Annotated in this window: 95 protein-coding genes and 3 pseudogenes (2 of these 98 cut by a window edge); 51 read left to right on the top strand and 47 right to left on the bottom strand. The window is 71.9% G+C overall.

The annotated features are described in order from the left end of the window. The 7 genes from ACLJQF_RS10550 to ACLJQF_RS10520 form a co-directional block, all read left to right on the top strand. Positions 1-235, top strand: the 3' portion of a protein-coding gene (locus ACLJQF_RS10550; protein ID WP_410608067.1) for a PadR family transcriptional regulator. It extends 92 nt beyond the left edge of the window; only the last 235 of its 327 coding nucleotides appear in the window; the start codon falls outside the window, past its left edge; it ends in the stop codon at positions 233-235. Next, positions 232-588, top strand: coding sequence for a DUF1048 domain-containing protein (locus ACLJQF_RS10545; RefSeq protein ID WP_410608066.1), 357 nt, complete (start codon positions 232-234; stop codon positions 586-588). Before ACLJQF_RS10550 ends, ACLJQF_RS10545 begins: the two co-directional genes overlap by 4 nt. A gap of 1 nt (position 589) precedes the next feature. Then, complete coding sequence (locus ACLJQF_RS10540; RefSeq protein ID WP_410608065.1) at positions 590-910, top strand: DUF1048 domain-containing protein; 321 nt, start codon at positions 590-592, stop codon at positions 908-910. Between the two features lie 208 nt (positions 911-1,118). Beyond that, positions 1,119-2,675 carry a Na+/H+ antiporter gene (locus tag ACLJQF_RS10535; protein WP_410608064.1) on the top strand — a complete coding sequence of 519 codons (1,557 nt, stop codon included), beginning with the start codon at positions 1,119-1,121 and terminating at the stop codon, positions 2,673-2,675. Positions 2,676-2,812: 137 nt separating this feature from the next. Beyond that, positions 2,813-4,744, top strand: coding sequence for a potassium transporter Kup (locus ACLJQF_RS10530; protein WP_410608063.1), 1,932 nt, complete (start codon positions 2,813-2,815; stop codon positions 4,742-4,744). 94 nt (positions 4,745-4,838) lie between these two features. Beyond that, positions 4,839-6,179, top strand: coding sequence for a PepSY-associated TM helix domain-containing protein (locus ACLJQF_RS10525; protein ID WP_410608062.1), 1,341 nt, complete (start codon positions 4,839-4,841; stop codon positions 6,177-6,179). Next, complete coding sequence (locus ACLJQF_RS10520; protein WP_410608061.1) at positions 6,176-6,778, top strand: DUF5134 domain-containing protein; 603 nt, start codon at positions 6,176-6,178, stop codon at positions 6,776-6,778. Before ACLJQF_RS10525 ends, ACLJQF_RS10520 begins: the two co-directional genes overlap by 4 nt. Positions 6,779-6,781: 3 nt before the next feature. On the opposite strand, the gene ACLJQF_RS10515 is transcribed toward ACLJQF_RS10520, so the two are convergent. Next, positions 6,782-6,994 carry a hypothetical protein gene (locus ACLJQF_RS10515; RefSeq protein WP_410608060.1) on the bottom strand — a complete coding sequence of 71 codons (213 nt, stop codon included), beginning with the start codon at positions 6,992-6,994 and terminating at the stop codon, positions 6,782-6,784. 83 nt (positions 6,995-7,077) lie between these two features. Here ACLJQF_RS10515 and ACLJQF_RS10510 point away from each other — a divergent pair, with 83 nt between their 5' ends. After that, the gene (locus ACLJQF_RS10510) at positions 7,078-7,326 is read left to right on the top strand and encodes a hypothetical protein (protein ID WP_410608059.1); all 249 of its coding nucleotides are present in this window, start codon (positions 7,078-7,080) and stop codon (positions 7,324-7,326) included. 50 nt (positions 7,327-7,376) lie between these two features. On the opposite strand, the pseudogene ACLJQF_RS10505 reads toward ACLJQF_RS10510, so the two are convergent. Together ACLJQF_RS10505 and ACLJQF_RS10500 are read right to left on the bottom strand one after the other, a co-directional pair. Next, positions 7,377-9,640, bottom strand: a pseudogene (locus tag ACLJQF_RS10505) (heavy metal translocating P-type ATPase). Continuing rightward, entirely contained in the window at positions 9,637-9,843 is a 207-nt protein-coding gene (locus tag ACLJQF_RS10500; protein ID WP_410608058.1) for a heavy-metal-associated domain-containing protein, read from the bottom strand. The pseudogene ACLJQF_RS10505 and the gene ACLJQF_RS10500 overlap by 4 nt, the downstream one beginning before the upstream one ends. Before the next feature lie 127 nt (positions 9,844-9,970). On the opposite strand from ACLJQF_RS10500, the gene ACLJQF_RS10495 reads away from it, so the two are divergent. From ACLJQF_RS10495 to ACLJQF_RS10485, 3 genes are all read left to right on the top strand, one after another. After that, positions 9,971-10,537, top strand: coding sequence for a sigma-70 family RNA polymerase sigma factor (locus ACLJQF_RS10495; RefSeq protein WP_410608057.1), 567 nt, complete (start codon positions 9,971-9,973; stop codon positions 10,535-10,537). A gap of 96 nt (positions 10,538-10,633) precedes the next feature. Next, positions 10,634-11,383: a zf-HC2 domain-containing protein gene (locus ACLJQF_RS10490; RefSeq protein ID WP_410608056.1), complete on the top strand. Its 750-nt coding sequence runs from the start codon at positions 10,634-10,636 to the stop codon at positions 11,381-11,383. 290 nt (positions 11,384-11,673) lie between these two features. Continuing rightward, the gene (locus ACLJQF_RS10485; RefSeq protein ID WP_410608055.1) at positions 11,674-14,355 is read left to right on the top strand and encodes an RICIN domain-containing protein; all 2,682 of its coding nucleotides are present in this window, start codon (positions 11,674-11,676) and stop codon (positions 14,353-14,355) included. A gap of 41 nt (positions 14,356-14,396) precedes the next feature. On the opposite strand, the gene ACLJQF_RS10480 is transcribed toward ACLJQF_RS10485, so the two are convergent. After that, positions 14,397-15,272 carry a fumarylacetoacetate hydrolase family protein gene (locus ACLJQF_RS10480; protein WP_410608054.1) on the bottom strand — a complete coding sequence of 292 codons (876 nt, stop codon included), beginning with the start codon at positions 15,270-15,272 and terminating at the stop codon, positions 14,397-14,399. Between the two features lie 236 nt (positions 15,273-15,508). Here ACLJQF_RS10480 and ACLJQF_RS10475 point away from each other — a divergent pair, with 236 nt between their 5' ends. After that, positions 15,509-16,687 carry a serine hydrolase domain-containing protein gene (locus tag ACLJQF_RS10475; RefSeq protein ID WP_410608053.1) on the top strand — a complete coding sequence of 393 codons (1,179 nt, stop codon included), beginning with the start codon at positions 15,509-15,511 and terminating at the stop codon, positions 16,685-16,687. A gap of 1 nt (position 16,688) precedes the next feature. Here the strand turns inward: ACLJQF_RS10475 and ACLJQF_RS10470 are convergent, their stop codons facing one another. The 8 genes from ACLJQF_RS10470 to ACLJQF_RS10435 form a co-directional block, all read right to left on the bottom strand. After that, entirely contained in the window at positions 16,689-18,407 is a 1,719-nt protein-coding gene (locus ACLJQF_RS10470; RefSeq protein ID WP_410608052.1) for a caspase, EACC1-associated type, read from the bottom strand. Then, positions 18,404-18,796, bottom strand: a complete 393-nt coding sequence (locus ACLJQF_RS10465; RefSeq protein ID WP_410608051.1) for an effector-associated constant component EACC1 — start codon at positions 18,794-18,796, stop codon at positions 18,404-18,406. Before ACLJQF_RS10465 ends, ACLJQF_RS10470 begins: the two co-directional genes overlap by 4 nt. Positions 18,797-18,857: 61 nt before the next feature. Next, a complete protein-coding gene (locus tag ACLJQF_RS10460; protein WP_410608050.1) occupies positions 18,858-20,165 on the bottom strand; it encodes an alpha-glucosidase/alpha-galactosidase in 1,308 nt (435 codons plus the stop codon). A 34-nt stretch (positions 20,166-20,199) separates the two neighbouring features. After that, positions 20,200-21,072 (bottom strand): carbohydrate ABC transporter permease, encoded by an 873-nt coding sequence (locus ACLJQF_RS10455; protein WP_410608049.1) that lies wholly within the window; start codon positions 21,070-21,072, stop codon positions 20,200-20,202. Further along, positions 21,069-21,890 carry a carbohydrate ABC transporter permease gene (locus tag ACLJQF_RS10450; RefSeq protein WP_410608048.1) on the bottom strand — a complete coding sequence of 274 codons (822 nt, stop codon included), beginning with the start codon at positions 21,888-21,890 and terminating at the stop codon, positions 21,069-21,071. Before ACLJQF_RS10450 ends, ACLJQF_RS10455 begins: the two co-directional genes overlap by 4 nt. A gap of 165 nt (positions 21,891-22,055) precedes the next feature. Next, positions 22,056-23,321 carry an ABC transporter substrate-binding protein gene (locus tag ACLJQF_RS10445; RefSeq protein ID WP_410608047.1) on the bottom strand — a complete coding sequence of 422 codons (1,266 nt, stop codon included), beginning with the start codon at positions 23,319-23,321 and terminating at the stop codon, positions 22,056-22,058. Between the two features lie 210 nt (positions 23,322-23,531). Next, a complete protein-coding gene (locus ACLJQF_RS10440; RefSeq protein WP_410608046.1) occupies positions 23,532-24,347 on the bottom strand; it encodes an endo alpha-1,4 polygalactosaminidase in 816 nt (271 codons plus the stop codon). A gap of 90 nt (positions 24,348-24,437) precedes the next feature. Next, entirely contained in the window at positions 24,438-25,241 is an 804-nt protein-coding gene (locus ACLJQF_RS10435) for a DeoR/GlpR family DNA-binding transcription regulator (protein WP_410608045.1), read from the bottom strand. A 126-nt stretch (positions 25,242-25,367) separates the two neighbouring features. On the opposite strand from ACLJQF_RS10435, the gene ACLJQF_RS10430 reads away from it, so the two are divergent. The 7 genes from ACLJQF_RS10430 (at position 25,368) to ACLJQF_RS10400 (ending at position 38,904) form a co-directional block, all read left to right on the top strand. Then, the gene (locus ACLJQF_RS10430) at positions 25,368-26,498 is read left to right on the top strand and encodes an SIS domain-containing protein (RefSeq protein ID WP_410608044.1); all 1,131 of its coding nucleotides are present in this window, start codon (positions 25,368-25,370) and stop codon (positions 26,496-26,498) included. 1 nt (position 26,499) lies between these two features. Then, the gene (locus tag ACLJQF_RS10425; RefSeq protein ID WP_410608043.1) at positions 26,500-27,456 is read left to right on the top strand and encodes an N-acetylglucosamine kinase; all 957 of its coding nucleotides are present in this window, start codon (positions 26,500-26,502) and stop codon (positions 27,454-27,456) included. Positions 27,457-27,465: 9 nt separating this feature from the next. Then, on the top strand, positions 27,466-28,377 hold the full coding sequence (locus ACLJQF_RS10420; protein WP_410608042.1) for a DMT family transporter: 912 nt from the start codon (positions 27,466-27,468) through the stop codon (positions 28,375-28,377). After that, complete coding sequence (locus ACLJQF_RS10415) at positions 28,374-29,288, top strand: 1-phosphofructokinase family hexose kinase (RefSeq protein ID WP_410608041.1); 915 nt, start codon at positions 28,374-28,376, stop codon at positions 29,286-29,288. The genes ACLJQF_RS10420 and ACLJQF_RS10415 overlap by 4 nt, the downstream gene beginning before the upstream one ends. Next, positions 29,285-30,109 carry a class II fructose-bisphosphate aldolase gene (locus ACLJQF_RS10410; protein WP_410608040.1) on the top strand — a complete coding sequence of 275 codons (825 nt, stop codon included), beginning with the start codon at positions 29,285-29,287 and terminating at the stop codon, positions 30,107-30,109. Before ACLJQF_RS10415 ends, ACLJQF_RS10410 begins: the two co-directional genes overlap by 4 nt. A 191-nt stretch (positions 30,110-30,300) precedes the next feature. Then, positions 30,301-32,409 carry a DUF6351 family protein gene (locus ACLJQF_RS10405; RefSeq protein WP_410608039.1) on the top strand — a complete coding sequence of 703 codons (2,109 nt, stop codon included), beginning with the start codon at positions 30,301-30,303 and terminating at the stop codon, positions 32,407-32,409. A 96-nt stretch (positions 32,410-32,505) separates the two neighbouring features. Beyond that, positions 32,506-38,904, top strand: coding sequence for a beta-ketoacyl synthase N-terminal-like domain-containing protein (locus ACLJQF_RS10400; protein ID WP_410608038.1), 6,399 nt, complete (start codon positions 32,506-32,508; stop codon positions 38,902-38,904). A 59-nt stretch (positions 38,905-38,963) separates the two neighbouring features. Here ACLJQF_RS10400 and ACLJQF_RS10395 read toward each other — a convergent pair whose 3' ends face one another. Both ACLJQF_RS10395 and ACLJQF_RS10390 read right to left on the bottom strand, forming a co-directional pair. Continuing rightward, positions 38,964-39,821 (bottom strand): hypothetical protein, encoded by an 858-nt coding sequence (locus ACLJQF_RS10395; RefSeq protein WP_410608037.1) that lies wholly within the window; start codon positions 39,819-39,821, stop codon positions 38,964-38,966. A 93-nt stretch (positions 39,822-39,914) separates the two neighbouring features. Then, complete coding sequence (locus ACLJQF_RS10390) at positions 39,915-40,829, bottom strand: NAD(P)-dependent oxidoreductase (protein ID WP_410608036.1); 915 nt, start codon at positions 40,827-40,829, stop codon at positions 39,915-39,917. Positions 40,830-40,886: 57 nt separating this feature from the next. Between ACLJQF_RS10390 and ACLJQF_RS10385 the strand changes: the two genes are divergently transcribed. Genes ACLJQF_RS10385 through ACLJQF_RS10375 form a run of 3 tightly spaced genes read left to right on the top strand, consistent with a single transcriptional unit; the run spans position 40,887 to position 44,388 of the window. Next, on the top strand, positions 40,887-41,408 hold the full coding sequence (locus ACLJQF_RS10385) for a PadR family transcriptional regulator (protein WP_410608035.1): 522 nt from the start codon (positions 40,887-40,889) through the stop codon (positions 41,406-41,408). Then, the gene (locus tag ACLJQF_RS10380; protein WP_410608034.1) at positions 41,408-42,097 is read left to right on the top strand and encodes an ABC transporter ATP-binding protein; all 690 of its coding nucleotides are present in this window, start codon (positions 41,408-41,410) and stop codon (positions 42,095-42,097) included. The genes ACLJQF_RS10385 and ACLJQF_RS10380 overlap by 1 nt, the downstream gene beginning before the upstream one ends. Continuing rightward, the gene (locus ACLJQF_RS10375) at positions 42,094-44,388 is read left to right on the top strand and encodes an FtsX-like permease family protein (protein WP_410608033.1); all 2,295 of its coding nucleotides are present in this window, start codon (positions 42,094-42,096) and stop codon (positions 44,386-44,388) included. The genes ACLJQF_RS10380 and ACLJQF_RS10375 overlap by 4 nt, the downstream gene beginning before the upstream one ends. A 53-nt stretch (positions 44,389-44,441) precedes the next feature. Here the strand turns inward: ACLJQF_RS10375 and ACLJQF_RS10370 are convergent, their stop codons facing one another. Next, complete coding sequence (locus ACLJQF_RS10370) at positions 44,442-45,599, bottom strand: mandelate racemase/muconate lactonizing enzyme family protein (RefSeq protein ID WP_410608032.1); 1,158 nt, start codon at positions 45,597-45,599, stop codon at positions 44,442-44,444. Between the two features lie 72 nt (positions 45,600-45,671). Here ACLJQF_RS10370 and ACLJQF_RS10365 point away from each other — a divergent pair, with 72 nt between their 5' ends. From ACLJQF_RS10365 to ACLJQF_RS10350, 4 genes are all read left to right on the top strand, one after another. Further along, positions 45,672-46,418 carry a FadR/GntR family transcriptional regulator gene (locus tag ACLJQF_RS10365; RefSeq protein WP_410608031.1) on the top strand — a complete coding sequence of 249 codons (747 nt, stop codon included), beginning with the start codon at positions 45,672-45,674 and terminating at the stop codon, positions 46,416-46,418. A 48-nt stretch (positions 46,419-46,466) separates the two neighbouring features. Continuing rightward, positions 46,467-47,615, top strand: coding sequence for a Gfo/Idh/MocA family protein (locus tag ACLJQF_RS10360; protein WP_410608030.1), 1,149 nt, complete (start codon positions 46,467-46,469; stop codon positions 47,613-47,615). Positions 47,616-47,704: 89 nt separating this feature from the next. Next, a complete protein-coding gene (locus ACLJQF_RS10355; RefSeq protein WP_410608029.1) occupies positions 47,705-49,141 on the top strand; it encodes an extracellular solute-binding protein in 1,437 nt (478 codons plus the stop codon). Beyond that, a complete protein-coding gene (locus ACLJQF_RS10350; protein WP_410608028.1) occupies positions 49,138-51,147 on the top strand; it encodes an ABC transporter permease subunit in 2,010 nt (669 codons plus the stop codon). Before ACLJQF_RS10355 ends, ACLJQF_RS10350 begins: the two co-directional genes overlap by 4 nt. Before the next feature lie 9 nt (positions 51,148-51,156). Here the strand turns inward: ACLJQF_RS10350 and ACLJQF_RS10345 are convergent, their stop codons facing one another. Further along, positions 51,157-51,897 (bottom strand): ribonuclease activity regulator RraA, encoded by a 741-nt coding sequence (locus tag ACLJQF_RS10345; protein ID WP_410608027.1) that lies wholly within the window; start codon positions 51,895-51,897, stop codon positions 51,157-51,159. Positions 51,898-52,115: 218 nt separating this feature from the next. Further along, complete coding sequence (locus tag ACLJQF_RS10340; protein ID WP_410608026.1) at positions 52,116-52,976, bottom strand: TIGR03620 family F420-dependent LLM class oxidoreductase; 861 nt, start codon at positions 52,974-52,976, stop codon at positions 52,116-52,118. A gap of 90 nt (positions 52,977-53,066) precedes the next feature. On the opposite strand from ACLJQF_RS10340, the gene ACLJQF_RS10335 reads away from it, so the two are divergent. From ACLJQF_RS10335 to ACLJQF_RS10320, 4 genes are all read left to right on the top strand, one after another. Beyond that, complete coding sequence (locus tag ACLJQF_RS10335; protein WP_410608025.1) at positions 53,067-53,951, top strand: LysR family transcriptional regulator; 885 nt, start codon at positions 53,067-53,069, stop codon at positions 53,949-53,951. A gap of 179 nt (positions 53,952-54,130) precedes the next feature. Beyond that, on the top strand, positions 54,131-54,559 hold the full coding sequence (locus ACLJQF_RS10330) for a hypothetical protein (RefSeq protein WP_410608024.1): 429 nt from the start codon (positions 54,131-54,133) through the stop codon (positions 54,557-54,559). Between the two features lie 38 nt (positions 54,560-54,597). Further along, the gene (locus ACLJQF_RS10325) at positions 54,598-55,692 is read left to right on the top strand and encodes a sensor histidine kinase (protein WP_410608023.1); all 1,095 of its coding nucleotides are present in this window, start codon (positions 54,598-54,600) and stop codon (positions 55,690-55,692) included. Next, on the top strand, positions 55,689-56,297 hold the full coding sequence (locus tag ACLJQF_RS10320; protein ID WP_410608022.1) for a response regulator: 609 nt from the start codon (positions 55,689-55,691) through the stop codon (positions 56,295-56,297). Before ACLJQF_RS10325 ends, ACLJQF_RS10320 begins: the two co-directional genes overlap by 4 nt. Positions 56,298-56,449: 152 nt before the next feature. Here the strand turns inward: ACLJQF_RS10320 and ACLJQF_RS10315 are convergent, their stop codons facing one another. The 5 genes from ACLJQF_RS10315 to ACLJQF_RS10295 all read right to left on the bottom strand — a co-directional run bounded on the left by ACLJQF_RS10315 (position 56,450) and on the right by ACLJQF_RS10295 (position 61,254). Continuing rightward, the gene (locus ACLJQF_RS10315) at positions 56,450-57,793 is read right to left on the bottom strand and encodes an NtaA/DmoA family FMN-dependent monooxygenase (protein WP_410608021.1); all 1,344 of its coding nucleotides are present in this window, start codon (positions 57,791-57,793) and stop codon (positions 56,450-56,452) included. Positions 57,794-57,804: 11 nt separating this feature from the next. Beyond that, positions 57,805-59,001 carry an LLM class flavin-dependent oxidoreductase gene (locus ACLJQF_RS10310; protein WP_410608020.1) on the bottom strand — a complete coding sequence of 399 codons (1,197 nt, stop codon included), beginning with the start codon at positions 58,999-59,001 and terminating at the stop codon, positions 57,805-57,807. 178 nt (positions 59,002-59,179) lie between these two features. Further along, entirely contained in the window at positions 59,180-60,115 is a 936-nt protein-coding gene (locus ACLJQF_RS10305; protein WP_410608019.1) for a 2-dehydropantoate 2-reductase, read from the bottom strand. Positions 60,116-60,240: 125 nt separating this feature from the next. Continuing rightward, positions 60,241-60,666 (bottom strand): hypothetical protein, encoded by a 426-nt coding sequence (locus tag ACLJQF_RS10300; RefSeq protein WP_410608018.1) that lies wholly within the window; start codon positions 60,664-60,666, stop codon positions 60,241-60,243. A gap of 81 nt (positions 60,667-60,747) precedes the next feature. Further along, a complete protein-coding gene (locus tag ACLJQF_RS10295; RefSeq protein WP_410608017.1) occupies positions 60,748-61,254 on the bottom strand; it encodes a dihydrofolate reductase family protein in 507 nt (168 codons plus the stop codon). A 275-nt stretch (positions 61,255-61,529) separates the two neighbouring features. Between ACLJQF_RS10295 and ACLJQF_RS10290 the strand changes: the two genes are divergently transcribed. Continuing rightward, the gene (locus ACLJQF_RS10290) at positions 61,530-64,604 is read left to right on the top strand and encodes a glycoside hydrolase family 2 TIM barrel-domain containing protein (protein WP_410608016.1); all 3,075 of its coding nucleotides are present in this window, start codon (positions 61,530-61,532) and stop codon (positions 64,602-64,604) included. Positions 64,605-64,622: 18 nt separating this feature from the next. On the opposite strand, the gene ACLJQF_RS10285 is transcribed toward ACLJQF_RS10290, so the two are convergent. Then, positions 64,623-65,456, bottom strand: a complete 834-nt coding sequence (locus tag ACLJQF_RS10285; RefSeq protein ID WP_410608015.1) for an AfsR/SARP family transcriptional regulator — start codon at positions 65,454-65,456, stop codon at positions 64,623-64,625. A gap of 459 nt (positions 65,457-65,915) precedes the next feature. On the opposite strand from ACLJQF_RS10285, the gene ACLJQF_RS10280 reads away from it, so the two are divergent. From ACLJQF_RS10280 to ACLJQF_RS10265, 4 genes are all read left to right on the top strand, one after another. Next, positions 65,916-66,821, top strand: a complete 906-nt coding sequence (locus tag ACLJQF_RS10280) for a UbiA family prenyltransferase (RefSeq protein ID WP_410608375.1) — start codon at positions 65,916-65,918, stop codon at positions 66,819-66,821. Between the two features lie 60 nt (positions 66,822-66,881). After that, entirely contained in the window at positions 66,882-67,898 is a 1,017-nt protein-coding gene (locus tag ACLJQF_RS10275; RefSeq protein WP_410608014.1) for a sensor histidine kinase, read from the top strand. Then, positions 67,895-68,554, top strand: coding sequence for a response regulator (locus ACLJQF_RS10270; RefSeq protein ID WP_410608013.1), 660 nt, complete (start codon positions 67,895-67,897; stop codon positions 68,552-68,554). The genes ACLJQF_RS10275 and ACLJQF_RS10270 overlap by 4 nt, the downstream gene beginning before the upstream one ends. A gap of 96 nt (positions 68,555-68,650) precedes the next feature. Beyond that, the gene (locus ACLJQF_RS10265) at positions 68,651-68,830 is read left to right on the top strand and encodes a hypothetical protein (protein ID WP_410608012.1); all 180 of its coding nucleotides are present in this window, start codon (positions 68,651-68,653) and stop codon (positions 68,828-68,830) included. Between the two features lie 326 nt (positions 68,831-69,156). On the opposite strand, the gene ACLJQF_RS10260 is transcribed toward ACLJQF_RS10265, so the two are convergent. Both ACLJQF_RS10260 and ACLJQF_RS10255 read right to left on the bottom strand, forming a co-directional pair. Then, positions 69,157-70,632 carry a hypothetical protein gene (locus tag ACLJQF_RS10260; RefSeq protein WP_410608011.1) on the bottom strand — a complete coding sequence of 492 codons (1,476 nt, stop codon included), beginning with the start codon at positions 70,630-70,632 and terminating at the stop codon, positions 69,157-69,159. A 3-nt stretch (positions 70,633-70,635) separates the two neighbouring features. Continuing rightward, positions 70,636-74,376, bottom strand: coding sequence for an ACP S-malonyltransferase (locus tag ACLJQF_RS10255; RefSeq protein ID WP_410608010.1), 3,741 nt, complete (start codon positions 74,374-74,376; stop codon positions 70,636-70,638). 351 nt (positions 74,377-74,727) lie between these two features. On the opposite strand from ACLJQF_RS10255, the gene ACLJQF_RS10250 reads away from it, so the two are divergent. Beyond that, positions 74,728-75,924, top strand: coding sequence for an MFS transporter (locus tag ACLJQF_RS10250; RefSeq protein WP_410608009.1), 1,197 nt, complete (start codon positions 74,728-74,730; stop codon positions 75,922-75,924). A 294-nt stretch (positions 75,925-76,218) separates the two neighbouring features. Here ACLJQF_RS10250 and ACLJQF_RS10245 read toward each other — a convergent pair whose 3' ends face one another. Further along, on the bottom strand, positions 76,219-77,070 hold the full coding sequence (locus tag ACLJQF_RS10245; protein ID WP_410608008.1) for a hypothetical protein: 852 nt from the start codon (positions 77,068-77,070) through the stop codon (positions 76,219-76,221). Positions 77,071-77,426: 356 nt separating this feature from the next. On the opposite strand from ACLJQF_RS10245, the gene ACLJQF_RS10240 reads away from it, so the two are divergent. From ACLJQF_RS10240 to ACLJQF_RS10230, 3 genes are read left to right on the top strand one after another with little or no spacing between them, the layout of a single operon-like run. After that, on the top strand, positions 77,427-79,079 hold the full coding sequence (locus tag ACLJQF_RS10240) for an AMP-binding protein (protein ID WP_410608007.1): 1,653 nt from the start codon (positions 77,427-77,429) through the stop codon (positions 79,077-79,079). Next, the gene (locus ACLJQF_RS10235) at positions 79,079-80,059 is read left to right on the top strand and encodes a phosphotriesterase (RefSeq protein ID WP_410608006.1); all 981 of its coding nucleotides are present in this window, start codon (positions 79,079-79,081) and stop codon (positions 80,057-80,059) included. Before ACLJQF_RS10240 ends, ACLJQF_RS10235 begins: the two co-directional genes overlap by 1 nt. A 14-nt stretch (positions 80,060-80,073) precedes the next feature. Then, a complete protein-coding gene (locus ACLJQF_RS10230; RefSeq protein ID WP_410608005.1) occupies positions 80,074-80,700 on the top strand; it encodes a TetR/AcrR family transcriptional regulator in 627 nt (208 codons plus the stop codon). Positions 80,701-80,961: 261 nt separating this feature from the next. Here the strand turns inward: ACLJQF_RS10230 and ACLJQF_RS10225 are convergent, their stop codons facing one another. The 8 genes from ACLJQF_RS10225 to ACLJQF_RS10190 form a co-directional block, all read right to left on the bottom strand. Beyond that, the gene (locus ACLJQF_RS10225; protein ID WP_410608004.1) at positions 80,962-81,840 is read right to left on the bottom strand and encodes an alpha/beta fold hydrolase; all 879 of its coding nucleotides are present in this window, start codon (positions 81,838-81,840) and stop codon (positions 80,962-80,964) included. Between the two features lie 339 nt (positions 81,841-82,179). Further along, positions 82,180-83,274 carry an acyl-CoA dehydrogenase family protein gene (locus tag ACLJQF_RS10220; RefSeq protein ID WP_410608003.1) on the bottom strand — a complete coding sequence of 365 codons (1,095 nt, stop codon included), beginning with the start codon at positions 83,272-83,274 and terminating at the stop codon, positions 82,180-82,182. Further along, entirely contained in the window at positions 83,271-84,455 is a 1,185-nt protein-coding gene (locus tag ACLJQF_RS10215; RefSeq protein WP_410608002.1) for an acyl-CoA dehydrogenase family protein, read from the bottom strand. Before ACLJQF_RS10215 ends, ACLJQF_RS10220 begins: the two co-directional genes overlap by 4 nt. Then, the gene (locus tag ACLJQF_RS10210) at positions 84,452-85,675 is read right to left on the bottom strand and encodes an acyl-CoA dehydrogenase family protein (protein WP_410608001.1); all 1,224 of its coding nucleotides are present in this window, start codon (positions 85,673-85,675) and stop codon (positions 84,452-84,454) included. The genes ACLJQF_RS10215 and ACLJQF_RS10210 overlap by 4 nt, the downstream gene beginning before the upstream one ends. After that, the gene (locus tag ACLJQF_RS10205; protein WP_410608000.1) at positions 85,676-86,692 is read right to left on the bottom strand and encodes a phosphotransferase family protein; all 1,017 of its coding nucleotides are present in this window, start codon (positions 86,690-86,692) and stop codon (positions 85,676-85,678) included. 148 nt (positions 86,693-86,840) lie between these two features. Further along, on the bottom strand, positions 86,841-87,293 hold the full coding sequence (locus ACLJQF_RS10200; protein WP_410607999.1) for a MaoC family dehydratase: 453 nt from the start codon (positions 87,291-87,293) through the stop codon (positions 86,841-86,843). A gap of 5 nt (positions 87,294-87,298) precedes the next feature. After that, positions 87,299-88,060: a 3-oxoacyl-ACP reductase FabG gene (fabG, locus tag ACLJQF_RS10195; protein WP_410607998.1), complete on the bottom strand. Its 762-nt coding sequence runs from the start codon at positions 88,058-88,060 to the stop codon at positions 87,299-87,301. Positions 88,061-88,262: 202 nt separating this feature from the next. Next, positions 88,263-89,399 (bottom strand): polysaccharide deacetylase, encoded by a 1,137-nt coding sequence (locus ACLJQF_RS10190; protein WP_410607997.1) that lies wholly within the window; start codon positions 89,397-89,399, stop codon positions 88,263-88,265. Positions 89,400-90,005: 606 nt separating this feature from the next. Between ACLJQF_RS10190 and ACLJQF_RS10185 the strand changes: the two genes are divergently transcribed. Then, entirely contained in the window at positions 90,006-90,170 is a 165-nt protein-coding gene (locus ACLJQF_RS10185) for a hypothetical protein (protein WP_410607996.1), read from the top strand. Here the strand turns inward: ACLJQF_RS10185 and ACLJQF_RS10180 are convergent. Beyond that, positions 90,163-90,471 carry a hypothetical protein gene (locus ACLJQF_RS10180; RefSeq protein ID WP_410607995.1) on the bottom strand — a complete coding sequence of 103 codons (309 nt, stop codon included), beginning with the start codon at positions 90,469-90,471 and terminating at the stop codon, positions 90,163-90,165. The genes ACLJQF_RS10185 and ACLJQF_RS10180 overlap by 8 nt on opposite strands. A gap of 357 nt (positions 90,472-90,828) precedes the next feature. Here ACLJQF_RS10180 and ACLJQF_RS10175 point away from each other — a divergent pair, with 357 nt between their 5' ends. Further along, positions 90,829-91,353 carry an RICIN domain-containing protein gene (locus tag ACLJQF_RS10175; RefSeq protein ID WP_410607994.1) on the top strand — a complete coding sequence of 175 codons (525 nt, stop codon included), beginning with the start codon at positions 90,829-90,831 and terminating at the stop codon, positions 91,351-91,353. An 80-nt stretch (positions 91,354-91,433) separates the two neighbouring features. Here ACLJQF_RS10175 and ACLJQF_RS10170 read toward each other — a convergent pair whose 3' ends face one another. Together ACLJQF_RS10170 and ligA are read right to left on the bottom strand one after the other, a co-directional pair. Next, positions 91,434-91,874, bottom strand: a complete 441-nt coding sequence (locus tag ACLJQF_RS10170; protein WP_410607993.1) for a hypothetical protein — start codon at positions 91,872-91,874, stop codon at positions 91,434-91,436. Between the two features lie 96 nt (positions 91,875-91,970). Beyond that, positions 91,971-93,962, bottom strand: coding sequence for an NAD-dependent DNA ligase LigA (gene ligA, locus ACLJQF_RS10165; RefSeq protein ID WP_410607992.1), 1,992 nt, complete (start codon positions 93,960-93,962; stop codon positions 91,971-91,973). Positions 93,963-94,046: 84 nt separating this feature from the next. Here ligA and ACLJQF_RS10160 point away from each other — a divergent pair. The 5 genes and pseudogenes from ACLJQF_RS10160 to ACLJQF_RS10140 all read left to right on the top strand — a co-directional run. Then, positions 94,047-94,452 (top strand): annotated as a pseudogene (locus ACLJQF_RS10160) (LLM class flavin-dependent oxidoreductase); the annotation flags it as partial. Positions 94,453-95,027: 575 nt separating this feature from the next. Then, the gene (locus ACLJQF_RS10155; RefSeq protein ID WP_387047413.1) at positions 95,028-95,396 is read left to right on the top strand and encodes a roadblock/LC7 domain-containing protein; all 369 of its coding nucleotides are present in this window, start codon (positions 95,028-95,030) and stop codon (positions 95,394-95,396) included. Between the two features lie 44 nt (positions 95,397-95,440). After that, complete coding sequence (locus ACLJQF_RS10150) at positions 95,441-95,812, top strand: hypothetical protein (RefSeq protein WP_410608374.1); 372 nt, start codon at positions 95,441-95,443, stop codon at positions 95,810-95,812. Between the two features lie 6 nt (positions 95,813-95,818). Continuing rightward, entirely contained in the window at positions 95,819-96,487 is a 669-nt protein-coding gene (locus ACLJQF_RS10145; protein WP_410607991.1) for a hypothetical protein, read from the top strand. Positions 96,488-96,564: 77 nt separating this feature from the next. Continuing rightward, positions 96,565-97,131: a copper resistance protein CopC gene (locus tag ACLJQF_RS10140; protein WP_410607990.1), complete on the top strand. Its 567-nt coding sequence runs from the start codon at positions 96,565-96,567 to the stop codon at positions 97,129-97,131. 2 nt (positions 97,132-97,133) lie between these two features. On the opposite strand, the gene ACLJQF_RS10135 is transcribed toward ACLJQF_RS10140, so the two are convergent. The 4 genes from ACLJQF_RS10135 to ACLJQF_RS10120 all read right to left on the bottom strand — a co-directional run bounded on the left by ACLJQF_RS10135 (position 97,134) and on the right by ACLJQF_RS10120 (position 102,225). Further along, positions 97,134-98,477, bottom strand: a complete 1,344-nt coding sequence (locus tag ACLJQF_RS10135; protein ID WP_410607989.1) for a dipeptidase — start codon at positions 98,475-98,477, stop codon at positions 97,134-97,136. Positions 98,478-98,482: 5 nt separating this feature from the next. Continuing rightward, positions 98,483-98,848, bottom strand: coding sequence for a hypothetical protein (locus ACLJQF_RS10130; protein WP_410607988.1), 366 nt, complete (start codon positions 98,846-98,848; stop codon positions 98,483-98,485). Further along, the gene (locus ACLJQF_RS10125) at positions 98,845-100,317 is read right to left on the bottom strand and encodes an APC family permease (protein WP_410607987.1); all 1,473 of its coding nucleotides are present in this window, start codon (positions 100,315-100,317) and stop codon (positions 98,845-98,847) included. Before ACLJQF_RS10125 ends, ACLJQF_RS10130 begins: the two co-directional genes overlap by 4 nt. Positions 100,318-100,410: 93 nt before the next feature. Then, positions 100,411-102,225, bottom strand: coding sequence for a glycoside hydrolase family 15 protein (locus tag ACLJQF_RS10120; RefSeq protein ID WP_410607986.1), 1,815 nt, complete (start codon positions 102,223-102,225; stop codon positions 100,411-100,413). A gap of 138 nt (positions 102,226-102,363) precedes the next feature. Between ACLJQF_RS10120 and ACLJQF_RS10115 the strand changes: the two genes are divergently transcribed. Further along, complete coding sequence (locus tag ACLJQF_RS10115; RefSeq protein ID WP_410607985.1) at positions 102,364-103,764, top strand: MFS transporter; 1,401 nt, start codon at positions 102,364-102,366, stop codon at positions 103,762-103,764. An 84-nt stretch (positions 103,765-103,848) separates the two neighbouring features. Here the strand turns inward: ACLJQF_RS10115 and ACLJQF_RS10110 are convergent. The 3 genes and pseudogenes from ACLJQF_RS10110 to ACLJQF_RS10100 form a co-directional block, all read right to left on the bottom strand. After that, positions 103,849-103,974: pseudogene (locus tag ACLJQF_RS10110) on the bottom strand (ion channel); the annotation flags it as partial. Between the two features lie 287 nt (positions 103,975-104,261). Continuing rightward, positions 104,262-104,612 carry an SHOCT domain-containing protein gene (locus ACLJQF_RS10105; RefSeq protein WP_410607984.1) on the bottom strand — a complete coding sequence of 117 codons (351 nt, stop codon included), beginning with the start codon at positions 104,610-104,612 and terminating at the stop codon, positions 104,262-104,264. 209 nt (positions 104,613-104,821) lie between these two features. Then, complete coding sequence (locus tag ACLJQF_RS10100) at positions 104,822-107,488, bottom strand: LuxR C-terminal-related transcriptional regulator (protein WP_410607983.1); 2,667 nt, start codon at positions 107,486-107,488, stop codon at positions 104,822-104,824. A gap of 203 nt (positions 107,489-107,691) precedes the next feature. Between ACLJQF_RS10100 and ACLJQF_RS10095 the strand changes: the two genes are divergently transcribed. Together ACLJQF_RS10095 and ACLJQF_RS10090 are read left to right on the top strand one after the other, a co-directional pair. Further along, positions 107,692-107,946 carry a hypothetical protein gene (locus ACLJQF_RS10095; protein WP_410607982.1) on the top strand — a complete coding sequence of 85 codons (255 nt, stop codon included), beginning with the start codon at positions 107,692-107,694 and terminating at the stop codon, positions 107,944-107,946. Continuing rightward, on the top strand, positions 107,943-108,209 hold the full coding sequence (locus ACLJQF_RS10090) for a hypothetical protein (RefSeq protein WP_410607981.1): 267 nt from the start codon (positions 107,943-107,945) through the stop codon (positions 108,207-108,209). Before ACLJQF_RS10095 ends, ACLJQF_RS10090 begins: the two co-directional genes overlap by 4 nt. A 5-nt stretch (positions 108,210-108,214) precedes the next feature. Here ACLJQF_RS10090 and ACLJQF_RS10085 read toward each other — a convergent pair whose 3' ends face one another. Next, a complete protein-coding gene (locus ACLJQF_RS10085) occupies positions 108,215-109,576 on the bottom strand; it encodes a DUF2252 domain-containing protein (protein ID WP_410607980.1) in 1,362 nt (453 codons plus the stop codon). A gap of 407 nt (positions 109,577-109,983) precedes the next feature. Further along, positions 109,984-110,490: a DUF1269 domain-containing protein gene (locus ACLJQF_RS10080; RefSeq protein WP_410607979.1), complete on the bottom strand. Its 507-nt coding sequence runs from the start codon at positions 110,488-110,490 to the stop codon at positions 109,984-109,986. A 214-nt stretch (positions 110,491-110,704) separates the two neighbouring features. Between ACLJQF_RS10080 and ACLJQF_RS10075 the strand changes: the two genes are divergently transcribed. Together ACLJQF_RS10075 and ACLJQF_RS10070 are read left to right on the top strand one after the other, a co-directional pair. Beyond that, complete coding sequence (locus ACLJQF_RS10075; RefSeq protein WP_410607978.1) at positions 110,705-111,166, top strand: hypothetical protein; 462 nt, start codon at positions 110,705-110,707, stop codon at positions 111,164-111,166. A 103-nt stretch (positions 111,167-111,269) separates the two neighbouring features. Next, positions 111,270-113,867, top strand: a complete 2,598-nt coding sequence (locus ACLJQF_RS10070) for a LuxR C-terminal-related transcriptional regulator (protein WP_410607977.1) — start codon at positions 111,270-111,272, stop codon at positions 113,865-113,867. Positions 113,868-113,902: 35 nt separating this feature from the next. Here ACLJQF_RS10070 and ACLJQF_RS10065 read toward each other — a convergent pair whose 3' ends face one another. Further along, positions 113,903-114,071 carry the 3' end of an AI-2E family transporter gene (locus tag ACLJQF_RS10065; RefSeq protein WP_410607976.1) on the bottom strand. It continues 1,043 nt past the right edge of the window, so the window shows 169 of its 1,212 coding nt (coding positions 1,044-1,212); its start codon lies off the right edge, out of view; its stop codon occupies positions 113,903-113,905.

Here is a 114,071-nt window from a genome sequence, read left to right as displayed (position 1 = left end):
GCGCCGGCTGAACGACCTCGGCTTCGGCGACGTCGTCGAGGGAACCGTGTACACGATTCTGTTGCGGCTGGAGAAGAACGAGCTCGTCCAGGTGACGAAGCGGCCGTCCGAGAAGGGGCCGCCACGCAAGTTCTACCGGCTCAACGACGCGGGTCGCGAAGAGCTCGGGCGGTTCTGGGCGAAGTGGGACTACGTCTCGTCGCGGATCGGAAAACTGAAGGAGGGCGGGAAATGAACTTCTGGGAGACCATCACCGGCAGCGACCTCACCCGGGACTACCAGGCGTTCGAAACCAGAGCCGGGGTATTGCCGGAGGACCACCGGGCGGCGTGGGAGCAGATCAAGGCGCACCTCTTCCCGTACGGGAGCTTCACCGGCCGCAACCTGATGCCGATCCTCGACGGTGCACTGGGGCTGCTGGAGGAAACCGCGGCGGAGGGGCAGAGCGTCCACGACGTGCTGGGGGACGACATCGAGGGCTTCTGCGCGGCTTTGGCCGGCGGGGAAGGGGCCCGGACCTTCCGCGACCGGTGGCGCAAGCAGCTGAACCGGAATGTGGCGAGAAAACTGGGCCGGCTGGGAGGCTGAGATGGGCATCCAGGACATCATCGAGGGCAAGAAGCAGTGGCGGGCGCACCTGGCCCGGGTGAAGGCGCTGCCGCCCGACTACCAGATCGTCTACAAGGAAATGCAGAAGTACCTGTTCAAGGTCGGCCCGGTCGACCTGCTCGAGGGGAACCTGCTCCCGGAGATCGTCGACTTCTTCGCCGAAGGCGCCGCGACCGGCCGGGGAGTCCTGGAAGTGATCGGCGAGGACGTCGCTGCCTTCTGCGACGACCTGATCAAGGATTCGCGCACCTACGCCGACCGCTACCAGGAGTCGATCAACGGCGAATCCGGCCCGGGTTAGTGGCCCGCGTCGCAGGTTCGTTGACGCTCACCAAGCCGAGCGCCCCAAGGCGGCCTTCGGTGCGTGTGACGCACCGAAGGCCGCCTTGGGTGCGTCTGACGCACCGAAGGCCACATTGGGGCGCTTGGGGGCCGGCTCGCGTAGGCTGATCCCCGGCGCGCCGGGAAGTCTGGTCGGCATCCGGATTTCGGATCGGAAGGACCGGCTGATGCGCGGGGTGGAAACCGTCCTGTTCCTCGTGGTCGTGGCGACCGTGGTGGCCACGTTCGCCCGGCGGTGGCGGGTTCCGGCGCCGTCGCTGCTGGTCGCCGTCGGCGTGGTCGTGGGGCTGCTGCCCGGTGTTCCGGTGGTGCAGGTGACGCCGGAGGTGATCAGCCTGGTCGTGCTTCCGCCGCTGCTGTTCGCGGCGGGGGAGGAGCTGCCGTGGCGGGATCTGCGGGCGGTGGGGCGTCCGGTCGCGGTGCTGTCGGTGGGGCTGGTGCTGTTGTCGGCCGCGGCGGTGATCGGGGTCGCGGTCGCCGTGACGCCGTTGCCGGTCGGGATGGCGTTCGTGCTGGGCGCGGTACTGGCGAGCACCGACCCGGTCGCGGTGACGGCGCTGGCGCGTCGGCTCGCGCTGCCGCCGCGGGTGCAGGCCCTGATCCAGGCCGAAAGCCTGTTCAACGACGCGACCAGCCTGCTGCTGTTCCGGGTGGCGCTGTTCCTGGCCGTCGCCGGCGGGGCCGCGTCCTGGGGCCGGACGCTCGCGGAGTTCGGCGTGCTCGCGGGCGGCGGGGTGGCGGTCGGCGTGCTGACGGCGCTCGGCGCGTTCCTCGTCCGGCGGCGCACCGAGGACCCGGTGCTGGAGACGGTGATCTCCCTGGTCACGCCGTACGCGGGGTACGTGGTCGCGGAGTCGGTCGGCGGGTCGGGCGTGACGGCGGTCGTGGTGGCGAGCGTGATCCTCGGGACCCAGGCCGAGCGACTGACGACCGCGCGGATCCGGCTGCAGGTCGGCGCGGTGTACCAGACCGTGGTGTTCCTGCTGGAGAGCGTCGTGTTCGGCCTGATCGGGCTGCAGCTGCCCGCGCTGGTGCGGCGGGTGGCCGGCGGCGGGGCGTGGTGGCTGCTGCAGGCGCTGGCCATCGCGGCGACGTTGGTGCTCGCGCGGCTGCTGCTGGTGTTCGTGCTTTCGGCGCTGCGGCAACGGCGGGTGGACGGCCGGATCTCCTGGCAGGTGCCCGCGGTCGTTTCCTGGGCGGGGGCGCGGGGTGTGGTGCCGCTGGCGGCGGCGCTGTCCCTGCCGGTGGCCACTATGGACGGTTCGGAGCTGCCCGGGCGCGATCTGGTCCTGGTGCTGACCACGGCGGTGATCGTGCTGACGCTCGTGGTCCAGGGCTTCACGCTGGCGCCGCTGGTCCGGCGGGCGGGGATCGCCCTCGACCCCGCCGACCTGCGGACCGAGTACGGCACCGCGCGCCGGAAGCTGGCCGAAGCGGGCTTGTCGCACCTGGATCACCTGGCCGAGACCGAGTCCGCGCCGGCGTTCGTGGTCGGCCAGCTGCGGGCGGGCTGGCAGGCGCGGCTCGAGCACGTCCGCGGTGACCTCGGCGAGGAGGCGGCGGACTGGGTGCGCGGCATCGACTACCGTGCCCTGCGGCGGGAGCTGATCGACATCGAGGCGGCCGAGCTGACGCGGCTGTTCGAGGCGGGTGAGATCACCGACGGCACCCGGCGGCGCATCCAGCGGCTGCTGGACCTGGAACACGCCGGCCTCGAGGACTGAGCGACGCTAAAGTTTCGTAAATACGGGTAAAGCTCCCCTCGAACCCGCCGCGATGGACGGCGTCCGGCCACAGTGGACCGGTAGGGTCGCGCTTCGGTGCGCCAGGCGATCCGGTTGCCTGGGCGGAGGAGGGACACGTGAGCCAGGAGACCACCACGGCGGAGCGCCCGCCGTCGCCCGCGCGGGACGTGGTGCGGCTGGGGCTCGTGATCGGGGCGCTCGGCGTCGTCTTCGGCGACATCGGCACCAGCCCCATCTACACCCTGCAGACGGTGTTCAGCCCCGCCGACCCGCACCCCGTACCGGTGAACCCGGACAACGTGTTCGGGGTGGTGTCGCTGATCTTCTGGTCGGTGATGATCATCGTGACCGTCACCTACGTGCTGCTGGCGATGCGCGCCGACAACGACGGCGAGGGCGGCATCATGGCGCTGATCACCCTGCTGCGCCGCTGGGGCGCGCAACGCGGCAACCGCGCGGCCGTCGTCCTGGCCGGCCTGGGCATCTTCGGTGCGGCGCTGTTCTTCGGCGACAGCATGATCACGCCGGCGATCTCCGTGCTCTCCGCGGTGGAGGGCCTGAAGGTCGTCTCCGACGGCCTCGACGACTGGATCGTCCCGATCACCGCCGTGATCATCATCGGGCTGTTCCTGGTGCAGCGGCGGGGAACCGCCGCGGTCGGCCGGGTGTTCGGGCCGGTCATGATCGCCTGGTTCGTGACGATCGGCGGGTTCGGCGTGGCCGGCATCGCCGGGCACCCGGACATCCTCAAGGCGCTCTCGCCGACGTATGCGATCGGGTTCCTGGCCGGCCACTTCGACATCGCGTTCTTCGCGCTGGCGGCGGTCGTGCTGTCGGTCACCGGCGCCGAAGCGTTGTACGCCGACATGGGCCACTTCGGCCGCCGGGCGATCACGCGCGGGTGGCTGCTGCTGGTGCTGCCCGCGTGCGTGCTCAGCTACCTCGGCCAGGGCGCGCTGATCCTCGAAGACCCGGCCAACATCAGCAGCCCGTTCTTCCTGCTCGTGCCCTCCTGGGCCCGGCTGCCGCTGGTGGTGCTGGCCACGGCGGCGACGGTGATCGCGTCCCAGGCGGTGATCACCGGCGCGTACTCGGTCGCGGCCCAGGCCGCCCAGCTCGGATATCTGCCCCGGCTGCGGGTCGCGCACACCTCGGAGACCGAGCGGGGCCAGATCTACGTCCCGTGGATCAACTGGCTGCTCCTGGTCTCGGTGCTCACGCTGGTGTTCGCCTTCCGCAGTTCGGCGGCGCTGGCGTTCGCGTTCGGCATGGCGGTGACCGGCACGATCACGATCACGACGTTGCTGTTCTTCTACGTCGCCCGGTCGCGGTGGGGGACGCCGGCGTGGCTGATCGGCGTCGGCGCGACCGTGCTGCTGGCCGTGGACCTGCTGTTCGTCGCGGCCAACCTGACCAAGCTGGTCCACGGCGCGTGGCTGCCGCTGCTGATCGGGCTCACGGCGTTCACGATCATGACGACCTGGCAGCGGGGCCGCCGGATCGTCACCGCCGAGCGGGAGCGCCGGGAAGGCGCGCTGCCGGAGTTCATCGAAGGACTCCGCACGTCGCCGGTGCAGCGGGTGCCGGGGACGGCCGTCTTCCTCAACCGCGGCGGCCGGACCGCCCCGCTGGCGCTGCGGGCGAACGCCGAGCACAACCACGTGCGGCACGAACAGGTCGTGATCATGGCGTTGGAGACCGAGCCGGTGCCGCGGGTTCCGGTCGAGCAGCGGGTCACCGTCGAAGACCTGGGCCACACCGACGACGGCATCGTCTTCGTCACCGCCCGCTACGGCTACATGGAGACCCCGGACGTCCCGGGCGCACTCGCCCTGCTCGACCCGGCGCAGACCGAGGGACGGCTGCAGCTGGACGACGCGTCGTACTTCCTGTCCAAGATCGAGCTGCGGCGCGGTACGGAACCGACCATGGCGGACTGGCGCAAGCGGCTGTTCATCGCCACGTCCTACATCACCGCGGACGCCGCGGAGTACTTCGGCCTGCCCCGCGACCGCACCCTGATCATCGGCTCCCACATCGACGTGTGAGCCTTCACCCGAAATTGCGGGAACCGTTCACTCTTCCGGGCCGACCTTCTCCTGGAGCGACCGAACCGGGCGTCGCGGAGGTGAAGGGAGCTCGATGTCGATCGACCAGAGCGACGAGCGGACGGCCGAGCCGGCCGAGCCGGCCGCGCAACCGCGGTTCGCGTGGGCCGCCGTCCGGCCGCTGTTGGTGCGGCTGCACTTCTACGCCGGGGTGTTCGTCGGCCCGTTTCTGCTGGTCGCGGCGGTGACCGGGCTGGCGTACACCTGGACTCCGCAGGTGGAGCGGGCCGTCTACGACCACGAGTTGCACGTCCCGGCCGCGCCCGGCGTCGTCCCGCTGGCCCAGCAGGCGGCCGTCGCGAAGGCGGCGGTGCCGGACGGGACGGTCACCGGGATCCGGCCCGGGCCGGATCCCACCGACTCCACGCAGGTGATCTTCACCCGCCCGGGGCTCGAGCCGAGCTATCACCACACCGTGTTCGTCGACCCGCACACCGGTGAGATCCGTGGGCAACTCGAGACCTACGGTTCGGGCCAGGCGATGCCGTTGCGCGGCTGGATCGACGGGCTCCACGCCAACCTGCAGCTGGGTGACTTCGGCCGCTGGTACAGCGAACTCGCGGCCAGCTGGCTGTGGGTGGTCGTGCTGGCCGGGATCGGGCTCTGGATCGGGAGCCGCAAGCGGAAGAAGTCGGAGAGCGCGCGCGGACGGCTCTTGTCCTGGCACCGCATGACCGGGCTGGTGATCGCGGCCGGGCTGCTGGTCCTCTCGGCCACCGGACTGACGTGGTCCGAGCACGCCGGCGACAACATCAGCGAGCTTCGTGCGCAGCTGGACTGGACGACGCCGTCGGTGTCGACCGCACTCCCCACGGCCGCCCCTCCGGGCGCGGACGTCGGCATCGACGCCGTGCGCGCGGCGACGCTGCAGGCCGGTCTGGCGGACCCGGTGGAGATCCGGCCGCCGTCCGCGCCGGGCAAGGCGTACGTCGTGGCGCAGGTCGGCCGGGAGTGGCCGACGAAGGCGGACTCGATGGCCGTCGACCCGGCGACCGGCCGGATCACCGACACCCTGCGGTTCGCCGACTATTCGGTGGCCGCCAAGCTGTCCCGCTGGGGGATCGACGCCCACATGGGCCTGCTGTTCGGGGTGGCGAACCAGATCGTGCTCACCGGGTTGGCCGTCGGGTTGATCGCGGTGATCTTCTGGGGGTATCGGATGTGGTGGCTGCGCCGCCCGACCCGGAGCGAAGCTCGCGTCGGACGTCCGCCGAAGCGCGGGACATGGCGCCGGATTCCGGGGCGGGTGGTGGCGCCGTTCCTGGTGGTGACCGCGGTCGTGGGCTACTACCTGCCGGTGTTCGGGTTGTCGCTGCTGGCTTTCCTGGTCGTGGACCTGATCGTCGGCGCGCGCCGGGCGGAGGTGAAGGCGTGATCGAGGCGACCGGGTTGCGATGGATCCTGACCGCGGTGTTCGTGGCGGCCGGGGCGTTCTGCCTCTACCGCTGCGTCCGGCAGGGCACCGTGTCGTGCCGGATCGGTGACCTGCTGCACGCGGCGATGTGCGCGGCCATGGTCGCGATGGTGTGGCCGGCCACGATGGGCGTGGCCGGCTTGCCGCAGGTGGTGCTGTTCGGGTTCGCCGCGGCGTGGTTCGCCGTGGCGGCGGCGCGGGGCACCGCCCACGAGGGCCGGTGGCACCCCGGTTACCACGCGGCGATGATGCTCGCGATGGTCTGGATGGTGTTCGCCATGCCCCGCGCCATGATCGGCAGCGGGGCGGCGACGACCATGGACATGCCGGGGATGGAGGGCATGGCGATGGCCCTCCCGTCGGCCGGCGGGGGAGTGCCCGCCGACGTCGTGATCGTCGCGCTCACGCTCGCGATCGCGTTCTGCCTGGCGGGGACCGTGTTCCTGGCCCGGGTGGTCGACGGGGCACGTGTCGCGCCGCCGTCGGTGCGCACGGCCGGATGGGGCGCCGACGCCCTGATGGGCCTCGGCACCTCCGTGGTGCTGCTGGCGATGCTGTGACCGTCAGGCCGGGGTGACGAGCTGGTCGAGCACCCCGGTCTTGATGTCGGCGACCAGGACTTCGAGCTGTGCCACGCTCATTTCGATCTTCTGGCCGAAGTCGTCGGTGATGACGATGCACCGCTCGGCGGGCGCGTTTTCCGCCACGTACAGCTCCGGACAGCCGCAGTTGCACTGTCCGCAGAACGTCGCGACGTGACGCAGGGAAGGGTCCATGGTCGTTCTCCTCGGCTCGCCGGGCTGCCACCGCTCCAGTAGTCGGACGCGCCCGCGGGATGGTTCCCGGGTCAGCTGATCGGATGACGGCCGAGGTGCTGGTTCATGCGGGGCACCCTCGTGGCAAGCCCGCGTCGCCGCCCACCACCGCCGGCTCCGCCGCGCCCGCGTCGTCCTCGGCGGCAGCGCCCGCCACGACGACCTCGCCGGCCCCGGCCGCGGTGAGCGACACCGGCGGCGGGATCCCGGGGTGGGGGTGGATCCTGGTCGCGGCCGTGGTCGTCGTGGCCGCGGGAGTGGCCGGGCTGCGCCTGCGGCGGTCCCGGCAGTAGGCCGGCGGCCCCGCGCAACGCCCGTGCGACCCGGGCGTTGCGCGGAGCTCTCATGATCCGGCCAGTGCCGCCCGCGCCGTCGTGCCGCGGAACCGGGTGAGCCGCAGGCTGTTGGACACGACCAGGCAGCTCGACAGCGCCATCGCCGCACCGGCGATCATCGGGTTCAGCAACCCGGCGGCAGCCAGCGGCAACGCCGCGACGTTGTAGGCCAGCGCCCAGAACAGGTGGCCTTGATCGTGCTCAGGGTCCGCCGCGAGAGCCGGATCGCGTCCACCGCGGCCAGCAGATCGCCGCGCACGAGCGTCAGGTCGGCGGCTTCGATGGCCGCGTCGGTCCCGGTGCCGATCGCCAGCCCGAGGTCGGCCGCCGCGAGCGCGGCCGCGTCGTTGACGCCGTCGCCGATCATCGCGACCACCCGGCCCTGGGCCTTGAGGTCCTCGATCACGGCGACTTTCTGTTCGGGGGAGACCTCGGCGACCACCTCGGTGATCCCGGCTTCCCGGGCGATGGCCCGGGCCACGGCCTGGTTGTCGCCGGTGAGCAGGACCGGCGTGAGCCCGAGGCGCCGCAGCTGGAAGACCGCCGGCGCGGAGGTCGGCTTGACGGTGTCGGCGACGACCAGCACCGCGCGGGCGAAGCCGTCCCAGGCCAGCACCACGGCGGTGTTCCCGGCCTGCTCGGCCGTCTCCTTCGCCCGGGCCAGCACGGCCGGCACGCCGATCGAGAACCGCTGCAGCAGCTCCGGGCGGCCGACGACGACCCGGTGCCCACCGACCCGGCCGAGCACACCGAAGCCGGCGACCGTCCGGAACTCGTGGACCTGCCCGACCCGGCCGAACCGACGACGTGCCGCGTCGGTGATCGCGGCCGCGATCGGGTGCTCCGACGCGCTTTCCAGCGCGGCAGCCAGCTCCAGGGCCACGTCCGCGGGCACCCCGTCGGCGGTCCGGACGGCGGTCAGGGTCATCTTGCCCGTGGTGATCGTGCCGGTCTTGTCGAGCACGACGGTGTCGACGCGGCGGGTGGACTCCAGCATCTCCGGGCCCTTGACCAGCACACCGAGCTGGGCACCGCGGCCGGTGCCGACGAGCAGCGCGGTGGGCGTGGCGAGACCGAGCGCGCACGGGCAGGCGATGATCAGGACCGCCACCGCGGCCGTGAACGCTTCGTCGCCACCGGCACCGGTGGCCAGCCAGAACCCCAGCGTGGCCAGCGAAAGCCCGATCACGATGGGGACGAACACCGCCGAGACCCGATCGGCGAGCCGCTGGACCTGTGCCTTGCCGTTCTGCGCGCGTTCGACCATCGCGGCGATGCGGGCGAGCTGGGTCTCGGCGCCGACGCGGCCGGCCCGGACCAGCAGGCGGCCACTGAGGTTCACGGTCGCGCCGACGACCTCGGCGCCGGCGGCGACCTCGACGGGCACCGCCTCGCCGGTCACCAGGCTCAGGTCGACCGCGGAGGCGCCGTCGACCACGACGCCGTCGGTCGCGACCTTCTCACCCGGCCGCACGACGAACAGGTCACCGGCGCGCAGCTGCTCGATCGGCAGCCGCTCCTCGCGGCCGTCGCGCAGGATCGTGACGTCCTTCGCGCCGAGGTCGAGCAGGGCGCGCAGCGCGGCCCCGGAGCGGCGGCGCGAGCGGGCCTCGAAGAAGCGCCCGGCCAGGATGAACAGCGTCACGCCGGTGGCGACCTCGAGGTAGATCCCGTCGCCCTGCTCGGCCGACAGCGTCAGCTCGAACTCGTGCCGCATCCCGATCTCCCCGGCACCGCCGAGGAACAGCGCGTACAGCGACCACAGGTAGGCGGCGGAGACGCCGATCGACACCAGGGTGTCCATGGTGGCGGTGCGGTGCCGCAGGTTGGCCAGTGCCGCCCGGTGCAGCGGCCAGGCGCCCCAGGTGACCACGGGCGTGGCCAGCACGAGGGAGAGCCATTGCCAGCCGGGGAACTGCGTCGGCGGCACCATCGCGAACGCGATGACGGGGATCGCGAGCACGGCGGAGAGCCGCAGCCGCCGGCGCACCGCGTCCGGTCCTTCTTCGACCGGCTGGTCTTCCGGCAGCGTCGCCGTGTAGCCCGCGGCCTGCACGGCGTGCACCACGTCCTCGACGGTCAGCGTCGGCGGCACGTGCACCAGGGCCTTGGCGGTCGCGTAGTTGACGCCCGCGCGGACACCGTCGAGCCGGTTGAGCTTGCGTTCGATCCGCGCGGCGCACGACCCGCAGGTCATGCCGCCGATCAGCAGCTCGACCTCCCGGCTCGGCGCTCTCGGCGCTTTCGGCGCGCGGTGGCCGGTCGTGGTCATCGGACGAGCTGGTAGCCGGCGGCGCGGATCGCTTCGGCCACCTGTCCCGGGTCGAGGGCGGCGTCGCTCGCGATCTCGACCGCGCCGCTCGGGACGTCGACGTCGACGGTGCGCACGCCCGGCAGCTCGCCGAGCTCCTCGCGGACCGAGCTGGCGCAGTGTCCGCAGGTCATCCCGGTGACCTCGTACTGTGTCCGGATCATCGCCTCACCTTTCGTGCCCTGTTCGTGGCCTCGTGGTGACAAGGTCGGTGCCGGCGGGTGATCGGTTCCCGCGGGTTTTTACAAGATCATTTTCAACCGGACGCGGCGCGGGCGCGTAGTACGGGATGTGACCGCACAACGCGCGGAAGATCCCGAACTGACCGGCTGGGCGCTGCGAGCCGGGCGCGGCGATCAGGTGGCGCTCGAACAGTTCCTCCGTGCCGCCCAGCCGCACGTCTGGCGGTTCGTCGCCGCGTTGGACAGTCCGCGGACGGCCGACGACCTCACCCAGGAGACGTTCCTGCGGGTGCTGAGCAGCCTGCCGGGGTTCCGAGGTGACTCCTCGGCCCGCACCTGGGTGCTGGCCATCGCCCGCCGCGTCGTGGCCGACCACATCCGCGCGGCGCGGGTCCGTCCCCGCACCACCGGGGCGGACTGGCAGGCCGCGGCCGACAGCGTCGTCCCGCCCGAGCGGCTCGACGAGCAGGTCGTGCTCGACGAGCTGGTGGCGGCGCTCGACGAGGATCGCCGCACGGCCTTCGTGCTGACCCAGACGCTCGGACTGTCCTATGCGGACGCCGCCGCGGTGTGCGGGTGCCCGGTCGGCACCATTCGGTCCCGCGTCGCGCGAGCACGGGAGGACCTGCTCGCGGCCCTGGCCGGCCGGTCGGCGCGCTACCCGCTCGTGGGCTGAAGTGTCCCGGACGCCTCGAAGGCCCGCTCGCCGCGGTCCCGGCCGGAAGCCACGAACGGGCCCGCAGCCGACACCCGCGGGAACCGGGATCGCCCGGTGAGCGACTATGGGAGTGTGGACTGCTCGGAACTGCGCGAATCGATTTCGGCCCGCGTCGACGGGGAGCAGCCGGTGGTGCCGGAGGACGTCCTCGACCGGCACCTGACCGGCTGCCCGGACTGCCGCGCCTGGCAGGAGCGCGCGACCGCGCTGCGCCGGCTGACGCTGGTCCGGGAAGCGCCCCAGGTGCCGGACCTCACGGCGAAGATCCTGGCCGAGGCGCCGGTGTCGCGGCCGCAGCGCTGGGGCCTGCGGGTGGCGCTCGGCCTGGTCGCGCTCGTGCAGAGCGGGCTCGGGCTGGCCGAGCTGCTGGGCGCGGACGTCGGCCACGCCGGTCACGGCACGCTCGCGGCCGCGGTGCACCTCGGCAACGAGAGCGCCGCCTGGAACGTCGCCGTGGGCATCGGGCTGCTGTGGGCCGCCCTCCGGCCCGCCACGGCCGCCGGGCTCCTGCCGGCGCTGGGCGGGTTCGTGGTCGTGCTGGGCATCATCTCCGGCGTCGACCTGACCACGGGGGAGGTGGCGCTGGACCGGGTGGCCTCCCACGGGCTCGTCGTCGTCGGCGTCGCCCTGCTCGTCGCGGTGCGCCGGCAGCACAAGCGCCGGCCCGCGCCGCATTCCGCGGACCGCCTGCCCGTCCCGGGGGACGACGCCACGAGCTCTCCGGAGACTTCTTCGCCGCGGGCCGGTGACCCACCGCAGCGGCGGCGCTTCCCGCAACGGCCGACAGGCCGCCACGCCGCCTGAGAAATTCCGGCTCGCGCTTTTCCGGCCAAGTTCGTGAAGGCCACCTTGAGGAACTTCAAGTTCCTCAAGGTGGCCTTCACGAACTTTCGTGGCGGGTGAAACTTTCAAAAGGGTCGGTCGCGTCCGGATATCCCAGGAAACGCCGTGAAAATGCGGCCTGTTTCTTGACGTCGCGCGCGGCGGAGTGCTGTCCTTGATGCCTGCTTGTGCCGACCGCGTGCCTTTCCCCGGTACTGCGAACTCCGCCGGTTCCGTGACGGTGGCGCCATTCCCGACGAAAGGCTCGCGTCATGCGACGACACCTCCGGCTGCCGCGCCGTCGACGCTGCACGCCGGTGCTCGCGGCCGTCGCGGCGCTGCTCACCGCGGTCGTGGGAACGCACCCGGCCGCCGCGGCGGGTGCGCGACCCGCCGGGCCGGTTCCGGCCACCTCGACGCCGCAGGTCGACGGCGTCACCGCGGGCAACGCCGCGATCGGGTCGGTCGACCTGGCCGGGACGTGGAGCTTCACCCCGGCGGGGCGGGCGGCGACGTCGATCACCGTGCCCGGTGGCGGCTGGTACAAGCAGGGTTTCACCGACGTGAACGAGGCGGTGTACTCGCGCAGTGTGACCGTCCCGGACTCGGGGCAGCCGCAGTCGGCGTGGATCGAGTTCGGTGCGGTCAACCACCAGGCGACGCTGTCCGTGGACGGGCGGGTGGTCGCCACCCGGACCACGGCCTTCACGCCGTCGAACTTCGACATCACCGCGTACGCCGCGCCCGGCACCACGCACACGATCAGCGTGGCGGTGAAGGGCCGCGGCGCGTTGCGGAACAGCGCGGGCAAGTACCTGGTGCCGGTGGCCGCCGACTGGTCGGAGGCCGTACCGCAGGGCATCTTCCGGTCGGCGTTCCTGCGGACGTACCCGGCGGTGTACGTCAGCGACACGTTCGTCCGCACGTCGGTGGCGAACCGGTCCCTCACCTACGACGTGTCCGTGACGAACACCTCCGCCGTCGCCCGGTCGGTGACCCTCACCGGGGCGCTCGCCTCGGACGGCGGCGGCTCGTTCGCCTATCCGGCGCTGCCGGGCCGCACGGTCAGCGTGCCCGCCCACTCGACGGCCAAGGCGACCGTCGGCCCGGTCGCGTGGAACCTCGGCACGACGTCGTACTGGTGGCCGAACGTGCCTTACCGCCAGGGGTACCGGGCACAGCTGCACCGGCTGTCGGTGCACGCGACCACCGACGACGGGCGCACGAGCGACGCCGAGTACCGGTTCGGGTTCCGCGAGAGCACGCAGAACGGCGAGTACTTCGAGCTCAACGGCGTGCGCGTGAACTACCGCGGCGACAATCTCCAGGGCGCCGACTACGACCGGATCGACAATGGCGGCAAGGGGGACGCCTACGACACGCTGCCCGGCTTTCTCCCGCCGTCACCGGGAAATCCCGGCTGGCCCCAAGCGGTCGACAACTACCAGCGGCTGAACTTCGACGTCGTGCGGATCCACCAGGAACCGGCCAGCCCGTACATGCTGGACGTCGCCGACGAGCTCGGCCTGATGATCATCGACGAGAGCGGGATCCGCGGCGGGGCGGAGGACTTCGCCGGCGGGCACGACAACATGGTCGACCACGTCCGGGGATTGACGCTGCGGGATCGCAACCACCCCGCGGTCGTCCGCTGGAGCCAGGCGAACGAACCCAGCTTCGGCAACGACTCCGAGCAGTTCGAGCAGGATCTCTACGCGGCGGTGAACGGCGCCGACGGCACCCGCCCGATCAGCGTGGACGCCGCGCCCGGCGCCGACTCGCCCAGCCGGTACCCGAACATGAACCAGCCCAACTTCGCCGTCTTCGCGCACTACCTCGACGGCACCGGCCAGTACGGCGAGCGGGTGCCGTCGGTGCCCGGCCGGCCCGACGGCGAAGGCGAGTACATCTGGCCGAAGTGCAACACCAAGCAAGGCTTCGAATGGTTCGCCACGGCAACGGCCGCCAAGCGCGGCAAGGGCGCCAACGACCTGCGCCCCTACACGCTGCTGTCCGCCTGGGCGGGCGTCATCCCGGGGGTGCGGTCCACGGACTTCACGCCCGAGGAGGGCGGCCATCCGCTCTACGGCGCGGACAACCTGACCGACCCGTGGAGCAACCCGCAGTTCCAGCGGGTCCAGGCCGCGTTCAACCCGGTCGCCGCGATCGACCTGCCGTACTGGTCGGCGTCCGGCGGTTCGGACGCGGGCGGCACCTTCCCCCTGCCGCAGGCGGTGCCGGGCTACGCCGCCGGCGCCTCGGTGAACCGGACCGTCACCGTCTTCAACGACGACCTCGCCGGCACCGCCGTGGACTTCGCCTGGAGCGCCCGGCTCGACAGCCCGGCCGGCGCGGTGCTCGCGTCCGGAGGGGCGACCCTCTCGATTCCGCAGGGGGCGCGGGTGGCCCAGCCCGTGTCGTTCACCGCCCCGGCGACCGGCTCGCGGGTGTACCTCGTGCTCTCGACCGGCAAGGCCGGCACGGCGACGTTCAGCGACGCGGTCGAGTACTTCACGCTGGGTGGCACGGGCACCGGCCCCGCGCCCGGCACCTACCGCATCGTCAACCGCAACAGCGGCAAGCCGCTCGCCATCGCCGGCAATTCCACTTCGGACGGTGCCAAGGCGGTCCAGCAGACCGGGACCGCCACCTGGACCGTCGGCACCGTCCAGGGCGGGGCGTACACCCTGCGCTACACCGCGAGCGGGAAAGCCCTCGACGTCAACGGTTCCGCCACCACCGCCGGGCTGCAACTGCAGCAGTGGACCGCCAACGGCGGCACCAACCAGCAGTGGTACCTGCGCGCCACCGGTGACGGCTACTACTCGATCGTCAGCCACGACAGCGGCCTGGTCGCCGACGTGTACGGCCAAGCGACCACCGACGGCGCGCAGGTCGTCCAGTGGACGGCCAACAACGGGCCCAACCAGCAGTGGCAGCTGACACCGGCGTGAGCGAACGGCACCCGGCCGCGTTTCCGCGGGCCGCCGGACTCTCAGCGGGCCGCGAGCACGCGGCGCACCTCGTCCGCGCCCAGCACCACGGGGCAGTGCAGCGATCCGACCTCGCCGATCTCGATCTCGACGACGTCTCCCGGTCGCAGCCCGAGATCGAGCCCCGGCACGACGGACGTGCCGGTGGAGAGCACGGCGCCGTCGGGGAAGTCGTTGTCCCGCCACAGGTACTCGACCAGTGCGGCCGGTTCGCGGTTCAGCTGGGTGGTGCTGGCCTCGCCGGCGAACACCTCGTGACCGTCGCGCAGGATGCGCATGCGGAGGTCGAGCGACAGCGGGTCCGGCACCTCCCACGCCGGCCGCACCCGCGCCGACACCGCGCACGAACCGGTGTAGATCTTGGCCTGCGGGAGGTATAACGGGTTCTCGCCTTCGATGCTGCGCGAGCTGACGTCGTCGACCACCACGTACCCGGCGATCTCGCCGGTGGCGGTCAGCAGCAGGCCCAGTTCCGGCTCCGGCACGTTGTTGGCGGAATCGGCGCGGATGGCGACCGGCTCGCCGTCGGTGACCACGCGCCACGCGGGCGACTTGAAGAACAACTCCGGCCGCTGCGCGCGGTACACCCGCGCGTAGACGTCCTCGTCGGCGCTTTCCTCGCGACGGGCCTCCTCGGACCGCAGGTACGTCACCCCGGCGGCCCACACCTCCATCCGCCCGTCCAGCGGCGGCAGCAGGCGGATCCCGGCCGGGGAGACGGGCTCCCCGGCGGTCTCGGTCAGCTCGCGGATCTCCGCCACGGGCCGGCGCAGCAGGTCGCTCATCGACGCCACCGCGAGCGGCCGCACCTGCTCATCGGTGAGCACGCCGACCCGGATGGTGCCGGTTCCGTCGGCGAATCGCACCAGATGGCTCATTCCGGACCTCCTCGTTCAGTGTCGAACCTACGGAGTGCGGGGCGTGGCGGTCAACGAGTGCCGGACAGCCGGAGCCGCGGCCCGGCTCGACGGTGATCGCGTAGGTCTTGAATGACTCATTCAGGACCTCCGAGGTCCTGAATGAGTCATTCAAGACCTTTGTTCGCCCTCGAATCGGGACGTGGCCGGTGGTTCTGCGCTACCGTCGTAGGCGACTGCAGACACCGGGGGGAATCATGCGTCGACTGGTCGTTTCCGTCACTTGCGCCGTGCTTCTGGTCGCCGGTACCGGTACCGGCGCCGCGGTGGCCGACCCGCGGCAGACCGCCCTGGACACCGCCGTGCAGGCCGGGAACGTGGGGATGATCGCGATCGCGGCGGATCCGGCCGGGCGGTGGCGGGGACGCGCCGGCGTCGGTGACGTCGTCACCGGGGCGAAGCCGGACACCGGCGGGCGGTTCCGGATCGGGAGCGTGTCCAAGACGTTCACGGCGACACTCGTGCTGAAGCTCGCGGCGAAGGGCCGGCTGCGGCTGGACGACCCGATCGCGAAGTACCTGCCCGGGCTGCTGCCCTACCCGGAGCCGATCACCGTCCGCCAGCTGCTGCAGCACACCAGTGGCGTGCCGCGGGACCTGGCGCCGCAGTACACCTGGACGACCCTGGAGGAGGTGGACACCGAGCGCTTCGTGCACTTCGGCGAGGTCGAGGCGATCCACGACAGCACCGGGCAACCGCTGCTGTTCCCGCCGGGCACGAGCTGGTCGTACTCCAACACCGGCTACAACGTGCTGGCGCTGCTGGTGGAGAAGCTCACCGGCCGCCGGTTCGAGCAGGTGCTCACCGACTGGATCACCGGCCCGCTGCACCTGACGGACACGTTCCTGCCACGGGACTTCCCGCTGGTGCCGCGCCCGGCCATCCGCGGCTACGAGCAGCTCTACCCGGCGCCGCGGGGGCTGACGGACGTCACCGTCTACAACCTCAGCCGGTACTTCGGGGCCGGGAACGTCATCTCGAGCGCGGCCGACCTGAACCGCTTCTTCGACGCGTTGCTCGGCGGCGAACTCCTGCCGGCCGATCTGCTCGGCCAGATGAAGACCACCGTTCCGTGGCCGGGCGAGGGTGGGCTGGTCGGCTACGGGCTCGGGCTGATGCGCCTTTCCCTGAACGGAATCTGCGGTCCCGGCGCGCCCGATGTCTGGGGGCACGGCGGGGACGTGCCCGGGTACAACACGTGGAGCATGAGCGACGAGGCCGGCACCCGCGGGATCACGGTCGCGTCCAGCCCCGACCTGACCGCTTCGCCCGCCGCGGCGGCGACCCGGATCCTGGCGATGGTGACGGAGTTCTGCACCCCCGCCGCGCCCGGTGCCCAGGCGCGCGCCGCGCGGCTTCAGGCCGTGCTGCGCTGATTCAGCGCGGCAGCTTGCGAACTCCGCGATCGACCGCCACCGACGGCGGGGCGACGCGCCGCGCGGCGGCCGAGAGCTCCGACCACTTCCGGCACCGTCCGAGAACCACGCGGCCGTTCCTGGCCTTGACACCGGCCGGGAGGGCGGCAGCCGGGCGAAGGACGAGCACGACGGTCGGTGGCTCCGCCGCGCGCCGGGTGACGGCCAGGCGGGCGATCTGCTGCCACGGCACCGTCTGCATCCCGCCCGGCCCCAGCAGCACGATCCTGGTCCGGTCGAACCCCGCCGAGGTCCAGCCGGCCGAGGACGAGCGCAGGCCGGCGACCGCCACGACCGCGGCCGAGACGGCGACCACGGCGAAGAACAGCCCGAACAGCGCGCCGATCGTGATGTCCCAGAACCCCGGCCCGGCGTTGCGGAACGGGTCGGTGAAGCTGATCCAGGAAAGGACGGCCGCCCCCACACCCGCGGGAACGCACAGGGCGGCTTTGGCCACGGCCGGACGGCGGCCGGACTCGAGGGCGAAGGACGCGGCGGGTTCCGGCGGGGCCGACGTCGCGACGCCCGGCGGCGTGGTGACGGCTCGCCGCCCGGCCGGGGGAGCCGGGCTGAGAATGGTTGGGGGCGCTGTGGCCGGGGCCCGCGTGGGGTCGGGGTGCGGGTTGGGCGCGGCTTCGGGTTCGTTCCGATGGGGTGTGGTGGGGCTTGGCGCGGGTTCGGGCGCGGTGGCGATGCTTGGGGTGGGTTCGGGGTGCGGGCTTGGCGCGGCTTCGGGTTCGTTCCGGCGGGGCGTGGTCGGGCTTGGCGCGGGTTCGGGCGCGGTGGCGGGGCTCGAGGTGGGTTCGGGGTCCAGGCTTGGCGCGGCTTCGGGTTCGTTCCGATGGGGTGCGGCGCGGCTTGGCCCGGGATCGGGGGCTGTGGCCGGCGCGGGTTCGGGGCGCAAGCCCGGCTGCGATCCCGCGGTCGGCCTGGATTCGGGCGGCTCCGGGCGCGCTGCCGGGCCGCGGACCAGCGCCAGGTCCTGGGCCGAGTCGACCGCTTCGTACCGCGGGCGGGGCAGCCCGAGGCCGTCCAGCGTGGCGTCGGTGTGCCGGTAGATGCCGTTCAGGGTCAGCGGCTCCGGGTTCGCCAGCGCGCTCAGCAACGCGCCGGTGAACGCCGTGTGGCGCCAGCCGACCGGTGCCCTCGACGGCTCGTTGGCCGGGCCCGAGGCCAGCGTGACCCCGCCGGTCAGCCGCAGCTGCCCGGCGACCAGGCCGGCCGGGGCGGCCATCGCCTCGACCGCCCGGCCGGAGAAACAACAGTCCACCACGAGCACCCGCGTCCGGGCCCTGGCCCGCCCGAGTTCTCGCTTGATCAGGTTGATCGAGACGGCGGTCCAGCCGGGCTGCTCCTCGCTGGTCGTGCGCAGCGCCAGGTGCAGCACCCCGTCGACGTCGAGCACGCCGTGCCCGGCGTAATACACGAGCAGCAGGTCGTCCGCCTCCCGGCCGGCCGCGGCCAGGGCGCTGCCGACGTCGGCCGGCACGGCGTCGTCGCCGAGGACCCGGCAGCCGCTCCCGGTGACCGTGCCGACGTCCGGGTCGGTGAGCGCGGCCCGCAGGTCGGCCAGGTTGGCGCGCACGGCGGGGAGCGGCGGCAGTTCCCCGGACTCGTAGTGGCTGACGCCGATCAGCACCGCGCGCGAGGAGGCCGCGTCCGGAAACCGGGGCCGGGTCACGCCTGGCCGGACCGGCCCGGCTCGAGCAGCTGCTCGACGCTGCGCAGGACAGCCTCGGGGTCGCGGGCCCGCCGGACGTCCACCTTGACTTCCCGCGTCTCCCCGGTGGTGGTCACGGTGACACTAACGTCGGCGCGGGACTGGGTCAGCCACGTCGACACCGACCGGGCGAGCGAGCGGATCAGCACGGCCCCGGCGCCACTGGAGCCGAGGGCCACGGTGAGCACGTCCACGACGCCGCCCATCTCCCCGGGTGCGATCGGCCGGTTCCGCAGCTCGACGCGGCCGCGAAGGTCGTCCTCGTGACCCAGCCAGTGGTGCAGGGAACGCAGCCGCGAGGCGGCGTCTTCGCCGATGATGCGCAGGCGCAGCTCGGTGTCGTCGGGCATACCGGCAATCGTGCCAGGTTCGCCGGTGCCGCGGGTGCGGTTCGCCCGACTCCGGGCGCGGTCAGCCGCCGAGGACGGCGCGCAGGCCGGGCTGGAGCCGGTCGCCGTGGGCGCGGACGAGGTCGTCGCACAGCTCGAAGATCTGCTCGACCGGCAGCGTGGCCGCCGTCGCGGGGTCGGTCATCGCCGCGTGGCGGATGTTGCGCGGATCGTCCTCGACCGCCGCGCGCACGACCAGGCCGGCGACGCTCAGGTACGTCCGGTTGAGCGCCGCGAGCTGCGGTGGCAGCGCGCCGATCCGGGTCGGCCGGACGCCGGTGCCGTCGACCAGGCACGGCACCTCGACCACGCCGCCGGACGGCAGGTTCTCGATCAGGCCGCGGTTGACGACGTTGCCGTAGACGGTCCGCGGGGTGCCGGTCACCACACTGTGCACGATCTGCGGTGCGTACTCGCCGGCGCCTTCGACGGGCAGCGGCTCGTCGGCCGCGATCGCCCGCCGGGTCCGTTCGTACTCGGCTTCGTTCTCCGCGACGATGCCGAGGTAGGCACCGATCGGCAGGCGGAGGCGGTCGATCTCGGTGTCGTGCTTGAGGTACCAGGGCACGTACTCGGCGGAGTGCTCGCTGGTCTCCGTCGGGTAGTAGCCGAGCCGCCGCAGCATGTCGAACCGGACGCGCCGCCGCAACTGCCCGTCCGACTCGGCCAGCTCCCGCAGCCGCGGGTAGAGGTCGGCGCCCCCGTGCTCGAACCGCAGCACCCACGCCTGGTGGTTGACGCCGGCCGCGAGGTAGGTGACCTCGTCGAACGGCACCCCGACGAGCTCCGCGAGCCCGTGCACGGTCCAGTACACCGAGTGGCACAGCCCGACGACCCGCGTCAGCCCGGTGGCCTCGCCCAGGAACTGGACGTTCATCGCCATCGGGTTCGTGTAGTTCAGCAGCCACGCCTCCGGGCAGACGTCGGCGATGTCGTCCCCGAGTGCCTTCAGGAAGGGGAACGTCCGCAGCGCGCGGAAGATCCCGCCGATGCCGAGGGTGTCGCCGATGGTCTGGTGCAGGCCGTGGCGCTCGGGGACCTCGAAGTCGGTGCGCGTCGCCGCCGCCATCCCGATCTGGACCGTGTTGACGACGAAGTCCGCGCCCGACAACGCTTCCCGGCGGTCCGCGTGCGCGGTGAGCACGGGCTTGGCGCCCCGCACGGCGGCGATCCGCCGGGCCGCGGCCAGCGCGGTGGCCAGCCGGTCCGGGTCGATGTCGTGCAGGGCGACGTGCACGCCGGCCAGCTCCGGGTAGGCGAAGAGGTCGGCGAGCAAGGCCTGGGTGAACACGACGCTGCCCGCGCCGACGAAGGTGATCTTGGCAGTCATGCGAATCCGATCCGATGTGCGAAGGGGGGACGCCTCAGCCCTTGAGCCCGCTGGAGGTGACCGACTGGATGAAGGTCTTCTGCGCGCCGAGGAAGGCCAGCAGCACCGGCAGCACGGTGATGACGTTGCCCGCCATCACCGCGGCCCAGTTCGTGTGGTGCTGGCCCTGGAACGTCGTGAGCCCCAGCTGCAAGGTGTAGGTCGTGTCGTGGTTGACCGCGATCAGCGGCCAGGTCAGGTCGTTCCACGTGCTGAGGAAGGTCAGCACGGCCACCGTGCTCAGCGCCGGCCGCGACAGTGGCACCACGATGGTGAACAGCACGCGCAGCCGCGAGCAGCCGTCGATCCACGCCGCTTCTTCGAGCTCCCGGGGCAGCAACAGGAAGAACTGGCGCAGCAGGAACACCGCGAACGGCGTCACCAGCGACGGCACGATGAGCGCGCCGAGGCTGTCGATCAGGCCGAGCCGCTTCATCACCAGGAACGTCGGGATCATGGTGAGCTGGAAGGGGATCGCCATCGTCGCGATCATCAGCGCGAGCAACGCCCGCGAGCCGGCGAACCGCATCCGCGCGAACGCGTACCCGCCCAGCGTGCCGAACAGCAGGTTCGACACCACGGTCACCGCCGAGACGATCAGCGAATTCGAGAACCAGCGCACGAACAGCGCGTTCTCGAGGACGTAGCGGTACCCCGAGAAGTCCACCCGGGACGGCCACAGGGCGGGCGGGAACCGGTTGATCTCGGCGTTGCTCATCACGGAGCTGAGCAGCAGCCAGACCAGCGGCGCCGCGAACAGCAGCGCCAGCGGCACGAGCAGCAGGTGCCAGGGACTGAAGAGCAACCGGGGCCGGCGCAGCACGGGCAGCACGGCACGGGTCGCGGGCACGTCGAGCCGGGCGGTCATCGCAGCGCCTTCCCGGGCCGGCGCAGCACACGGACGGCGACCACGACCACCAGCAGGGCCAGCGCGAGCACGTAGGCCGACGCCGCGCCGTAGCCGGCGGTGAAGTTCTTGAACGCCTGCTCCCAGACGAAGTAGACGATCACCGTGGTCGACCCGAGCGGGCCGCCCTTGGTCGTCACGTAGACCAGGTCGAACACCTGCAGCGAGGTGATCAGCTGCCACAGCAGGAGGAACGCCGTCACCGGGGTCACCGCGGGCAGCGTCACGTGCCGCAGCACGCGCCACGTCCCGGCGCCGTCCAGCCGCGCGGCTTCGACCAGCGACGGCGGGACGTCCTGCAGCGCGGCCAGGTACACCACGACGCAGAAGCCGGTGCCGCTCCACAGCGTGATGCCGACCAGCACCAGCAGCGCCTGCGCCGGGTCGGTCAGGAAGCCCTGCGGCGACACGCCGAGGTGGTGCAGAGCTGAGTTGGCCGCGCCGAACTGCGGGTCGAGGATGAACGAGAACAGCACGCCCTGGGCCGTCGCCGACAGCACGAACGGGACGAACACGAGCGTCCGGTAGACGCCGGCGAAGCGGATGCGCCGGTTCAGCGCCTGCGCCAGCAGGAACCCGAACAGGATGCTGAGCGGGACGTACAACACCGTGTACAGCACGGTGTTCCCGACGGCTTGGGCGAAGTGCGGGTCCTGGGCGAGCGCGGCGTAGTTGTCCAGGCCCACCCAGCGGCTCGGGGTCACCAGGTCGTCGACCTGGAAGGACAGTACGAGCGACCAGGCCACCGGCAGCACGCCGAGGCCGAGGATGATGAGCACGGCGGGCGAGATGTAGGCCCACGCGGCCGCGGTTTCGCGGCGCCGCCGGTGTGGTCCGGGTGTGACCGAGCTTTTCGGGGGTTCCGGGTGGCGGAGCCCCCGGCCCGAGGCGGAGCCTCGGCTTGGCACGGTGATGGGCCTCGGCAGTCCGGGCATGGCGGCTCCCTATCGCGGAATGATCAAGGCGGCGTTCGCGGCCGCGGCGCAGTCGTGCATGGCGTCGGCCGGGGCCGCCCGGCCGAGCAGCACGGCGACGATCGCGGTGCCCAGTGCCGCCGACACCTGCGGGTAGGCCGGGTGCACCGACCGGACCCGGGCGTTCTCCAGCGCGTCGACGAAGACCGGCAGGCCCGGGGTTCCGGCGGTTTTCTCCTGCCACGCGGGCAGTTGCTGCGTCCGGCGGCTCAGCGGGAGGCTGCCCGCGCCGTCGTCCCAGCGGACGTCCTGGGCCGGGTCCGCCAGCCAGGACAGGAAGGTGCGGGCCGCCGCCACGCGTTCTTCGCCGTTGTCGAACAGCGTCCAGGTGTCCGGGCCGGAGATGGTCACCGGACGGCCGCTGAAGCTCGGCAGCGGCACGACGGCGTAGTCGATCCCGGCGTCGGTGATGTCGGGCAGCTGCCACGGGCCGGTCGCGACCATGCCGATGTGCCCGGCCTGGAACGCCTGGTACATCTGCTCGCTGCCGGTCTTCGGGTCGAGGTAGACGGCGTGTGCCGCGGCGAGGTCGCGGACCACCTCGAGGGCACGGACGCCCTGCTCGGCGAACCCGATGCCGCGCCCGCCGGGGCCGATGACGTCGCCGCCGAGGTCCCACACCATCGGCCACAGCCGCCACACGGTGTCTTCGTCGCCGGTGGCGGGCCACGCGGTGCCGAAGGTGCCGCTGCCCGCGTCGGTGAGCTTCTTCGCCGTGCCGACGAAATCGGCCCACGTCCAGCCCGCCTCGGGCAGCGGAATCCCGGCGCCGGCGAACAACTCCTTGTTGCACACCACGGCCAGGGAGTCGAGCAGCGCCGGGACCGCGCGGACGCGGCCGTTGACGGTGACCGCCTCCCGGGCCGGTGCCCAGAAGCCGGGGCCCGCGTCGACGAGGTCGGTGACGTCGACGACGCTGGGGCTGCGCGCCACGCTGGCGAGGTCCGAGCCGAAGACGTAGGCGATGTCCGGGAACGACCCCGACGCGAGCGCCGCGGTGATCTTCTGGAGCATCGCGTCGGCGAGGACGCCGCCGCCCAGGTCGATCCGGATCCCGGGGTGGGTCCGGTGGAAGTCGGCGACGAGCTCCTCCAGGACCTTCTTGCCGGTGTCGGTCTGGCCGTGCCAGATCTCGACCGTGACCGGGCCCCCGGTGGCCCGCGCCGGGCCGCAGCCGGCGAGGGCGGCACCGAGGGCCAGACTGCCCGCGCCGCGCAGGAATCCGCGGCGGTCCATCAGCAATCCTTGCCGGGGAACGGGAAAGACATCATCGGACTCCGGATGATGGTGGGCACGACCCCGCCTCGGACCCAAGGTCCTGGCGACTCAGTCCGGGCTCGCGGCGGAGGCCGACATACCGGCTGGGCATACCTCTGACGCCGGGTGGTGCCGTTCCGACGTGGACAGCAGTAAAGCGAGCGCGATCGAACGTGTCAAGACGGACTGTCAGCAGGTCTTGCGGACGTACCCGCTCGTCCCCTGGGGCACCACGTACAGGTCACGCCGGACCATGCTGATCTTGCTCTTCCACTCCGGGCAGCCCTTGCTCATGCCCGAAGCGGTGTACTCGACGTCGACCACCCGGTTGTTGAACGGGCCGGCGTAGTCGGCGCATTCCTCGTATTCGCCGCATTCCTCGGTGACGGCGAAGTCGAGGCCGTTGGCGACCCGGTTGCCGGCCAGTTCCGGGGTGTTCTTCTGGGCGATGGCGAGGTTCTTGCCGTGCGCGCGGGCGGACAGGAGCTTGATGTACTCCTGCGCGTGCGTGGTGGTGAGCAGGTTCTTGGACCGCGAATAGCTGTCGTAGTTGTCGGGCTCGATCGCCTGGTACCCCTTCGAGGCGCACGTGTCGATCCAGCTGCCGACCTTGGCCGCGACCCGGGTGCGCTTGTCGGCCGTGCGCAGGTCGAGCAGGGTCTCCTGCCAGTCCGGGTCGACGACCTTGGTGCCGTTCGCATCGCGCAGCAGCAGGTCGCTCGGCCAGTCGCCGTCCGCACCCTTCTGCGCCTGGAAAGCGTTGAGGTAGCAGATGTTGTACTTGCCGCTCGCCGGGGCCGCGGAGACGTCGCGGCTGACGATCTGCACCCCCGACGGCGGGGTGTAGGCGCCGCCGATCTGGTAGTCGAACCCGGCGGCCTGCGGGGGCAGGGTGACCGCGGCCGAGGCCGGGGCGGCGGCCGCGGCGAGCAGGCCGGCGGCCAATGCGCCGGCCGCCGTGAAAGAAGCGAATCGCTTGCCGGGGACGGGGAGGGAACGCTTCATCCGGACTCCATCATCGTCGGGGCTGTTGTCGGCGAAAGGTAGGCAGCACGATCACCGCGGTCAACGAAACGCGCATTCGCGATGCGCGTTTCACCGCTCCCCGGTGGCGCCGACCTCGACCACGGTGACCCGGACCCCGGCCCGGCGAAGCTCCGCGACCGCGCCGGACGCCGCGGAGGAGTCGGTGATGACCTCGTGCACGTCCTGGATGTCGCCCATCCGGGCGAGGGTGGTCCGCCCGAGCTTGCTGCCGTCGGCCAGCACGACCACCCGCCGGGCGCGGCCCAGCATGGCGCGGTTGGTCCGCGCCTCGTTCTCGTCGTGCGTGGTGATGCCCGCCGCGTCGATCCCGTCCACGCCGACGAACGCCGTGCCGATGCTGATCGAGGCCAGCACGTGTTCGGCCCAGGGCCCGACCAGCTCGTAGGACTGGGGCCGGGCGACACCGCCGACGACGACCAGCTTCAGGCGGGGGTGCAGCGCCAGGTCCATCGCGATGTTCAACGCGTTCGTGACCACCGTCAGATCCGCCCGGCCCGGCAGTTCCCTGGCGAGTTCGCTCGTGGTGGAGCCGCCGGTGAGGGCGATGACGTGCGGCCCGGTCGGCAGCGTGCGGATCGCCGCGTGCACGATCGCGCGTTTGGCGTCCCGTGACCGGCTTTCCCGGTAGGGCGGCGGCACCTCGTTCGTGCGCCCCCGCGTCCGCGCGCCGCCGTGGGTGCGGGTCAGCAGCCGCTGTTCCTCCAGTTTGGCCAGATCGCGCCGCAGCGTCGCGGAGGAGACGCCGAACCGCGCGCTGAGCTCACCGACGTGCAGCGAGCCGGTGTCCGCGAGCACCCGCAGCAGCTCCGAGAGCCGTTCGGCCCGGCTGGTGCGCCGGTTCCCCGTGGACATGGGCCGAGCCTACGACAGCGGGGGAAACGCTCACTCCGGATGCGCATTTGGACAGCGAACCTTGCCCGCTCGCCCGGGAGCGGGTGAACCTCCGGGAGTACGTCCCGGACATCGGAGGCAGCACCTATGCACAGCAGCGGGCGGTGGTCCGGCGACAGCCGGACCGCGCGGGAGATCGAGCAGCAGCCCGCCACCTGGATCCGGGTGGCGGACGCCGTGCGGCGGGCGCGGCCGGAGATCGAGACGCTGATCGGGCTCCCCGGCCGGCGGATCGTGCTCACCGGCGCGGGCACCTCGGCGTTCATCGGCGAGGTCGTGGCCCGCGATCTCGCGCGTCACCTCGGCCGGCCGGTCGAGGCGATCGCGACCACGGAGATCGTCGCCGATCCGGCCGCGGTGGTCGTGGACGACCGCCCGATCGTGCTGGTGTCCTTCGCGCGCAGTGGCAACAGCCCCGAGTCCGTCGCGGCGGCGGACCTGCTGCAGCGGCTGGCGCCCGAGCTGCGGCACCTGGTGATCACCTGCGATCCGGACGGCCGGCTGGCGCGGCGGTGGTCCGGTGCCGGGAACGCGGTCGTGGTGGCGCTGCCGGACGAGGTCAACGACCGCGGCTTCGCGATGACCTCCTCGTTCACCGGGATGGCGCTGGCGGCCCTGCTCGCCTTCGGCCTGGACGTCGACGTCGAGGCGCTGGCGCGCGCCGGGTCGGCGGTGCTCGGCGGTGCCGCGGACCACGCGTCGGCGATAGCCGGCGCCAAACCGGCCCGGCTGGTGTTCCTGGGTTCGGGCCCGCTGCGCGGCCTCGCCCGGGAAGCCGCGCTCAAGTGCCTCGAGCTGACCCGGGGCGAGGTGGTCGGCATCGCCGATTCCGCGCTGGGCTTCCGGCACGGACCGAAGTCGGTGCTCGACGAGCGCACCATCGCCGTGGTCTTCCTGTCGACCGATCCCCACGCGCGGCGGTACGACGTGGACATCGCGCGCGAGCTGGTGCGGTCACTCGGCGAGGAGCGGGTGATCGTGGTGGGCGGGGACGACGTCACCGAGTCGGGCGGCGCACGGATCTGGCCGGTGCCCTCGCCACCCGGCGTACCCGTTGCCGGGTACGCGTTGCTCGCCGTGCTCGCGGCGCAGACGACGGCGCTCGCCTGCTCGCTCGCGCTGGGCGTCACCCCGGACAACCCGTTCCCGGAAGGGGAGGTGAACCGCGTCGTGCAGGGCGTGGTCATCCACGATTTCGTGCCTTCGGAGGTGAGCTGAAGTGTTCCTCGGTGTCGACGGCGGGGGGACGAAGACGGCGTTCTGCCTGGTCGACCGCGACGGCCGGGTCGTCGCGGAGGCCCGGACCGCGAGCGTGTACTACCTGAGCGAAGGCCTGCAGATCGTGGAACCCCTGTTGCGCCAGGGGATCGGCGAAGTGTGCCGGGCCGGGGGCCTCCCGGTCTCGGCGATCACCTACGCCTTCTTCGGCCTGCCCGCCTACGGGGAGATCAGCGCCGACGTGCCGGTGCTCGACGCGGTACCCGCCCGGATCCTCGGGACGGGGAACTACCGCTGCGGCAACGACATGATCTGTGGCTGGGCCGGGTCGCTGGGGGCGATCGACGGCATCAACGTCGTCGCCGGGACCGGCTCGATCGCCTACGGCGAGCGCGAAGGCAGGCAGTGGCGCGGTGGTGGCTGGAGCGAGCTGTTCGGTGACGAAGGTTCCGGCTACTGGGTCGCGATCCAGGGCCTCAACGCGTTCAGCCGCATGGTCGACGGACGGTTGCCGGCCGGCCCGCTCGTCGGAGAACTGCGTCAGGCGCTCGGCCTCGCCGCCGACTTCGACGCGATCGACGTCGTCGTGAACCGGTGGCACGGCGACCGGGGCCGGATCGCGAACCTGAGCAAGGTCGTGGTCCGGGCCGCCGAAGCCGGTGACGCGGTCGCGACCGGCGTGCTCCGGGAAGCCGGGCGGGAGCTCGCGCTGCTCGTGGACGTCGGCCGGGCGGCGCTCGGATTCGAGGCCGCCCACCGGGTTCCGGTGTCGTACTCCGGTGGCATGTTCGGCTCGGCGCACGTGCTGTCGTCGTTCCGCGACGCGCTCTCCCTCGAGTACGACCTCCGCGAGCCGCTGCTGGAACCGCACATCGGTGCCGCGCTCTACGCGGCGCGCCTGCACGGACACCCGTTGCGGGCCGGGCAAGTCCACCCGGCCGCGTCCCTGCCTCGCTGAGGAGCCGAGATGACCGGATCAGGGGTGGCCGCGCCGGCCACCCGCACGAACAGCTGGATTCCGTACGCCGGACTGCTGGTGGTGTTCTGGGGGGTGTGGGGGGCCATTTCCAGCCTGCCCACCAAGCTCTACGCCTACCCCGACCCGATGGTGTACGTGGTCTGGTCGCTGACCATGCTCGTGCCCGCGTGGTTCTCGCTGCGGGGCCGGAAGTTCGACCGCGGCCGGGTCGCCGCCGGGTACGGGCTGCTGATCGGGCTCACCGGTGCCGGTGGACAGCTGCTGCTGTTCAAGGCCCTCACGATCGGACCGGCCTACGTGATCTTCCCGATCGTGGCGCTCTCGCCCGCGGTCACGGTGCTGCTGGCGTTCGCCGCCCTGCGGGAACGACTCGGCGGGTGGTCCTGGGCCGGCGTGCTGCTCGCGCTCGTCGCCGTCGTCCTGTTCTCCGTCTCGACCGGCGACGGCGGTGACAGCGGGTGGCTCTACCTGGCGCTGGCCGCGGGAGTCTGCGTGGCGTGGGGTGTCCAGGCGTTCTTCATGCGCAAGGCCGCACTCGCCGGCGTCGACGACGCTTCGACGTTCGGCTGGATGACCGTCAGCGGGTTGCTGCTGATCCCGGTCGCCGTGCTGATGATGGGCGGGCTCCCGCTCGGGTTCCCGTGGCAGGCGCCCGCGCTCACCGCCGGCACCCAGCTGCTCAACGCGGTCGGCGCGCTGTTCCTCGTGATGGCGATGAGCCGGGGCAAGGCGTCCATCGTGGCGCCGGTGACCAACGCCCTCGCTCCCGTGCTGACCATCGTCCTGTCGCTGCTGCTCTTCGGCGCCGCACCCACGGGGTACCAGATCGCGGGCATCGTGCTGGCCCTGGCCGGCTCGACCTTGATGGTCTACCGCGCGGAGAAGAGCGGCGAGCCGTGACCCGCCGGATCCTCACGGTCACCCTCAACCCCGCCGTCGACGTGACCTACCGGGTGGACGCGCTGCGTCCGGGGGAGACCGTGCGAGTGCCGGACGCCCGGTCGCGCGCCGGCGGCAAGGGCGTCAACGTCGCGGCGGTGGTGCGCGACCTGGGTGGCGAGAGCGTGGTGCTGGCGCTGACCACGACCCGGCTGCCCGACGAATTCCGCGACGGGCTGGACGGCCTGGGCCTCCCGCACCGGCTCGTCCCGGCGCTGCCCGCGGTGCGGCGGACCGTGGCGGTGGTGACTCGCGCCGACGGCACGACCATGTTGCAGGAGAACGGCTTTCCGGCCGACGAGACGGCGGAGGCGGGCATCACCGCCGCTCTGCGCGCCGAGCTGCCGGCCGGCGCCGTCGTGATCTCCGGCAGCGTGCCCGAGGGACTGGGCGACGGCGTCCCCGCGAAGCTGGTCCGGCTGTGCGCCCGGCACGACGTTCCGGTCATCGCCGACGTCTCCGGTGCGGCCCTGCGCGAGGCCGCCGGGAGCGGCGCGGTGCTCATGCCGAACGAAGACGAACTGAAGGAACTGACCGGGTCCGGAGTCGAGGCGTGTCGAGACCTCGTGGCCGCGGGCGCCCCGGCGGTGGTGGCCACCCTCGGCACCGGCGGCGCGATCGCCGTCACCGCCCGGGGTGCGTGGCGCGCTCGGCCGGCCGAGGTGGTCACCGGGAACCCGGCCGGCGCCGGAGACGCCGGAGCCGCGGCCCTGGCGCTGCACCTGAGTGCGTCCGAAGTGGACTGGCCGGCCGCCCTCGCGGACGTGGTCGCCACCTCGGCCGCCGCCGTGCTGCGGCCGGTCGCCGGCGAGATCGACGTCGCGGCCAGGAACCGGTGGATACGTGCCGTGAAGGTGGAGAGGATCCGATGAACTGGACCACGGTGCTGGACGACCTGCGAGCGCAGCGGCGCGCGATCGGGGCGTTCAACGCGATCCTGATCGAGCACGCCGAAGCCGTCGTGGCCGGCGCGGAGCGCAGCGGGCTCCCGGTGGTCCTGCAGATCTCGCAGAACGCCGTCCGGTACCACGGTTCGCTCGCGCCGTTCGCGCTCGCCTGCCTGCGGCTGGCCGAGACCGCGACCGTGCCCGTCCTGGTCCACCTCGATCACATCGAGGACGAGACGCTGATCCGCGAGGGGCTCGACCTGGGCATCACCTCGGTCATGTTCGACGCCGCCGCGTTGCCCTACGCCGAGAACGTGGCCAGGACGAAAGCCGTCGTCGAACGCTGCCACGCCGCGGGCTGCCGCGTCGAGGCGGAGCTCGGCGAGATCGGCGGCAAGGACGGCGCCCACGCCCCCGGCGTGCGCACGGACCCGGCCGAGGCCCGCGAGTTCGTCGCCGCGACCGGCGTCGACTCGCTCGCGGTGGCCGTCGGCTCGTCGCACGCCATGGCCGACCGCAGCGCGGTGCTCGACGAATCGCTGATCGCCGCGCTCGCCGGCAGCGTTCCGGTTCCGCTGGTGCTGCACGGTTCCTCCGGTGTGTCCGACGAAGGCCTGCGCGGTGCGGTCGCGAGCGGCATCGTCAAGGTCAACATCGGGACGCGGTTGAACCAGGTGCTCACCGAAGCGGTGCGCTCGACGCTGGGGAACCACGCGGCCCTCACCGACCCCCGCCGCTACCTGGCCCCCGGCCGGGACGCGGTCCGGGACGAGGTGGCCCGGCTGCTCACCCTGCTCGCGAAATGAGCCCGACGCAGGGGGCACTTTCACGTGAAAGTGCCCCCTGCCCCGGCCCCCAGGTGGGCACTTTCACGTGAAAGTGCCCATGGGGGTTAGCGGCCTCGGACCGGACGTTGTTCCGGGCGTGCCGCAGGTGCTATACCGGGCAGTAGCCCGGTGTCGCGACGACGCGATGCCACGAACGACCGGAGGGTCTGGTGGCAAACCGTGCTGTGCGTTCATCCGCCGTGGTCGCGGCCCTGACCGCGCCCGTCCTCCTGCTGGGGACCGCGACCGCGGTGGCCGCTCCCGGGACTCCGCCGGGGCGGCAGCTGACGATCGAGACGGTGTCGAACCCGCGGCCCGCCCTCGTCAGCGGGGGACAGGTCCTGGTCAGGCTGGTGTCGCCGGCCGGGCGGGTCACCATCAGCGCGAACGGCCACGACGTCACCTCGAGTTTCCGCGCCCAGCCGGACGGCAGCCTGCTCGGCCTGGTGACCGGCCTGCGCGACGGTGCCAACGAGCTGAGCGCCCGGACCAGCGGACACGGACCGGACCGGCGGGCGAACCTGCGCGTCACCAACCACCCGATCACCGGGCCGGTCTTCTCCGGCGCCCAGCAGCTCCCGTTCTATTGCGAGACCCAGGCGTTCGGCCTGCCCGCGGCGACGCAGCCGTTCTGCAGCGCGCCGGCCCAGGTGAGCTACCAGTACCGGACCACGGCGGGGACGTTCAAGCCGCTGGCGGACCCGGCGACCCGGCCCGCGGACCTCGCGACGGCCACGGTCGGCGGGCACGCGGTGCCGTACGTGGTCCGCGTCGAGCGGGGCACGATCGACCGCGCCGTCTACGAGATGGCGGCGCTGTACGACGGCGCGCCGTCGCCCGTCGCGCCGGAAGGCAGCTGGAACGGGAAGCTGGTCTACACCTTCGGCGGCGGCTGCAACGCGGGCTACCACCAGGGCAATTCGACCGGCGGGGTCGTCAACGACCTGTTCCTGGCCCAGGGCTACGCGGTTGCGTCGTCGACCCTGAACGTGCTCGACAACAACTGCAGCCCGATCATCTCGGCCGAAGCGGCGATGATGGTCAAGGAGCACTTCGTCGAGACCTACGGCCCGGTCGCGCACACCATCGGCTGGGGTGGCTCGGGCGGGGCGATCCAGCAGTACGACATCGCCGAGAACTACCCCGGCATCGTCGACGGCATCATCCCCGGCGTCTCTTTCCCGGACCCGCTGAGCACGGGCGGCCCGGTGTCGGACTGCCGCCTGCTCGAGCGGTACTTCGCCGGGCCGGGCGCGTCGTTCACCGCCGCGCAGAAGCAGGCCGTCGCGGGCTTCGCCAACTACGACACCTGCGTGTCCTGGGACAAGACCTTCGCCAGCCGCGCGACCGCGACCGGCAGCTGCAACGCGGCCATCCCGGTCCCGGCGCGGTGGGATCCGGTCACCAACCCGCGCGGGGTGAAGTGCAACTCCAACGAGCAGCTGGCCACCCAGCTCGGCCGGGACCCGAAGACCGGGTTCGTGCGCAGCCCGCTGGACACCACCGGCGTGCAGTACGGCCTGGCCGCGCTGAAGGCGGGGACGATCACCGCGGCGCAGTTCGCCGACCTCAATGCGGCCATCGGTGGCCTGGACTACACCGGAACGCCCGTGCCGCAGCGGATCGCGGCCGACCCGAAGGCCCTGGAAGCGGCGTACGCCGACGACATCGTGAACTCGGCGTCGCAGGGCTTGCGGGAAACGCCGATCATCGACCAGCGGACCGATCTCGACCTCGCCGGGTTCGGCAACGACATCCACACCACCGAGTGGTCTTACGTGATGCGGCAACGGCTTCTGCGGGCCAACGGCACGGCGGGCAACCAGGTCATCATCGAAAACCACGCCACGGCGGTCGAAGCCGCGGCCGCCAGCGTCTACGAGCTCGATGCGATGGACCGCTGGCTGACCGCCATCGACGCCGACCGCTCGCACCGGAGCCGTCAGCAGAAGGTGCTGGCGAACCGGCCGGGCGATCTCGGCGACGGCTGCTACCTCTCCGCCGCGTCGCGGATCACCGAGAAGCTGACCTACCCGGCGAGCGGGCAATGCGGCGCGCAGTACCCGGTGGCCGCCAACACCCGGATGGTCGCGGGCGAGGGCCTGGCCCTCGACGTGCTGAAGTGCCGGCTGAAGCCGCTGGACTTCCGCGACTACCCGGTCGCCTTCACCGCGGCGGACCGGCAGCGGCTGCGGGCGGCGTTCCCCGGCGGGGTGTGCGACTACAGCCGGCCGGGCGTCGGGCAGCGGGCCCCGATCGGGACCTGGCTGAGTTACTAGTCCGGCCCCGGGTCCTGACCGCCCAAGGCAGTCTTGCTGCCCGAACACACACGCGGTGCGGGCGGCGGGGCGGTCGGTTGCGGTATACCCGGAGCAGTGGAGGAAATCCGGGCCGAGTTCATCAGGCCGCTGCTGACCGCGCTGTCCGCGCACCCCGCCGAACGCCCCGCCTACTCCGACGACCGGCGGACGCTGACCTACGGTGAGCTGGCCCGCGCCAGTGCGGACTTCGCCGCGGGGCTGGGGGTGTCCCGGGGCGATCGGGTGCTGATCCACGTCGGCACCCGGGTCGAGTTCGTCGTGTCCCTCCTGGCGGTGCTGCGGGCAGCGGCCGTCGGGGTGCCGGTGAGCGTGCGGTCGACCGAAGCCGAGCTCGCCCACCTCGCCGCCGACTCGGGGGCGACGCTCCTCGTCACCGAGACGCGGCACGCCGCCGTGGCGGAACGCCTGCGGCAGGCCCGGCCGGGCCTGCGGGTGCTCTTCGTCGAGGATCCGCCGCCGGCTGAGGCGGGACCGCCGCGGGACGAGCTCGGGCTGGACGAACCCGCCTGGCTGCTCTACACCTCCGGCACCACCGGGCGGCCGAAAGGCGTTCTCCTTTCGCAACGCGCGATGCTGTGGTCGACCGCCGCCTCCTACGTCCCCGTGTTCGGGCTCGACGCCGGGGACACCGTGCTGTGGCCGCTGCCGCTTCACCACGCCTACGCCCTTTCGCTCGCTTTCACCGCCACGATCGCGCTCGGCGCCCACACCCGGCTCGCCGACGGCTGCTCGCCGGAGCTGCTCGCCCGCTACCCGGGCTGCGTGCTCGCCGGAGTGCCGGCCACCTACCTCCGGCTCCGCCAGGAGACCGATGGCCCGGTCGGCTCGCCGCGGCTGTGCCTGACCGGCGGTGCGCCGTGCACGCCGGCCACCCGCACCGCGGTCCGGGAGCTGTTCGGGCTGCCCCTCGTCGACGGCTACGGGAGCACCGAGACGGGCGGGAAGGTCGCGGTGGAGCGACCCGGCGCACCAGGGTTGGTCCCGGTGCCCGGCATGGAGGTCCGGATCGACGCGGGGGAGGTGCTCGTCCGCGGCCCGGGCCTGATGCTGGGCTACCACGGGCAGCCGGCGTCGCCGTTGCGGGACGGCTGGTACCACACCGGTGATGCCGGCCGGTTCGAAGGCGGCCGCCTGGTGCTCGACGGCCGGGTCGACGACGTCATCGTCTGCGGCGGCCAGAACGTCCACCCGACCGAGATCGAGGCCGTGCTGGAGGAATCCCCTTCGGTGCGGGAGGTCCTCGTCACCGGCCGGCCCGACGACGTCGTCGGGCAGGTGCCGGTGGCGTTCGTGGTCGCCGGGCCGGACGGCTTCGACCCCGAAGAGCTGCGTCGCCTCTGCCTCGGCCGGCTTTCGCTCCACAAGGTGCCGGTGGCCTACCTCGAAATCGACGCCATCCCGCGGACGGCGTCGGGCAAACCGAGGCGCACCGCCTTGGCGAGCGCGCCGCGGCAGCCGGATCTCACCGCGCTGGTGCGGGCCGAGCTGACGACCCTGTGCGGACACGACGGCGGCGACGGGTGGCAGGACCGGCCCTTCACCGACCTCGGGTTGTCCTCGCTGGCCGGAGTGCAGTTCCGGCACCGGATCACCGCGCTGACCGGGGTGCCCGTCCCGCACTCCCTGATCTACGACTTTCCCACCCCGCGCGCCGTGATCGCCGAGCTGACGCGGCTCGGCTCGGCGAGCCCGGTGGAGCCGCCGCGGGCGGGCCCGGTGCCGTCCGCGGAACCGATCGCCGTCGTGGCGATGGCGTGCCGGTTCCCCGGCGGGGTGCGCTCGCCGGAGGACCTGTGGCGGCTCGTGGCGGACCGGGTGGACGCGACGGGAGAGTTCCCCGCCGACCGCGGCTGGGACGTGGCGGGGTTGTACGACCCGGATCCGGACCGGATCGGGCACTCGGTGACCCGCCGCGGCGGGTTCCTCGACGGGTTCGCGGACTTCGACGCCGGGATGTTCGGCATCTCCCCGCGGGAGGCCCTGGCGACCGACCCGCAGCAGCGGCTGCTGCTGGAAACGTCCTGGGAGGCGTTCGAGCGGGCCGGCATCGACGTCGCGACGCTGCGCGGCAGCGACACGGGCGTGTTCGTCGGCGTCATGAACGAGGACTACGCGAGCCGGTTCACCACCCACCACGAACTCGAGGCGTGGCTGGGCATCGGGTCCTCGCACGCGGTCGCCTCGGGCCGGATCTCCTACACCTTCGGGCTCACCGGGCCGGCCCTCACCGTCGACACGGCCTGCTCGTCGTCGCTGGTCGCGCTGCACCTGGCCGTGAAAGCGCTGCGCGAGGGAGAGTGTTCGCTCGCGGTCGCCGGCGGCGCCACGGTGATGGCCACCCCGCGGACCTTCCTGGCCTTCAGCCGCCAGCGCGGCCTCTCCCCGGACGGCCGCTGCCGGTCCTACGCGGCCGGAGCGGACGGCACCGCGTGGTCGGAGGGCGCCGGGGTGATCCTGCTGGAACGGCTCTCCGACGCCCGCCGGAACGGGCACCCGGTGCTGGCCCTGCTGCGCGGCACCGCGGTGAACGCCGACGGCGCGTCGAACGGCCTGACTGCGCCCAGCGGACGCGCCCAGCAGGCCCTGATCGCGGCGGCGCTCGCGGACGCGGGGCTGACCGCGGCGGACGTCGACGCCGTCGAAGGGCACGGCACGGGAACGCCGCTGGGCGACCCGATCGAGGCGGACGCGCTGATGGCGGCGTACGGGCGCGGCCCGCGCCGGGAGCCGCTGCGGCTCGGCTCGGTGAAGTCGAACATCGGGCACACCCAGGCCGCCGCCGGGATCGCCGGCGTGATCAAGGTGGTGACGGCGTTGCAGCACGAGCAGCTGCCGCCGTCGCTCCACGCGGACGAACCGAGCCCGCACGTCGACTGGTCGGCGGGCGGCGTGGCCCTGCTGGCGGAAGCCCGGCCGTGGCCGCGCACGGATCGGGTCCGCCGGGCCGGGGTGTCGGCCTTCGGGATCGGCGGCACCAACGCGCACGCGATCGTCGAGGAGGCGCCACCGTCGGAACCTGCGGCCCGGCAACCGTTCCCCGCGGCGCCCTGGCTGCTCAGCGCCGCGGACGGAGACGCGCTCCGGCTCGTCGCGGCCGGGTTGGCCGCGGCGCCCGACACCGTCGACGTCGCTTACAGCCTCGCCCGGCGGACGCCCCTGTCCCACCGCGTGCTGGTGCCCGCGGCGAACCGGGAGGCCCTGCGCGCCGTCGCCGAGGGGCGGGTGCGCGGCCGGACCGTCCGGGGCACCCGGCTGGCCGTGCTGTTCGGCGGGCAGGGTGCGCAGCGGACCGGGATGGGCCGGGAGCTGGCCGAGCGGTTCCCGGTCTTCGCCGACGCCTTCGACGAGGCCTGCGAAGCCGTGGGCGGCGGCGTGCGTGACGTCGCCTTCGCCGGCGGGGAAGCGCTGGACCGCACCGACCACGCACAGGCCGCGCTGTTCGCCTTCGGCGTCGCCCAGTACCGGTTGTTCGAGTCGTGGGGCCTGCGCCCCGACGTCCTGCTGGGCCATTCGATCGGCGAGATCACCGCCGCACACGTCGCCGGAGTGCTGTCACTGGCGGACGCGGCGACACTCGTGGCGGCGCGTGGCCGGCTCATGGCCGCACTGCCCGGCGGCGGCGTGATGATCGCCGTCGAGGCCACCGAGGCGGACGTGGCTCCGTTCGTGGGTGACACCGTGGCCGTCGCGGCGGTCAACGGGCCGCGGTCGGTGGTGCTCTCCGGGGAGACGGCCGCGACGACGGCGCTCGCCGAACGCTTCGGCGGCGGGACGCTCCTGCGGGTCAGCCACGCCTTCCATTCGCCGCTGCTGGAGCCGATGCTCGACGAGTTCCACGAGCTCGCGGCCCGGCTGAAGCACCACCGTCCCACCCTTCCGCTCGTCTCGTGCGTGACCGGCGAACCGGTCGAGGAGATCGAGCCGGGCCACTGGCGGCGGCACGCCCGCTCGACCGTGCGGTTCGCCGACGCGCTCGCCACGGCCGCGACGCCCGGCCCGGCCGTCGGCCTCGAGATCGGCCCGGCGCCGGTGCTCGGCCGCCTGACCGCCGACGTCCTGCCGACCGTGCCGGCCACGATGTCGGGCACCGGGGTACTGGCCGCGGCGGGCGCGGTGCACACGGCAGGCGTCCGGGTCGCCTGGCCCGCGGTGTTCGCCGGCTCGGGCGCGCGGATCACGCCGCTGCCCACCTATCCGTTCAAGCGCACCCGGTACTGGCTGGACCCGCAGTCCCCGGAGCAGGCCGGTGCCGACCACGCCGTGCTGGGTCCGCCGCTGGAAGCGCCCGACTCGCCGCGGGTCGTGCACGGCGGCTCGCTCGGCGTCCGCCGCCACCGGTGGCTCGCCGACCACGTCGTCGGCGGATCCGTGCTGGTACCCGGGACGCTGTTCGCCGAGCTGGCCCTGCACGCCGGCGGTGCGGGCATCGAGGAACTGGCGATCGAAGCCCCGCTGCGCCTGAACACCGAGGACGTCCACGTCCAGGTCGTCGTGGACGAACCGAGGATCGACGTCTACGCCCGGGCCCGCGACGAGAAGCACTGGCGCAGGCACGCCGGGGGGAAGCTGCGCCCGCGCGGCCCGCTCCCGCCCGCTCGGACGGGTGAGTGGCCGCCGGCCGGGGCCGGGGAAGCCGACGTCGCCGAGGCTTACCGCGCGCACGCCTACGGGCCCGCTTTCCAAGTCGTGCACCGGTTGTGGCTGCGCGACGAGGAGTTCTTCGCCGAGGTCGAGCTGCCGCCGGACGTCGGGGGCCGGTTCGAAGTGCACCCGGTCCTGCTGGACGCGGCCGTGCACGCGACCGCGCTGGCCGAGGGGCCGGCGGCCGAGCCGCGGGTGCCGTTCCTCTGGAGCGGTGTCGAGGTCTACGCGCCCGGGGCGCGGCGGGCCCGGGTACACGGCGTCCGCCTCGGTGTCGGCGCGGTCCGCGTCACGCTGTACGACGAGGCCGGGAACCCGACGGCCGGCATCGAAACGCTGACGACCCGGCCGATGGCGGCGCCCGACACGATGCTTTACCGTCCACAGTGGATTCCGATGCCGCCGGTGGCGGCGGTGGCGCCTTCGGAACCGGTCCGGACCATCGAAATCGCGCCGGGTGACGTGCGCGCGGCGGCCGGTCACGCGCTCGCCGTTCTCCACGACTGGCAGGGCAGCGGCGACCGGCTGCTCCTGGTCACCCGCAACGCGACCGGCCCCGATCCCGACCCGGCCGCCGCGGCGGCGTGGGGACTGGGCTGCGCGGCCGCGGCGGAACACCCCGGCCGGATCGGCCTGGTCGACCTCGAGCCGGGATTCCCGGTGACGCGGGTGGCGGGCCTCGCCGGCGGCGGTGCGGAGCCGCAGATCGCCGTCCGCGACGGAGTGCCGCACGTCCTGCGGATCGCGCGCGCCGCCCCGGCGCCGGCGCGGCCGATCGACCCGGGCGGGACGGTCCTGATCACCGGCGGGACCGGAGCGCTCGGTGCCGTGCTGGCCCGGCACCTCGTCACCGAGCACGACGTCCGGCACCTCCTGCTGGTGAGCCGGAGCGGGCCGGCGGCGCCCGGCGCCGGAGAACTGCTCGCGTCCCTGCGGGAACTCGGGGCGGACGTGCGGATCGTCGCGGCCGACGTGGCGGACCGGGCCACCGTGGTGCGCCTGGTCGGCAGCTGCGATCCGCCGTTGACGGCGGTCGTGCACAGCGCGGCCGTGGTCGACGACGGAGTGCTGGCGGCCCAGACGCCGGAACGCCTGGACGTCGTGCTGCGCCCCAAGGCGGACGCGGCGCTGGTCCTCGACGAGGTGACCCGGCACCTGCCGCTGACGGCCTTCGTCCTGTTCTCCTCGGTCGCCGGCGTGTTCGGCAAGGCCGGGCAGGCCAACTACGCGGCCGCGAACCGGGTGCTGGACGCCGTGGCGTGCCGCCGCCGCGCGGCGGGACTGCCCGCGTTGTCCCTGGCCTGGGGGCTGTGGGAGCTCGGCACCGGTCTGGGTGACCGGATCTCGGCCACCGCCCGGCGGCGGATGCGGGCGTCCGGCGTCGAGGGGCTGACCGCCGAGCAGGGCCTGGCGCTGTTCGACGCCGCGCTCGGCTCGGCCGAACCCGTGCTGGTACCGGTCCGGTTCGACCCGGCGGCGTCGATGGCGCCGCCGACCGGCGGTCCGGCCCGCCGCGTCGCCCCCGCGCGGCAGAGCTGGCCGGAGAACCCGGCCGGGCCGGAGCTGCGCGAGCTGCTGCGCGCGGAGGTCGCCGCGGTCCTGGGCCACCCGGACGCCGCCGTGATCGCCGACGACCAGCCGTTCCCGGAACTCGGCTTCGATTCGCTCACCGTGATCGAGCTGCGCACCCGGATCGCCGGGCTGGCGGGCATCGACCTGCCCGCCACCGTCGTCTTCGACCGGCCCACGGTCGCCGAGCTGGCCCGCTACCTGCTGGATCTCCGGCCGGCCCCCGCCGCGGAAACTTCGTGAAGGCCACCTTGAGGAACTTGTAGTTCCTGAAGGTGGCCTTCACGAACTTCAGAGTGCCGTCAGAGTGCGGACTGGAGGTAGACGTCCCGGGTGAGGTCGGTGATCCGGCCGGCGGAGTCCTGCCAGGACAGCGTGGTCGGCTCCAGGGTCAGCACCACCACGATCTTCTCGTTGTCCGGGCCCACGGTGCCGCTCGTGTGCATGGCGCGGCTGGTCAGGTCGATGTCCTGGGCGCCGGTCGTGCCTTCGCCGCTGGACGCGACCGCGGCGGCCGCCTTGACCTCCGGCGAACGCAGCACGCGCAGCACGCGGGCGTCGGTTTCCGTGCATTCCTGACCCGGCGCGGGCGCGGCGCCGAAACCGGACCACCCCTGCTTGACCGCCTTCGGCCCGGCCACCGCGCTCGGGAGGCCGAACGACTGGTCGAAGCGGTCCGAACCGCACTTGGTCGACTGCGCCAGGTTGCTCATGATGAAGTCGCGGTACTTGGGGTGCGCCTGGTGCTGGATGTACTGGTAGGTCTTGGCGATGTCCGCGGCGCTGATCGCGGTGTAACCCCACTTGCCACGGGCGGTGGGCGGCGCGGTGTCGGTGAGCCCGATCTTGGTGACCATCCGCTTGACGATCTCCTCCCAGCCGTCGCGAACCCACAGCGTGCTGGCGGCGTCGTCGTTGCTGGAGCGCAGCATCGGCTGGAGCAGTGCCAGGTCGTCGGCCGGGATCTCCCAGTCGGGGCCGTGCGATTCGAGGTAGTCGAGGGCGATGAACAGCTTGACCAGCGAGGCCGAACGGTACTGCTTGTGCTCGTCGGAACCGAAGGTCGCGCCGGTCTCCTGATCGACGACGAAGTAGCTCGCGGTCATCCCCTCGGGAAGATCCGTCGAGGACGTCGCTGCCGAGGCCGGCCCGGCCGCCATCGCCACCCCTGCGACGACACCGGTCGCGGTCGTTGCCAGACGTCGGATTTTCCCCACAGTAACCACCCAGTTGCTAGATCAACATCGACCGGGTCACCCTAGCGGGTCAGTCACCCCCGTGTCGGAGGATCCCCGGAACGGGCCGGGATCCTGCGCCCGGTCAAGCCGGTGTGAAGTGGATGCGTTGTGGCGCAACCATTGGCGGAGGGTGGGATTGTCGGTGGTGGTCACGATGCCGACGGTGCTGCGGAGGTATCGGTTGCCGCTCACCAGGTTCAGCAGACCGGCCGCGAGGTCGGCGCGGGCGGTGAACCTGCCGTCGGCGTGGCCTTCGGTGATCAGGTGGTCAGTGGGCGCCGGCAGGTGGTAGAGCCCGCTCGGGCGCACGATCGTCCAGTCCAGGTCACTGGCGCGGACGAGGGTTTCCATGCGGCGCATGTCGTCGTACAGCGTCTTGCCCAGCACCCGGGTCACGTACGGCAGGAGTACCCGGTTGAACAGGAATCCGCCGTCGGAGTAGGGCCGCGGGTCGACTCCGCTCGAACTGACCACGGCGAGCCTGCGCACGTCGTGCCGGCGCATCGCCGCGACGATGGTGGCGGTACCGCGCGAGTACGTCGTGATCGGCTTTCGGCTCGGGGGCACCCCGAGGGTGGACAGGACCGCGTGCCGGCCCGCGACGGCGGCGTCGACGGCATCCGGGTCGAGCACGTCGGCGCCGAGCACCCGGAGCCGGCTGTGCCGCAGCGGAAACGTGTCCGGTTGCCGGGTGACGGCGGTGACCTGGTGACCGGCGGTAAGCGCTTGCTCGGTGAGCAGGCGTCCGGTCGGTCCGTTGGCTCCGAAGATCGTGATGCGGATGATGTCGGTCCTCCTGGCTCGGCGGTTTTCAGGTCGACCTCGTCCCCGGGGTCGAACAACCACGAGATGTCGCCGCGCCCGCCCCTGTGACAGCGTCGCGATGTGACGCGCGGCACTTATCAGGTGGTATACACGCCGGGTATACACTTCGGGTATAGTGATCTTCAGTCCCCGGACTCCGGGGGGCGAGGAGGGATCAGGGGCATGTCGATTTCGCATACCTTGCTCGCGTTGCTCGAAACCGGGCCGCGGCATGGCTACGACCTGAAACGGGCGTACGACGAGCAGTTCGGGCAGGACCGCCCGCTGGCTTACGGCCAGGTCTATTCGACGTTGTCACGGCTGCTGCGCAACGGCATGGTCGAGGTGGCGGGCGTCGAGAGCGGCGACGGGCCGGATCGGAAGCGGTACACGATCACCGACGCGGGCATCACCGACGTCGAGACGTGGCTGCGCACGCCGGAAAGCCCTCAGCCGTACCTGCAGAACACGCTCTACACGAAGGTGGTGCTCGCCCTGCTGTCCGGGCGTAGCGCCGCCGACGTGCTCGACGTCCAGCGCGGCGAGCACCTGAACGTGATGCGGGCGCTCACCAAACGCAAGAACGGAGGCGACCTCGCCGATCAGCTGATCTGCGATCACGCGCTGTTCCACCTCGAGGCGGACCTGCGGTGGCTGGAGCTCACCGCCGCGCGCCTCGGCGAACTCGGCAAGGCGGTGCGCTGATGACCGGGCCGGGAACGCCGTTGCTCGTCGGCAAGGACCTGCACAAGTCGTTCGGCCCGACACGGGCGCTCGACGGGGCGGCGCTGTCCGTCAGGGCGGGGGAGGTGCTCGCGATCATGGGCTCGTCCGGGTCCGGCAAATCGACGCTGCTGCACTGCCTGGCCGGCATCATCCGGCCGGACGCGGGCACCATCGCCTACCGCGGTGCCGACCTCGTCGGGATGGACGACAAGGGGCGGAGTGCGTTGCGGCGCACCGACTTCGGCTTCGTGTTCCAGTTCGGCCAGCTGGTGCCCGAGCTGTCCTGCCTCGAGAACGTCGCGCTTCCGCTGCGGCTGACCGGCGCCAAGCGGAAGCAGGCCGAGGCCAAGGCGGGCGAATGGCTCGCCCGGCTGGAGGTCGACGGGCTGGCGAAGCGCCGCCCCGGCGACGTGTCCGGCGGGCAGGCGCAGCGGGTCGCGGTGGCGCGGGCGCTGGTGACGGGGCCGAAGGTGGTCTTCGCCGACGAGCCGACCGGCGCGCTCGACTCGCTCAACGGCGAGAAGGTCATGCAGATGCTCACGCAGGCGGCGCGGGAAACGCACGCCGCGGTCGTGCTGGTGACCCACGAGCCGCGGGTGGCCGCCTACTCGGACCGGGAAATCACGGTGCTCGACGGGCGCACGGTCGACCGGGAGCTGGTCGCATGATGCGGGATCTCGCGCTGGGACTCCGGCTGGCCGTCGGGGGCGGCCGGATGTCCGGCGCGGCGCTGCTGCGCCTGGCGATGACCGCGTTCGGGATCGCGCTCGCGGTCGCCGTCCTGCTGCCCGCGGCGGCGGTTCACCACCTGATCGGCGCGCAGGCGGAGCGGGCGGCGGCGATCAAGCCGGTCACCGAGGCGCGCGCGGGCGTCGCCCCGCTGCTGACCTACGACTGGTTCCCGTCGATCGGCGAGCGCATCCTCAAGGTCACCGCGGTCGCGCCGACCGGGCCGAGTTCGCCGCTGCCGCCGGGCGTCGGCAGGCTGCCCGCGCCGGGCGAGCTGCTCGTGTCACCGGAGCTCGCCGCGAAACTGGCCTCGGCCGAAGGCGCGTCCTGGGCGGCCTATCTGCCGGGGCCGGTCACCGGCCGGATCTCGAGGGAGGGCGTCTCCGGCGCCGGTGACCTCACCGCGTACTACGGGGCGCCGGCCGCGAAGATCGAGGCCGAAGGCGCCGACGCCACCCAGGTCTACGCGTTCGGCCGGCCGTACACCGGGGTCGGGCTGTCGGCGGCGATGCTGGGCATCATCCTGCCGATCGCGGCCGTCCTGCTGCTGCCGTTGCTGATCTTCGTGACCACCGCGTCGCGGATGGGTGCGGCGCAACGGGAACGCCGGCTCGCCGCGCTGCGGCTGATCGGTCTCGACGCGCGGCAGGTCAAGCGGGTCGCGGCGGCGGAGTCGCTGGTCGGGGCGGTGATCGGGCTCGCGGCCGGCGTCGGCTTCTTCGCCGTGCTGCGCACGTTCGTCGCGGACATCCTGCCGTTCGGCCTGCGGATCTTCCCGCAGGACTTCGTCCCGTCGTGGCCGCTGGTCGTGGTGATCGTGCTGCTGGTGCCGGGGCTCGCGATCGGTTCCGCGCTGTTCGGGCTGCGCCGCACCATCGTGGAACCGCTCGGCGTGGTCCGCCAGGGCAAGCCGGTGCGGCGGCGGATGTGGTGGCGCTGGGCGATCACCGCGATCGGCGTGCTGTTCCTGGCGGCCACCCTGGCGTTCGATCGCGGGGAGGGCGACACCGCCGCCGGGCTGGCGCTCGCGGCGGGCAGCGTGTTCCTGCTGGTGGGTGTCACGACGCTGCTCCCGTGGCTGGTCGAGTGGCTCGTGGCGCGGCTGCGCGGCGGTTCGCCGTCGTGGCAGCTCGCGATCCGGCGGCTGCAACTGGACAGCGGCACGGCCAGCCGCGTGGTCTCCGGCCTGGTGGTCGTGCTGGCCGGCGCGATCCTGACCCAGGGGGTGGTGTCCTCGCTGTCCGCCGGAAACCGGTACTGGACCCAGCCGGTGGGCCTGGCCGCGGTGCCGGTGCGGGTCATGACGACCTCCCAGCACGAGGCCGAGGTCCTCAAGCTGGCGGGATCGGTGGCCGGGGTGACCGGGACGCACACGTCCAGGGCCGTCGTGTTCCGGTCCGGGACGGAACGGAGCTACGGCTTGATCGGCGACTGCGTGGCGCTCAAGGCGGCTGCCGACATCGGCGGCTGCGCCGACGGCGACGCCTTCTACCTGGCGTCGGCGCCGGGGCTGACGGCCCCCGCCGGCCGGGTGCGGTTGCAGAGCAGGTCCCGCACGGGCCCGGTGGACGGTCCGGAGTGGACGGTGCCGGCCGGCACGAAGGTGGTGCAGTCGGGCGACACCGCGCGAGTGGCGGACGGCACCCTGCTCGTCACGCCGGGCGCCCTCGGCGGGCTCGCGCTGCCGGCCTCGTCGGTCTCCGTCTACCTGTCGGGCACCGGCGACGCGCAGACGCTGACCGACACCGTCGCGCGAGCCCTCCAGCCGCTCGCGTGGAACGCCACGGCCGACAAGAGCGACTACTTCAGCGACTACCTCGCCAGCGACAACCGGATGGTGGACAGCTTCCGTTCACTGCTGATCACTGCCTCGCTGTTCGTGCTGGCGGTGGCCGCGATGAGCCTGCTGATGCTGTCGATCGAGCAGATCAGCGAACGGCGGCGGCCGCTCGCGGCGCTGTCCGCGGCCGGCGTGCCGATCGGGGTGCTGGCGCGCGGGGCGCTGTGGCAGACCGGGATCCCGGTGGTGGTCGGCGTGGTGCTGGCGGTCGCGGCGGGGCTCGGGCTGACCGCGCCGATCCTGCGGCTGGCGGACCGGCCGATGATCATCGACGTCCCGGTGCTGCTTGCCCTGGCGGGGACGACGGTGGCGGCGGTCCTGCTGGTGACCGCGCTGACCATGCCGTTGCTGCGGCAAGTGACCCGATTGGACACACTGCGCTCGGAGTGAGCCGGGTCGTGGGGAGGGGGGTGCGAAAGGCACCTCCCTCCTCGCCGGCTCCGCTACTCGAACACCCCGTAGCCCGCGACGGCGTGGGCCCGGACGCCGTCCAGGTCGAGCTCCACGCCGATGCCGGGGGTGTCGGGCAGCGTGATGTAGCCGTCCTTGACGATCGAGCCGCTCCCGTCGGGGGCGTGGACGTAGCTGTCCCACACCGCGCGCTCCTCGAGGGCGTGCCATTCCTGGACGAGGAAGTTGGGGATCGCCCCGCACTGGTGCGAGGTGGCCATCGTGCCCAGCGGTGTCGACACCAGGTGCGGCGCGAACGGGATGTAGTGCAGCTCCGCGAGGTTGGCGATCTTCTTGGCCTCGGCGAGGCCGCCGCACTTCGGGACGTCCGGCTCGATGACGTCCACGGCACCGCGTTCGAGCAGGTCGCGGAAACCCCAGCGCAGGTAAAGGTTTTCTCCCGCGCAGATGGGCGTGCGGGTCTGTTCGCGCACCCGCACCAGCGCGTCGACGTTCTCCGCCGGCAGCGGCTCCTCGAGCCACATCAGGTGGAACGGCTCGAGCTCCCACGAGATCCGGCACGCGCTCGGCACGTCGTAGCGGGCGTGCAGGTCGATGGCCAGGTCGACGTCCGGTCCGATCGCTTCCCGGACGGCGGCCACGCGCTCGACCATTGAGCGCAGCTCGGCGGCGTTGATCGTGTGGTTGAAGGCGTCGAACTTGGCGGGGTGGTGCAGGTCGTCGATGTCGAACTTGAGGGCGGTGAAGCCTTCGGCGACCATCCGCTGGGCGCGGTCGACGCACCCGGCGATCGAACCCGCGGGGTCGTCGCCGTCGCCGCAGTCGGCGTAGAGGCGGATCCGGTCGCGGAACTTCCCGCCGAGCAGCCGGTGGACCGGCTGGCCCGCGGCCTTGCCCGCGAGGTCCCACAGCGCGAGCTCGATCCCGGACAGGGCGATCACGAACACCCCGCTCTGCGCGCCCGCGAAAACCTTGCTGCGCCGCAGTTTCTCCCAGCACCGCTCCACGTTGCGCGGGTCCTCGCCGAGCAGCAGGGGCGTCAACGAGTTGATCATGCCCACGACGGCGCCCGCGCCGGCGTCGGGATTGGCCTCGCCGAACCCGCTGAGGCCCTCGTCGGTGTCGATCCGCACCAGCGTGGCTTGACCGTGGTAGGCCACCACCGCCGTCGTCACCTTCACGATCCGCATTGCTCTCCTGCCGCAGGGTAGTGCCGAAGAACGGACTGTCGCGATGTCTCACTTGTCCTATAAGCTGATGACATGCCAAGGAGACAAGAGTCTCCGGACGCTGTCAAGGTCCGGACTCTTCCGGTGCAGGTGGCGGCCCACCTGACCCGGCGCATCGTCAGCGGTGAAATCGGGGACGGCCGGGCGCCGTCGGAACTGGAGATCTCCCAAGAGTTCGGGGTCTCCCGAGTGGTGGCGCGCGAGACGCTCAAGATCCTTGCCTCGCTGGACATCGTCGACGTCGCCCAGGGCCGCCGGGTCGTCGTCCGCCCCCGCGCGGAGTGGGACTACCTGAACCCGTTGCTGATCGAGTGGCTGCCCACGGAGATCGTCGACGAGCTGCTGCAGGAACTGCACCAGATGCGCGCACTGCTCGAACCCGAACTGGCCGCGATGGCCGCGACCGGCATCACCGACGAGACGCTGGCCCGGCTCGGGGACGAGATCGGCCGGATGGCGGCGCTCGAGGCGGACCCCGAGGCCTACCTCGAAGTCGACCACGAATTCCACATGGAGATCTGCCGGGCGGCGGACAACCGCATCCTCGACCGGATCATGTATTCCGCCCGCTGGCTGGGCACGGCCAGCCGGCGCCTCACCAACGAGGCGCCGGCCGGGCTGCACCGCGCCACCGCCCAGCACACGGAGATCTACGAGGCGCTCGTGGCGCGCGATCCGGAAGGTGCCCGCGCGGCGATGCGCAGGCACCTGAGCAACAACTACTCCACGCTCCTCGCGGAGAAGGAACAGCGAAGCAAGCGGGCCGCCCGGCGGCATTAGCGCACTGCACGACCGACATCCGGAACCGATGACGAGGACGGACGAGGCATGGCGGCACCTGCGATCCCGCCGATCCGGCTGGGGCTGATCGGCACCGGCCTCGCGGTCGAGAAGCTGCACTGGCCGGCGTTGCGCGGGCTCGCCGATCGGTACGCCGTCACCGCGTTCACCGACTCTTCTGCCGAGCAGCGCCGCCGGTTCGCCGAATACAGCGGAACCGATCCGGCCCTGGCCACCGCCGACCGGGCCGCGTTGCTGGCCCGCGACGACGTGGACGCCGTGCTGATCTCGGTGCCCATCCCGCACTTGTACGAGGTGGCGCGCGACGCGCTCGCGGCGGGCAAGGACGTGCTCTGCGAGAAACCGGCCGGCGTCGACGCGGAGCAGGCGGCGGCTTTCCTCGCACTGGCGGCCGGGCACCCGGACCGCACGTTCCTGGTGGGGGAGAACCACTTCTACCGCGACGATCTCCGCTTCGCCCGCGCCTTGCTCGACGGCGGCGCGATCGGCCGTCTGCACCTGATGGCGTGGCGGCACGTCGTGCGGTCGGTGCCCCGTGCGGGCGGGTTCACCGGCACGCCGTGGCGGCAGCGGCCGCAGTACCGCGGCGGCGTGCACCTCGACGCCGGCGTGCACCACATCGCCCAGATCCGGTTGCTCTGCGGCGACATCGCGCGGGTGCACGGTGCCGTGCAGGCGGCCAACAGCACGATCGAGGCCCCGTCGGACCTCGCGCTCACCCTCGTCTTCACCGGAGGCGCCATCGGCAGCTACACCGCGTCCTACCTCGAAATCCCCGTGCCACCCGAATCCCACGACATGCGGCTGTACGGCACCGCGGGTGTGCTCGTGCTCGCCGGATCCGATGCGGAGCGCCGCGTGACACGTAGCAGCGCCGACGCCACCACCCACACGACCGTCTTCCGCGGGATCGACAACGGCTACCGCGGGGAGCTCCTCGACTTCGCCGATGCCGTGCAGTTCGGCGTCCGGCCGGTCGGCAGCGTTGCGCAGAGCGTGGCCAACGCGATGGTCGTCCAGCGGGCGTTCGACTCCGCGGAACAGGCGGCCGCACTGGCGCTCGACCCCGTGCCCGGCGCCGGCCCGGTACCGCTGTGGCGGCCCCGTGGCTCGGCCAGGCTGTTCGACGGGCTGCCAGGACAACGCATCAGCAGTTCGGCGTCCTTCGCCGCATGAACGACCCGCAGCGGGGCGCTCGCCTCGCTGTCCCGCACCGTCGACGGAGTCGGTACGCGTCCGCCCGATCGGACGCGAGAGGAGTGGTCATGGCAGAGAAAACGGACTGGTCGAGACGCTCGTTCCTCGGAATGAGCGCGGGGATGAGCGCGCTGGGTGTGCTCGGGCTCGCCGGCTGCGGGAGCGGGCCCGCGCCCGCGCCGCAGGTCGACGTCCAGGTGCCCAAGGCCCTGCTCGACCAGGCCGCCGCGCTCCGCGGCGGGTCGGTGGGGATGCTCTCGCAGAAGCTGTACTCGGAGGCCGCCAACAAGGCGCTGGACAAGTCGCTGCAGGTGTTCGCGCAGGCGACCGGCACCACCGTCCGCAACGACCTGGTCTCCGGTGACGCCGGCGACATGGTCGCGAAAATGGACGCCGAGGTGAAGGCGGGCACCAACCGCGATCTGGCCTTCATGAGCGACCGGCGGTTCGTCGGCCAGCTCCACAACCTCGGCGCGCTCACCGACCTCACCGATGTGGTCAACGAGATGAAAGCGCTCTACGGGGAACCCGCGACGGAGGCGAACAACTACTGCGTGTTCGACGGCCGCTGGTTCGCGATCCCGTACCACTTCATCGCGTCCGGGATGTACCTGCGCAAGGACTGGTACACCGAGAAGGGGCTTCCGCTCAAGCCCTACTACTCGTGGGAGGAGCTGCGCGACAACGCGTTGGCGGTCTCCGATCCGGCGAAGCGGCGCTTCGGCTGGGGGCTCACGGTGAACCGCTCCGGCGACGCCAACGGCTTCATCGCGAACGTCATCAACACCTACGGCGGGGCGATCGCGGACAACACCGGCACGAAGGTGGTGTTCAACTCGCCGGAAACCGTCGCAGCCGTCACGTTCATCGGCGACATATACACGAACCCGAAGTACAAGCCGATGCTGCCGCCGGGAATCGGGAGCTGGACCGATTCGAGCAACAACGAGAACTGGCTGGCCCAGATCCTGGGACTGACGCTCAACCAGTTCAGCGTCTACGCCGACTCGAAAACCAAGAAGAACCCGGTCTACGCCAACACGCACGTGTTCAACGGCGCGACCGGACCGGCGCTCGACCGGCCGCTCGCGTTCGGCGAGTCCAACTCGTTCGTCGTGTTCAAGGGGGCGAAAAACCCCGACCTGGCCAAGCTGGTGGCGAAGTTCATGGTCGGCGGGACCGCGCTGCTCGGGGTCGCGAAGGAAGCGCCGTGCCTGGTCAACCCGTCGTGGAGCAAGGTGTGGGACTCCGACCCGTACTACACCGGTGGTGACCCGGCCTTCCCCGCGCTGCGGGAGCAGACCCGCGCGCAGCTCCCGGTGAAGACCAAGACCGGCTACGCGTTCCCCCAGACCCCGAGTCCCGGCGAGCAGGCCGCCACCGCCGCCTACCTGCTGACCGACATGATGCAGTCGGTCATCCAGGGCACCCGGCCGGCCGACGCCGTCGCCGCGACCCACGCCCGGATCGTTCAGATCTTCGAGCAGCAGGGCTACCGGCAGTGACTCTCCTTCGTCCGCGCTCGGCGCCGGCCCGTCCGGCGCTGGGCGCGTCCTCCTCGCTCACGCGAACGCAGCGGCGGCTCGGCCGCGACTGGCGCCTCGCCGCGGTGTTCGTCGGTCCGACACTGGTGCTGGTCGCCGGCCTTATCCTGGTCCCGATCGTCAGCTCGATCTTCACCAGCGCCACCGAACGCCACGGCGCGGAGACGGTCTTCGTCGGGCTGGACAACTACACCGCGCTCATCCACGACGCCTTGTTCCACCAGGGTGTGCTCAACTCGTTCGTCTTCACCGCCTACGCCGAGATCTTCAAGGTGACGTTCGGTCTCATCGCGGCGTTGATGCTGCACCACATGCGCCGCGGCAAGGCGCTCGTCGCCGGGGTGATCCTGCTGCCGTGGGTGATCCCGACGGTCGTCACGGCCTTCACCTGGCGGTCGTTGTTCGACCCGATCTTCGGCAGTGTCAACGTCCTGCTCACCGAATCCGGGATCGGACCCGGCCTCGCCGCGATCGGGCTCGTCGACAAGTGGCCCGCCGAGTGGCTGTCCGATCCCGCGCTCGCGATGCCGGCGGTCATCCTGGTCAACGTCTGGAAGGGCATCCCGTTCTTCACGGTGACGTTCCTGGCCGGGCTCAAGGCCATCGACAGCGGCCTCCACGAGGCGGCGATGGTGGACGGCGCCTCGCCGTGGCAGCGCTTCGTCCACATCACGCTGCCGGGGCTCCGCAACGTCATGATCGTGACGGTGCTGCTGTCGTCGATCTGGACGTTCAACAACTTCGACCTGATCTGGCTGATGACCCAGGGCGGGCCGGGGGACGCCACCGCCCCGTACGTGATGGTGGCGTACTCGAAGGCCATCCAGCAGCTGCAGCTGGGCGCGGGCGCCGCGGTCACGCTGGTGATGCTGCCGATCATCGCGATCCTGGTGGTGATCCTCGTGCGGATGATGCGCCGCAGCGACCTGCCCGGCGCGGGGGACCTGGGGCGTCGTCGGCTGACGCCCGGTCAGCGCCGGGCGCTGCCGTGGGTGATCGTCGTGGGCTCGGTGCTCGTCCTGGTCTGGGCGTCGCCGCACATCATCTGGAAAGCCGCGCTCGTGCTGGGCGTGTTCGTGGCGCTCGCGGCCGTCGTCGGCCGGGTCGTCTCCGTGCTCGCCACCCGGGGCAACCGGCTGGCCGCGCGCCTGGTCGGCGGCACCGGCACCGGGGTCGCGCTGGTGGGGCTGCTGGGTTTCGTGCTCGCCCCGCTCTACTGGATGACGATCACGGCCTTCAAGTCCGACGACCAGATCGTCGCGCGCACCGACGACCTCTGGCCGACGCCGTGGAGCACCGAGCAGTTCACCAACCTGTTCACCGGCCGGGCGTTCGGTACCTGGTACATCAACACGATCCTGGTGTCGGTGGCGTCCACAGCGATCGCCCTGGTCTGCGCGGCGCTGGCCGGCTACGCGCTGGCACGGCTGAAGTTCCGGGGTTCGGAAAGCTTCACGGTGACGATCCTGCTCACCTACGTGATGCCGGGCGCGCTGCTGTTCATCCCGCTTTACCAGCTGATGAGCGGGATCGGGCTCAACGACTCGTTGTGGTCGCTCGTGCTCGCCTACCCGACGTTCACGCTGCCGTTCGCGACCTGGCTGCTCGTCGGCTACTTCAAGTCGATCCCGGCCGACCTCGAGGAGGCCGCCCTGGTCGACGGCTGCACGCGGTTCGGGGCGTTCCTGCGGATCGTGCTGCCGCTGGCCAAGCCGGGCCTGCTCGCGGTCGCGCTGTTCACGCTCACCAACGCGTGGAACGAATTCCTGTTCGCCTTCGTGTTCATCACCAAGGACGACTACAAGACGCTGCCCGTCGGCATGCAGTCGATGATCTTCGGTGACGTCGTGCCGCAGGGACAGCTGGCCGCGGCCTCGCTGCTGGTCAGCATCCCGGTCGTGCTCATGTACGGCTTCGGGCAGCGGTTCCTGACCGAGGGCCTCACCGCGGGGGCGGTGAAGGGATGACCGCGCTCGTCAGTCCCGGCCCTGCTCGGCACGCCACCGCTCGTACTCGGGCCGGGCCTCGTCCGACAGCGGGTAGTACCGCCGCAGGTCGCCCCCTTCGGCCAGCCGGATCCGGGAGAACTCCTCCCATTCCGCGTGTTCCCGAGCGGTCGCCAGCAGGGCGGGGGCGAGCTTGACCGGCACCACGACCGCCCCGTCGTCGTCGGCCACGACGATGTCACCCGGCTCGACGAGCGTGCCGCCGCACGCCACCGGCACGTTGACGGCGGCCGGGACGATGCCGGTCTGGGCGTGGAAGTTCGGGGTGGCGCCCCGGATCCACAGCCCGAGGCCGAGCTTCCTGGCCTCGCCGATGTCGCGCAGGCACCCGTCGATCACCACGCCGAGGCCGCCCCGGCCCTTGAAGTAGGTCAGCATCATCTCGCCGAACACGCCGCTGCTCATGTCGCCGCGGGCATCGACGACGATCAGGTCGCCGGGCCGGGCGTGGTACATCACGTGCCGGTGCAGCTGCGTCTCCGGTTCGGCGTATTCGTCGACGGGGTAAAGGTCCTCGCGCTTCGGCAGGAACTGCAGCGTCAGCGCCGGCCCGGCCACGCGCACGCCGGGCGTCACCGACACCGGGCCGCGGATGAAGGCGCTGCGGATCCCCATCCGGCTGAGCTCGGCGCTGGCCGTCGCGCTGCCGATCGTCGCGAGGGCCGCGCTGAGCTCGGCGGGCGGGCGGACGATGTCGTGCGACTCGACCACGTCGGTGGCTCCCTCGGTCCGCGCTGACGGAAACTGCCGGCGAGTTCGAGCTTAGTGGTCACCGTCGGAAGTCCTCCAGGGGTCTCGACGGCCCAGCTTCCCGCTGGACGCACGGCCGCAAGGTCCGAGTACGACCCGGTACGAGGACCTCGCGGCCGCACGCCCAGCGAAAACCTGGATCCGCCGAATACCCCCGAAGGACTTCCGACGGCAACCACCTAGCCGGGCGAACCTGCTTGCGCGACGGGCGTTCCCGATGGACGCAGCCCGTGCCCGATCGCGCGCAGGATGCCGATCGGATCCTCGCCGATCGCGTGCACGCCGACCTGGTTCGCGCCCGCCGCCAGCTCCGCGCGGACACCCGCCGCGATGGCCGCCTCGTCGCCGTGCAGCACGAGGGCGTCGATCAACCGGTCGCTGAAGGGGTCGGTCAGGTCCTCGTCGGTGTAGCCGATCCGCCGGAGGTTGCCGGCGTAGTTGGCGATCCCCAGGATGGGCCGCACGCTCGCCCGGCCGGTTGCCCGGGCGCGTTCGACGTCGGTGTCCGGCACCACGCCGTGGCCGGGCACCACGAGCTTGTCCGGGCCGAGGGCCGCCCGGGCGCGCCGGGTGTGTTCGGGCGTCACCTGGAGGGTGAGCGTGCCCGCGGCGCGGTCGGCGGCGAGCCGGAGCATCTTGGGGCCGAGCGCGGCCAGCAGGACGCGGTCGGCGGGGACACCGGCCGCGGTCAGGATGTCCAGGTAGCTCGCGACTTTCGCCACCGGGGACGTGTACCCGGCATCGATTTCCCGGTGGCCGGCGCCGATGCCGATGAGGAGCCGGTCGGCGTGCCTGCTCGCGAGCCGGTGGTAGGAGTCCGCGACCTCGGCCGCGTCGGCCTGCCACACGTTGAGCACGCTGGTGCCCACCACGATCCGGCTGGTGGCGTCGAGCAGCCGTTCGGCCTGCCGGAGATCGGCGGCCGGGGAGGCGGCCAGCCAGATGGCGCTGTACCCGGCTGCTTCCAGGGCGACGGCGTCCGTCGCGGACGCCTCGGCAGCGGTCAGGTAGGCGCCGAGGGGTCCCAGTTGGATGGTCATGATCACCACTTCAGCACCGGTGGGCGGCGGGAACCAGACCCAACCGCCACGTGCTGCGATAAGCTCGGCTTATCGTCGAGGGTGGTATCCATGGAACTGCGGGCACTGCGCTATTTCGTCGCGGTCGCCGACGAACTGCACTTCGGCCGGGCCGCCGAGCGGCTGCACATCGCGCAACCCGCCGTCAGCCAGCAGATCGCCCGGCTCGAGCGGGAGCTCGGGGTCCGGCTGCTGGACCGGTCGCCCCGGCGGGTCCGGCTCACCGCGGCCGGGCATCGGGTGCTCGACGCGGCCCGCGGCACGCTCGCCGCGGCCGGTCAGGTGGAGATCGCGGCGAAGCAGGTCGTGACGACCGTGCGCATCGGCACCGCCGCCGGCCTGACCGCGCGCCTCGAACGCGGGATCGACGCCCTACGCGAACGGGCGCCGGAGTTCGACGTGGTGCTGGTCGATCTGCCGGTCGAGGCCCGGCTCAACGCGCTCCGGCAGGGCGAACTCGACCTGGCCCTGACCCGCGGCGTGCGGTCCGTGCCCGGGCTCACCGTGCGGCCGGCCTGGCGGGAACGCCTGTTCGCGGTGGTGTCCCGGTACCACCCGGCCGCGGACCACGCCGCCGTCGGCCTCGCCGAGCTGGCCGGCGACACGCTGCGCGTTCCCGCTCGCGAGCACGACCCGTCGCTGCACGACGCCGTGGTCTCCGCGTTGCGCGACACCGGGCTGTGCCCGAAGGCGGGCCGCCCGACCGGCACGCTCCAGGACACGATCGTCGAGGTCGGCTCGGAACCGCGGAGCTGGACGGTGCTGCCCGCCGACCAGGTCGCCGAAATCCACTCCACCCGGGTCCGGTCGATTCCGATCGAGCCGGCGCTCACGATCGGCGGAAGCGTGGTGGTCGCGGCGGAAAACGCGGGCAGCGCGGCCGAGTGCGCGGTCGCGGCGTTCCGCGACGAGACGGCCCCGGCCCAAAGGTCTTGAATGACTCATTCAGGACCTCCGAAGACCTGAATGAGTCATTCAAGACCCTCGCCGCTCAGCCGCACCTCCGGCGGCGCAACGGCGTGGCCCGCCGGCTGCCCGGTTTCTGACGAATGTCACGGCTGGACGGTGGACAACGTCGCTACCAGCGGAAACGCCGGTCGACCACGATCAAGGGCATGATGAAGCAGACCAGCCCGACCGTGACCGTGACCGACTCCGACGCCCGGGAAAAGCTCCACATCGCCAAGATGCTGCTCGGCGGCTACGCGGCGGTGAGCGTGCTGACCTTCCTGGCGATCGTGGTGTTCAGCGGCAATCCCGACGTCGTCACCTCCGCCGTGTGGATCCGCGGCTCGATCCTCGCCGTCGCCGCGCCGATCACCTTCGCCCTCGGTGTTTCCATGGCCAAGGGCTCGCCGGGCAACTACCGCCGGGTGCGGATCATCACGACGGCCCAGGTGGTGGCGATCCTCGTGATCGAGTCCATCCCCGGCTCGTTCCCCGTCTGGTTCAAGATCGCGAACGGCGTGTGCCTCGCGCTGCTGATCATCGTCGTCTTGCTGACCTTCGCACGGACCGTGCGCGCCACGTTCACGGCCCGGTGATCACGGCGTCCGCGCAGGTCCGCGGTACGGTCCCCGGCGTGGACGACAGGCGGGAACCCGCGGACCTGCGCGGTCTGGACGAGCGGCGCCGGCTGCTGCTCTCGCTGGGCATGCTCTGCTACCCGTTCCTGGCCGGCGCCGGCGTCGCCCAGTACACGCACGGGTCCGGTCTCGTCGCCGGCTACCTGCTGCTGGCCGCCATTTCCGCGTGCTACCTGGGCATCGTGGTGGCCTCGATGCGCTCGGCGTGGCGGGCGCACTGGTGGCTGCTGGCCGTGATGACGGCGCTCTCGGTGCTGGTCGCTCCGCTGGCCCACGAGAACGTCATGATCCTCGTCGCGGTGCTCGTGCCGTCGGCCGCGGCGCGCGTCGGCGTCCGGACGGCGGCGATCCTCGTGGTGCTGGGCGCCGCGGCGTGCGTGGTCGTGCCGATGGTGGTGCCGGGCTGGAACACCGGCCCGAGCTGGTACTACGCGGTGGCCGTGGTGTTCACCGCGCTGCTGGTCCACGCCTTCAGCCGCACCGCCACGGCCAACCAGCAGTTGCGCGAGGCCCGGGCGGAGGTGGCCCGGCTGGCCTCCGAGGCCGAGCGCAACCGGATCGCCCGCGATCTGCACGACCTGCTCGGCCACTCGCTCACCGCCATCACCGTGAAGAGCACCCTGGCCCGGCGGCTGGCCGTCGGCGCGCCGCCCGCGGCACTGGCCGAAATGGAATCGGTGGAACAGCTGTCCCGGCAGACGCTGGCGGACGTGCGGGCCGCGGTGTCCGGGTACCAGGACGTCACGCTCGCCGGCGAGCTCGCCCGCGGCCGGGAGCTGCTGCGCGCGGCGGGGGTCGTCGCCGATCTGCCCACCGCCGCCGAGGTGGTGCCGCCGGACCGTCGGGAACTGTTCGGCTGGGTCGTCCGGGAGGGGCTGACGAACGTGGTGCGGCACGCGCGAGCCGGCCGGTGCACGGTGGAGCTGACCGCGTCCTCGGTGGAGGTGCACGACGACGGTGCCGGCGGCCCGGCGGGCGCGGGTTCCGGGCTCGACGGCCTGCGCGCCAGGGTGACCGCGGCCGGGGGAGTGCTGACCGCCGGCCCCGCGCGGCCCCGCGGGTGGTCGCTGCGGGCGGAGGTGCCGGCATGACGATCCGGCTGCTGCTCGCCGACGACCAGGAACTGATCCGCCAGGCCCTGCGCGCCCTGCTCGACCTCGAACCGGACTTCGAGGTGGTGGCCTCGGTCGGCCGCGGCGACGAGGTGACGGCCGCGGCCCTGGAACACCGCCCGGACGTGGCGCTCCTGGACATCGACATGCCCGGCCTCGACGGCCTCGCGGCGGCCGCCGTGCTCACCGCACAGGCGCCCGGGTGCCGGGTGGTCATCCTGACCACGTTCGGCCGCACGGGTTTCCTGCGTCGCGCCATGGAGGCGGGTGCCGTCGGCTTCGTCGTGAAGGACGCCCCGGCCGACACCCTCGCCGACGCCATCCGGCGCGTGATGGCCGGCGAACGGGTGGTGGACCCGGCCCTGGCGGCGGCCACCCTGGCGGCCGGCGAGTCACCGCTCACCGCGCGCGAACGCGACGTGCTCATCGCGGCCCGCTCCGGCGCCACCGTGGCGGAAATCGCGGCCCGGCTGTACCTGGCCGAGGGCACCGTGCGGAACTACCTGTCCGGGGCCACCACCAAGACCGGCACCCGCAACCGGATGGAGGCCCTGCGCGTGGCCGACGAACGCGGGTGGCTCTAGTGTCGCGCGTCCGAGGTTCGTCCGGCTCAAACGCCCCAATGTGGCGTTGGTAGCGTCCAACGCACCGAACGCCACTGTGGGGCGCATCGGCCTGAACGTCAAACAACTTGCGACACTACTCGCTGTACAACGTCCTGCCGGAGCTCGCCGGGTCATGCCCCGGGCGGCTCGATCCCGAGGTGCTCGCGCAAGGTCGTCCCCGTGTACTCGGTCCGGAACGAGCCGCGTTCCTGCAGCAGGGGCACCACCGTGTCGGCGAACTCGTCGAGGCCGCCCGGGGTGACGTGGGGGACCAGGATGAACCCGTCGCTCGCGTCGGCCTGGACGAGGTCGTCGATCGCCGCCGCCACCGTCGTGGGGGAGCCGATGAACGTCTGCCTGCCCGTCACCTCGATGATCAGGTCGCGGGTGGACAGGTTCTTCGCTTCCGCGAGCTGCCGCCATTCGCGGGCGGTGGCGACGGGGTCGCGGTACATGCGGACGCTGGCGCGGCCGGGGGCGATGGTCGTCTCGCCGACCACGGGGTCGGTCGACGGCAACGGGCCGTCGGGGTCGTGGCCGGACAGGTCGGTGTTCCAGACCTGCTCGAGGAACTTGATCGCGGTCTGCGCGCTGACCTGCTGCCGCCGGACGACGTGGGCGCGCTCGTGGGCGTCGGCGTCGGTGTCGCCCAGCACGAACGTCGCGGCCGGCAGGATCACCAGCTGCTCCGATGTGCGGCCGTACTTGGCCAGCCTGCCTTTGACGTCGGAGTAGAACGCCTGCCCGGCTTCGAGGGTGCCGTAGCGGCTGAAGATCGCGTCGGCGGTGGCCGCGGCGAACTCGCGGCCCTCGTCGGAGTCGCCGGCCTGGATGATCACCGGACGGCCCTGGGGACTGCGCGGCACCGGGAACCGGCCCTCGATGTCGAAGTGCCCGTCGTGGTGGGCGAACGCGCCTGCCGACGGGTCGCGCAGGAACACGCCGCTGCCGGCGTCGGCGGCGATCTCGTCGCCGCGCCAGGAGTCGAACAGCTCCCAGGCGGTGCGGAGGAAGGTCTCGGCGCGCCCGTAGCGCTGGTCCTGGGGGAGGAACCCGCCGCGGCGGAAGTTCTCGCCGGTGAAGGCGTCCCACGACGTGACCACGTTCCACGCGGCGCGCCCGGCCGAGAGGTGGTCGAGCGAGGCGAACTGGCGGGCCACTTCGAACGGCTCGTTGAACGTCGAGTTGATCGTGCCGGCCAGGCCGAGCCGCTCGGTGACCGCGGCCAGTGCGGACAGCACGGTGAAGGTGTCCGGGCGGCCGACGACGTCGAGGTCGTAGATCTGCCCGTTCTGCTCGCGCAGCCGCAGGCCTTCGGCGAGGAAGAAGAAGTCGAACTTCGCGCGCTCGGCGGTCTGCGCGAGCTTGACGAAGGAACTGAATTCGATGTGGCTGCCGGCTTCGGGGTCGCTCCACACGGTCGTGTTGTTGACGCCGGGGAAGTGCGCCGCGAGGTGGATCTGCTTCCGGGACATCTCGGGCCTCCTCAGGCGGCGGTGTAGCGGTTGGCGGGCCGGGAAAGGCCGAGCAGCCCGCGCAGGGTGCTCGCTTCGTACTCGGTGCGGAAGGCGCCGCGGGAGCGCAGTTCGGGCACCAGGCCGCGGGTGATGGCGGTCAGGTCGTGCGGAACCGCGCCCGGCCGGAGCCGGAAGCCGGAAAGCCCGGCGCCCTGCCAGTCGAGCAGCAGGTCGGCCAGCCCGGCCGGGGTGCCGGTGAAGACGTACGCGTCGGAGGTGTACTCCGCGCCGAACCGGTCGTCGAGCCGGCGCTTGCGGTCCGCGGCCGCCTGCTCGGTCTCGCCGAGGAACACGACGACGTCGCCGAAGACGTGCAGCGGTTCGCCGGCGCGGCCGGCCCGCTCCTGTTCGTCCCGGACCTCGGCGACGATCGCGGCGGCCTGTCCGCGGTCGAACGGCGTCACGTAGACGACGTCGGCGGAGCGCGCGGCGAGCCGGTAGGGGACGGCGGCGTGGGCCAGCGCGGTGACCGGCGGCTGGCCCTGCGGCGGCCGCGGGGTGATCGACGGGCCCTTGACCGAGAACCAGCGCCCTTCGAAATCGATGTAGTGCAGCTTGTCGCGGTCGACGAACCGGCCGGTGGCGACGTCGCGGATCTCGGCGTCGTCCTCCCAGCTGTCCCAGAGCCGGCGCAGCACTTCCACGTAGTCGGCGGCCTCGTCGAAGAGGTCGGTGACCGGGCTGGACCGGTCCGGTGCGGAGGTGTCCTCGAGCCGGAACTCGCCGAACTCGCGGCGGCCGAAGTGCCGGTTGTCGTCGGCGCGGCTCGCCACCTGGACGCGGACGCCGGCCCGCCCGGCGCTGACGTAGTCGAGGGTGGCGATGGCCTTGGACAGGTGGAACGGCTCGGTGTGGGTGACGACCGCGGTCGGCACGAGCCCGATGTGCGAGGTCAGCGGGGCGACGCGGGCGGCGATGAGCACGGCGTCGAGGCGGCCCTGCACGACGTCGGTCCGCTCGCCCGGCCGTTCGAAGGCACTCAGGCTCTGCAGGGCCAGCGAGTCTTCGAGGGTGACGAAGTCCAGCTTACCGGCCTCGGCCTCGCGGACCTGGTCGGCCCAGTAGCCGGCGGTCAGCAGTTCGTCCGGTCGCGCCCCCGGCTCCCGCCAGGCGGCGGGGTGCCACCCGGCCCCATCCAGCGCGACGGCGATCCGTGGTCCTGTCATCCCGGCGTTCCCTTCTCCTCGGCCCGTACCCGCAGTGTGCCCGCTTCCCGCGGGCCGGGCCGGGGTGGCCAACCGCTGGGACGGGCCGAGGTGCCGGGAATAAATCCGGGATCGGCCCGCCCCGCGAGCCGGACTGTCTACTGAGGACGGTGTTTCGCCCGGCCGACGGCGGAACCGGTCACGGCCGCGGGTGTGCGCCGGCGGCGGCCCGCGTGCTCGCCAGTTCGTACAGCAGGCTGTTGACCGGGGTCGGCGTGCCGGTCTCCCGGCCGAGCCGGACGACGGTGCCGGTCCACGCCTCCAGTTCCGAAGGCCGACCGGCCCGGATGTCGCGTTGGAGCGAGGCGGTTCCGTCCGCCGGGAGCCGGTCCAGGAACGCGATCTGCGCCGCCACGACGTCGTCGGCGAGCCGGACCCCCTTCGCACGGGCGACCCGCTCGATCTCGGTCATGCTGTCCACGATCAGCTGCCGCGTGCCCGCGCGGGCACGCAGCACGCCGTACGGGGCGTCGGTGACCGTGCCGATCGCACCGAGCGACGCGAGCGCGAGGAACTTCTCCCAGAGCGCGGCCCAGACGTCGGTGGCCACCACCGCGGTCAGCCCCGACTCCTGCAGGGCCTCCCGCAGGGCGGTCACGCGCGCGCTCGGCCGGTCGTCCCACTCGCCGAAGGTGAGTTTTCCGCCGCCGATCTGGCGCACGCGGCCGGGCCCGTCGAGGAAGGCGATGACTTCCGCGGCGCCCGGCAGGACCGCGCCGCGGCCGACGACGTCGGCCACCTGTCCCGGCGCGTCGACCCCGTTCTGCGTCGTGACGACCGCGGTGTCCGGGCCGAACAGCGGTTTTGCCGCGGCGATCGCGGGTTCGAGCTGCCACGTCTTGACCGCCAGCAGAACGAAGTCGGCCTCGCCGAGCTCTCCCGGGTCGTCGGTCGCCCGCACCGGAGCGACCGTGAAGTCGCCGGCCACGCTCGTGACGGCCAGGCCGTCCCGCTTCAGCGCCGCGAGGTGCTCGCCGCGCGCCACGAAACCGACGTCGTGCCCAGCCGCGGCGAGCCGGCCGCCGAAGTATCCGCCGACGCCGCCGGCGCCGATCACTGCGATCTTGAGTCCCATGTCCCAGACGTTACCGGTTGAAGGGGTAACTTGGCGACCTCCATCGCCGTTCGGATCAGGAGGCCTTGATGAACGCCGCGGCGCGCTCCCCGATCATGATCGCCGGGTGCGCCCCGTGAGGGCGTTCAGCGGACATCCCGGCGGCGCCGCACGGCCCGGATGATGCGGAAGCTCGCGCCGGCGGTGCCGGCCAGGAGCATCAGGGCGCCGATCGCGATGAAGGCGCGCGCGCCGGTCGTGACCTGTTCGGCGCGGTGTTCGACCGGCCAGTACCGGACGGCCACCCGGCTGCCGACGGGGTGGCGGACATAGGTGTCCAGCTCGGCGTCCATGCGGACGAAACCGTCGGGCCCGGTGAAAGCCACCTCGTAGTGCGGCCGCTGCGCGACCAGGACCTGGGCGGAAAACACTCCCGCCGCCGTGTGCTGGCGGGCGATTTCGCGAATGCCGCCTGCGACGATGACCGCGCCGAAGATCGCCAGGATGACCAGCAAGCTGGTGCCGGCGTACCCCAGGACCTGTCTGTCCGCCTCGGATTCCCCCGTGTCCACAACCCATGGTAGCCCCGGAACTCGCGACGTCGGCCCTCGCTGAGGCGGGCGGGCAAGCCGTCCGGAATGCGGTCCACGCCGTCAGGCGACGACCCGGTACCAGCAGGCGCCCACCGGAGAGAGCCGGACCGGGGGACCGACCCGCGAGAAGATCCGGACCCCGGCACCCAGCAACACGGGAACCGGCAGGGCCAGCACCTCGTCCAGTTCCCCGGCCTCCAGGCACTGCCGGGCGACCTCGGCACCGAGGACGTTGACGTGCTTGTCGCCGGCCGCCGCCTTGGCCGCGGACACCGCCGAGGCCAGGTCGCCGACGAACGTCACCCCGGGAGCCGGCTCGGCCGTACGGTGGGTGAGCACGAACTGCGGCCCTTCCCAGCCGCCCCCGAACGCCTGACCCTCGCCAGGGCCGCCCCGATGCGGATCGTCGCCGTCGAAGGTGCGGCGGCCGACCAGCAGTGCGCCGATGCGGGGGATCAGGTCGACCGGCGGCGGTCCCAGGAACGGCGTCAACCAGGACATGTCTCCGTCCGGGCCGGCGATGAACCCGTCGATCGAGCAGCTGAACGCGTAGAGCAACTTGGCCATACCGGTACTGACGACCGGGACGGCGAAAACTCATCGGTGGGGTGGGAACCGCGGTGATCGGCGCTCGTTCCAGGTGGCCGGCCCTCCACCGGCTCCGGACGGCTGAACGATTCCAGCATCAAGGCCGTGTACTAAGCGGTCGCTTGGGCATCTGTCACGGGTGAAGCGCGGCAGCGGCGTGCGAGTTCGAAATTATCGAACCCTTTGATTGTCCGGAAACCTCTGTGCCATAGTGCTTTCCGCCCGCACATCGCCGCGCTGGAAGGGGCTGCCCCATGCCGGAAGAAGAGCCGAGCGGTCTCCGCAGACGGGTCGTGCTGGGCGGGGTCGGGGCTGCCGTGGCCACGTCGGCCGTCGCGCCGGTCGCCCGGGCCGCCGACGCGCTCGCGCAGCCGGGCGCGGCGCGAGAAAGCGATTTCACCACCGGCTGGCGGTTCGCACTGGCCAACCCCGACGGCGTCACCGATCCCGGCGGCCGCTTCGCCGATGCCCCGAAGCCCGGCTTCGACGACTCGGCGTGGCAGGTCGTCGACGTCCCGCACGACTGGAGCATCGAGCTCCCGCCGACCGACCAGGGCACCAGCAGCGGTTCCGGCTTTTTCCGCGGCGGCCTCGGCTGGTACCGCAAGACGTTCACGCTGCCGCCGTCGTTGGCCGGCAAGCGCGTGTCCGTGGAGTTCGACGGCGTCTATTCGGACGCCCACGTTTACCTGAACGGCGAACTCCTCGGTAACCACCCGTACGCCTACACCGGGTTCGCCTTCGACCTCACCGGCCGGCCGCACACCGACGGGCGCACGCCGAACGTCCTCGCCGTGCGGGCGACGAACCCGCTGCCCAGCAGCCGCTGGTACTCGGGTAGCGGGATCTTCCGCCGCGTCCGGCTGGTGGTGACCGAGCCGGTGCACGTCGCCCGGCACGGCACGTTCGTCACCACGCCGGACATCGCCGCCGGCCGCGGCACGGTGCGGGTGGCCACCGACGTCGTCAACGACTCCGCCGCCGCGGCCGGTGCGGAGGTACGCACCACGATCACCGACCCGGAGGGCCGCGTCGTGGCCCGTGGCTCGGCGACCGTGGCGGTGCCCGGCGGGCGGACGGCGACGGCGACGACCGCGCTGCGGGTCGACCGGCCCCGGCTGTGGTCGATCGACACGCCCGCCCTGTACCGGCTGCGCACCGACGTCGTCGTCGCCGGGCGCGTGCTCGACACGACCACCGCGGACTTCGGCTTCCGGTACACCGAATTCCACCCGGACAACGGGTTCTCGCTCAACGGCAAGCCGATGAAGCTGCGCGGGGTCAACCTGCACTCGAGCCAGGGCGCGCTGGGCGCGGTGGTCGACCCGGCCGCGCTGGAGCACCAGATGCGGCTGATGCTCGCGATGGGCGTCAACGCGCTGCGGACCGCGCACAACCCGCCGGACCCGCAGCTGGTGACGGTCTGTGAACGGCTCGGGATCATCATGATGGTCGAGGCGTTCGACTGCTGGCGGACCGGCAAGCTCGAGTACGACTACCACCGCGACTTCGACGAGTGGAGCGGGCGCGACATCGCCGAGATGGTGCACGCGGCCAAGAACTCGCCCGCGGTGGTGCTGTGGTCGATCGGCAACGAGGTGCCGGACGCGTCGATGGCGGGCGGCCCGGAGATCGCCGCTGGACTGATCGCGGCGGTCCGGGCGATCGACAGTACCCGGCCGATCGTGATGGGCTCGGACCGCTACCGCGGGGTGCCCGCGCCGGGCTCACCGCAGGACCTCATCCTGAAGCAGCTCGACGGCCTCGGCGTCAACTACAACACCGCCCAGTCGATCGACGGGCTGCACAAGCAGTACCCGGACAAGTTCTTCTTCGAGTCCGAGTCGTCGTCGGAGACCTCGACGCGCGGCGTCTACCAGGACCCGGACCTGCTCAACACCGGCGAGAACCACACGCCGGGCAAGCGGGCGACGTCGTCCTACGACAACAACCTGGCTTCGTGGACGTTCAGCGGTGAGTACTCGCTGAAGAAGGACCGCGACCGGAAGTTCTGCCAGGGCCAGTTCCTCTGGTCCGGGCAGGACTACCTCGGCGAGCCGACGCCGTACGACGTCTTCCCCGTCAAGACGTCCTTCTTCGGCGCGATCGACAGCGCCGGCCTGCCCAAGGACGCCTTCCACCTCTTCCGCAGCCAGTGGACCACCGCGCCGATGGTGCACCTGACCCCGATGGACTGGACGAACCACCGGCCCGGTGAACCCGTCGCGGTGTGGGTCTATTCCACTGTGGACACCGTCGAGCTGCTGCTGAACGGGAAGTCGCTGGGAGTCAAGAGGTTCGACCGCAAGACCACGGTGGACGGCCGGGCGTACCTGGAGACGAGCGAGCCGGCCGGTGACGACAAGAACGACCCCTCCGGCAGCTACACCAGCCCGAACGGCGGCACCGGCAAGCTGCACCTGACCTGGACCGTGCCCTTCGCGCCCGGCACGCTGACCGCGATCGCCCGCGCGGGCGGCCGCGAGGTGGCGCGCGACGAGCTCGTCACGGCCGGGCCGCCGCGGGCGGTGAAGCTGAGCGTCGACGCGCCCGGTGGCGGCGTGGTGGCCGGCGCGATGACGTTCGTGACGGCGTCGGTCGTGGACGCCCACGGGGTCGTCGTGCCCGGCGATGGGCCGCTGCTGCGGTTCACCGTCGCCGGGCCCGGGCGGGTCGCCGGCGTCGACAACGGACGGCAGGAACTGGCCCAGAGCTACCAGCAGCCGGCGATCCCGGCGTTCAAGGGGCTGGCCGTCGCCGTCATCGCGGCGACCGGTGGCCGCGGGCCGGTCACCGTCACGGCGAGCGCTCCGGGGCTGACGCCGGGCAAGTTCACCTTGCCGGGCACGTCCCTCGGGCAGCGCAACGGCCCGGGAGCGCGCGCGGTCGAGGCGCCCGTGGTCCCGGCCGTCTCGACGGCGGACGCGAGCTACTCCGGTGCCCCCGACACGCTGCCGGCGGCGATGCTGGACGGGAACCCGGCCACCGGCTGGTCGAACCACTACGCCAAACAGGCGACCTCGACGCTGGCCGCGGTGAGCAGGCCGCGAGCCGCGGACTGGGTGTCCCTGGCCTGGCCGTCGGCCCAGCGGATCAGCGCCGTCACGGCGAACTTCGTCGTGGACGCGAAGCTGGCGCTGCCGGTCGCCGTCGAAGTCGCCTGCCGCACGGCCCGGGGCTTCGAGCCGGTGCGGAACCTGCGGATCACGTGGGGGACCGGTTCGAACGACCCGACGTCGTTCGCCTTCGATCCGGTCGTCACCACCGAAGTGCGGGTGACGATGACCGCGCGGAGCTTCCTGCGGATCAGCACGCTGCTGGCCCGGTGACCCGCCGGCCGGAGCCGCTCATCGGCGTGGCCCCGCGGTCCAGGCCGCGGGCCGCGCGCCGGGGCGGCTTCCCGTCCGCGGTGCCGTGCCGGGTCGCGCGCGACCGGCCCGGGCCGTGGCGGGGGCGGGACTGCGGAGCTCGCCGCGGACGCCCCTGGCGAAGATGCGCCGCGTGGTCTCGGTAGGCGGGACGTCCAGGTCGTCGTGCAGGCGCCGGACGCACATCCGGTGCCAGTTGCGCACCTGGCCGAGTTCGCCGCGCCGGGCGTGCAGGACCATCAGCGTCTGATACGTCTCCTCCTGGTACGGGTCGATGTCCAGGATCCGGCGGCACAGGTCGACGACCTCGGTGTGGTCGTCCCGGCGCAGCGCGTCGGCGCGCAGGGAGGTCAGCGCGTGGAGGGCCAGGGCCCGGTAGTACTCCCGCTGCTCGACGACCCAGTCCCCGGTCTCCCCGGCCAGGAAGTCGCCGGTGTACACCCGGGCGGCTCGCCGGTACCAGGCCACGGCTCGTGCTCGCGAACCCCGCGCCTCGGCGGCGTGGGCTTCGCGCAGAGCGCTGTCGAACTCGTCGACATCCAGCCACAGATCCGTGGCGGTGAGCCGGTAACCGTGCGCGAGACTGCCGATCTCGACCGGCCGGCCTCCGGTCGCCGGTTCGAAGGTCCGGCGGACGGCGTGCACCGCCACCCGCAGCGAGCTCGCCGCCGACGCCCACGCGGCAGCCGGCCACAGCGTCTCGAAAAGTTTCTCCCGCCGCACCACCCGGCCGCGGTTCACGAGCAGGTACTGGAAGAGATTGCGGGCCTTGCCCGCGTTCCAGGACACCACCGGTTCGCCGGCCAGGTACACCTCGAAAGCTCCGAAGCACCGAACCGCGACTGCCGAATCGTGATCATGGTGATCGCCCTGGCCGGACCGAACTTCTGAAACTTCTGAACCCGTGTCGCCTCGCATGACGTCAGCCCCGATCAAATCATAGATCAAATAGGTAGATCAATTTTACGGTGAACAACAAATCAAACTCACCGTTCGGACGTTAGCCGCTCGTCATCGGCCGCTCAAGAACCGAAGCCCCAAGGAAGAGCCGGTTCAGGACGATGGTCGAGGTGTCGTATCACCAACGTCGTACTGCTTTTCCACCTCCGGCAACGTTCGCACTGCGCTTTGTGGTGCAGAAAGCGGTATCTCCGGTTGGCTCTGCTTTTTGCCGGTCATCTGGTCGAGTGGAGGTGACCGATGTCGACAACGCTTTTTTCGCGCAGCCCGGTCCGGTTTGATCCCCAGGTCGCTCCGGCGCGGTCCGCACCGGTGTCCCGGCTGCGACGGCTCCGTGGCCGGTGGCGGCTCGGGTGGCAGGAGGCGCGGCCGGTCGTCCAGGCCATTTTCCTGCTCCGGTTCTCCGCGGGCGCGGCCCTCGGCGGGGCCGGCGATGCGCACGGCACGGCCGGCCGGTTCGTGCTCGTGGTGGCCGGGCTCGGCTGGCTCGCCACGACCTGGGCGATCTACCTGGCGAACGGTGTGGCGGACGTCGTCGAGGACCGCGCCAACGGCACGGCGCGCCCGATCGCGCGCGGGGACCTGCCCCGGCGGCCGGCCACCAGGATCGTGTGGGGCCTGGCCGCGGCGGGGCTCGCCTTGGCGGCGGTGGTGTCCCCGGTCCAGGTCCTGCTGACCGCGGCGATGCTCGGGGTCGGCTGGGCCTACTCGATGGGGCCGTGGCCGCTGAAGGCGAATCTGGCCGGGTTCGTCGCGGCGGTGACCGCGCTGGGAATGCTGACCTATCTGGCCGGTTGGTCGGCGGCCGGCGGTGGACCGCTCAGCGCGCCGATGTTCCTCTTCGGTCTTATGATGTCCCTCTGGATGGGGCTGGGTGGTTCGACGAAGGATCTTGCCGACGCGAAGGGGGATCGGCTGGCCGGCAGAAGGACCTTGCCGGTACTTCTCGGTGGTCGCCGTGCCCGCGTGGTGATGGCGATTGCGGCGAGCTCGGTCGGCTGGGCGTTCATCATTCTTTGCGCGATCAAGGCGATCGGCGTGCTTCCTGCCGCCGCAGTCGTCTTAGCTGGTTCGGTAGCGCTTTCTGTCACGGTGCTCACGCCGTTGAGCCGCGGTGCCCGGTCAGCGGAACGCCGTCCTTATCGGGTGTTCATGGTGACGCAATACTGCGCACACATCGTTTTGTTCGGTTGCCTTGGGGTTGCTTCGCCGCTGTGAGACAATCCCCGCGTGGCCGATGAAAATTTGATGTTTCCCGCCGATCTTCGGCATGCGGCGGTGATCTCTTTCCGCGACCACCTGCGGGCGGCGGGTAATCGGCTGGCCGATATCCCGGAAGCCACCGCCCAGCTGCTGCGCCAGGCCGAATCCGTGCTCGACGACATCGAGGCCGCGCTCGGAGGTTCCCGGCCGCCCGAGTGCGAGGGGGAGCGGCTCAGCGTGGAGATCGGGGCCAGCCGTGCCGTCCGGGGGGTTCACCCGATCGAGTCGGCGCACGCCGCGGTGACGATGTACCAGGTCCTGCTCCCGATCGTCCTGGACCGGACCCGGGCCGACGGCGACCCGGAGACCGGGCTGCGCACCGCCGCCGGTGTGCTGCAGGAGTCGATCATGCTCCGCGTCGGAATCGGCGCCGTGTCCTACGCGAGCTTCCTCCTCGAGAAGATGAACCATGCGCACCGCGACGAACGGCGCCGGATCGGCCGGGAGCTGCACGACCGCGCCGCGCATTCGGTCGGCGTGGTGCTGCAGGACCTCGACCTGTACGAAGTCTATGCCGCCACGGATCCGGCGCGCGCGATGCCCCGGATCGTCACCGCCCGCGCCGCGTTGCGCGAAGCCCTCGATCTGATCCGGGGGCTCGCCACGGAACTGCGGGAGTCCGCGGTCGAGGTCGGCGGTCTCGCGAAGGCGCTCGGCGACTACGTGGCCACCCGGGTCCCGCCGAGCATTCACGCGACCGTGTCGGTGACCGGTGACGAGCAACTGCCGGACGATGCGTGCGAGGAACTGTACCTCGTGCTCCGCGAGGCCATCCGGAACGCCGTCCTGCATTCGGGCGCGCGCACGCTGGAGGTGACCGTCACGGTGACCGACGCGGAAGTGCACGCTTCGGTACGGGACGACGGGCAGGGGTTCGACCTCGCCGCCGCGCTGGTTGCGCGGTCGGGTATCGGGCTCTCCTCCATGCGCGAGCGCCTCGAGCTCCTGGGCGGGACGTTCACGATCACCGCGACACCGGACGCCGGGACCACGATCTCGATCGCCGTCGCGCACCTCGGAGCCGGGAGATGACCGTGGCGGGCGAACCGAAGGTCACCATCGTCGTCGCCGACGACCACACCCTGTTCCGCCAGGGGCTGTGCGAGCTGCTGACCACGGATCCGGAGTTCGCCGTGACCGGCGAGGCGGCCCACGGGGACGAGGCCGTCACGATGGTGCAGCGGCACCGGCCGAACATCCTGCTGCTCGACGTCGAGATGCCCGGGCCGAGCGCGAAGGTGGTGATCGAGCGGGTCGGGCGGATGTCCCCCGACACCGCCGTGGTCATCCTGACCATGCACGACGCACCCGCGGTCGTGCGTGACCTGCTGGACAGCGGCGCGGCGGCGTACCTGGTGAAGAGCATCGCCCGCGACGAGCTCATCTCCGCGATCCGGTCGGTGAGCCGCTCCAAGGACAACGTGCTGCTGTCGATCCCGCGTGCGACGATGGAGTCGCTGGAGCGCCGGCAGGAGCAGCGAACGCTGTTGTCCGACCGGGAGCTCGAGGTCCTCCGGCTGGTCGCCGCGGCGATGAGCAACGCCCAGGTCGCCTCGCGCCTGTTCATCAGCGAAGGCACCGTGAAGCGGCACCTCACCAACATCTACGGGAAGCTGGGCGCGGCGTCCCGGGTCGACGCGATCAACAAGGCGGTCCAGGCCGGGTTCATCGAAGCCAACGACCATTGATCGAAGAGTCCATTGAGGACGAGCACATAACCGTTGCGTAGCGCCGGGCCGTCATCCTCCAGGTATCGAGAACCAGCGATAGCACTGGAGGTTTCCATGGCGGAGATGTGGGTCGATTCGACACCCCAGCCGTGCCCGCGGTGTTCGCGGTCGACGGTGCTGGCCACGTTGCAGTGGCGGCGGCAGTGGGTGCACCTGGGCACCCGGCGGCCCGAGTGCGAGTGGGCTCCCGCACCGGTGGCCCGCCCCGGCGCCTTCCCCGGCGCGCACAGGTGAGGCACGCACAACTGAGGCGCGGCACGGAAAATCCCCGGCCACCGATGGTGGCCGGGGATTTCCGCGTTGCCCGGGGGGCCATCCGGACCCCGCACACTGGCTTCCCCCAGCCCCGGCAGCAAAACCGACCCCCCACCCTCCGGCCAACTCACCAACCGGAACGGCCAACTCACCCACACCGCTGGCGAGTTGGCCGTTCCGGTGCGTGAGTTGGCCGTTCCGGGCGGTGAGTTGGCTCGACTGACACGTAGGTCGGCAATAGACCGTTCGCCAGAACCCGAATTACCACTCACGACCAGCCGCGGCAGACCGCATCCTCGTGGGACTCAGGTCGAGAGCCGGAACCGGAAGTTCCGGAAGACCTCCGGCTCGGCGCTCTGCCGGCCCCGCATCCGGAGCGCGTAGCCGACCAGCGCGTGGTCCAACATGTAGAGCCGGTTCCCTTCCGCACGGCCACCGTCGGAAAGACGGCTCGTGACCCAGGCCATGGCCGAGCGGCCGCCGTACCGGGTCGACGGCGCGTAAAGCCGTCCCGCTTCGCCGATCTCGCCCAGCATGTTCAGCGCGTAGCTGAACGGATAGGGCCGGTTGACCCGGTCCAGGTCGGTCCGGTCCAGGTCGGGGTAGGAGCCCACCAGCCGGTCCAGGCCCTCGTCGGTGATCAGATCCGGCCGCCCGGCCAACATGGCCGTTTCGATCATGTACGGGTAGGCGATCCCGTTGCGGAAGAAGTTCGCGCCGGGATCGGCCTGATCCCACTGTCCCAGCACGTCTTCCACGAAGGCGTCCAGGTCCGGCACCTCGTCGGACAGCCGGCCGAGGTTGTGCAGGGCCACGAGGTAGTACAGCGCCATGTGGGTCCGCTCCACCGGGTCGATCCGGCCCAGCAGGTCCTTCGCCTCCGCCAGCCGGTCCTTCCGGTAGGTCAGGTACTCGGGGCGACCGGTCATCGCGATGGCGTTCAGCATGGTCACCAGCGGGTAGATCTTCCCGAAGTCCTCGGTCATCGGCTGCGGGAAGGCAGCCGGGAGGGCCAGCTCGTCGGCGCGGTCGAGGTGGTCCAGCGTCTCCTTCAGGTAGTCCCGCGGCCCGTCGACGATGTATTCGTCGAACCCCAGCAGCGAGATCGCCGAGAGCAGCATGGACCCGCCCCGCCCGCGGAAGAAGGGCGCGGGGACTCGCTCCAGGAGATCCAGCGCCTCGCGGACGTGGTCGCGCTCGCCGGTGACCAGCCGGTCCGTCATGCCCAGCTGGCCGAGGGCGAGGAACACCGCGGTGTAGGCGGAAAGCCGCTCGTAGTCGCCGTGCCGGCCGGCGTTCTCGTCCTTGATCCGGTCCGGCCGGATCCGGTCGGTCGCGGCGAGGATCTCCGCGGGGAAGTCCATCCACGCGTTGACCAGCAGCTTGCGGTCCAGGCCGAGCTTGGCGAACGCGGCCATGAGGATGCAGCCCGCCGTGACGCGGTAGTAGGCGTTCCCCTCCGAGCGCACGGCGTCCACGACGTCCCCGGCCGCCGAACCGATGTCGACGCGGGTGAAGTCGACGGCCGGGTCCGTCACGTTCAGGATCAGGTCCGCCAGCAGCCGCGAGAACCGCGTGTACGAGTTCGACGGCGGCACCTTCACCGCCAGCAGGTCGAACGTGCGCCGGATCCGCTCGGCGGCGACGGGGTCGTAGTCGATCGGGTACTGGCCGAGCCCGATGCCGCGCACCATGCGGCTCCACGGCGTCGCGATCATGCGTGACTCGGTGGTCAGCTCGTCCAGTCCTGCCACCGGCAGCACCGGCGATGCACTCTCCATGGGTCAGCTCTCCTTCTCTCGGGTGTGCGACAGCCGGGTGGTGTGCCGAGGACCCGTCGCCGGCCGCGTGCCCGGCTGCGGTGTGCTCGGGGTGCGGTGGCCGGGAACCGCGCGGCGGTGGGGGGTGTGCCCCGTGGCCGCCGGGTGCCGCCGGATGTGCTCCAGGTGGGCCGGCGGCGGCACCGCCGCCCCCAGGAACTCCGTGCGTTCCCCGGTGAGCATCTCCAGCGCCCAGTTCAGCCACTTGACGCCTTCGCAGTAGATGGCCACCGGCCGGCGCTGCACCTGGTAGGTGTCGGTCAGCGTCCCGTCCAGCTCGGCCTGGAAGTGGAACGGCGGCATGGCCGCGAAGTGGGTGCCCATCATGAAGACGAGCCGGATGACCCAGTGGGGATCCTTGAGGTGCTGGGACTCCGGGTCGTCCCGCTGCACGGCCGTCATCACGGAGTCGAAGTAGTCCTCCAGCCCGCGCGGCTCGGCCGGGTCGACCGCCTCGCCCTTGGCCACCACGTCCCGGACCCGATAGGACTTCCGGTACGGGTTCTCCGCCGCGAAGTCGATGTCGACCCGGGGCGTCCGCCCGGGGCCGGTCCTGACCCGCAGGGTGAACTGCTCGTAGTGGATCTCGTCGTAGTGGCCGAGGGAGTTGTGCCAGGGCTTGTTGTCGTACATCGCGTCGTCACGGGTGTCGCCGCCGTCGGTCTTGAAGCCGATGGCCCGCGGGTCCAGGAACTTGATCCCCACCGAATCCGCCGTGATCGCCGCCAGCGCCGCGTCGATCTCCCGGCGCGGTGCGCCCGTTTCGATCAGCCGCTGGGCGTGCAGCAGCGGCGCGGGGTCCTCGATCTTGATGTTCTCGGTGTTCGTGTCCCCCATCACCAGGGAGTGGAACCGCGGTTCCAGGACCCGGAGGTACTCCGGATGCGCCCGGAACCGGGCCAGCAGCGCCGGCACGTTGAGGTAGCTGACGCCGTCGATCACGATCCGGTCGGTGTCGAGCAGCTCCGGGGAGAAGGTGCGCGGTGCCGTGCGCCGGCAGAGCGCCAGGCGGTCCTCGATCTTGCGGAAGTAGGAGATGTCCAGGGTCTCGCCCGGGGCGGGGACGCGGTTCACGGTGTGCACGTTCCGGTTCAGCACCCGGAAGACCTGCTCGTAGAGGCGGGCGACCACGGCCGGGGGCGGCGAGTTCCGCTCGACGAACCGGCTGATCTCCACGCCCGGGACGTAGCTCATCTCGTAGACGACTTCCTTGCAGGTGGCCGCGCCGTCCTCCCGCGGAGCCGGGATCACCCGCTCCCGGATGTCGTACACCTCGGGGAAGTACCGGCGCACCGGGTCGGGCAGGGCCTGCAGGTATTCCGCCTGCTTCTTCGCCTTGGTGAACGGCGGCAGCATCACGCCCTGGCCGTCCGGGTTCCAGCCGACCGTGGTCAGCGCCTCGCTCAGGATCTTGCGGACGGTGGTCCGGTCCTCGCCGTCCTTCCGCAGGAAGATCGTCATGGACTCGCTGCCGCCGGCGCCGAAGCCCAGGACGCGTTCCCCGATGCCGACGTAGGCGTTGACCGTGCCGGTCAGCACCCGGCGGCCCTGGGCGTAGCGCAGCACCTTCTCGTTCTCCACCGTCATGGACAGGACGCACTGGTCCTCGAACTCGTCGAGCGCCCGGTGGACGCCCCGCGCCCGGATGCCGGCGGGGGAGGAGACGGAGATGACGTCGGCCCGGTGCGGCCCCAGGTCCAGGCCGGCGGGGTCGAGCGCGGACCCGAGCGAGAGGACCCGGCAGTTCCCGTTGAGGTGGATTTGCCGGCTCCCGCCGTCGAGAGCGCTGTCGAGAGCGCCGTCGAGGACGACGGCACGCGTGGCGGCGGCGACGTCCTTCGCCGACCACAGCGGGACGCCCTCCGGCGAGACGAGGGGCAGCTCGGGGCGGTGGAGCGAGGAGAGCAGCCGGTCCAGCGCGGCCTCCAGTTCGGGGCCCGCGCTCAGCGACAGCTCGTGGAGCGCCACGACGTCGGTCACCGGCGCCGCGCCGGAGGCCGCCAGGGCCGCCAGCCAGCCGGCGAGGTCGCTTCCCTCGAGGTAGCAGTCGTTCTGGTGGAACAGCGCCGGCCGGTCGTGCCGGAGCGCCCGGAACAGGGTGTGCCGGCGCTCGACGGCCGCCTGGTCGTGGTCGGTGCCCCGGTCGAAGTGGACGACCACGGCCTCGGGCTGTCCGGCCGTGTCGATACTCCGGTCGGCGACGTCACCCGCACGGTCGACGATCCTGAGCTCGGTGTGGACCCGGCCCGGGTGGTCGCCGGTGAGCCGCTTCTTCTGCCGGGCCCGCAGGACCAGCTCGCCACGACCGGTGTCGACGTCGCCGCGATGCCGGTAGGTGTGCTGGAAGACCTCGAGGAGCTCGTAGAAGGCCGGTGCGGCGTCCCGCTCGGAGCGGAGCATCTCGTCGGTGACGACGTGCCGCATGACCCGGAGGAGGTACCGCTCGCAGAAGGAGCTCGTCGAGGCCAGCCGGAAGAGCTCACGCAGCGTGCCGAGCTGCCGGTCGGTCAGGCGGTCCGCCGAGCCGCGCAGCTGTCCCAGCTCGGCCAGCAGGCCGTCCACCAGCTTCAGCACGCGGAGCACCGGGTCGGCCGCACCCGCGGTCCCGGTGTAGGCGGTCACGGGTTCGGCGGTGCCGTTGTCGTGCAGCAGCTGCACGGACTTGTCACCCGGCCCCAGCTCGACCACCAGGTCGGGCCGGAGGCCGGCGAGCGTGGCCACGGTCTCCCGCGACGCCATGACCTCGTCGGTGATCGCGAGGACGCCGTCCCGGACCTCCTCGGCGGTGCCGAGCAGGCCGGCGCCGTGGTTCGAGACCACCGGGACGCCGGGCTCGGAGAACACGATGCCGTTCGCGGCCATGAACTCCTCGAACGCCTCCCGCACGCCGCTCATTCGCTCGGAGTGGGCGAGGAATTTCGTCGGCTTCTTCAGCTCCTCCGACCGAATCCCGGGCAGCCCCGCGGTGAACCCGTCGAAATCCGCCTTGACGCCGGACCGCACGTACACATTCGTCTGCCGGTCCGAATAGTGCTTGTGGATCTCGACATCCGCCTTCGGGAACCTTCTTCCGATTTCGTCGAGAGCGGCGACGAGATCTTCGGTGGCCCCGTTCAGGGCGATGACGTGAAACGGCTCGGGGACCAGCTCCCGGCCGCGCAGCGAATCGGGGAGGTGGGCGGCGACTTCGCGGGCGACCGGCTCGTCGGGAACCTTGCCCTCGGCGGCCACCAGCATCAGCGGCGTGAAAGCCCGCGCGATCTTGACGCCGTCACCGATGGACAGCGCCCCGCTCGCCACGGCGGAGGTGATGATCCCGAAACTCTCCCCGGTGTAGGCCACGAAATCGAGGTGAATCCCGTTCCTGGCCGCCGTGTTCCGCAGGTGGGCTTCCAGGGCCAGGCTGTGCACCAGGATCGCGCTTCCGATGAAGGCCTGCTGTGCCAGCTTGCCCGCCGGCAGGTTCTCCGGGACCGGCAGGAGCTTGTCCGGCCGGTCGGGAAAACCCAGTGCCCGCGCTGCCTGCCGGTAGATCTCGAGCACCTCCGGGCCCCCGGAGTCCAGCAGGTGACGGCCGAGATCCTGGTACGCGGCGCGACTGCCCAGACCGGGGAAGACGCCCGCGACGCGCCCCGGAACTCCGGGCCGCGGGTGGTGCCCGCGCGAGTCCGGGCTCGAGCGTGAACAGGAACGAACCAACCTCATGGTGTCTCCCGGGTTTGTCGATGGCGGAAACGGGGAATCCTGTGTTTTTGTGCCGTATCCCGCCGGCCAGACGTCGCGGGTGACGACGTCGCAGTTGATGTGTGTTGATGTGTGTTCGATATCGACGGTAGGAGCGCCGGGCACCGCGCTCAAGCATTTCGGTGCTGGAGAAGCCGATGAGGCAGGCCGCTGTGTCCCGAAGGTCTTCGCGATGTCACGAAGGTCGTAGTGATGATTCCACCTACGATGGCGGCGCCCGTTTCGGCAGCGCGCCTACGATGAGGTGATTGATGATGAGGTCATTCACCCACGAGGTTTGTGCAGTGAACAATTGGGATGGAGGGTAGAGTCATGCCTATCGGGCTTCTCGCCTTGGCGCTGGGAGGCTTCGGCATCGGGCTGACCGAATTCGGGATCGTGGGTCTGTTGCCCCAGGTGGCGGCGGATTTCGGGGTCACCGAGCCGGTGGCCGGATACCTGGTCTCGGGTTACGCGCTCAGTGTCGCGGTCGGCGCCATCGCGCTCACCCTGGCAATAACCAGGTTCGACCGCAAGAAAGTACTGCTCGGGCTGATGGTGCTGTTCATCGCGGGCAACCTGATCTCGGCCGTCGCCCCGAACTACTCGGTGATGCTGCTCGGCCGGATCGTCGCGGCACTGTGTCACGGCGCGTTCTTCAGCGTCGGCGCGGTGGTCGCCGCGGAGATGGTCCCGGAAAACAAGAAGGCCAGCGCCATCGCGTTGATGTTCGGTGGCCTGACCGTGGCGAACGTGCTCGGCGTGCCGCTCGGCACCCTGCTCGGTCAGCAGCTCGGCTGGCGCTCGACGTTCTGGGCGATCACGGTCATCGGTGTCATCACCATGATCGGCATCTGGATTCTGGTGCCGCGGCCGGAGGCCGTCGCCCGGACCAGCGTGCTTGGTGAGCTCGGCGTCTTCCGCCGTCCTCAGGTCTGGGTCTCGGCGGCGATCACCGTGCTGTCCTACGGCGGCATGTTCGGCGCGTTCACCTACATCGCCTTCACGCTGACCGAGGTCAGCGGCTTCGCCACCAGCACGGTGCCCTGGCTCCTGGTGCTGTTCGGGGTCGGCATGTTCGCCGGCAACTTCATCGGCGGCAAGGCGGCGGACCGGGCGCTGGACAAGTCCCTGATCGTGATCCTCGCCCTGCTCACGGCGGTGCTCGTGCTGTTCGCGCTGACCGCGCACAGCCAGGTCCTGACGATGATCTCGCTGTTCCTGATGGGCACCGTCGGCCTGGCCACCGCCCCCGGTCTGCAGCTGCGGATCATGCGGTACGCCGACGACGCGCCGACGATGGCGTCCGGCACCAACATCGCGGCCTTCAACATCGGCAACGCGCTCGGCGCCTGGCTGGGTGGGCTGGCCCTGGCCGCCGGGCTCGGGTTCGTCTCGCCGCTGTGGGTCGGTGCCGCGGTCAACGTCGTGGGGCTCGCCGTCCTGGCAGCCGGAACGGCGGCGGCGCGCAAGCACCGCGACCGGGTCTCCGGGACGTCGCAGAAGAGTTCCGAGGCCGTCACGAGCTGACGCCGCAACGCATCCGGGCCGGACGCCCGCTTCCCCACGGGAGCGGGCGTCCGGCCCGGTGGCGAGCGGATGGCCGCAGCGGCCAACTCGCCCGCCGCAGCGGCCAACTCGCGCGCCGGAGCGGCCAACTCGCCGGAGAACCCGGGCGAGTTGGCCGCTCCGGTCGGCGTGTTGGCCAATGCGGCGGGCGAGGCGGATCGTGGGGGGACCGGATCGAACGACCCGACGACGTTCACCCGGCCGATCGGAGGTTCCGCGGCCCGGCGAGGCGCACCCCTCGCCGGGCCTTGCGGGTTACCGGCTACAGGGCGCGAGCGCGTCGAGGCCCTGCGGCTTGGCCGCGTTGCGGCCGATGGCGGTGGCGATCCGGTTGATCGTCGCCACGCGCTTGTCCTCGAGCGGGCCGAGGATGGCGTTCTGCACGAAGTTCGGGCCGCCCTGGCCGACGGTCGTCTGCAGGCGGTTGTTGGCTTCGGCGATCTGGGTGTTCAGCAGCTCGAGGTTGCGTGTCACCTCGGCCTGGGCCTGGGCGGGGATGGCCGGGAGCTTGCTCGCCACGTCGGGGCAGGAGATCGCGCCGACCCCGGCGTTGCCGGTGTTGCCGCTGTTGCCCTGGTTCCCGTTCTGGCCGCTGTTTCCGTTGTTGCCGTTCTGGCCGCCGTTGCCGGTGCCCTGGGCCGGTGCCGGAGCGGCGGCACCCGCGCCGCCCACCGAGCACGTGGCCAGGCTGTCGAGGCCCTGCGGCTTCTCGGCGCGGCGCCCGATCGAGATGGCGATGCGGTCGATCGTGGACTTCCGCTTGTCCGCCAGCGGGCCGAGGATGGCGTTCTGGACGAAGTTGGGGCCGCCCTGGCCGACGGTCGTCTTCAGGCGGTTGTTGGCTTCGGCGATCTGGGTGTTCAGCAGGTCCAGGTTGCGTGTCACCTCGGCCTGGGCCTGCGCGGGGATCGCCGGGAGCTTGCTCGCCACGTCGGGACAGCTGATCTGGCCGGCCGCCGCCTGACCGCCCGAGGCGGCGTTCGCGGCGTTGGGGTCGCCGACGGTCATGGCGATCGTCAGTGCCCCGCCCGCGATCGCGAGGGCGAGGGCGCCGGTCGCGATCTTCGTCCGCCGGGACAGGCGGTGTCGTCCACCGGAAGAAGGCATGAATGACTCCGTTTTCGTGCGTGAGTTAGCGTGAACATATGGGTACTCCGCCGTGTTCGGGGGATACGGCGGGGTTATCTGATGGGGCGGACCTATCTGGTCGCCGAAGACCATGGTGGCGTGTCGACCTGGGGTTTGTCCAGTGTGATCGGTGCGAAAAAGAAGATATGAACCATTTCGAACCGGGGCACGTGTACCCCTGTGACGGCGGCATCTGGCTGCATTGTTTTGGCGCGGCTTCAGCGCACGGGAATTGTCGTGCGCAATTTCGGCGTGCCCGCACGGGCTTGACGCGGGCCGCCGTGTCCTCCTAGCGTCGGCATACCGACCGGTCGGTGTCCAAAGGAGGTCACTGGATGAGCTGGTACGACGCGAAGCCCTGGCTCGCGAGCTACGACGAACGGGTGCGGGACGCGGAACCGGCAAAGCCGACGACGGTGCCCGAGTCGTTCCGCCGGGCCGTGGACCACGTCCCGGACCGGGCCGCGATCGCGTACTTCGACGCGCGGCTGAGCTACCGGGAGGTCGACGAGCTCTCCGACGGCGTTGCGCGGTACCTGGCGGCCCACGGCTTCGCCCGCGGCGACCGGCTCGCCCTGGTGCTGCAGAACATCCCCCAGTTCGTGATCGCCCTGCTCGGCGCCTGGAAGGCCGGCGGGATCGTGGTGCCGGTCAACCCGATGTACCGCGAACGCGAGCTCACGCACGTGTTCACCGACGCCGGTGTGAAGGCGGTCGTCTGCTCGCAGCGCGGCTGGAACGCCTACATCGCGAAGACGGCGGCGGGCAACGGCGTCGGCATCGCGCTGACCACCAGCGAACTCGAGTTCCAGACCCGCGACGACGAGCGCGTCCTGGCCAAGGTCGAGCGGGAGGCGACCCCGGGCGCGACCGAACTCCTCGAAGCCGCGGCCACGCCGGGCCCGAGGCCCCCGGAGCCGGCCTTCGCCCTCGACGACACCGCACTGATCAGCTACACCTCCGGCACCAGCGGCACGCCGAAGGGGGCCACCAACACCCACGGCAACATCGGCATCAACGCCGCCGGGCTCGGCTGGTTCAGCGGCCTGCCCGCCGGCTCGACGCTCTTCGGGCTCGCGCCGCTGTTCCACATCACCGGCATGGTCTGCGAGCTCGGCTCCGCGATCGACATCGGGGGCACCCTGGCGCTGGCCTACCGCTTCGAGCCGGGCGTCGTGCTCGACGCGTTCCTCGAGCACAAGCCGTCGTACACGGTCGGGCCGTCCACGGCCTACATGGCGCTGATGGCGCACCCGTCCTTCAGCCGGGCGCACTTCGACTCGTTCGCGCTGCTGTACTCCGGCGGCGCCGCGCTGCCGCCCGCGGTCGTCGAGGCCTTCCGGGCGAAGACCGGGCACTACATCCACAACGGCTACGGCCTCACCGAAACCTCGGCGGGCTGCGTCGTGGTCCCCGGCACCCTCGAAGCACCGATCGACCCGGAATCCGGCACCATCTCGATCGGCCTGCCGGTGCCGGACACCATCGTCCGGATCCTCGGCGAGAACGGCGAAGAGCTGCCGCCCGGCCAGGCGGGCGAGATCGCCGTCGAGGGCCCGATGGTCGTCTCGGGCTACTGGAACCGCCCGGACGCGACCGCCGAGGCGCTGCCCGGCGGGCGGCTGCTGACCGGCGACATCGGGTTCATGGACGAACGCGGCTGGGTCTACGTCGTCGACCGCAAGAAGGACATGATCAACGCGTCCGGCTTCAAGGTCTGGCCGCGCGAGGTGGAAGACGTCCTGTACACGCACCCGGCGGTGCGCGAGGCCGCCGTCGTCGGGATCGCGGACTCCTACCGCGGCGAGACGGTCAAGGCCTACGTCAGCCCGGCGCCCGGGGCGACCGCCGATCCGGCGGAACTGGTCGCCTGGTGCAAGGAACGGCTCGCCGCCTACAAGTACCCGCGCACCATCGAAGTCCTCGACGAACTGCCGAAGACCACGAGCGGCAAGATCCTGCGCCGTGAGCTGCGGGCGCGTGGCTGATGATCGAAACGGTTCGTGGCGCGATCGCGCCGGAGGCGCTGGGCCGGGTGCTGATGCACGAGCACCTCTTCGTGCTGAGCCCCGAGTTCGCCGACAACTACCCGGAGCACGAGGGTTTCCGCGAGGACGAGCACGTCCCCGAAGCGATCCGGCGCCTGAAGGAGCTGAAGGAAGCCGGGATCGACACGATCGTCGACCCGACGGTGATCGGCCTGGGCCGCTACCTCCCGCGCGTGCAGCGGGTGGCGGCCGAGGTCGAGGTCAACATCGTCGTCGCGACCGGGCTCTACACCTACAACGACGTGCCGCACTACCTGCACTTCCGCGGGCCCGGGACGTTGCTGCAGGGCGAGGATCCGCTGATCGGGATGTTCACCGGCGACATCCGGGACGGCATCGGCGGCACCGGCGTCAAGGCCGGGCTGCTCAAGTGCGCCACCGACGAACCGGGAGTGACGCCGGGCGTCGAACGCGTCCTGCGCGCGGTTGCGAGGGCGCACGTCGAGACGGGCGCGCCGATCATGACGCACACGCACGCGGGCACGCGGCGTGGGCTGGAGCAGCAGGAGATCTTCGCGGCCGAAGGCGTCGACCTGACCCGGGTGCTCATCGGGCACTCCGGCGACTCGACCGACCTGTCCTACCTGACGGAACTGGCCGACGCCGGCTCGCTGCTCGGGATGGACCGGTTCGGCCTGGACCTGCTGCTGCCGTTCGAGGAGCGGGTGAACACGGTCGCGGCGCTGTGCGAACGCGGCTACGCGGGCAGCATGGTGCTTTCGCACGACGCGTCGTGCTACATCGACTGGCTGCCCGCCGCGCAGCTGCCCGCGATCGCGCCGAACTGGCACTATCTGCACATCACCCGGGACGTGCTGCCGGCGCTGCGCGAGCGCGGGGTGTCCGAAACGGACATCACGACGATGCTCGTGGACAACCCGCGGCGGTTCCTGTCGTGGCGCTATCCTGGTGCGTCCTGAGAGGGGGTACTGCGGTGACCCGAGCAAGCACCCGCAAGCCGGGCGAGGCCACCGGCGACGACCAGGCCGCCGTGCCCCGGCGGCTGCTGGAGCACGCCACGAAGCTGTTCGCCAAGAAGGGCTTCGACCGCACGTCGGTCCAGGAGATCGTCGAGGCGGCGGGCGTCACCAAGGGCGCGATGTACCACTACTTCGGGTCGAAGGACGACCTGCTGTACGAGATCTACGCGCGCGTCCTGCGCGAGCAGACCCGCCAGCTGGAGAGCGTGGCCTCGTCGGACGCGCCGTTGCGGGAGCGCCTGGCGGCAGCGGCGTCCGACGTCGTGGTGTCCAGCATCGACAACCTCGACGACAACACGATCTTCCTGCAGTCGATGCACCAGCTGTCCCCGGACAAGCAGAAGGCGGTCCGCGCGGAGCGCCGCAAGTACCACGAGCGGTTCCGGGGCCTGGTCGAAGAGGGTCAGGGGTCGGGGGAGTTCCGCACGGACAAGCCGGCCGACGTGGTGGTGGACTTCTTCTTCGGCTCGGTGCACCACCTGGGCTCGTGGTACCGGCGGAGTGGCTCGTTGACGGCCCGGCAGATCGGTGACCACTACGCGGACCTGCTGCTGGACGCGCTGAGGCCGCCGGCGGCGTAGCCCACCCGTCGGCTAGTGCCGCGCGTCGCAGGTCGTTTGCGGTTCGGGACAAACGCCACGTTGGGTCCGGCTTATCGTCCTGCCGCGGCTTGTCGTGAGTGGTATTTAGGGTTCTAGCCCTAAATACCACTCACGACAAGCCGCGGCAGACCACCCGACTACCGCATCCGACGACTTCGCCAACAGCACCGTCACATGCACCCAATGCCACATTGGGGCGCATTTTCGCGCCGGTGCCGACGAACCGCGGACGCCGGCGGGCTAGTGCCGCTGGAAGTGGTCCAGCAGCAACGCGCTCACCTCGTCGGGTGCCTCCATCGCCATCCACTGGCTGGCGCCCTCGATGATCTGGAAGCGGTACTCCGCGTCGATGTGGTGGACCGTCTGCTCCGCCGCGCTCTGGCCCAGGTACGGGTCCTCGCGGCCCCACAGGTACAGGGTCGGCACCTTGATGGGGCCCGCCGGGATGTCGAACTCGTCGGTCGTCGCGCCTCGGTACCAATTGAGCGTGGCGGTCAGCGCGCCCGGTTCCGAAAGGCGGGCCACCGCTCGTTCGACGATTGCTTTCGGAATGCGCCGGCTGTAAACAGCCCGTAATTGCGCGGCTTCGTCGCGTAAGAGGTAATGCTCGGCTTTGCCGACCGCGCGGCGGAAGAAGCGGATGTAGCCGAGGTCGTGGAACTGGCCGTCGTCGGTGGCCACTGCCTGCTGCAGGGCTGAGGGGTGGGGCGTCGAAAGCACGGTCAGGGACCGGAGGCGGTCCGGGTGGGCGGCCGCGAGGGCCCAGGCCACCATGCCGCCCCAGTCGCGGGCGACCAGATGGAAGCGGTCCGCTCCCTGGCTCTCGGCGAAGGCGAGGGCGTCGCCGACCAGGTGATCCAGTGTGTAGTGCTCGACGCCGTCCGGGCGCGCGCCCGCCGCGTAACCCCGCTGGTCGACGGCCAGCGCGCGGTAGCCGGCCTCGCCGAGGGCGTGGAGCTGCTCGGTCCAGGCGTCGGCGAACTCGGGCCAGCCGTGCAGCAGCAGGACCAGCTCGCCCGAGGCGGGGCCGGCTGCGAGTGCGCTGTGGTGGTGACCGCCGACGGTGACGGTCAATTGCTCCAGCACGCCGGCGTCGGCCGGCGCGACGGCTGTTTCCATGGCGCACAGATTAGATCCGGGAGTCGACGAGAACCATGGGAGGAAGGGCATTTTTGTCACCCTTTTACCCAGGAAGTGGCCTGGCTCACAAAATTTTCGCTCAGGTGAGCGAAAACTCCGAAGTAAACTGAATTTTCTTCATGAAATCGCCGGACTCCGACACCCGGAGCGGCCAACTCGCCCGGGTTCTCCGGCGTGTTGGCCGCTCCGGTGGCTGAGTTGGCCGCTTCAGTCGGCGTGTTGGCCGTTGCGGTCGGCGCGAACCCGAATTCGCCCACCGCGTCCGGTCAGGTCCCCGATGAGTCATTCGCGACACTCGGAACCATGGCATGGCCGCGGTCAGGCGGGCAGGTCGACCAGCTCCGCCAGCCGGGCCCGGTGCCGCCCCGGCGTGCCGAGGGCGAGCTCGTCCGCCTTCGCCCGCTTCAGGTACAGGTGCGCCGGGTGCTCCCACGTCATCCCGATGCCACCGTGCAGCTGGATCGCCTCCTCGGTCGCCTTGACCGCGATCGGCGCGTTGCGGGCCTGGGCCACCGCCACCGCGATCGGCACGTCGGTGCCCGTGGCCAGCGCGTCCGCGGCGTTGCGGGCGGCCGCGCGCGCCAGCACCAGGTCCGTGTACAGGTTCGCCAGCCGGTGCTTGAGCGACTGGAACCCGCCGACCGGGCGCCCGAACTGGTACCGGCCCTTGAGGTAGGTCACCGTCTCGGTGAGCGCCCACTCCGCGACACCGGTCTGCTCCGACGCGAGGATGCCCGCGCCGAACAGCAGCGCTTGCTCCAGCGCCGCGGCGGCCTCCGGGCCCGAGGCGACCAGCGTGGCCGGGGCGTTCTCCAGCGACACGTCGGCCACCCGCCGCGTCAGGTCGAACGACACCAGCTCCGACACGGTCGCGGCCGACGCCTCGACGACGTACAGCGCGGGACCGTCCGGGCCGGCGGCCGGGACGACCAGCAGGTCCGCCACCGACGCGTCGGCGACCGTGCCCACCCGCCCGGTGAGCGTGCCGTCCGCGGACGCCGTCACCGACGACGGGAAGCCCGCGCCCGGTGCCGTCGACAGCGGCACGGCCAGCGCGCCGATCGCCTGTCCGGCCGCCAGCTTGCCGACGAAGTCGCGGGCGCCGACGGCCACCAGCGCCGTCGTCGCCAGCACGACGCTCCCGAGAAACGGCACCGGCGCGACACTGCGGCCGAGCTCTTCGGCCACGACGGCGACTTCGCGAGCCGACGCGCCGTGGCCGCCCAGCTCTTCGGGTACGGCCAGCCCGGCCACGCCCACCTCGTCGGCCAGGGTGTGCCACAGCTTCAGGTCGTAGCCCTCCGCCGTCTCGATGCGCGCCAGCAGCGCCTCGGGAGAGGCCTTGGCCTTGAGCAGGTCGCGGACCGAAGCCCGCAGGTCCTCTTCGACGTCCGAATACAACAGGTCACTCATCGGGGGAGGTCCTTCCAGGCGACGTCCTTGTCGACGCGCGGCTCCGAGGGCAGCCCCAGCACGCGCTCGGCGATGATGTTGCGCAGGACCTCCGAGGTGCCGCCCTCGATGGAGTTGCCCTTCGCGCGCAGGTAGCGGTAGCCGGCTTCGCGGCCGGTGAAGTCGACGAGCGCCGGGCGCCGGAACGACCAGTCGTCGTAGGCCAGGCCCTCTTCGCCGAGCAGTTCGACTTCCAGGCCGGTGAGCGCCTGGTTCAGCTCCGAGAACGCGACCTTCATGGCCGAACCTTCCGGCCCGGGCGCGCCCGCGGTCAGCTGCTGGCGCAGCCGGGTACCGGCCAGCCGCAGCGTTTCCGCCTCGACCCAGTGCTGGACGAGCCGGTCGCGCAGCTCCGGCGTGCGCAGCTCGGGCCGCTCCCGCCAGGTCTTCGCGACGATCCCGATCAGGCCGCCTTCGCGCGGCTGGACGTGCCCGCCGATCGCGACGCGCTCGTTCATCAGGGTCGTCTGCGCGACCTTCCAGCCCTCGCCGACCGCGCCGAGGCGCTGGGTGTCCGGGATCCGGACGTCGGTCAGGAAGACCTCGTTGAACTCCGCCTCGCCGGTGATCTGGCGCAGTGGCCGGACCTCGACGCCGGGTGCGGTCATGTCGCACAGGAAGTAGGTCATGCCCTGGTGCTTGGGTACGTCCGGGTCGGTGCGGGTGACCAGGATGGCCCACTGCGACTCGTGCGCGCCGGACGTCCACACCTTCTGGCCGGTGACGATCCAGTCGTCGCCGTCACGGACAGCGCGGGTGCCGAGCGCGGCGAGGTCGGAGCCGGCGCCGGGCTCGGAAAACAGTTGGCACCACACCTCCTCGCCGGTCCACAGTGGACGCAGGAAGCGCTCGCGCTGCTCCGGGGTGCCGAAGGCGAGGATGGTCGGTGCGGCCATGCCGAGGCCGATGCCGATCCGGCGCGGGTTGTTGTCCGGCGCGCCCGCGTCGGTGAAGACGGCGTCCACAACGGACTGCAGCGCGCGCGGGGCGTTCTGGCCGCCGAGCCCGGCGGGGAAGTGGATCCAGGCGAGCCCGGCGTCGAACCGGGCCCGCAGGAACTCCAGCCGGTCCGTGGCCGCGGGGTCGTGCGAGGCGAGGAACTCCGTCGCCTGGCGGGTCAGGTCTTCGGCGGTGACAGTCACTTCGCGCCCTCCGAGAGGTACTTCTTCAGTTCGCGCCGGGCCAGCGAACGCTTGTGGACCTCGTCCGGCCCGTCGGCCAGGCGCAGCGTGCGGTTCCCGGCCCACATGGCGGCCAGCGGGAAGTCCTGGCTGACCCCGCCCGCGCCGTGCACCTGCACGGCCTTGTCGAGGATCCACTCGACGGCGATCGGGGTGGAGATCTTGATCGCCTGGATCTCGGTGTGCGCGCCCTGGTTGCCGACGGTGTCCATCAGCCACGCGGTCTTGAGCACCAGCAGCCGCTGCTGCTCGATCCTGACGCGGGATTCGGCGATCCAGTCCTGCACCACGCCCTGCTGGGCGATCGGCTTGCCGAACGCCTCGCGCGAGATCGCGCGCCGGCACATGAGTTCCAGTGCGCGCTCGGCCATGCCGATGGCGCGCATGCAGTGGTGGATGCGGCCCGGGCCGAGCCGGGCCTGGGCGATGGCGAACCCGTCGCCCTCGCCGGCGATGAGGTTCTCGGCCGGCACGCGGACGTCCTCGAAGAGCACCTCGGCGTGGCCGCCGTGGTCGCTGTCGTCGTAGCCGAAGACGTGCATGCCGCGCTTGACCGTGAGGCCCGGGGTGTCGCGGGGGACCAGGATCATGCTCTGCTGCTTGTGCGGCGCGGCGTCCGGGTCGGTCTTGCCCATCACGATGAAGATCTTGCACGCGGGGTTCATCGCGCCGGAGATGTACCACTTGCGGCCGTTGACGACGTACTCGTCGCCGTCACGCCGGATGGCGGTCTCGATGTTGCGGGCGTCGGAGGAGGCGACGTCCGGTTCGGTCATCGCGAAGGCCGAGCGGATTTCGCCGTTCAGCAACGGTTCCAGCCACTGCTTCTGCTGCTGCTCGTTGCCGAACATGGTCAGCACTTCCATGTTCCCGGTGTCCGGGGCCGCGCAGTTGAGCGCGGTCGGGGCGAGCCGGATGCTGCGGCCGGTGATCTCGGCCAGGGGCGCGTACTGCAGGTTCGTCAGGCCCGCGCCGTGGTCACCGGGGAGGAAGAAGTTCCACAGCCCGCGCTTGCGCGCTTCGGCCTTGAGCTCCTCGACGACCGGCGGGATGGCCCACGGGTCGTCGCGTTCGGCGAGCTGCTGCTCGAACACCGGCTCGGCAGGGTAGATGTGCGAGTCCATGAACTCGAGGAGCTGCCCGCGCAGCTCCTCGGTCTTCTCGTCGAACGCGAAGTCCATTTACTTCTCCTCTTTGAGAATCTCGTTGCCGTGCGCGATGAGCGGCGCGACCCCGGCGCCGACGCCTTCGAAGCCCGCCCCGACCGTCTGGCCCTTGCTGAAGCGGTAGTAGATGCCTTCCAGGATCACGGCGAGCTTGAAGAACGCGAAGCTGACGTACCAGTTCAACTGCGAGACGTCCCGCCCGGACAGCTCTGCGTAGCGGGCGACGACCTCGTCGGTGCCGGGGTAGCCCGGCGCCGAGCTGGCGTTGGAGACGAACGGCAGCGACACCTTGTCGCGTTCGGCGTAGGCCACCAGCAGCGCGAGGTCGGTCAGCGGGTCGCCCAGCGTCGACATCTCCCAGTCGAGCACCGCCGAGATCTTGTCGGTCCGGTCGACCAGGACGTTGTCGAGCCGGTAGTCGCCGTGGATGATCGACGGCTTGCCGGACACCGGGACCGCCGCCGCGAGCCGGTCGTGCAGTTCGTCGACGCCCGGGAGGTCCCGGCTGCGGGAGGCGTCCAGCTGCTTCTTCCAGCGCCGCAGCTGCCGGTCCAGGAAGCCCTCCGGGCGGCCGAAATCGCCCAGCCCGACGGCGGCCGGGTCGACCGCGTGCAGGTCGACGAGCGTGCCGACCAGCGCGTCGGCCATCGCCCGGGTGCGGTCCGGGCCGAGCTTCCCGAGTTCGTCGGCGGTCCGGTACGGCGTGCCTTCGACGAAACTCATCACGTAGAACTGCGCCCCGACGACGTCGGCGTCCTCGCAGAGGAGGATCGCCTCGGGCACCGGCACGGCGGTGTCACGCAGGCCGGAGATCACCCGGAACTCGCGGCCCATGTCGTGCGCGGTGGGCAGGACGTGCCCGAGCGGCGGGCGGCGCACCACCCAGCGCGACCGGCCGTCGCCCACCACGTAAGTGAGGTTCGACCGGCCGCCTTCCACGACGTCCGCGGTCAGCTCCCCGGCGACCAGGCCGGGCCGCTGCGTGTCCAGGTGGGCGCGCAGGCGGCCCAGGTCAAGCCCTGGCGGATTCATGCGGCCTCCTCAAACTCCATTCAGGGGGAGCATACCGACTAGTCGGTATGTCGTACAGCGCGCCTACCTGGAAGGGGCACTTTCACGTGAAAGTGCCGCTTTGTGCCGCAAAGCGCCGCTTTCACGTGAAAGCGGCGCCCCAGGGGGGTCACGCGAGGAACCGGGTGACCCACTCGGCGACGCAAGCGGGCTTCGCTTCGCCGTCGATCTCGATGGTCCACTTCGACACCGCCTGCTTGCCGCCCGGGATGTCGGTGATCTCCACCAGCTCGGCCCCGGCACGCACCTTCGAGCCGACCTTCACCGGCTGCGGGAAGCGGACCTTGTTGAGGCCGTAGTTGATGCCCATCTTGATCCCGTTGACCCGGTAGATCTTCGGGCCGAACGCCGACAGCAGCGACAGCGTCAGGAAGCCGTGGGCGATGGTGCCGCCGAACGGGCCCGCGGCCGCCATCGGCTCGTCGACGTGGATCCACTGGTGGTCGTCGGTGGCGTCGGCGAACTGGTTCACCCGCTCCTGGGTGACCGTCATCCACTCGCTGTACCCGAGGTGCTCGCCCGCCGCGGCGGCGAACTCGTCGAGGTTCTGGAACTCCCGCATCGGCCTCAGTCCTTCGGTCCGCCGGCAACGTAGATGACCTGGCCGGAGACGAACCCGGCGCCCTCGCTGACCAGGTACGACGTCAAGTTCGCGATGTCTTCGGGCGTGCCGACGCGCTGCACCGGGATCTGCGAAGCGGCCGCCGCCTTGAAGTCCTCGAAGCTCATGCCGAGCCGCTCGGCGGTCGCCGCGGTCATGTCGGTGGCGATGAAGCCGGGCGCGATCGCGTTGGCGGTGACGTTGAACTTGCCCAGCTCGATGGCGAGGGTCTTGGTGAAGCCCTGCATGCCGGCCTTGGCGGCGGAGTAGTTGACCTGGCCGCGGTTGCCCAGTGCCGACGTGCTCGACAGGTTGACGATCCGGCCGTACTTCTGTTCGGTCATGTGCTTCTGCACCGCGCGGGTCATCAGGAACGAGCCCTTGAGGTGCACGCCGAGCACGGAGTCCCACTCCTGCTCGGTCATCTTGAAGATCAGGTTGTCGCGGGTGATGCCGGCGTTGTTGACCAGCACGACCGGCGGCCCGAGCTCGTCGGCGACGCGCGCGACGGCGGCCTCGACCTGCTCGGCGGCACTGACGTCGAGGGCGACCCCGACGGCCTTGCCACCCTTGGCGACGATGGCCTCGGCGCCCTGCTTGACACCGGCCTCGTCGAGGTCGAGCAGCCCGACGGCGAAGCCGTCATCGGCCAGCCGCGCCGCCACGGCGGCGCCGATGCCGCGGCCGGCACCGGTGACCACGGCGACACGGGAAGGGGAATCGGTCACGGGGGACCTCCTCGTCGTTGAGAAGCGGGCTCGTGCCCGCGAGCCTACTAAGCGGTTGGTCACAGACGATACGGGTCACGGCCCGGATTTCGATGCCAACGTACGCACAATCCCGGGGCCGCGCCTGGTCCGGCGCGGTTTGCCGAGGAAGCCGCCGCGGTGGAGTGACGCCGGTGGCCAACGTCACACGGCGTGGTCTCGGTCAGCCGGCCTGGGCGGGCGGCATCGACCGGTACTTGTCGAGGACGGCGGGGTCCTGCAGCGACATCCACTTCGTGACTTCCGCGTAGGTGGCGCAGACCGTCTCGGGTTTGGTGCACACCTCGCCCATGAAGCCTTCCGCGGCCCGGGAAAACGCCCCGCCGGCCCAGTCGTTGAAGTGGTTGCCGATGACGAGCGGCGCCCGGTTGCCGTCGAAGGCGGCCCGGTAGGCGCCGCGGTAGGTGTCAAGGGTGGCCTGGGTGTACTGCCCGGCGTCGTTCTTGTTGTGGCCGAGCTGATACCACAGGTTGTAGTCCATCATGATGACCTTTTTGTGCAGCGCGGGCACCTTCACGTACGGCATCCAGAACTCCCAGATGCCGTCCAGCCGGGTGGGCCACTTGACGCCGTCGGAGGGCTGGCTGGAGTCGAAGGTGTAGCCGGCGGCGAGCATGGCGGGAAAGGCCGCGGCCCAGTTGCCTTCGAGGCACGGCGTCCGGCCGCCGGTGACGTCCTTGGCGGACAGGTGCAGTCCCAGGTGATCGCGCGCGTCGTCGACGAAGTGGCTGAACTGCCCGATTTCCTCGGTCCAGCCCTGCGCGGTCCAGCGCCCGACGCTCGGTTCGGCCCCGGCGCAGAAGTGCCCGTTGTAGTGGGTGCCGACCTGGTGCCCCGCGGCGACGGCGGCGTTGAGGTCCTGCACGCGGGTGGCCACCTCCCCGGCACTGCCGCCGAACCCGATCGAGGCCGCGCCGGGTTTGTGACCGGGCCCGGTGTAGCGCGGCCGCTGCTGGTCGGTCAGCAGGTAGATACCGGAGAGGAAGCCGCTGAAGTGCGCGTTGACGGATTTGGCGAGGGAGAGGTACCGGCCCCAGTGTTCGTGCGAGCCGGCCCCGTCGAAGGAGAAGAGGACGAACTGCGGAGGCTTTTCGCCCGGACGCAGCGGGCGCATCCACTCCGGTGCCGGGGCGACCGGTGTGGCCGTGGTGGACGACGGCGGCGGAGTCGCGTCGGCCGGCGGCGGAGCGGACCGGGCGTGGCCGCGATCGAGGGTCGTGATCAGGACCCCGGCCAAAACGAGAGCCAAGGTGACGGTGAACCAGGTGCCCGGCCGCCGTACCCATCGTGACGTGCTCATCGTAGACGCCTCCCCCTGCTACGTACCGTCACATAGAGGACGTCGAAGGGGTGAACTGGGGTGCGTGGGAGTGAGATGCGTAACCGATATGCAACCCTGTCGATGAACGGAGAGTGCGCGCCCGGGTGGCGCCTCTTCGGGCGGCGGCCTTTCAGAGGGAACCATGCGGGGGACGGCCGAAACCGTCGAGCGCCCGGCCGCGCGAACCTGAGCTGCTGTTCGCCGGCGACAACCCGACCACGCCGGCGCACGAACTGGGGTACCAGCTCGGTTTCCTCGACGAGTACGTCGATCCGCGGGCGGAACGGGCGGGTCGGCCCGCGGGGAGACGGCGCCATCGAGGGCCGCGACGCGCGCGGCCGCCAAGAGCTGACCGTGCCCTGACCGAGGAGAGGCATTGGCACACGTGTGGTACGAGGCGGGCAACGAGCACAACCCGGCCGATCCGCCACAGCCGCGACGGCGCCGAGGCCTGGACCGCCCGCGTCGAGCCCGGCTTCCCCGACGACCTGGCCGGCGCGCTGCGCACCGCCGGCTTCCCGAAGGGGCCGTCGTTCGTGTCGCAACCGGACGAGGCCGTCCGCGACCTGCGGATCACCGGATCGGGTGCGGTCCTGCTGCCCCTGGTACGAGGCGGCGGAGCCACCCGGCTACGCCGAAGCGTTCGCGCTGCTGGACGGCGTGGTCGCCCAGGTGACCGGGCTGGACCTGAGGGTGGCTCCGCCGCGGTCTCCCGCGACCGACATCGTGCGGGTCGGTTCCGTCAGCTGATCAGCGACGTCAGCGCGTCGACGGACATCGCGTCACCGGACAGGCCGGCGCCGGAGTGCGACGGCAGGTCCGAGAGGCGGGACGCGAAACCGAAGTCGTGGGTGGCGAGGATGTGCGGCGTGGTCTGCCGCGCGTACGCGCGCTGCAGGACGGCGGCGTCGCGGAGGAAGGTCGCGGCGACGTCGGCGGCGACCGCGGCGCACAGCACCGGATCGCTTGTCTGCGGCAGAACTTCCAGGGCGGTGGCGTCCGGGTCGCGTCCGGGCAGCCGGGTGCACGCCATTTCTTCGACTTTGTTCACTTCACGTTCCTATCTGGAATCGGGGCCGGAAACAGCGTGATCTTCGCTGTCAATCGGGCCGACGGGAACGATTCCTGCCGGTTTCCCGAGAACGGCCGACCGAGACTTCGGCAAAGACCGGAGGCCCTCCTCCATCCGGCGGAGCGCGGGCACCGCCGATGCCAGGGCCAGGGACATCAGGTGTTTCCTTCCGGTTTCCGGGTGACGCGGACCCCTCACCCTGCGGACCGCCGCTCACAAACCGCACACCGGACGCCCACAGCACGCGAATCGACGGACTGTCGACCGGCTGTCGACCGCGGCCCGCAGGATGTGGGCCCGGCCCGTGAGAGCCGGACGACCGGAAAGAGGGAAGCAATGAAGATTCGCAGCAAAGTGGTCGCGGCGGCGTCGGCGGGCCTGCTGGCCGCCGGGGTGACCGTCCTGGGCGCGGGTGTCGCGCACGCCGCGGAACCCCATCCGATCAGGAACGCCGGCAGCGGCCTGTGCCTGCAGCCCCAGGGCAAGTCCGTCGACCTGTTCGCCCCGATCGAGCAGGTGGGCTGCGACGGGACCGCGGCGCAGCGCTGGACCGCACAGGGTTTCGGGGGAACGAACCGGTGGCAGTTCGCCAACGAGGCGAGCCACCTGTGCTTCGACGCCTTCGACGGCGCCTTCAACAATGCCCGCCTGCTGCAGAACCAGTGTGCGCCGATCAGCAACGACCAGTGGAAGAGCAGCAGATCACTGCCCGACCTGGTGACCCTGATGTCCCGGGTGGGGTTCCGGGACACCAACTTCTGCGTCGATGTGCCGGGCAACGACCAGCGGCCCAACGTGGTGCTGCAGCTGTTCCAGTGCAACAACACCGACGCGCAGAAATGGCTGGTCGGCTTCGCCTGAGAACGTGGCGGTCGGCTGGGGCAACCGGTGCCGGCGCCGCTGAGGTGCCGGCACCGGGCCCGCCGGCTTGCCGAGTTGGCTCACTCCTTGCAGGGCCCGAAGTACCGGCATTCGATCAGCGCCCGCGGGTCGAGCGCCCGCGCCCGCGGCTCGAGGCTGTCGAGCAGGGCGGCGATCTCCGCCAGCTCGACGACCGCGCCCGCAGCCAGCGGGAAGAACCGCTCCCGGGTGTCGTGCTCCGCGCAGCCGCTGCCCTGCAGGTTGCCCGCCGGGACGACGGCGAAGACCTCGTCGCCCTCGTTGTCGAACGTGAAGTAGCTCTGCAGCCGCACCGGTGTGGTGCCGGCCACCTCGTTGATCCGCCGGCCGCCGTAGGTTTCGGGGTAGTGCCAGCCGGCGTGGACGTCGTCGGCGAACCACGCCCTCGTGGGGTCGCTGTCGCCGTCGAGGAGCCAGCCCCGTGCGGTGAGGAACTCGTGCACCCCGAGCTGGCGGGCGGCCATGAGGTCGGACCTCGTCATCGCGATCCCTTCGGAGTCGGGTACTCACTCAGTGTCGCGCTTGGTCGGTTTTCACGACCGGGTGACCCGCGTCCGAGAGGCGAGACGCTGGGCCGGCTACACGATGCGCGCCGCGATGAGCTGCTGCCAGATCTCGCCCTGATCCACGACCTCGACGCCGTGTTTCTCGGCCTTCGTCAACTTGCTCGCCCCGACGTCCGCGCCGGTGATGAGCAGGTCCGTGCTCGCCGATACCGACGTCGCCGTGGTCGCGCCCGCCTTTTCGCAGAGCCGCTGGAACGTCGGGCGGGGCACCTTCTCGCCGGACCGAGGGTCGCTGATCGCGCCGGTGACCACCACCGTCTTGCCCGCCAGCGGCGCGCCCGCCGCGACCACCGGCGGGAGGTCCTCCTCGCGCACGTCCAGCGAAACGCCCGCCGCCCGCAGGCGTTCGAGCTCGGGGCGCAGCCGGGTGAGGTGCTCGATCAGCGACGCGGCGACCTTCGGCCCGATGTCCTCTACGGCCACGAGCCCGTCGACGCCCGCCTCCGCGACGTCTTCCAGGGACCCGAACCCGGCCCGGCACAGGCGGGCGGCCGTGCCCTCGGACGCCATCGGGATCGCCAGCCCGATCAGCGCCCGGCGCAGGCCGACCGCCCGGCTCGCGTCGATCGACTCGATCATCCGCGTGGCCGAGACCTCCCCGATGCGATCGAACTCGAGCAGTTTCTCCTTGGTCAGCCCGTAGATGTCCGAGGGTTGCTCCAAGATTCCCGCTTCGGCCAGCCGTTCGATCCACACGCCGCCGATGGCTTCGATGTCCGCCGCCGCCCGCGACGCCCAGTGGATCAGCCGCCGCACTGTCTGCGCCGGGCAGGACACGTTGGTGCAGAACAGTTCCCGGCTGTTGCCCTGCTCGGTCAGCGGCTGCCCGCACGACGGGCACGCGTCCGGCGGGACGATCTCCCGCTCGGCGCCCGTGCGTTTCGAGGCGTCCAGCACGCCGGCGACGAACGGGATGACGTCGCCGGCGCGGCGCACCAGCACCGTGTCGCCGATCTTGATGCCGCGGGCGCGGATCACCTCCTGGTTGGCCAGCGTCGCGCGGGTGACCGTGCCACCGCCCACGAACACCGGCTCCAGCCAGGCGACCGGGGCGATCTTGCCGGTCTTGCCGACGTCCCAGACCACATCGGACAGCACGGTGGTCTTCTCCTCGGCCGCGAACTTGAACGCCAGCGCGCCACGCGGCGAGCTCGACCGGGTGCCGGCCGCCGCGTAGGCGTCCCGGCTCGCCAGCCGCAGGACGGCGCCGTCGAGGTCGTAGTCCAGGTCGTTGCGCTGCCGCTCGATCTCGCCGATCACACTCTGCGCCGCGGCGGCGTCGGCGCAGCGCCGCATGTCGGCCGCGGTGAAGCCGAGCGTGTGCAGTGCGCTGCCGAGGTCGGTTTCCGCGCTGTCCGGCTCGGTGTACAGGTCGAAGGCGAAGAACCGCAGCCGCCGCTCGGCGACGGTCGCGGGGTCCTTGGCGCGCAAGGTGCCCGCGGCGGCGTTGCGCGGGTTGATCAGCGGCTTGTCCGGGTGGGCGGTGTTGTAGGCGGCGAAGGTGGAACGCAGCATGACGGCCTCGCCGCGGACCTCGACGCGGCCCGGCGCGCCGACCTGCTCCGGGATCCCGTCGGTCAGGGCCCGCACGAGCACGGTGACGTCGTCGCCCGTCGTGCCGTCGCCACGGGTGATCGCCCGGACCAGCCGCCCGTTTTCGTAGACGACGGCCAGCGAAAGCCCATCCAGCTTCGGCATGACCACCACCGGCTGGCCCGGGAAGCGGCCGAAGAACGCCTCGACCTGCTCGGGTCTGGTCGCCTTCTCCAGCGACAGCATCGGGCGCGAGTGCCGGATCGGCGCGTGCAGCACCGCCGGCGCGCCGACCTGGTCGAGGGGGTTCGGGTCGGGGGTGAGCTCCGGGTGCGCCTCGATCAGGCTCCGCAGCTCGTCCTCGACCGCGTCGTACTCCGCGTCGGCCACCAGCGGCGAGCCCCGGTAGTAGGCGTCACGCAACACCGTGATGCGGTCGGCGAGTTCCTGGATGCGTTCCTGAACGTTCACCCCGAGGACGTTACCGGGCACCACCGACAAAATCCGCGGGCCGCCGGTTCAGCGTGCCGCTGCCGACGACGGCGGACGCAGACGCAGGCCACCCGGCGGCTGCGGCTGGGCACGCTGGTCAGCGGCATCCACTACCGCCACCCCGCGCTGCCGGCGAACATGGCCGCGACGCTCGACATCGTCTCCGGCAGGCACTGGAGATCGGCGTCGGCGCGGGCTGGAATGAAGAGGAGTCCGGCGCGTACGGCGTGGAACCGGGCACGATCAAAGAACGCAGCGACCGCTTCGAGGAAGCGTGCGAGGTCCTCGTCGGGCTGCTGACGCGGGAGACCACGACGTTCCGGGGCGAGCACTACCAGTGACCGACGCCCCCTGCGAGCCCAAGGGCGTCCAGCGGCCGCACCCGCCGATCTGCATCGGCGGCAGCGGCGAGAAGCGCACCCTGCGCACGGCGGCGAAGTACGCCCAGCACGGGAACTTCGTCGGCGGCCCGGCGCGGCGGCGGTACGGCCGGCAGCGGCAGTCCGGATGCGGTGAATGACTCATTCCTGGCGTCCGACGCCTCTCTGTCATTCACTGCGCTCGGGGGCTGGTTCGCGGGCGGTCCGGGTGAGTTGAGCTCCGCCTCTCGTGCGTCCCCGGCCGTCCTTGTGCCCTCCCCGTCGCGGGTCTTCGGTGGCGCAAGCCGCCGAACAGGCGATGGGTGGCGGCGGGGTGTCGTTGCTCAGCGTGGCCGGAGGTGGGCCGTACCGGACCGCCTGCCGGCTGCGGTGGGCCGGGCGGGTTGTGCGTCCTCGTGCCGGTGTGGTGCGTCGTGGCCTTTCGCGCCGCCGCCGGGAAACGTCGAACATCGAATTCCACCGGTTCGTGATCAATGGACATCGTCACGATTTTTTGTTACGGCCGAGAATCTGTTTCACTCGATCGTGTGACACTCATATTCGGGCTCCGGTGCTTGTTGGCCAAAAGTAATGGTGGCGGTAGGGTCGTGCCGTCGAGAGCAACTCGAATGGTTGAACCTTTCGCCACTCGCCTTCCGCAATTCCAGAGCAGAAAGAAAGAGTATTGGATTTCGAAGCACTGGCCGGCGAGCTGCGGAACCTGCGGGAGAACGTCGCCGGCGTGACCGATACGGTGCTGGCCGCGGTCGACGGCATCCCGATCATCGCCGACGCCGCCGACGACATCGATCCGGCGAAGATCTCCGCGCTCGCCGCGGCCGATCTCGGGATTGCCCGGCAGGCCGCCGAAATCACCGGCAAGGGCACCCTGAACCAGACCGTGGTGTTCGGCAGCGAAGGCTACATGGCCGTCTACGCCATCGGACGGCTGGCGCTGATGGTCGTGCTGGGGGACAAGGGCCTGAACGTCGGGCGCCTGCTGTTCGAAGCCCGGCCCGTCATCGAGCGGATCGGCTCGATCCTGGCCGCGTAGCTCGCCGGCCGACCACCCGTTCACGGAGAGGAAACAGCACGATGATGAACATCGACACGGCACTCAAGGAAGCCATGTCCATCAGCGGCGCCGTCGGCGTCGCGCTGGTCGACTACGAAAGCGGCATGTCGCTCGGCACCAGCGGTGGTGGCGAGTGGCTCGACCTGGAGATCGCGGCGGCCGGGAACACCGAGGTCGTGCGGTCGAAACTGCGGGTCATGTCCTCGCTGGCGCTCAACGACTCCATCGAGGACATCCTGATCACGTTGCACCGCCAGTACCACCTGATCCGACTGATGAATTCGGTGGGCTCCCGGAATTCGCTGTTCCTGTACCTGGTGCTGGACCGCGACCGGGCGAATCTGGCGCTGGCCCGGCACTACCTCAGACGCATCGAAGCGGATCTGCAGGTGTAGCCGGGGATGACCGGAGGCGGCTCCCGCGCCGCACTCGTCATCGGCTCGGCGTTCGTGCACGACATCGGTTCCCTGTTCCCCGTGACCATGAACCTCGCCGGTGACGAGCTGGCGTTCACGTTCGTGTCGTCCTGCCCGACGCCCGACGCCGTCGAGGAGTGGGTCCGGCGGCGGTCGGGCACCGTCGTGGCCGGCCGGGTGCCCCGCTTCTTCGTCGACGCCGGCGGGCGGCGGATCCGCGTCGAGCTGGCCGGCTCGTCGATCCGGGCCCTGGTCGTGCTCGCCGACGAGGTGACCGCGGCCCCGGCCGCCGTCCCGCGGCTCGGGCGCTGGCAGGACCAGATGCCCTGCCGCGTGCGGGGCGCGATGGACGAGCTCGCGCGGATGCTGTCGCGCTGCCACCACCACGCGGGCGGCGCCGCGCCGCTGATCGACCTGGAACTGGCCTACCGCCCGGACCGCGAGTACGAGACCCGCCTGGCCGGCGCACACGAACGGGTGCGGGCCTACATCGCGCCGGTCCGCCCGGTGCTGGCGATGCGCTGGCGCACGGCGACGGCGGCACAGCGCAAGGCGTTCCTGTCGGAGGTACCGGACGGCTTGCCGGTCCGGGGCTGGCTCCGGCGGCGCCGGACCACGCAGATCATGGGAATGGAGGTGGAGGTGTCACCTTGACGTGGGTGAGCCGGGACGCCCGCGGGCTGCGAGACTGCTCCGGTACGAACGGTCACCATCGGATCGAGGAAACCCGCATGAAGATCGCCCGGTTGCTCGGAGCCTTCCTGCTCGCGCTGTCCGGCGTGCTGCTGATGGCCGGGCCCGCGTCGGCCCACACCGAGCTCAAGTCGAGTTCGCCCGCAGAAGGGGCGAGCCTGGCCGCCCCGCCGCGCAAGATCGAGCTCACCTTCGAGGAGCCGGTCACCCTGCAGCAGGACCCGATCTCGGTCACCGGCCCGGACGGGGCGAAGTGGACCGTCGGCACCCCCGCGGTCGTCGACGCGGTGATCACGGCCCCGGTGACCCCGGCCGGCCCGGCCGGTGCCTACACGCTCACCTACAAGGTCGTGTCGGATGACGGCGACAAGGTGACGGCCGCCGTGCACTTCACCCTCACGGCGCCGGTCTCGTCCAGCTCCGCCGCGGCGACGTCGGCGGCCGCCGTACCGGCCACCGCCACGTCCGCCACGTCCGCGACGCCCGCCCCGGCGAGCGAGATCGGCGGCAGCGTGCCGGCGTGGGTGTGGATCCTCGTCGCCGTCGTGGTCGTGCTGGCCGCGGTCGTCGTCGCGCTGCGGCTGCTGCGGCGCCCCCGGCCGTAGCGTCAGCCGGCGGACGCACCGTAGTTCCGCAGGAACAGCGCTTCGGTCAGGGCCATGGCCGCGATCTCCTGCGGGGCCACGCTTTCGTTGGGCGCGTGGATGCGTGCCTGCGGTTCCTCGACGCCGATGAGCAGGATCTCGGCGTCGGGGTAGGTCTCGGCGAAGACGGTGCACAGCGGGATCGAACCGCCCTGGCCGAGCCGGCTCACCGGACGGCCGTACGCGGCCTGCATGGCTTCGTCCATCGCCTGGTGGGCGGGCCCGCCGGTCGCCGCGAGGAACGGCTCGCCGATCGCCTCGACGTCGACCGAGACGTCCACGCCCCAGGGAGCCGCGGCCATCAGGTGCTCGCTCAGCGCGCACGCCGCCTGGTACGGGTCCACGCCCGGCGGCACGCGCAGGTTCAGCCGGGCCCGGGCGCGCGGGGTGAGGGCCGCGGTCGAGCCGACGACCGGCGGGCAGTCGATGCCGAGCACCGTCAGCGCCGGACGCGCCCACAGCGTGTCCGCGACTTCGCCGCTGCCGAGCAGGAGGGCACCGGGGGACAGGCCCGCGTCCGCCCGGAACCGCGCCGCCGGGTACGGGGCGCCGGACCAGCGGCCGCCGCCGGGCACGCCGTGGACGGTGGTGTCGCCCGCCTCGTCGCGCAGGGTGCCGAGCACCGTCACCAGCGCGGCGAGCGCGTCCGGCGCGGGGCCGCCGAACATGCCGGAGTGCAGCTCCGACGGCAGTGCGTCGACGTGGACGACGACGTTGACCATGCCGCGCAGGCTGACCGTCACGGCGGGGTGCCCGACGGCGGCGTTCCCGGTGTCGCCCATCAGGATCGCGTCGGCGCGGAGCAGCCCGGCGTGCTCGGGGACGAACGCCTCCAGCCCGCCGGTACCCTGCTCCTCGGAGCCCTCGACGACCACCTTGAGGTGCACCGGCACGTCGTCGCCGAGCGCCCGCAGCGCGGTGAGGTGCATGACGATGTTGCCCTTGCAGTCAGCCGCGCCGCGGCCGTACCAGCGTCCGTCCACTTCGGTCAGCCGGAACGGCGGTGTCCGCCACTCGTCGTCCGCCAGGGGCGGCTGGACGTCGTAGTGCGCGTACAGCAACACGGTCGGGGCGTCCTCCCGGCCGCACGGCCGGGACCCGACCACGGCCTGGCTGCCGTCCGGGGTGTCGGCGAGGTGGGTGTCGAACCCGGCCTCGGTGAACGCGTCGGCCACCCAGATGGCGGCGCGCCGGCACTCCTCGGGCGGGAACTGCCGCGGGTCCGCGACCGAGCGCATCGCGACGAGGTCGGTGAGCTCGTCGCGGGCCCGCGGCATCAGGTCCTCGACCCGCCTCCGCAGATCCATCGCGTTCACCTGGCCTTCTCGGGACAGTAGACCTCGATGACGAGCCGGCGCACGCGGAGCAGCGTCTCCGGCGGCAGGGACGGGAGCGCCGCGGGGCCGCTCGCCCGAGCGAGCGCCGCCTCGGGGTCGGCGCAGATCGAGCCGCCGTCCGTGCCGAGCAACCGGACGAGCTGGTCGCGCGACGGCGACCGCGCGCCCTCCTGGGCGAGCCGGACGGCGAGGCGGTCGGCTTTCGCCTCCGCTTCGGCCGACGCCCGCGCGGACCGGGACACCAGGTACCCGGCCCCGAGCAGCCCGCCCAGCACGATCCCCACGGCGAAGTAGACGAGCACCCGCTGCGGCCGGGTCGACAGTTCGTCCACAGTGGTCATGACGGGTTCACCTCCGGCTGCCGCCACGACGGTTTGCGCAGGCGGTAGAACAGGAACGGCACCACCAGGCCGAGCCCCAGCGCGCCGCCCGCGACGACCCCGAGGTACACCCACGGGCTGCCCGACCCGAACTGCGAAGGCGGGACGAAGCCGACGAGCAGCGCGGCCAGTGACGCGCAGAACCCGATGCCGCACAGGCCGAGCAGCATCGGCGCGCGGAACCCGCGCGGGTGGTCGGGGTACTTGCGCCGCAGCCGCACCGCCGCGACGAACATCAGCAGGTACATGATCAGGTACACCTGGGTGGTGATCACCGAGAAGATCCAGTACGCGCTCGACACGTCCGGGATGAACGCGTAGCACAGCGCGATCAGCGTGGTGACCGCACCTTGCGCGACGAGGATGTTCTGCTGCACGCCCCGGCCGTTGAGCCGCTGCAGGAACGGCGGCAGGTACCCCTCCTGCCGGGCGATCAGCAGCAGCCCCTTCGACGGGCCGGCCAGCCAGGTCAGCATCCCGCCGAGGGACGCCAGCACGAGCAGGACGCCGATCAGCGGGGTCAGCCACTGGATGCCGAAGCCGGCGAAGACGGCGTCGAAGGCCTGCATCACGCCGGCCGTGAGCGAGAGCTGGTCGGCCGGGACGATCCAGCTGATCGCCAGCGCGGGCAGGATGAAGATCAGCAGCACGAGCCCCATCGCCAGGAACATCGCCCGGGGGAACTCCTTGCCCGGTTCGCGCAGCGAAGACACGTGCACCGCGTTCATCTCCATCCCGGAGTAGGACAGGAAGTTGTTCACGATCAGCACCAGGCTCGCCAGCCCGGCCCACGCGGGCAGCAGGTGGCTCGCCGACATCGGTGCCGCGGACGGGTGGCCCTGCCCGAGGAACACGATGCCGAGGATCACCAGCAGCGCGCCCGGCAGCAACGTCCCGATGACGAGCCCGCCGCCGGCCAGCCCGGCCACGCCTTTCGTGCCGCGCGAGGAGATCCAGACGCCCGACCAGTAGGCCACCACGATCACCGCGGCGGTCCACCACCCGCTGGTCGCCAGGTCCGGGTCGACCACGTACGCGAGGGTGCCGGCGACGTACCCGAGCAGGCTCGGGTAGTAGAAGATGGTCATCGCGAACTGGCACCAGACGGCCAGGAAGCCGATCGGCTTGGAGATCCCGAGCGCCACCCAGTTGTAGACCCCGCCGGGCCAGCCGGACGCCAGCTCGGCCGAGACCAGCGACGTCGGCAGCAGGAACACGATCGCCGGGACGACGTAGAGGAAGACGGCCGCCAGGCCGTACACGGCCATCGTCGGCGAAGGACGCAGGCTCGCGACGGAGCCGGTCGTCATCAGCGCGAGCGCGACCCAGGAGATCCACGCGCCGGCCGGTGGCCGGGCCCGACGGCTCCCCTCGGCGGGCGGCGGCCCCGCGGGTTCCGGGGACCGGCTCGGTCTGTTGGTGGTGGTCATGGCAGTCGGCCTCCAGGGCTTGCCTCGACGGGGTGTCTCATCGTGTTCCGGGTGGCCGCCGGCCGGGTCACCCGCGGCGGGCGAGACCGCTTCTCAGCCGAGGGCGGCGTCGAGCGTGACCGCCGCGTCGATGAGTGCCAGGTGCGTGAACGCCTGCGGGAAGTTGCCCAGCTGCTCGCCGGTGGGGGCGATCTCCTCGGCGTACAGCCCGACGTGGTTGGCGTAGGTCAGCATCTTCTCGAACGCCGTACGGGCTTCTTCCAGCCGGCCCGCCCGCGCCAGCGCGTCCACGTAGGCGAAGCTGCACAACGAAAACGTGCCCTCGGAACCGGCCAGCCCGTCCGGGGACGCGGCCGGGTCGTAGCGGTAGACCAGGCTGTCGGTCACCAGATCCGCCTGGATCGCGTCGAGCGTCGAAAGCCACAGCGGGTCCGTCGGCGGGAGGAAACCCGTGCGGGGCATGCGGAGCAGGGCCGCGTCCAGCTCCTCGCCCGTGTCGTGCTGGACGAAGGCGTTGCGCGTCCGGTGCCAGCCGCGGGCGAGGACCTGGCCGTGGATGCTGTCGCGCTGCCACGTCCAGTCCTCGACCGGCGCCGGCCGGCCGTGGGCGGCGGCGAGGCGGATGCCGCGGTCGAACGCGACCCAGCTCATCAAGCGGCCGTAGGTGAAGCGCTTGCGACCGCCGCGGGTCTCCCAGATGCCTTCCTCGGGCTGGTCCCAGTGCTCGCCAAGCCAGTCGAGGGCCGTGCGCAGCGCCGTCCAGCCCTGGTGGGACAGCTCGAACCCGGCGCGGTCGGCGGCGAAGACGCTGTCAAGGGCCTCGCCGTAGATGTCGAGCTGCAGCTGCCCGGCCGCGTCGTTGCCGATCCGGACCGGGTTCGACCCGCGGTACCCGGACCAGTGCGCGAGGCTCTCCTCCTGCAGGTCCGTCGTGCCGTCCACGCGGTAGAGCACGGCGAGCGGCCCGCTGGTGCCGCCGCCGCCTTCGCGGATGCGGTCGCCGAGCCAGCCCCCGAACCGGGCCGCCTCCTCGGCGAACCCGAGCGACAGCAAGGCCGAAACCGAAAACGACGCGTCCCGGACCCACGTGTAGCGGTAGTCCCAGTTGCGCTCGCCGCCGAGGCGCTCCGGCAGCCCGAGCGTGGGCGCGGCGACCAGGCCGCCGGTCGGCGCGTAGGTCAGCAGCTTGAGGGTGATCGCCGAGCGGGTCACGATCTCCCGCCAGCGGCCGCGGTAGGTGGAGCGGGCCAGCCAGGTGCGCCACCAGTCCACAGTGGACCTGAACAGCGCCTCGAACTCGGCGACGCGCATCTCGCGCGGCGGCTCCGCGGCATCGGTCTCCAGCACGACCCCGCGGACCTGGCCGGCCGTCAGGGTGAGACTCAGGTGCACGTCCCCGCCTTCGACGCGCACCTCGGCGAGGTGTTCGTCGCCCGGCTCGCGGACCGCCTGCAGCGTCAGGGAAGTCTCGCGCGCGACGAACACGGCACCGTTCGCGACGAGCATCGCCTGGTGCGGCCGGCGCCCGTAGTCGAACCGGGGCGCGACGACGACGTCGAACGTCATCCGGCCGCGGACGCAGCGCACCAGCCGGGCGATCCGGTGCCGGGTCGTGGCGGTGGTGCCGCACGGCGGCATGAAGTCGACCACTTCGCCGAGGCCGTCCGGGCCGGCGAACCGGGTGATCAGCACCGCGGTGTCCGGGTGGTACATCTGCGAGCTCGCGCACGCGCCGGCCGGGCGGATGCGGAACCGGCCACCGCGCTCGTCGTCGAGCAGCGCGCCGAAGACGGACGGCGAGTCGAAGCGCGGGGCGCAGAACCAGTCGATCGACCCGTCGGTCGTCACCAGCGCGGCGGTCTGCAGGTCACCGATCAGCCCGTGCTCGGCGATCGTGGTCTCGGTCATCGTTCCTCCAACGGGCGCCGGGATCTTCTCGGTGCACCGTCGCCCGGGCCGCGCCGCGCTGCCTCATCCCCGCGGGGTGAGGTGGCCCGGCCGCCGCGCACGCCACTGTGGGCGCCACCCGAGCAGGAAGGCCCGCCGATGATCGTGCTGCCCCTGGCCCTCGCCCAGTTCGTCGCGAGCTACGCGGCCACCACCATGACGGTGGCCGTCAGCGCCATCGCCACCGATCTCGGCACCACGGTCATCGGCGTGCAGACGGCGATCACCGTCTTCACCCTGACGATGGCGTCGCTCATGGTGCCCGGCAGCAAACTGAGCGACCTGCTGGGCCGCAAGCGCTGCTTCCTGGCCGGGCTGGCCGTCTACGGCGCCGGCGCGCTGCTGGCCTCGGCCGCGCCGGGGCCGGGCCTGCTGATCGTCGGGTACTCGCTGCTCGAAGGCATCGGGTCGGCCCTGATGATCCCGCCGATCTACATCCTGGTCACCGTGACCAGCCGCGATCTCACGGCCCGCGCGCGGGCCTTCGGCGTGGTCAGCGGCGCGGGCGCACTGGGCGCCGCCGCCGGGCCGCTGCTCGGGGGCCTGGTGACGACGTGGTTCGGCTGGCGCGCGTCCTTTCTCCTGCAGGTGCTCCTGGTCGGCCTGATCGTCGTGCTGGCCCTGCGGATCGTCGAACCGCCCGCGTCATCGCGCACGCAGCGGTTCGACGTCACCGGCGCCGTCCTCTCGGCGGCGGGGCTGTTCTTCGTCGTCTTCGGCGTCCTGCAGGCGGGCACCTACGGCTGGCTGGTGTCACGGGCGGACTTCTCCGTCGGCGGGGTGGTGCTGCTGTCCGCCGGCGGGCTGTCGCCGGTGTGGCTGTTCGCCGGGATCGGGGCCGCCTTCCTGGTCGCGTTCTTCGCGCACGTCCGGGCGCGGGAACGGAAGGGCCGGGAGCCGCTCGTGCCGTCCGGGCTCTTCCGCGACCGCGTCACCGGGCTCGGCCTGCTGACCCAGCACGTGCAGTGGCTCGTCCTGCAGGGGTCGTTCTTCGTGGTGGCGGTCTTCCTGCAGCAGGTCCGCGGCTACGACGCCATCGAGACCGGGCTGATGCTGACGCCCGCCACGATCGGCATCCTGGGTGCGTCGGCGGCCGCGGGCCGGATGGCGCGCCGGCACTCCCAGCGCGGCCTCGTCCGCGCCGGCTTCGTCCTCGCCGTCGCCGGCCTGGTCCTCGTGCTGCTGCTGGTCCGCGCCGACTCCGGGGTGGCGAGCGCGGTGCCCGGGCTGTTCCTGCTCGGCGCCGGCGTCGGGATCATGCTGACGGCCTCGGTGAACCTGGTGCAGTCCCGCTTCCCGGACGCCGCGCAGAGCGACATTTCGGGAGTGTCGCGCAGCGTGTCGAACCTCGGCTCGTCGGTGGGGACGGCGCTGGCCGGGTCCGTCCTGGCCGGGACGCCCCACCTCGGCGGGCGCTCCTTCGCGCTGGCTCTCACCACCTTGGGCGTCGTGGCGGTGGCCGGGCTGGTCGCCGCCCTGCTGCTGCCGGCGTCCGACTGATCCGTCCCTTGTGGACGAATGCCGGACCGCGGTGACGATCACCCGCAGGACCACGCCCAGCACCACGAGGTCCGCGATCATCTGCAGGGTCACCAGCACCCGGGCGCCGGTGGCGATCGGGGCGATGTCGCCGAAGCCGACGGTGGTGAACACGGTGACCGTGAAGTACAGCGCGTCGGTCCGCGTCAGCGTCGTGCCGAACGCGCCCATGCTGTCGCGGGCGAGCACGTAGTAGCCGTTGGCGAACAGCAGCAGGAACAGCGGGAGGATGAGGGCCAGCGCCTGGACGCCCTGCCAGGCCGGGAAGGGCGAGCGCAGGATCATCCGCACCTCGCCGACCACCAGCAGTACGACGACGGCGAGCCCGGCGGCGAAGAGGACGACCGTCCACGGCCGCAGGCCCCGGTCGACCGGGAGCAGGTAGTAGAGGCAGACCAGCGCGGTGACCGTGAGCAGCGGCCGGAGCACCGCGAGGTGGACGAACCGCCACCGGCGGGTCACCGTGCCAGGGCTTTCCGCTTGAGCGACTGGTACTCCGCGTCGTCGATGACGCCCTGTTCCAGCAGCCGCCGGGCTTCGGCGATCTGCGCCGCGCCGGTGTTGTCCGATGTGGACATTTCGCGGCCCCGCTGCCGGTCGAGGATGTGCCGGCCCTGGGTCACGAAGTAGAGCAGGATGCCGAAGAACGGGAGGAGGACGAACACCACGGTCCAGCCGGACACGTCGGCGCGGCGGAACAGATCGCCGAAGGCCACGAACAGCAACCAGAACCAGGCGATCCAGCAGAAGAACACCAGCATCGTCCACATGAGGTTGAGAAACGGGTACTCCGCGCTCGCCAGGGTCATGACTTCTCCTCGTCCGGGATCGGGGCCAGGCACGCTCGCACGTGCCCGGCCCACTCGACCGGATCCCGGGTGCGCTCGCCTCACCCGCCGCGGGTGGGGCGAACGCGGCCCGGCCCCAAGCGCCCCAAGGCGGCCTTGGGTGCGTCTGACGCACCGAAGGCCGCCTTGGGTGCGTCAGACGCACCGAAGGCCACCTTGGGGCGCTCCGCTCAGACCGAGAAGTCGGCGACTTCGGCGTCGAGCAGCCCCCGTTCCCGGGCGATCGCCACGGCCTCGCGCCGGCTGCGGACGTCGAGCTTCGCGTAGATGCCGCGGACGTGGGTCTTGACCGTGTTCGGCGAGACGGTCAGGTCCTCGGCGATCTCGTCGATCGACCGCTGCGTGGGCAGCAGGCGCAGGACGCCGCGCTCGCGTTCGGTCAGCGGCGCGGGCATCGGCGGGGTGTGCAGCCGGCGCCGGACGGCGAGGATCTCGCCCGCGAACCGCTCGCCCGCGCCCAGCCCGCCCAGCCGGCTGGTCAGGAACCCGATCAGCTCGGGCGGCGCGAACACGAACGGGAACCGGACCCCGGTCGGTTCGGCGGCGTGCAGAGCCTCGTCCAGCAGCCGGGCCGCCCGGTCGCGCGCCCCGGCCGCCAGCGCGGCCTGCACCCCGATCAGCGACGCCTCGATCGCCGCCCACGCCAGTTCCATCGGCGCTTCGTCGTCCAGCAAGGACCGCAGCACCGAGCTCGCCGCGTGGTGCCTGCCGAGGCGCAGCTGGGTCCGGGCGCGCATCAGCAGCAGCTCACCCGAACCGGCGAGGATCGGCAGGGCCCAGCGAACCGTCTCCCTGGCCTGGCCCGCCGCGCCCAGCCGCAGGGCGGCGCGCTGTTCCAGCACCGCGCACAGGGCGGCGTGCCCGGCCGGGCAGGTGCGCCCGGTGCCGAGGCGGGTGCGGGCCCGGCGCATCCGCCGTAGCCCCGCGTGCCACGCGCCGAGTTCGAACTCCGCCGCGCCCCGCAGGGTTTCGGCGAACAGCCGCAGCTCCCTGGCCGCCCGCGCGGGCGCGTCCCCGAGGAACTGCCCGATCCGCTTGGCGTGCTTGAGGCAGTCCGCCGGTTCGCCGCACAACAAAGCTCCGTACGCCAGCAGCGCCCCGGCCTGCGCGCCCTGGAGGGAGCGCGGCGGATCCTGGGTGGGCAGGCGGGCGCCCGCCCGGCGGGCGAGCGTGTCCATGGCCCGGTAGTCGCCGTCATGGCAGGCCAGTCCGGCCAGCATGGTGAGGCACTGGGCGACCGTGAAGTCCTCGTGGACCCGTTCGGCGGTGCCGAGGACCTGCAGCAGGGCCTCCCGGGCGGGCCCGCGCTCGTCGCGGGCGATCAGGACGCCGGCGCGGTGCAGGGTCGCGACGCCGCCCAGCCCGGCGCCGGCGGCCAGCTCCTCGTCGACCTGCCCCGCCACGCGGGAGGCCTGGGCCGGGCTGTGGTCGAGCTGGGCGAGCCAGGAGTACGTCAGCTGCCGCAGGACGGTCAGCTCCGGCGTCGGCCGCTCCGGCCACGACGCCTCCGCCCGGGCCAGCTGCAGCCCGGCCGCCGACGTCTCGGCCGCCTCCAGGTACAGCCCGGCCGAGATCAGCGCGGCCGGCGGGTCGGCCGGGATACGGCGGTCCTCCAGCAGGGTCAGCGCCAGCCGCAGGACGCGGTGCTCGCCCGCGAGGAACAGCGTCACGGCGTGCTCGCGCAGCAGGTCGCCGACGCGGGCGGGATCGCCCGACCGGACGCTGTGGAGCAGCGCCGGGGCGGGCCGGTCGTGCCCGGCGAACCAGCCGGCCGCCTTCTCGTGCAGGGTCCGGGTCCGGTCCGGCGCCCGCCGCTGCAGCTCCGCGCGCAGGTAGGTGCGCAGCATCGGCAGCACGCGGTGGTGCGGCGGGGTGCCGCCGGAGTCGACCACCTGGGTGGCCGGCTCGCCGAGTTCGCGGAGCATCGCCTCGGCGTCCGCCCGGCCGGAGAGCACCGGTGCCAGCCCGGCCGGGACCTCGTCGCAGATGCTGATCGTCCGCAGCAGTTCTCGCTGCGCCGGGGTGAGGGCGGCGAGCACCTCGTCGGTCAGGTAGCCGAGGACGGCGCTGTCGCGGCCGGTGGCGAAGTCCCGCAGGCTGCCGTGCCGGGCGGCGGACGCCGCGGCGAGCCGCAGTCCGGCCGGCCAGCCCCCGGTCCGGGTGGTCAGTTCGGCGGCCTGGTCCCGCGGGATGGCCGGGCCGGCGGTGGCCAGCAGGGCGTTCGCCTCGTCGGCGGTGAACCGCAGCCGGGCGGCGCCGACCTCGACGAGCCGGTCCGCCAGCCGGGCCCGGCCGAGCGGCAGCGGCGGTTCGCGCCGGCTCGCCACCGCCAGGCACAGGCCCGCCGGCTGGTGGCGGACCAGCGCCCGCAACCCGTGCCACGGACCGGGAGAGGTGATCTCTTGAGCGCTGTCGAGGACGAGCACGACCGGCTCGGGCAGCGCGTCGAGCGCGTCGGCGACCTGGGCCAGGAAGGCGAGGTCGGTGCTCGGTACCTCGGGAACGGCCAGCCGCCGCAGGGGGTTGCCGGCCGGGATCCGGCCGCAGCGGCCGAAGGCTTCGAGGATCGCGGACCAGAAGAGCCGGTCGTCGTTGTCGTCGGCGTCGGCCGACAGCCAGGCGACCGCTCCACTGTCCCGGCGCCGGGCCCACTCGGCCAGCAGCACGGTCTTGCCGAATCCGGCCGGTGCGCCGACGAAGACCATGGCCGCGTCGCTCGCGCCGTCGAGAACGGTCAGCAGCCGGGGCCGCGACACGAAGTCCGCGGGCGGCTTGGGCACGGTGATCTTGGTTCTCGGTACCCGTCTTCGGGTCGGGACATCGTGGCACTGCCGCATGTCCGCTTCTCCTTTGCGATTGGTTCGGAGATAATCCCGGCGGATCCTGCCACGCAATTGGCCCGGCTCACCCGCTGCGGGCGAAGAGAACAACGGCGGCGGGCACAATCGTGTGCCGGGTGAAAAATCGTGGAGATGCTCCCGAGAAACGGCAACGGCGATTCGCCGTTTCCCAGTTCTGCTGGCTCGGACCGGGTGAGGTCGTGCTCCTCGACGTGCTGCGGACCGGCCGGATCGGCGCCGGTTCGGTGCTGCTCGGCCTCGCCGTCGCGTTGTCCGCCCTGATCCCGGTGAGCGAGCTGCGGACCGGTGTCCGCGCCGGTGCCGACCTGGTGGCCCGGCTGATCTTCCTGCCGGCGCGCGGCTGGTCGGCGGCGGTGATCCTGCTCGACGTGGCGATCGTCGCCCGCGCGTGGTTCTCGGCGGGCCGGACCCGGCGGCGCCGGGACGCCCGGTGAGCCGGGCGGGCATCCTCGGCGTCGCGACGGGGGCGAATTACGTCTTCCGGGGCGGCGGTGCCATTCCGGCGCGGGCCGCCGAAGGGGTCGAGGATTTTCGCGGTGTACTCGTCGTGCCCGCGCCGCCGGACACGATAGTTTTCGGAACTGTTGCCGATCCCGGAAGCCTTCCGCTGATCCTGCGGCGGCTCGAAGCGCTCGGGATGCACGTGCAATCCGTGCACCGCGTCCGGGAACTGCCGGTGGTGCACCGCGCGGGGTGACCGCGTCACGACGCGGCGGCCGCCGTCACGTGCCCGAGCCGGATCGCCTGCCGCAGGGCGGTGTGGTCGCGTTCGTTCTGGTCGGCGCAGGCCACCGCGAACAGCCGGACGGCTTCGGCGAACGCCGGGCCGGAGCCCAGGTAGGCGGCGATGGCGAGCGCGTCCCCGGTGCGCGCGTGCGCCCGGGCCAGCGTCCACCCGCACAGCTGTGCGTGCGCGCGCAGGACGTCCGGCGTCATCGTGGTGACGTCGCCGGCGGCCTGGTCGTCGCGCAGGCGGCGGACGTGGAAATCGACCGTCCGGCCGTCGAAGTCCGCGCGGGCCCAGCCGAGGAAGACGTCGCCGGTGGCCTGGATCAGCCGCTGGCCGGTGGCGACCCGCCGGCCGGGACCGCCCGCCGCGGTGGCGCCGGTGTACTCCTGCAGCACCGACGGCCGGGCTTCCTTCAGTTGCAGGAACAGCGGATCGCCGGTGCCCGTGCGGACGAGCAGGGCCACCCAGGACCGCGTGCCCGCGTCACCCGGCCCGGTCACTGTGCGGGCCGCGTCGGCGAGCCGGTAGCGGTCGAGCAGCGCCCGGCGCGCCGGACCGAGCGTGCGCCGGTACTGGGTCAGCACCCCGGCGAGGCGGTCGACCAGGGTCGCCGGGTCGCCGTCCCCGGCCAGGCGGCCCGCCGGGACGACCGCGGGCGGCCGCGCGGCCAGCCGCAGGTGCCCGTCGCGGATTTCGGTGAACCGCCGCACGCCGGCGCCGCGCCGCTGGCCGGGGCCCAGCCGGTGGGCCGCGACCACCCGCAGTGTCCGGGCGTCGGCCGGGGCGAAGAAGATGTCGAGCGACGTGCGGCGGGCGAAGTCGTGCATCGCCAGCCGGTAGGCCTCGACGGCGGCGAGCACGGTGCGCCGCCGCTGGGCCGCCGCGTGGCCGTTCTCCCGGCCGGTGACCTCGAAACTCGCGGCCAGCCGCTTGACGTCCCATTCCCACGGCGCGGGCAGGGTTTCGCCGAAGTCGGCGAAGTCGAACACCAGCCGGCGGCCCTGGGCGGTGAACAGGCCGAAGTTGGCGAGCTGGGCGTCGCCGCACGCCTGGACGCCGAACCCGGTGCGCGGGGTCAGGGCGAGGTCGGCCGCCGCGGGGAGGGCGGCACCGCGGAAGTAGGCCAGCGGCGAGGCGGCCATCCGGCCGTAGCGCAGGGGCCGCAGTTCCGGGACCCGGTCGTGGTCCTGGCGGGCCAGCAGCATCAGGGGATCGGCGCGCCGGAGCGGGCCGGGGAACTCGGCGTGGCCGTCCGCCGGGACCGCGGCACGTGCGGCGCGGGCCCGGGCGATCCGCGCATCGGGGGTCGCGGTCTCGTTGTCGGTGAGAGTCATGGGACGGATCGTCGGCCGCGGAGCCCGCCGGGGCGTCGCCCGCCGGGGGTGAAGCGGGGAGTCATCCACCACGGGTGACGACCCGCGGCGGCCCCGGCCGCAAGGTGAGCCGTGGAGGTGCGGTGATGACGACGCGGACGCCGGGCGCACCGGCACTCCGGCGGGTGCGCCGCGGGGATCTCCCCGCCGGTCCGGGCCCGGCGCGGCGCTTCGCCATCCCGTCCGGCCGGCCCCGCCGGCGCTCTCGGGGGAGCGCGCGGGGCGGGCGAACCTCCCACGGGACCGCGGAATTCCCGGGGGCTAGCGAGGTTCGTTCCGCTGCGGCGTCGAGCTCGGAGGTCTTGAATGACTCATTCAGGACCTCCGAAGACCTGAATGAGTCATTCAAGACCGTTGGTTCCCGGGAGTTAGCGCGGTTCCCGCTGCGGAGCCTCGTCGAAGGCTTCGCGCAGCCGGGCTTCCTCGACGTCGGACAGGTTGGTGCTCAGCAAGGTGGCACCGGTTTCCTTGAACGGCTCGACGACCCGGTCCAGCACGGTGTCCTCGGACATCACGAACAGCGCGGACGTCCCCGGGGTGACCTGGGACCGGACGGTGTCGACGAACTCCGCGTCGATCCCGACGTGGCTCAGTGACCCGGTGAGCGCGCCGATCGCCGCGCCGACGGCCATGCCCAGCAGCGGCACCAGGAAGATGAGGCCGAACAGCAGGCCCCAGAAGCCCCCGCCCAGCGCACCGGCGCCGGTCAGCGAACCCAGGTCCTTGGTCTTCGGCTTCTTCCGGCCTTCGGGCCAGGTCACGTAAGCCGCATCGGCGATCGAGATCAGCTGCTGCTTCTGCAGCTGCCGGAGCAGATCCAATGCGTTTTCAGCACCTTCGACGGTCGGGAACCGCCACACGGTCAACGTGGACACGACATCCTCCTCATCCTCCTCGGTCCTGCGAATCGGTGGTCGTGCCGCACTGTTTCCCGGGTGCGGGCGGGCGGCATCGCCCACGCCGTGTGAGCCGCGGAGCGGCCGCGATCGAGGCGGCTGATCTCACCTGGGGCGGGCGAGGCCCGGCAGACCGGCGACCGACCATGATCGCCCGGTCCGCAGCCCTCCCGAGGAACGAGGAAGAAGGATCATGACCGAACCCATGCAGCCCCGGACTTCAGCGACCGGTGCCCGGCCCCCGCTCCCGCCGGACCGGGCCGTCGCGCGGTCGCGGCGGGTCGGCTGGATCTGGTTCGCCGGGGCGATCACCGTCCTGGCCGGACTGTTCAACGTGGTCGAAGGCGTGGTCGCGCTGTTCGACCGGGACTACTACGTGATCGGCCCGTCCGGGCTGCTCGTCTTCTCCCTGGCCGGCTGGGGCTGGCTGCACCTGATCGTCGGCATCCTCGTCGTGCTGACCGGCATCGCGCTCTTCACCGGCGCGCAGTGGGCCCGGGTCGTCACGGTCGCGCTCGCCGGGTTCAACGCACTCGCGCAGCTGGCTTTCCTGTCCGCGTACCCGTTCTGGGGCGTCATCGTGATCGCCCTCGACGTCCTCGTGATCTGGGCCGTCATCGTGCACGGCGACGAATCCACCTACGAAATCTGGTGACCCCGGCGTCCCGGTTGCGCGCCCGTGATCAGTACAGTCGTGGCCTCCGCCCGGCGTCGACCGCGGATCCGGGGCGCATTCTCCCGACAGCCGAGAGGTTCACGTGCCCGATCGAACGACGCTCCCGTTCCGGCCGGTACCCGGTGTGAAGGTCGCGTTGCCGCGGCTGCCCGGCATCTTCGTCCCCCGTCCGAGGCTGGCGGCGGTGCTGGACCGCGCCACCGCCCGGCCCGTCACCGTGGTCCGGGCACCGGCCGGGGCCGGCAAGACCACCGCCCTCGCCGGGTGGGCCGGCGACGGCGACGACGTCGCCTGGGTGTCCCTGGACGAGGACGACAACGACGAGTCCCGGCTGTGGGCGGCGATCCTCGGTGCGTTGCGCCGCTGTCCAGCCGTGCCCGGCGACCGTGGTCTGGACCGGCTCGGCCCGCCGCCTGCCGGGCGGCGGCGGGCCTTCCTGGCCGATCTGGACGACGCGCTCGCCGCGCCGGCCCGCCCGGTGCGGCTGGTGCTCGACGACCTGCAGGAGATTTCCCGCGCCGAACCCCTGGAGGCCCTCGCGGCCCTGGCCCGCCACCTGCCCGCCGCGCTGCGGCTGGTGCTCGTCACCCGGGTCGAGCCGCGGCTGCGGCTGGCCCGGCTGCACGTCGAAGACGTCCTGTCCCGGGTGGAGGCGGCCGAACTCCGGTTCACCGCACGGGAAACGGCGAATCTGCTGCGCGCCACCGGAAGGGTGGTGAGCGACGAGCGCGTCCGGGAGCTCACCGAACGCACCGGGGGCTGGGCCGCGGCACTCGGCTGGGCCGCGGTTTCGGTGCGCGACGCCGAAGACGCGGACGGGCTCGTCGCCTCGGTGACCGGCGACGAGCGGGCCGTCGCGCGGTTCCTCGCCGACGAAGTTCTCGCGCGGCTGCCCCGGCCGACGGCGGATCTGCTGCTGTGCCTCAGTGTCTGCGACGCCGTCGGTGCGACGCTCGCCGTCCGCCTGTCCGGGCGCGCGGACGCCGGGGCGCGGCTGGACGAGCTCGAGCGCGCGATGGGTCTCGTCACGCGCACGCCCGCCGACGCCTACCGGCTGCCGCCGCTGCTCCGCGGGTTCCTGCGGGCCGAGCTGGCCCGGCAGGATCCGGGGCGGGTGCTGCGGCTGCACGGGGTGGCCGCCCGCTGGTACGCCGGCGAAGGCCGGTTCGGGGAGTCGCTCCGGCACGCCGTCGCCGGCCGCGACCGGCAGCGCGTCCTCGTCCTGGCGCGGGATCACGCCGTCCGCCAGGTGCTGGCCGGTGACGGCGAGCCGGTGCGGATCGCGCTCACCTACCTGGGCGCCGCGACGGTCGCCGCGAACCCGCCGCTGCGGCTGGCCTCGGCGCTGGAGAACATCCAGCGCGGGCTGCCCGCCGCGGCCGCGGCGGACCTCGGTGTGGCGGACGCCGGCGCGGTGGACGTCGGCGCGGTGGACGCCGGCGTGGCGGACCTCGGTGTGTGGCCGCTCGCGGCCCGCCACTGGGCGCTGGCCACCGGGAACCCGCCGCCGGAGAGCGGGCTTCCGGACGCTCGGCCGTCCGGGCTCGACGCCTGGTTCACCCTCGATCGCGCGTGGCGGTCACTGCGCCGCGGGGCCCGGCGGCACGCCGTCACCCAGGGGCAGGAAGCCCTGCGCCTGGCCCAGGGGGACCGGCTCGACCACCTCGTGCTCCACAGCAGACTGGCGCTGGCCGTCGCCACCGCCGTCAGCGGGGATCACCCGGCGATGCGGCGGGCCTGCACAGGAGCGCTGGCCGTCGCGCGACGGCACGGCTGGCGCCGGTCCCCGGGCGTGGCCGAGTGCCACCTGATGCTGGCCTACGACGACCTGATGCGCGCCGAGCCGGTGGCGGCGGCCCGTGAACTGGCCCAGGCGGCCGCCGCGGAAGTGCCCGGCGGCGCGCCGCTGCCGGCCCCGCTGCGCGGGTTCTTCGAAGGCATGGTGCGCTTCGACGGCGGTGACCGGACGGCGGGCTCCCAGGTCATGCGCGCGGCCCGGCACCGGCTCGCCGGACTGGAGCTGCCGCCCGAGTTCGTCGGCGTGTGCGGCGTCGCCGAGTACCACGCGGCTCTCGCCCTCGCCGAAGGCGTGCACGCGGCGGAGGTGCTCGCGTGGATGCACGAGCGGCTGCCCGGCAGCGGCGAGCTGGCGCTGCTGCGGGTCCGCGCCCACCTGGCCGCGGACGAGCCGGCGGCCGCCGAAGCGGTCCTGCGCCACACCACCACCGCGACGTCGTTGCTACCGGCCACGCCGGTCGACCGGTGCCTGGCGGAAACCGCGCTGGCCCTGCGTTACCACCGGCGGACCAAAGCACTCCACGCCCTGGACCGCGCGCTCGCCCTGGCCCGGCCGAACGGCCTGGTGCGGCCGTTCGCCCTGGCCGAGCCGCAGGTCGGGCACCTGCTGATCGACCACTCCGGCGGATTCGGCGCACTGGACCGGTTCGCGCAGGCGGTCCGCGGCCGGCTCGTCCCGCACGCCCAGGCGAGCAGCCTGACCGACCGCGAACAGGTGGTGCTGCAGCGGTTGCCGTCGCAGCGGTCGCTGGACGAGATCGCGTCCGACCTGACCGTCTCGGTCAACACCGTGAAGACCCATGTGCGGGCCATCTACGGCAAGCTCGGCGTGAACAACCGGCGCTCGGCCGTCGTGGTGGCTCGCCAGCACGGCCTGACCTGAGCCGTTCACCCGTCAGCCGTTCACCCGTCAGCCGTTCACCCGTCAGCCCGGAGCGGGGCGGACAGCAGGGCCTCGGCCCAGCGGGCCCGCGGGTCGACGTCCACCAGCAGCGCTTTGGCCAGCAGCGTCGCCGGGACGGCGAGGACCGCGCCGAGCGGGCCCAGCAGCCAGGTCCAGAACACCAGCGCCAGCACGGTGACCAAA

Source organism: Amycolatopsis sp. lyj-109, from assembly GCF_046548995.1.
In the GTDB taxonomy this organism is placed as follows: Bacteria; Actinomycetota; Actinomycetes; order Mycobacteriales; family Pseudonocardiaceae; genus Amycolatopsis.
Note: the sequence above shows the minus strand (reverse complement) of the source record. Positions and strands in the feature narration are given on the sequence as shown.

What these genes read in the sequence shown, in the direction of transcription:
- ACLJQF_RS10545 (WP_410608066.1), top strand. Translation starts at nt 232, where the DNA reads ATGAACTTCTGGGAGACCATCACCGGCAGCGACCTCACCCGGGACTAC.
- ACLJQF_RS10540 (WP_410608065.1), top strand. Translation starts at nt 590, where the DNA reads ATGGGCATCCAGGACATCATCGAGGGCAAGAAGCAGTGGCGGGCGCAC.
- ACLJQF_RS10535 (WP_410608064.1), top strand. Translation starts at nt 1,119, where the DNA reads ATGCGCGGGGTGGAAACCGTCCTGTTCCTCGTGGTCGTGGCGACCGTG.
- ACLJQF_RS10525 (WP_410608062.1), top strand. Translation starts at nt 4,839, where the DNA reads ATGTCGATCGACCAGAGCGACGAGCGGACGGCCGAGCCGGCCGAGCCG.
- ACLJQF_RS10515 (WP_410608060.1), bottom strand. Translation starts at nt 6,994, where the DNA reads ATGGACCCTTCCCTGCGTCACGTCGCGACGTTCTGCGGACAGTGCAAC.
- ACLJQF_RS10510 (WP_410608059.1), top strand. Translation starts at nt 7,078, where the DNA reads ATGACGGCCGAGGTGCTGGTTCATGCGGGGCACCCTCGTGGCAAGCCC.
- ACLJQF_RS10500 (WP_410608058.1), bottom strand. Translation starts at nt 9,843, where the DNA reads ATGATCCGGACACAGTACGAGGTCACCGGGATGACCTGCGGACACTGC.
- ACLJQF_RS10485 (WP_410608055.1), top strand. Translation starts at nt 11,674, where the DNA reads ATGCGACGACACCTCCGGCTGCCGCGCCGTCGACGCTGCACGCCGGTG.
- ACLJQF_RS10480 (WP_410608054.1), bottom strand. Translation starts at nt 15,272, where the DNA reads ATGAGCCATCTGGTGCGATTCGCCGACGGAACCGGCACCATCCGGGTC.
- ACLJQF_RS10475 (WP_410608053.1), top strand. Translation starts at nt 15,509, where the DNA reads ATGCGTCGACTGGTCGTTTCCGTCACTTGCGCCGTGCTTCTGGTCGCC.
- ACLJQF_RS10465 (WP_410608051.1), bottom strand. Translation starts at nt 18,796, where the DNA reads ATGCCCGACGACACCGAGCTGCGCCTGCGCATCATCGGCGAAGACGCC.
- ACLJQF_RS10460 (WP_410608050.1), bottom strand. Translation starts at nt 20,165, where the DNA reads ATGACTGCCAAGATCACCTTCGTCGGCGCGGGCAGCGTCGTGTTCACC.
- ACLJQF_RS10455 (WP_410608049.1), bottom strand. Translation starts at nt 21,072, where the DNA reads ATGACCGCCCGGCTCGACGTGCCCGCGACCCGTGCCGTGCTGCCCGTG.
- ACLJQF_RS10445 (WP_410608047.1), bottom strand. Translation starts at nt 23,321, where the DNA reads ATGGACCGCCGCGGATTCCTGCGCGGCGCGGGCAGTCTGGCCCTCGGT.
- ACLJQF_RS10440 (WP_410608046.1), bottom strand. Translation starts at nt 24,347, where the DNA reads ATGAAGCGTTCCCTCCCCGTCCCCGGCAAGCGATTCGCTTCTTTCACG.
- ACLJQF_RS10435 (WP_410608045.1), bottom strand. Translation starts at nt 25,241, where the DNA reads ATGTCCACGGGGAACCGGCGCACCAGCCGGGCCGAACGGCTCTCGGAG.
- ACLJQF_RS10430 (WP_410608044.1), top strand. Translation starts at nt 25,368, where the DNA reads ATGCACAGCAGCGGGCGGTGGTCCGGCGACAGCCGGACCGCGCGGGAG.
- ACLJQF_RS10420 (WP_410608042.1), top strand. Translation starts at nt 27,466, where the DNA reads ATGACCGGATCAGGGGTGGCCGCGCCGGCCACCCGCACGAACAGCTGG.
- ACLJQF_RS10410 (WP_410608040.1), top strand. Translation starts at nt 29,285, where the DNA reads ATGAACTGGACCACGGTGCTGGACGACCTGCGAGCGCAGCGGCGCGCG.
- ACLJQF_RS10395 (WP_410608037.1), bottom strand. Translation starts at nt 39,821, where the DNA reads ATGGCGGCCGGGCCGGCCTCGGCAGCGACGTCCTCGACGGATCTTCCC.
- ACLJQF_RS10385 (WP_410608035.1), top strand. Translation starts at nt 40,887, where the DNA reads ATGTCGATTTCGCATACCTTGCTCGCGTTGCTCGAAACCGGGCCGCGG.
- ACLJQF_RS10380 (WP_410608034.1), top strand. Translation starts at nt 41,408, where the DNA reads ATGACCGGGCCGGGAACGCCGTTGCTCGTCGGCAAGGACCTGCACAAG.
- ACLJQF_RS10375 (WP_410608033.1), top strand. Translation starts at nt 42,094, where the DNA reads ATGATGCGGGATCTCGCGCTGGGACTCCGGCTGGCCGTCGGGGGCGGC.
- ACLJQF_RS10370 (WP_410608032.1), bottom strand. Translation starts at nt 45,599, where the DNA reads ATGCGGATCGTGAAGGTGACGACGGCGGTGGTGGCCTACCACGGTCAA.
- ACLJQF_RS10365 (WP_410608031.1), top strand. Translation starts at nt 45,672, where the DNA reads ATGCCAAGGAGACAAGAGTCTCCGGACGCTGTCAAGGTCCGGACTCTT.
- ACLJQF_RS10360 (WP_410608030.1), top strand. Translation starts at nt 46,467, where the DNA reads ATGGCGGCACCTGCGATCCCGCCGATCCGGCTGGGGCTGATCGGCACC.
- ACLJQF_RS10355 (WP_410608029.1), top strand. Translation starts at nt 47,705, where the DNA reads ATGGCAGAGAAAACGGACTGGTCGAGACGCTCGTTCCTCGGAATGAGC.
- ACLJQF_RS10340 (WP_410608026.1), bottom strand. Translation starts at nt 52,976, where the DNA reads ATGACCATCCAACTGGGACCCCTCGGCGCCTACCTGACCGCTGCCGAG.
- ACLJQF_RS10335 (WP_410608025.1), top strand. Translation starts at nt 53,067, where the DNA reads ATGGAACTGCGGGCACTGCGCTATTTCGTCGCGGTCGCCGACGAACTG.
- ACLJQF_RS10330 (WP_410608024.1), top strand. Translation starts at nt 54,131, where the DNA reads ATGATGAAGCAGACCAGCCCGACCGTGACCGTGACCGACTCCGACGCC.
- ACLJQF_RS10320 (WP_410608022.1), top strand. Translation starts at nt 55,689, where the DNA reads ATGACGATCCGGCTGCTGCTCGCCGACGACCAGGAACTGATCCGCCAG.
- ACLJQF_RS10315 (WP_410608021.1), bottom strand. Translation starts at nt 57,793, where the DNA reads ATGTCCCGGAAGCAGATCCACCTCGCGGCGCACTTCCCCGGCGTCAAC.
- ACLJQF_RS10310 (WP_410608020.1), bottom strand. Translation starts at nt 59,001, where the DNA reads ATGACAGGACCACGGATCGCCGTCGCGCTGGATGGGGCCGGGTGGCAC.
- ACLJQF_RS10305 (WP_410608019.1), bottom strand. Translation starts at nt 60,115, where the DNA reads ATGGGACTCAAGATCGCAGTGATCGGCGCCGGCGGCGTCGGCGGATAC.
- ACLJQF_RS10295 (WP_410608017.1), bottom strand. Translation starts at nt 61,254, where the DNA reads ATGGCCAAGTTGCTCTACGCGTTCAGCTGCTCGATCGACGGGTTCATC.
- ACLJQF_RS10290 (WP_410608016.1), top strand. Translation starts at nt 61,530, where the DNA reads ATGCCGGAAGAAGAGCCGAGCGGTCTCCGCAGACGGGTCGTGCTGGGC.
- ACLJQF_RS10270 (WP_410608013.1), top strand. Translation starts at nt 67,895, where the DNA reads ATGACCGTGGCGGGCGAACCGAAGGTCACCATCGTCGTCGCCGACGAC.
- ACLJQF_RS10265 (WP_410608012.1), top strand. Translation starts at nt 68,651, where the DNA reads ATGGCGGAGATGTGGGTCGATTCGACACCCCAGCCGTGCCCGCGGTGT.
- ACLJQF_RS10260 (WP_410608011.1), bottom strand. Translation starts at nt 70,632, where the DNA reads ATGGAGAGTGCATCGCCGGTGCTGCCGGTGGCAGGACTGGACGAGCTG.
- ACLJQF_RS10255 (WP_410608010.1), bottom strand. Translation starts at nt 74,376, where the DNA reads ATGAGGTTGGTTCGTTCCTGTTCACGCTCGAGCCCGGACTCGCGCGGG.
- ACLJQF_RS10250 (WP_410608009.1), top strand. Translation starts at nt 74,728, where the DNA reads ATGCCTATCGGGCTTCTCGCCTTGGCGCTGGGAGGCTTCGGCATCGGG.
- ACLJQF_RS10245 (WP_410608008.1), bottom strand. Translation starts at nt 77,070, where the DNA reads ATGCCTTCTTCCGGTGGACGACACCGCCTGTCCCGGCGGACGAAGATC.
- ACLJQF_RS10240 (WP_410608007.1), top strand. Translation starts at nt 77,427, where the DNA reads ATGAGCTGGTACGACGCGAAGCCCTGGCTCGCGAGCTACGACGAACGG.
- ACLJQF_RS10235 (WP_410608006.1), top strand. Translation starts at nt 79,079, where the DNA reads ATGATCGAAACGGTTCGTGGCGCGATCGCGCCGGAGGCGCTGGGCCGG.
- ACLJQF_RS10225 (WP_410608004.1), bottom strand. Translation starts at nt 81,840, where the DNA reads ATGGAAACAGCCGTCGCGCCGGCCGACGCCGGCGTGCTGGAGCAATTG.
- ACLJQF_RS10220 (WP_410608003.1), bottom strand. Translation starts at nt 83,274, where the DNA reads ATGAGTGACCTGTTGTATTCGGACGTCGAAGAGGACCTGCGGGCTTCG.
- ACLJQF_RS10210 (WP_410608001.1), bottom strand. Translation starts at nt 85,675, where the DNA reads ATGGACTTCGCGTTCGACGAGAAGACCGAGGAGCTGCGCGGGCAGCTC.
- ACLJQF_RS10205 (WP_410608000.1), bottom strand. Translation starts at nt 86,692, where the DNA reads ATGAATCCGCCAGGGCTTGACCTGGGCCGCCTGCGCGCCCACCTGGAC.
- ACLJQF_RS10200 (WP_410607999.1), bottom strand. Translation starts at nt 87,293, where the DNA reads ATGCGGGAGTTCCAGAACCTCGACGAGTTCGCCGCCGCGGCGGGCGAG.
- ACLJQF_RS10190 (WP_410607997.1), bottom strand. Translation starts at nt 89,399, where the DNA reads ATGAGCACGTCACGATGGGTACGGCGGCCGGGCACCTGGTTCACCGTC.
- ACLJQF_RS10175 (WP_410607994.1), top strand. Translation starts at nt 90,829, where the DNA reads ATGAAGATTCGCAGCAAAGTGGTCGCGGCGGCGTCGGCGGGCCTGCTG.
- ACLJQF_RS10170 (WP_410607993.1), bottom strand. Translation starts at nt 91,874, where the DNA reads ATGACGAGGTCCGACCTCATGGCCGCCCGCCAGCTCGGGGTGCACGAG.
- ACLJQF_RS10150 (WP_410608374.1), top strand. Translation starts at nt 95,441, where the DNA reads ATGAACATCGACACGGCACTCAAGGAAGCCATGTCCATCAGCGGCGCC.
- ACLJQF_RS10145 (WP_410607991.1), top strand. Translation starts at nt 95,819, where the DNA reads ATGACCGGAGGCGGCTCCCGCGCCGCACTCGTCATCGGCTCGGCGTTC.
- ACLJQF_RS10140 (WP_410607990.1), top strand. Translation starts at nt 96,565, where the DNA reads ATGAAGATCGCCCGGTTGCTCGGAGCCTTCCTGCTCGCGCTGTCCGGC.
- ACLJQF_RS10135 (WP_410607989.1), bottom strand. Translation starts at nt 98,477, where the DNA reads ATGGATCTGCGGAGGCGGGTCGAGGACCTGATGCCGCGGGCCCGCGAC.
- ACLJQF_RS10130 (WP_410607988.1), bottom strand. Translation starts at nt 98,848, where the DNA reads ATGACCACTGTGGACGAACTGTCGACCCGGCCGCAGCGGGTGCTCGTC.
- ACLJQF_RS10125 (WP_410607987.1), bottom strand. Translation starts at nt 100,317, where the DNA reads ATGACCACCACCAACAGACCGAGCCGGTCCCCGGAACCCGCGGGGCCG.
- ACLJQF_RS10120 (WP_410607986.1), bottom strand. Translation starts at nt 102,225, where the DNA reads ATGACCGAGACCACGATCGCCGAGCACGGGCTGATCGGTGACCTGCAG.
- ACLJQF_RS10115 (WP_410607985.1), top strand. Translation starts at nt 102,364, where the DNA reads ATGATCGTGCTGCCCCTGGCCCTCGCCCAGTTCGTCGCGAGCTACGCG.
- ACLJQF_RS10105 (WP_410607984.1), bottom strand. Translation starts at nt 104,612, where the DNA reads ATGACCCTGGCGAGCGCGGAGTACCCGTTTCTCAACCTCATGTGGACG.
- ACLJQF_RS10100 (WP_410607983.1), bottom strand. Translation starts at nt 107,488, where the DNA reads ATGCGGCAGTGCCACGATGTCCCGACCCGAAGACGGGTACCGAGAACC.
- ACLJQF_RS10085 (WP_410607980.1), bottom strand. Translation starts at nt 109,576, where the DNA reads ATGACTCTCACCGACAACGAGACCGCGACCCCCGATGCGCGGATCGCC.
- ACLJQF_RS10075 (WP_410607978.1), top strand. Translation starts at nt 110,705, where the DNA reads ATGACCGAACCCATGCAGCCCCGGACTTCAGCGACCGGTGCCCGGCCC.